Genomic DNA, 114,498 nt, shown 5'->3' with positions numbered 1-114,498 from the left:
TTGGCCTGATTAATCAGGTAACCGTTTACGCTTTTTGCTGCCGACATCTATCTGCCTCGTTGGCTGGTTCAATCGCGTAATGATAACTGGAAACGTGCCCGGGCGCGTTCACTGGTCTAAAGTGAAGTCTTTGCGTTGTTCCGTACGCGTTGGCCTGGAGGCTAATCTGCGTCGTTGCGGAACTATCTGCCGGAATATTTCTCTATGATGGCATCGGTTAGCCAGTGTGGGGCATTGTAAGGTGCTCGCCGCCTGATTAGACTGCGCCGAAACTCGTACACACAGCCCTTTTAAGGACTTTTATGATCAAGAAATGCTTGTTCCCAGCAGCCGGTTACGGTACTCGCTTCCTGCCAGCGACTAAAGCCATGCCTAAAGAAATGCTGCCGGTGGTGAACAAGCCACTGATCCAGTACGGCGTTGAAGAAGCGCTGGACGCTGGTTTGACAGAAATCTCCATCGTGACCGGTCGTGGCAAACGCGCACTGGAAGACCACTTCGACATCAGCTACGAGCTGGAAAACCAGATCAAAGGTACTGACAAAGAGAAATACCTGGTCGGCATCCGTAAACTGCTCGACGAGTGCTCGTTCTCCTACACCCGTCAAACCGAAATGAAAGGCCTGGGTCACGCGATTCTGACCGGTCGTCCATTGATCGGTGACGAACCGTTTGCGGTAGTGCTGGCGGACGACTTGTGCGTCAACCTGGAAGGCGACGGCGTACTGACCCAGATGGTCAAACTGTACAAGCAGTACCGTTGCACCATCGTCGCGATCCAGGAAGTCGACCCGCAGGAAACCCACAAATACGGCGTGATCGCTGGCGACTTGATTGGTGACGACCTGTACCGCGTCCGCAACATGGTCGAGAAGCCAAAGCCAGAAGATGCTCCATCCAACCTGGCGATCATCGGTCGTTACATCCTGACCCCGGACATCTTCAAGCTGATCGAAGAAACCGAGCCAGGCAAAGGCGGCGAGATCCAGATCACCGACGCCCTGATGAAACAGGCGCAAGACGGTTGCGTGATTGCCTACAAGTTCAAAGGCACACGTTTCGACTGCGGTGGTGCTGAAGGCTACATCGAAGCGACCAACTTCTGCTTCGAACACTTCTACAAGACCGGCAAGGCTTACTAAAAGCGCTTCGCTGTTTTGTTCTGAAAAGCCACCTTCGGGTGGCTTTTTTGTTTTCTGGCCCCATGTCATTCGCAGCGCTGACCGAGAAAGCTGCAGCGGGTATGCTTGTGGCCTGCCGAGGAGATTGAAAATGGCCTACGATTTTGACCTTTATGTGATTGGCGCCGGTTCCGGCGGTGTACGAGCAGCACGCTTCGCAGCGGGTTTCGGCGCGAAAGTGGCAGTGGCCGAGAGCCGCTATCTGGGCGGGACTTGTGTCAACGTTGGCTGCGTGCCGAAGAAGTTGTTGGTTTACGGGGCGCATTTTGCCGAAGACTTCGAGCAGTCGCAGGGCTTTGGCTGGTCGTTGGGCGAGGCGAATTTCGATTGGGCAACGCTGATCGCCAACAAGGATCGCGAGATCAATCGGCTGAACGGTATCTACCGCAATCTGCTGGTCGGCAGCGGCGTAACCTTGCATGAAGGCCACGCCAAAATCGTTGGCCCGCATGAAATCGAGATCAACGGCGAGCGCCATACCGCCAAGCACATTCTGGTTGCCACGGGCGGCTGGCCGCAGATCCCCGAGATTCCGGGGCACGAGCACGCCATCAGCTCCAACCAGGCGTTTTTCCTCAAAGAGCTGCCCAAGCGCGTTCTGGTGGTCGGTGGTGGCTATATCGCCGTAGAGTTCGCCGGGATCTTCCACGGGCTGGGTGCTGAAACCAGCCTGTTGTATCGCGGTGAGTTGTTCCTGCGTGGCTTCGACGGCTCGGTGCGCAAGCATTTGCAGGAAGAGCTGACCAAACGCGGGATGAACCTGCAATTCAATGCCGACATCGAGCGCATCGAAAAGCAGGCCGATGGCAGTTTGAACGTGACCCTCAAGGATGGTCGCGAGTTGCAGGCGGACTGCGTGTTCTACGCCACGGGTCGTCGTCCAATGGTCGACAACCTGGGGTTGGAGAACACCAAAGTCACGCTCGACAAGAAAGGCTTTGTCGAAGTCGACGAGCTGTATCAAACCGCTGAGCCATCGATTCTGGCGATTGGCGATGTGATCGGTCGCGTGCAATTGACGCCGGTAGCCCTGGCTGAAGGCATGGCGGTGGCGCGTCGGCTGTTCAAGCCTGAGCAGTATCGTCTGGTCGACTACAAGATGATTCCCACGGCCGTATTCAGCTTGCCGAACATCGGCACCGTTGGCCTGAGTGAAGAGCAGGCGAGGGACGAGGGTTATGAGGTGCAGATTTTCGAAAGCCGTTTCCGGCCGATGAAGCTGACCATGACCGAGTGCCAGGAGCGCACATTGATGAAATTGGTGGTGGACGCCAAGACCGACAAGGTTTTGGGTTGCCACATGGTCGGCCCGGAAGCGGGCGAGATCGTTCAGGGCCTGGCGATTGCCTTGAAGGCTGGCGCCACCAAGCGCGATTTCGACGAAACCATCGGCGTGCATCCTACCGCTGCCGAAGAGTTCGTCACCATGCGCACGCCCGTAGCGGGCTAATCTCCTCACTCTCTCTGAAGCGGTACCTGGCTTCGCGTTAATCGCGCAGGCCAGGCCGTTTCCCGGGATGGCCCGGATCGTTGAAAAGGTCGTTGGTGGATGGATATGGTTTTCTTCTATCAATAGCGTTGGCTAATAGCGAAAACCAATTAGCAGCATCAGGTTTGCCAATGAGCCATCAGGCGATTGGGTGGGTAGGATTAACCTCATCAACTTTTCAACCCTGACGGAGAGTCAACGATGCCTATCATCAACAGCCAAGTAAAACCGTTCAACGCTACCGCATTCAAAAACGGCGCATTCGTCGAAGTGTCGGACGCCGATCTGAAAGGCAAATGGTCTGTCGTGTTCTTCTACCCGGCCGACTTCACCTTCGTTTGCCCAACCGAGCTGGAAGACCTGGCTGACAACTACGATGCGTTCCAGAAGCTCGGCGTAGAAATCTACAGCGTGTCGACCGACACCCACTTTGCCCACGCCGCATGGCACAACACTTCGCCTGCGATCGAAAAGATCAAGTACACCATGATTGGTGACCCGACCCACGTGATCTCCCGCAACTTCGACGTGCTGATCGAAGAAGTCGGCCTGGCAGACCGTGGCACCTTCGTGATCAACCCTGCAGGTCAGATCAAAATCGTTGAGCTGAACGATGGCGGTGTAGGCCGTGACGCGTCCGAGCTGCTGCGCAAAATCAAGGCTGCCCAGTACGTTGCCGCTCACCCGGGCGAAGTCTGCCCAGCCAAGTGGAAAGAAGGCGAGGCCACCCTGGCTCCGTCTCTGGACCTGGTCGGCAAGATCTGAGTCTGTGAGTCGATTGAGGGCGATGAGCTCTTAAGCACGTAAACCGCATCGCCCCAAAAAACGCCTGGGCGAATCTGCCCGGGCGTTGTTTTTTCTACCGCATAAAACATGGAAATCGCCCGTATGTTGGACGCCAATCTTAAAGCTCAGTTGAAGTCATACCTGGAACGGGTCACCCAGCCGATCGAGATCGTCGCCTCCCTCGACGACGGTGCGAAATCCCAGGAAATGCTCGCGTTACTCAAAGACGTTGCCAGTCTTTCCCAGCAAATTACCTTGCTCGACAACGGTATCGATGCGCGCAAGCCATCGTTCTCGTTGAACCGCCCGGGAAGCGATATCAGCCTGCGTTTCGCCGGTATCCCCATGGGCCACGAATTCACTTCGCTGGTGCTGGCCTTGCTGCAAGTCGGCGGTCACCCTTCGAAGGCCAGTATCGAGGTGATCGAACAAATCCGCTCGCTCAAAGGCGAGTTCAACTTCGAGACCTACTTCTCGCTGTCGTGCCAGAATTGCCCGGACGTGGTCCAGGCGCTGAACCTGATGGCGGTGCTGAACCCGAACATCCGTCACGTCGCCATCGACGGTGCGTTGTTCCAGGACGAAGTCACTGAACGTCAGATCATGGCTGTGCCAAGCATTTATCTGAACGGCGTGAACTTCGGTCAGGGCCGTATGGGGCTGGAAGAAATCATCGCCAAGATCGACACCAGCGCCGTCGAGCGTCAAGCCGAGAAGATCAGCGCCAAAGATGCCTTTGACGTACTGGTCGTCGGCGGTGGACCGGCCGGTGCTTCGGCAGCAATCTACGCCGCCCGTAAAGGCATTCGTACCGGCGTTGCAGCCGAGCGTTTTGGTGGTCAGGTGCTGGACACCATGGCAATCGAAAACTTCATCTCGGTACAGGAGACGGAAGGGCCGAAGCTCGCCGTTGCGCTGGAAGAGCACGTCAAGCAATACGACGTCGACATCATGAACCTGCAGCGCGCCGACAAGCTGCTGCCGGGCAAAAACGGCGAGCTGCACCAGATCAGGTTCGCCAGCGGCGCTTCACTGAAAGCCAGGACCGTGATCCTCGCGACCGGTGCTCGCTGGCGTGAAATGAACGTCCCGGGCGAACAGCAATATCGCAACAAAGGCGTGGCGTACTGCCCGCACTGCGACGGCCCGCTGTTCAAAGGCAAGCGCGTTGCGGTGATTGGTGGTGGTAACTCGGGGGTCGAAGCGGCCATCGACCTGGCGGGTATCGTCGCCCATGTCACGTTGCTGGAGTTCGACGTGCAGTTGCGTGCAGACGCAGTGTTGCAGCGCAAGTTGCACAGCCTGCCGAACGTGACCGTGATCACCAGTGCGCAAACCACTGAAGTGACCGGCGATGGCCAGAAGGTCAGCGGCTTGCGTTACAAGGATCGTCAGTCAGGCGAAGTGCTGAGCATCGAGCTGGAAGGGATCTTCGTGCAGATCGGTTTGTTGCCTAACACTGATTGGCTCAAGGGCACCGTCGAGCTGTCGCCGCGCGGCGAGATCATCGTCGATCACCGTGGCGAGACCTCGATACCGGGTGTGTTCGCTGCCGGCGATGTAACGACCGTGCCGTACAAGCAGATCGTGATCGCGGTAGGCGAGGGTGCCAAGGCATCGCTGAGCGCCTTCGACCACCTGATTCGCACGTCCGCCCCTGCGTAAACGTCAACGCTGAAAACACAAAACCCCATGAGCGATCATGGGGTTTTTTGTGTCTTGCGCATGATCGTTCCCACGCTCTGCGTGGGAATGCAGCCCGGGACGCTCCGCGTCCCAAAAAGCGTGACGCAGAGCGTCACAGGAAGCATTACCACGCAGAGCGTGGGAACGATCAGTGTCGGTGATTTTTTACAGCGGTGCCGGCTGAATGATCTCAACCCAGTACGCATCCGGGTCCTTGATGAAGGCCAGGCTCTTCATGCGGCCGTCGTTCAGGCGTTTCTGGAAATCGCAGCCCAGGGCTTCGAAACGCTCGCAAGCAGCACGAATGTCTGGCACCGAGATGCAGATGTGGCCGAAACCGCGAGGGTCGGTGTTGCCATTGTGGTAGGCGAAATCCGCATCGTTCTCGGTGCCGTGGTTGTGAGTCAGCTCAAGAATACCGGGAATCGATTTCATCCACTGGGTGCGTGCAGCGGCGTCGGCCGGGATCTGGTTCTTATCGACCAGCGCCAGGAAGTACAGGCTGAACTCGGCTTCCGGGAAATCGCGCTTTTCCACCAGCGTAAAGCCGAGGATGCGCGTGTAGAAGTCCAGGGATTTGGTGATGTCCTTGACTCGCAACATGGTGTGGTTGAAGACGAATTGCTGTGTGGCGGTGTCAGGTTGGGCGGTAACGCCGGGGAAGGTGTTCAGTTCGTGCAGGCTCATGGGCCCTCCGGTAAATAAGTGGGGCAAACGGCGCTCAAGACAAGAGCTGTCCCTTGGCTTGCAGTTGATGAGGCTTGCTTGCAGTACGCCAATAATACGGGGGCATTGCGCCAAAGCAAAACCTTCGGCTATTGCCTGGTGGCGTGGCTGGGCTCAGACTTTACGTTTGCCCCGTCAGTGTTGAGTGCAATGATTCGACCGTATCGCTACCTGCTTGTTATGACCTGCCTGTTTTCGGCTGTTACCTGCGCCGAGACTGTGCTTCCCGAGATTACTTGGCCCAGCGGCTGGGCAGTGCAAGTGTTGCCGCAAGAGGATGCCACAGCTCAAACACCGCCAAGGGTTTCAAGGCAGCGGGCGGTGAAAAACGATGCAAACGGTGATCCGGTCCTGGTCATGGAGTTGACCATGAGCCAGGTTGAGCCTGGGCATGAAGTCAATTTGCAAGGCGTGCTGCTGGAAATGCGCAAGTCCGTGCAAAAGGATTTTTTTCAGGGCGGCTATCAAAGTGTGTGCAACAAAATTCATCCCGCTACATTGAGCAGGCTGCAAGCGCTGGAAACCACCTGTACGGTCACCCAGAATGGACGACATGTGTTGTCGCAAACATTAGTCGCAGCGCTAGATGCCGATAAGGCCTATGTTTTTTCCTACGCAGGCCAAGCCGAAGCTTATGCCGCAAGTCAGGATGAAATACGCGATGCGCGAAACAGTTTGAGACTTAAGTAATGCGCGACATCTGCACGCTTCCAGTGCCGAGAGTTACTGTTTAATACCCAAAGGGATTAAGCATAAAGTTGTGTCGGGTGTCCGCGGTATTTAGCAGGCGTTTCCAACGGGATCGACGATCATCGTTGCATTAAGTATAGGTGAGCATAAAAAAGCCCTGCACAGGCAGGGCTTTTGGAGGGGCGCAGGAAAGCTTAAGCGCGCAGCCAGGAGTCAACGGTGCTCGCACCATATTGTTCCTTCCAGGCTTTCAGGCCGCGGTGATTACCGCCCTTGGTTTCAATCAGTTCACCGGTGTGCGGGTTTTGATAAACCTTGACCACGCGGGCGCGGCGAGTTTTGGGTGCAGCGGCCTGCTGCAGGCTGGATTTTGGATTCGGGTCGAGGATGGCGATGATGTCGCGCAGGCTCTTGCCGTAGGTTTTCATCAGCCCCTGGAGCTTTTCTTCGAATTCGATTTCTTTCTTGAGCCCGGCGTCGTTCTTCAGCGATTCCAGCTGCGCGAGCTGTTCTTGAAGGGCCTTTTCAGCGGCACGAAATTCAGCGAGTCTGGACAATATCTTTACTCCAATAGTGTGTTTGGCTGATACCAACCGCCAACAAAGCTATAAGCCAAGAGCCTTGTAGCGACTCGGTGTTAATGGCTCACCTGTCAATCTTGCGCAGGCAAGAAAAATTGTAGTAGTTAATTCGCTCAGAGTAAATCACGTCTTTTTCATGATGTAACGCACGTTGCTGTTTGATGCAATTTGCTGCTGGGATCCTTTTGTTAAGGATGTCCAGGGAGCGCCGAAAGTGGCTAACTAATGGCTGTTCAACGCAATAATGAAATCGGCGCCCGGCATTGGTCGCCCAAATAGGTAGCCTTGCAGGAAGTTCACCCCGTGACGGGCAAGATAATCACTCTGTTCGAGGGTTTCGACACCTTCGGCAACGATACCAAGGTCCAGCTTGGCCGAGAGTTCGATGATGCTGTCGAGTATGTGGCGGGACAAGGCATCGACGCCGATCATCGCCACAAAGCTTTGATCTATTTTCAGAAAGTCCACATTGAACTGGCGCAAATAGCCGAGGCTTGAATGCCCGGTGCCAAAATCATCGATCGCAATCATCACCCCCAACGCATGTAACTGTTCGAACAATTGAAGGGTGATGGCGTTGGGTTCGATCAGCTCGCGTTCGGTCAGCTCCAGAACCAGCGCAACCTTGCCAGGCGGGAAGGCGGCGAGAAACTCGCGGCAATCGTCTACCAGCGCAAGGTCACGGCAGTGGTTGGCGGTGATGTTGATGCCGATGTGAAAGCGCTCATGGAGCACATGCGCATGCGGGGCGAGCAACGCTGCAGTCTGGCGCATCAACGAGCGGGTCATCGGCACGATCAATCCAGAATGCTCGGCGAATGGAATGAACAGGTCCGGACGCACCAGGCCTTCTCTTGGGTGTTGCCAGCGCATCAGGACCTCGATGCCTGCCCACTCTTTGCTGTCACCGTGAACCACAGGCTGGAAGTAAGGAATGAACTCATTGGCTTCCAGTGCCCGTTGCAGTTCATGAGTCTGTGATGACGAGCGCTTCTGTAGCCAATGACCAATGGCCCCGGCGATGACCCCAAAGAAAATCAACAGACTGAACAGCGGTGGGTATTCGTTCTTCATATAGCGCCAGACTTCACCCACGGGAAAGCCGGCCTCGACCTCAAAGGCATACCGCGAAGATTCAAGATTGCTTCGGGCTACCGGTAATACAGGCAGGGCGCCCTCATGGACCTTGCCATCGGCTGACAGCCAGTGGGGCCCGACTTGCAGCAACAGCAGGGTCTTGCGGCCAATCAACCGCAGGACATTGCTCAGGTGATAGCCGTCAAGGGAGGTCAGGGCGCCTTGTCTGCCATTGCTGAGGCGATACACCAGCAATGCGGTATCGGGCGTGACAGGGTTGCCGTTCATCAACCACAACGTGCCCTTGGTGTACTCGCCAGGATCAACTTCTGCCTGATAGTCGCCAAACAGCGAGCTGCAATACAGGTTGTTGTCCCACACCAGATTGGTTGAGCGCACAAACGGCCGACGCGTGACTTGCTCACGCAGGGCCAGTTTTACGTCGACGCAAGGTTGGCCGGCCAGAGGTAGCAGTTCTTCTGCTGCCTGCGCAGTGTTGTCGAGCATCAAATCGACCTGGCGCACTGCATCTTCGGCCGTTTGGTAGGTGCTTTGTTCCAGCACCCGTTCGGCTTGCATGTGCAGAATGACGAAGCCAAGCACCACCGGCACCAAGCCGATCACCAGCGTGATGAGGTTGCGAGTCAGTGGCGTTCGGCGGGCGTTGATGGTCAAGGGCATCTATGGAACCTGCGGCGACGAAGTAGGGTTCTCAGATGGAGTAGGGCTCTCAAATGCAGGCAGGGCACAGACTTGCCTCTCAAAAAGAGTACAGACAAGGGCCATGATAGATGGCGTACAGGCTTTGTGCTTTTCAACGGTAGCCCAGGCTTACGGCTAACTTGATAAACGCCAGGGTCGCCGGTGATGACTGGCGCTGGTCGAGCACCGCTAAGCCAACCTGACGTTTGACCGGCGGTGAAAGCGGCTTTTTCACGTAGCGCGGGTGTTCCGCGTTTGGCAGCGAAAGTTCGGCCACCAGCGTCAAGGCGTCGCCACGGCCGACGGTTTCCAGCGTGCTGAGCAATTGCGAGCTGCGATAGCGAATGTCCGGGGTCAGCCGGGCAGCGCTGAACAGGTGCGAGACCAGCTCCGAAGAGCCTGCTTCAGTGAGAATGAACGGGTCGTGACACAGATCACTCAAGGTCAGGCTGTCGCGTCGGGCGAGTTCATGAGTGGTCGGTATCAGCGCGACCATCTGATCTTCCACGAGCGCAAACGTCTCAAAGCGTTCCTCTGGCAGCACCACAAAACCGATATCGATACGCCGCTCTTCAAGCCATTGCAGCACTTGCCGATCAGGACCTTCGTCAACGTGGATCTCGATTCCGGGATACGCCGCACGGTAGTGCTGCAAAATCTTCGGCAGCAGTTTGATCGACGAGGTCGGTCCGAATGAGCCGATACGCAGCGTGCCACGCTTCATTCCGCGAGCATCCGCTGCTTCCTGGCGCAGGGTGCTGGCCAGTCCGAGCATGGCGCGGGCGCGCAACAGCAGTTGTTGACCGATATCGCTGAGCTCGATGTGGGCCTGATGCCGTCTGAGCAACTCGACACCGAGTTCCTGCTCCAGCGACTTGATGGCATGGGACACCGCCGACTGGGTGATGCCCAGGCGGTTGGCCGCACTGGTGAAACCGTGCAACTCGGCCACCAGCGAAAAGATCTCGAGTTGGGTCAGGGTCATGAGTATTTACTCATTTTACGATGATCAGACATTACGCAAAGAATACGTCATCCGACGTCCTTCTTACCGTGGAGATTTATGAAAAGCCTTGTCCAGAGCGGCTTCCGTGATTCGGATGTTCCGGTCTACCTGAAACTCGCCACTGTCACCATGATCTGGGGTGGGACTTTCGTTGCCGGTCGGTTTCTCGCTGACTCACTCAGCCCGTTATTTGCGGCGAGCCTGCGTTTTCTGTTGGCGAGCCTGGCCTTGCTGTTGTTTATGGTTCTGGCGCGCATCCCTTTGATGCGTCCGACCTTCAAGCAGTGGTTGCAATTGGGGATGCTGGGTTTTTTCGGGATCTTCTTTTACAACCTGTGTTTCTTTTACGGCTTGCACTACATCAACGCCTCTCGTGCATCGTTGATCGTGGCGTTGAATCCGGCTGTCATCGGGTTGGCGTCGTGGCTGCTGTTCAAGGAGCGCTTGAGTCGGGCCAAAATTGCAGGCATCGCGATTTGCATCGCTGGGGCAGGGGTGGTCATTTTCAGTCGCAACCAGCCTGTGTTTGATGGCGGTGCCGCGAACAGCTGGATCGGTGATCTGCTGATTTTCGGTTGCGTGTTGGGTTGGGGCATCTACTCAGTGTTTTCCAAAAGCCTGAACCAGACGTTGGGCCCGCTGCATACCGTGACCTACTCGATTGTGCTGGGCACATTGATGTTGTGGACGACCAGCGCCGTGCGCGGTGAAGTGAGTCTTGAGGTCCTGGGCGATTTGCAGGTGACGCAGCTGTCGAGTCTGTTGTATCTGGGTGTACTCGGATCGGCGCTGGCCTACATCTGGTACTACGAGGGTATTCGTAAAATCGGCGCCACCCGCTCGGGGGTGTTCATCGCCCTGAATCCGCTGACGGCAGTGATACTTGGCGCGCTGTTGCTGGGCGAGCAACTGAGTGGGGCGATGTACCTGGGAGGCGCGGCGATTCTGCTGGGCATTTACCTGTGCAATAAACCCCTTGCACCGGCGTCAAAAAGGGGGATTTTATAGAGAAGGCGGACAAACAAGGTTACGCTGTGTAGAATCCGGTTACGCATATAAGAATAACGTCTTCTGGCAGCAGAAGCCTCGCCCGCAAGAGCCTTGGGTCGACAATGAAGATATTTGGGTTCCAATTGATCTACGGTGATTTTCTCGCCCGCAGTGTGCGGGGTATCTCCTGCGCGCCACCCGCCGCTCTCAGCAGTGCTTGTAACTAACGTTCCGTTAATTCCCAAAGCATCATGATGAGGCGCCAACCATGGCAGATTTATACGAAAACCCAATGGGTCTGATGGGCTTTGAGTTCATCGAACTCGCATCGCCGACCCCGAACACCCTTGAGCCGATCTTCGAGATCATGGGTTTCACCAAGGTCGCGACCCACCGCTCCAAAGACGTGCACCTGTATCGTCAGGGCCAGATCAACTTGATCCTCAACAACGAACCCCATAGCGTGGCCTCGTACTTCGCGGCTGAACACGGTCCGTCGGTATGCGGCATGGCGTTCCGGGTCAAGGATTCGCAAAAAGCCTACAAGCGAGCCCTGGAACTCGGCGCCCAGCCGATCCACATCGAAACCGGTCCGATGGAACTGAACCTGCCGGCGATCAAAGGCATCGGCGGCGCGCCGCTGTACCTGATCGACCGTTTTGGCGAAGGCAGTTCGATCTACGACATCGACTTCGTGTTCATCGAAGGCGTTGACCGCCACCCGGTCGGCGCAGGCCTGAAGATCATCGACCACCTGACCCATAACGTGTATCGCGGTCGTATGGCGTATTGGGCGAACTTCTACGAGAAGCTGTTCAACTTCCGCGAGATCCGTTACTTCGACATCAAGGGTGAATACACCGGCCTGACCTCCAAGGCCATGACCGCCCCGGATGGCATGATCCGCATCCCGCTGAACGAAGAATCGTCCAAAGGCGCCGGGCAGATCGAAGAGTTCCTGATGCAGTTCAATGGCGAGGGTATCCAGCACGTTGCCTTCCTTTCCGATGACCTGATCAAGACCTGGGATCACCTGAAAAAGATCGGCATGCGCTTCATGACCGCGCCGCCAGACACCTACTACGAAATGCTCGAGGGCCGTTTGCCGAACCACGGCGAGCCGGTCAACGAACTGCAAGCGCGGGGGATTCTGCTGGACGGTTCGTCCGAAGCGGGCGACAAGCGTCTGCTGCTGCAAATCTTCTCGGAAACCCTGATGGGGCCGGTGTTCTTCGAATTCATCCAGCGTAAAGGCGACGATGGCTTCGGCGAAGGCAACTTCAAGGCGCTGTTCGAATCCATCGAGCGCGACCAGGTTCGCCGTGGTGTGCTCTCGACTGAGTAATTCGCTGCAGTTGTAAAACTGTGGGAGCGAGCCTGCTCGCGATAGCGATCTGTAAGCCAACATCAATGTTGCGTCTGAAGATCCCATCGCGAGCAGGCTCGCTCCCACATTGTTTTGCGCAACGTTAAGATCGGCGATGCCGCATCAAATGCTTGAACCCCTCAAACACCAACACCAGGACCGCCAGCCAGATTGGAATGTAGGTCAGCCACTCTCCCGCCTTGATGCTTTCTCCCAGCAGCAACGCAACCCCCAGCAACAGCACCGGTTCGACATAGCTCAGCAACCCGAACAGGCTGAACGGCAGCAAGCGGCTGGCAATGATGTACACCACCAGCGCCAAAGCACTGATCACCCCGAGCAGCGGGATCAGCAGCGACAACCATGGGTGTTGATCGAATACGGCAAAGCCTTGTTCACCGCTGTGTACGAACCCGTACGCGACCGGCAGCATCAGCGTCATGTCCAGCCACAAACCGCCGAGGTTGTCCGACGCCAAGCGTCGGCGCAGCACGAAGTAGGTCGGGTAACCGATGGCCACCAACAGGGTCGCCCAGGAAAAACTGCCCACCTGATACAACTCATTGAGCACGCCGAGGGTGGCGAAAAACGCGGCGACCTTTTGCAGGTACGAAAGCTGTTCGCCATAGGCGATGCGTCCGGTCAACACCATGGTCAGTGGCAGCAGGAAGTAGCCCAGCGAAACGTCAAGGCTATGACCATTCAGCGGTGCCCACATGAACAACCAGAGTTGCACGCCGAGCAATGCCGAGGAAACCAGCAGACCACCGAACACTGCCGGTTTGCTGCCTACCCGACGGAGGATCTCGACCACGCGCCGCCATTCGCCGGAAACCACCATGAACACGGTCATGCACGGCACGGTCAGCAGCATTCGCCAGCCGAAGATTTCCACGCCGCTCAGGGGCGACAGCAACGAGGTGTAGAAATACATGACGGCGAACAGCACCGAGGCTGACACCGATAGAGCAATACCTTTAGACAAACTGTCCTCGCGAGACATTGAGTGAGCGTGAAGCGGGTGCAGAGGATACGTGGTTTCAGAGCCGAATATTGTCCGGATGATCAACATAAACCAACTGTGGGAGCGAGCCTGCTCGCGATGACGGTCTACCAGCCAACATCAATGTTGAATGTGAAACCGCCATCGCGAGCAAGCTCGCTCCCACATTGGGATATGTGTTCGGTTAGTTGGAACGTGGTCTACGCCCCGACACGAAATGGCCCATATCATTGAACCCAGGCGTCGAGGAGTGCCCCGGCGTCACCAGTGAGTCAATGAAGGCTTCGTCTTCAGCCGTGATCTTCACCGCCTGGGCCTTGGTGTAGGCATCCCATTGGGCTTCGGTGCGCGGGCCGACGATGGCCGAGCTGACGGCAGAGTTGTTCAGGACCCAGGCGATCGCGAACTCGACGATGCCGACGCCGCGCGCCTGGGTGTACGCCTGAATCTGCTGGGCAATGCGCAGCGACTCGACCCGCCATTCGGTTTCCAGGATGCGCTTGTCCTGGCGACCGGCGCGGCTGTTGGCGTCCGGGGTGACGTCTGGCGTGTACTTGCCGCTCAACACGCCACGGGCCAATGGGCTGTAAGGCACCACGCCGAGGCCGTAGGCATTGGCGGCGGTGATTTGTTCGGTTTCGGCCTGGCGATTGACGATGTTGTACAGCGGCTGGCTGATCACCGGTTTGTCGACACCGAGTTTCTCGGCTACACGGATCACCTCGCTGATACGCCAGCCACGGTAGTTGGACAAACCCCAGTAACGAATCTTGCCTTGGCGAATCAAATCGCCGATGGCCGACACAGTGACCTCCAGCGGCGTGTTGTGGTCTTCGCGGTGCAGGTAATAGATGTCCAGATAATCGGTGCCCAAACGGGTCAGGCTGGCATCGATGCCATTGAACAGGTGCTTGCGGCTCAGCCCGCTGCGATTCGGCACACCGTCCACCGGGCCAAAGCCGACCTTGGACGCCACTACCCATTCGTGACGGTGACCGGCAATCGCTTCGCCGACGATTTCCTCGGAGCGGCCACCGGTGTATACGTCCGCCGTGTCGATGAAGTTGACACCCTGATCCCAGGCCTTCTCGATGATCCGCAGCGAATCTTCGGTGCTGGTCTGCTCGCCAAACATCATGGTACCGAGGGTCAACGTGGACACTTGCAGTCCAGAGTGGCCCAGTGTGCGGTAGGTCATGTGCGAAATCCTTTTACCGGTGGGAAAGGCTCAATCAAATACCAGAACAACCGCACGGGGCAAACGGAATTATCTGGCCAATGCTGAAATCAGTGTGGGAGCGAGCCTGCTCGCGATGGCAGCATGACAGTCAACATTGATGTTGAATGTAAAGCAGCTATCGCGAGCAGGCTCGCTCCCACATTGGAAGATTGTCAGGTATCAAACGCGCAAGGTGCGGGTCATGCGCAGCGCCAACAAACTACCCCCGACAATCACCCCAGCCAGCAGGTACAGCGCCGCATCGGTCGAGCCGGTGCTGTCCTTGACCCAGCCGACCAGGTACGGGCTGAGGAAACCGGCCATCTGCCCCATGGAGTTGATCAACGCCAGGCCACCGGCAGCGGCACCGGCGCTGAGCATGGCGGTCGGTACCGGCCAGAACATTGGCAGGCCGGTGAGGGCGCCCATGGTGGCGACGGTCAGGCCAAGAATCGCAATGGCCGGGTTGGCCGCAAAGTTCACGGCGATCAACAGACCTGCCGCCCCCATCAGCATCGGCACCACCAAATGCCAGCGGCGCTCTTTATGCAGGTCAGCCGAGCGACCCACCATCAGCATGAACACGGCCGCCAGCAGGTACGGAATTGCACTGAGCCAGCCGATCACCAGGTTATCGGCGAAACCGAGGCTCTTGATGATCGAGGGCAGCCAGAAGTTGATCGCGTAGACACCGCTTTGAATGCAGAAGTAGATCAGGCCGAACGCCCAGATCGCCGGGTTCTTGAACACGGCCAACAGCGAGTCGGTGGCGGTTTTTGGTTTGCTGGCCCAATCGATGGCTTGATCCGCCTCAAGCACGGCACGCTCTTGCGGCTTGAGCCATTTGGCGCTGGCGAAGTTGTCGCTGAGCAGGAAGAACGCTAGCGCACCCAGCGTGATGGTCGGAATGCCTTGCAGCAGGAACATCCACTGCCAGCCAGCGAGGCCACCTTGGCCGGCGGCGAAGTGGTTGAGAATCCAGCCAGAGAACGGGCTGCCGAGCAGGCCGGACACCGGAATCGCCGACATGAACAGCGCCATGATACGGCCACGGCGGAACGTCGGGAACCACTGCGAGAGGTACAGCACCACGCCTGGGAAGAATCCGGCTTCGGCGGCACCGGTGAACAGGCGCAGGGTGTAGAACCCGGTCGGCGTGGTGACGAACAACAGGCAGGTCGACAGCATGCCCCAGGTGACCATCATCACCGCGATCCAGCGCCGTGGGCCGAATTTGCTTAGCGCCAGGTTGCTTGGAACGCCACACAACACGTAGCCGATGAAGAAAATCCCGGCCCCGAGGCCGTACACGGTTTCGCTGAATTTCAGCGCATCGAGCATCTGCAGTTTGGCAAATCCAACGTTGACCCGGTCGAGGTAGTTGAACAGGTAGCAGACAAAGATGAAGGGGATCAAGCGCAGGGTAACGCGCTTGTAGACGGCGTTTTTATCGTCATCGGTGGCCAGGGTGGCAGCGGCGCTCTGTGACATGGCAGGACTCTCTTTATTATGATTTTTTGCGAGGCAAGGGTAACGTTGGTCGCCTGGAGAGTCTCGGTCACCCCTGAGCGGATGTCTTTGTGCCTGAGCACAGGGTTTACGCCAACAGCCTGTGCGGGTGAACAATCAATCGCCGCACGTTTTCAAGGATTACGCCGCATGTTCGAACTCGATCACGACCTGGCGCAGGATATCGTCGACCGGGCGATGGCCATTCTGCCGTACAACGTCAATGTCATGGACAGCCAGGGGCTGATCCTCGGCAGTGGCGAGCCGGAGCGGATCAATACCCGGCACGAAGGTGCGCAGCTGGTGCTGGCGAATGGGCGGGTGGTGGAAATCGACGCGCAAACCGCCGTGCACCTCAAAGGCGTGCAGCCGGGGATCAATTTGCCGTTGCTGCTCGATCAGCGTTTGATTGGCGTGTTAGGTATTACCGGTGAGCCCGAGCAACTGCGTACCTATGCGGAGCTGGTGCGCATGACTGCCGAGATGCTGGTCGGCCAGCGCAACCAGCAGGCCGAGCAGCAATGGCGTCGCCAGCGTTGCGATGACCTGTTGGCGTTGCTGCTCAGCGAGGCCGGGGATTCGCCACGGCTGATCGACGAAGCTCAGCAAATGGGCCTCAAGCCGCAGCTGTCGCGCACGCCTTATCTGTTCGAGTTGGGCCTGGAACATGGAGCGGGGCAAACCGCCGAGGCGTTGAGTGCCTGGCTGATCTCACGCTATCCCGACAGTTGGTGCGTGAGCTCCGCCAAGTCGTCATTGCTGTGGTGCCGGCCGACCACGCAAACGGTGGAGAACGAGCGCTTGTTGGAGAAGCTCGAAGGCCTGGGCTGGAATATTCTGCGCATTGCCGTTGGGGGCCAGGCCGATGGTTTGCAAGGCTTGCGCCGCTGCTATCGAAGGGTCGGCGACTTGCTGGCCTACGGGCGCGATGTGCTGCCGAAAACCCGTTTGCTGATGCTGAACCGCTATCGATTGCCGGTCATGCTCTGGCGTCATCGCAACGACGATGCGCTGGACGAATTACTCACGCCACTGCGCAAAGTCATCGCCAAGGACAGTAACGGCCAACTGTTGGCGACATTGCGCAGTTGGTGCGAGCACGACGGCCAAAGCCAGGCCTGTGCCGATGCGTTGGGCATTCACCGCAACAGCCTGCGCTACCGCATGGAGCGCATTGCCGAACTCAGCGGCGTTGACCCATTGCGCCTCGATGGCATGCTTGCGCTGTACCTGGGTGTGCAACTGCTGCCCGAGACAGACGCCAAACCGTGAGCGACATAAATCCCTGTGGGAGCGGGCTTGCTCGCGAAGAGGCCATCACATCCAATATCCATGGTGACTGATAGACCGTCTTCGCGAGCAAGCTCGCTCCCACAGGGTTTTGTGAGAATGAACAATAAACCCATGCTGCACTTGTGCAGTGGACCGGCGTTATTGTTCATATCAACTGGCAGCATGGGCTCCATTGGAACTGGAGAATTCACATGAAAATCGTCATTGCCCCCGATTCGTTCAAGGACAGTCTGAGTGCCGAAGCCGTGGCCAATGCCATTGCGCTGGGCCTGGCCGAGGTCTGGCCGGACGCGACGCTGGTCAAGTGTCCGATGGCTGACGGCGGCGAAGGTACGGTCGAGTCGATTCTCGCTGCCTGCGAAGGTGAGCTGCGCAGCGCCACCGTGCAGGGTCCGCTTGGCACACAGGTCGACGCGCACTGGGGCTGGCTGCCCCACAATCACACGGCGATTATCGAAATGGCCGAAGCCAGCGGTTTGCAGTTGGTGCCGGTGGGCCTGCGCGATGCGTGCATCAGCAGCACTTTTGGTACGGGTGAACTGATCCGCGCCGCACTCGATGCGGGGGCACAGCGGATTATCCTGGCCATTGGCGGCAGTGCGACCAATGACGCAGGTGCTGGTGCGTTGCAAGCACTAGGCGTACGACTGCTCGATGCCCAGGGGCAAACATTGAAACCGGGTGGGCTGGCATTGGCGCAACTGGCACAGATCGACCTGAGTGAAATGGACCCGCGTCTGGCCAGCGTGCGCTTCGAGATCGCCGCCGACGTCAACAATCCACTGTGCGGTCCCCACGGAGCCTCAGCGATATTCGGCCCGCAGAAAGGCGCATCGGTCGAGCAGGTTCAACAGCTGGATCAGGCCCTTGGGCATTTCGCCGGGCTCTGCGTCCAAGCGTTGGGAAAAGATCTGCGTGACGAACCGGGCAGTGGCGCCGCGGGCGGTCTGGGTTTTGCGGCCAAGGCGTTTCTGGGTGCGCAATTTCGTGCTGGCGTGGAAGTGGTTGCCGATCTGGTCGGCCTGGAAGAGGCGGTACGTGATGCGGATCTGGTGATCACCGGCGAGGGTCGCTTCGACGCCCAGACCTTGCGCGGCAAAACCCCTTTTGGGGTGGCGCGTATTGCCCGGCAACAGGGCGTGCCGGTGATCGTGATCGCCGGCACCCTCGGTGAGGGCTACGAGCAGATGTACGAACATGGCGTGGACGCGGCATTCGCCCTGTCGTCCGGGCCGATGACCCTGGAGCAAGCCTGCGCCGACGCTCCGCGCCTGCTGCATGATCGCGCCCGGGACATCGCCCGCGTCTGGCGCCTGGTAGATTACAAGAGATAGCCACTGCCCACTGTGGCGAGGGAGCTTGCTCCCGCTCGGTGGCGAAGCCGCCGTAATTGCCATTCATCGCCCTATAGGGGCCGCTTCGCGCCCCAGCGGGAGCAAGCTCCCTCGCCACGGGTAGAAGCAGTGTTTCACCCTTGAAACACTTGTCAGGTCCAGAAATATATTTCGCTCAACCCTCCATAAAACCTAAAGCCCTGCCGATACAGGGTATAGGCGCACACACCCCTCAAATCAAAGTCGCCTACCTGCATGCGGGGAGCGATCCCCAGCCTGCCAGCGTTCACTGCATGGATGCTCGAAGACTTCACCACCCGAGAGTCATCCTATGTCCATACGTAATATGAATATCGCGCCTCGAGCGTTCCTGGGTTTTGCTTTCATTGCGTTGCTGGTGATCGTGCTCGGCGTCTTTGCCGTGAACCGCATGTCGATCATCCGCCAAGCCTCCATCGACATGGAAACCAATCAGTTACCTAGCGTAGCCTTCCTTGGGAATATCACCGAGAGCGTCTTGCGCTTGCGTATCCTCTCGTTCCGCGTGCTGGTAAACCGCGACGCCGCCGGACTGCAAGACGCTGAAACTCGCATCAACGTACTCACTGACAAGGCCAGACAAGCTCAAAAGAGCTATGCAGCCTTGCCCGCCGATGGTGAGGAAGCGGCGCTGTCTAAAACCTTTGCCGCCACCCTGGACAGTTACCTGCAAGCCCAAAACCAGATGATGGAGCTGTCGCGGCAGAACAAACTCGATGACCTGCGCAACCTGATCAATACGCGTATCAAGGACGGTACCGATCTGATGGGTGAGCAGTTGAACAAGCTGATCGCCATCAACAAGGCAGGTGCAACCCAGGCCGACGCTGTCGCAGGCGACCAATATTCTTTCGCCACCAACGGCATCATTGCGGTTTCGGTGTTTGCCGCATTGGTGACGGTACTGCTGGCCTGGCTGCTGACCCGCAGCATCGTCACACCACTGAACCGTGCGGTCGCCGCTGCCGAGTCCATTGCTGGCGGTAACCTCACCAAACCTATCGTAATCGACGGCAACGACGAACCGGCGCGTTTGCTCGGCGCCTTGTCGACCATGCAGGCCAACTTGCGCAAAACCATCGAGCAGATCGCCGGTTCCGCGAATCAGTTGGGCGCTGCGGCTGAAGAACTCAGCGCCGTGACCGAGGAAGCGTCGCGCGGCTTGCAACAGCAAAACAACGAAATCGAACAGGCCGCGACCGCCGTCAATGAAATGACCGCCGCCGTGGAAGAGGTTGCACGCAACGCGGTGTCGACGTCCGAAGCGTCGAATCAATCGACCCAGGCCGCCCGTGAAGGTCGCGACCGCGTGGTGGAAACCGTCAACGCCATTCAGACCATGACCCATGACGTACAAAGCACCTCGCTGATGATCGAAGGCCTGGCCACTCAGGGCCGCGATATCGGCAAGGTGCTGGACGTGATTCGGGCGATTGCCGAACAGACCAACCTGCTGGCACTCAACGCGGCCATCGAAGCGGCCCGTGCCGGTGAAGCCGGACGCGGTTTTGCGGTGGTGGCAGACGAGGTTCGCGCCTTGGCGCATCGCACCGCGCAATCGACCCAGGAAATCGAAAAAATGGTCGCCGGTATTCAAAACGGCACCGGCGAAGCGGTCGACTCCATGCAGCAAAGTAACCAGCGCACGCACACTACGTTGGAGCTGGCCCGTGCTGCCGGCGTGGCGCTGGAGCAAATCACCCAGTCGATCCACCAGATCAACGAGCGCAATCTGGTAATCGCCAGTGCCTCGGAAGAACAGGCGCAGGTGTCGCGTGAAGTGGACCGCAACCTGGTGAACATCCGCGACCTGGCCACGCAATCGGCCGCCGGTGCCAACCAGACCAGTGCCGCCAGCCACGAGCTGTCGCGTCTGGCGGTTGATTTGAATGCCATGGTGGCGCGTTTCGTGATTTGAGCCTGCGTCAAACCGACCCCTAGGGCTCTGTCATTGGACAGAGTCCGGGGTCACTCACTCAGTTGTCAAAAACTCGGTATTGCCTAGGCCGGATCCAGTGTCAATCTAATAAAGTTGCCTTTGGAGTTGGGCCCTTCATTGCCTGCTCGGTCTTTGAAAGTGTAAAAAATCAGGTGAATGCCGTTAGCAAAATGGCGTAGTTTTTCACCGGGTAGCATTAGCGTCGTATTGCTGTTTGTGTGCTCAACCTGTTTAAGCACGATGGGAGAGGCATCTGCCCCACCCATACAAAAGCCAATTTCATCCCCCACCTTCAGATCTGGATAGTGCTCGATGGTGACGGCGACGCAATCATCATGGGTCTCCAGATAGTGAGTCGTCACACCATTGGCCACTTCTTCCGGAAGTTCTGGTCTGACCGGCGTTTCACCGTAATTGGGCGGTGTCCAGTCAGTGGTGAACTCGGTAACTGGAGACTGGCGGACGGGGACATCAGCCTTGCTGATTCGATAGAACACTTCAAATGGTCCTTGATGAACCATGAATTGCTTGGGAATGATTACAACAAGGGGAAATAGGCCTGGGTCAATGGGGCTGGACAGGCAAAAGCTCGCCACAACGGTATGAACAGGCGCATTTTTGGGACCAAGCAGCAGTTCAAAACGGTCCGTGTCGCCAGTTTTCGCAGAGCTCTCCCAAGGTTTCGAGATCTGCACGTTAAGATCCTTGCCTTTCAAACGTGCTGGCAACAGGTTGATTTCTCCGTCGGGGATGTCGGGTAATGCGTCGGGGATCTGCAGTGGAACCAATTCTAAATCGGATGTTGCTGAATAGAGGGTCATTCCATGTTCCTTGCGCACTGTCAAAGTAACTCTTCGGTTCGTGATGACTCGAGAGCTTCACGCGGATTGAAGGACTTATTTTTGCAAACAACAACTGTCAGATCTGACAGGTAGATATCCCTTTGATCATCAGCTTATGCTGATCGGTTAACTGAGGCGTGCCAAGGCTATCCCGGTTAACCCCCTATCGAGTGGCGCGTTTCGTGATTTGAGATAGGGTTGAATGTGGAGTTCGCGCGACAGGAGATGTACATGCGCTATTCAGCCTTGACCCAACGAATCGCCGGCGACGGAGCCGATGCCTGGCAGATTCACTACCGAGCGCTGGAGTTGCGCGAGCAGGGCGTCGATGTGCTGCTGCTGTCGGTCGGCGACCCGGATTTCGATACGCCGAAACCGATCGTCCAGGCGGCCATCGACAGCTTGCTGGCCGGTGATACGCATTATTCGGAGGTGCGCGGCACGCGGTCGCTGCGCACCAGCATCGCCCGTCGTCACACCCGGCGCAGTGGTCAGGTGGTCGATGCCGATCATGTGCTGGTGCTGCCGGGCGCGCAGTGTGCGGTGTACTCGGTGGTGCAATGCCTGCTCGACCCGGGTGACGAAGTGCTGGTCGCCGAACCGATGTACGTGACCTATGAGGGCGTGTTCGGCGCCTGCGGGGCGAAGGTGGTACCGATCGCGGTGCGGCCGGAAAACGGATTTCGCGTTGACCCGGCGGACATCGCCGCACGAATCACTCCCAGGACTCGCGCCATTCTGCTCAACAGTCCGAACAATCCTTCCGGGGCAAGCCTGTCGCTGCCGATCTGGCAGGCCCTGGCGCGTTTGTGCGTCAAGCATGACTTGTGGCTGATCAGCGATGAGGTCTACAGCGAACTGTTATATGAGGGTGAGCACATCAGTCCGGCCAGCCTGCCGGGGATGGCCGAACGTACGGCGACCGTGAACAGTCTGTCGAAATCCCACGCCATGACTGGCTGGCGAGTCGGTTGGGTGATCGGTCCAAAACCCTTGACTGAACACCTGGAGAACCTTTCGCTGTGCATGCTCTTTGGCATTCCCGACTTCGTGCAGAACGCAGCGCGTGTGGCACTGGAGGCTGACTTGCCGGAGCTTGCACTGATGCGCAACGAATACCGTGCGCGGCGTGATCTGGTGTGCGCACGATTGAGCGATTGCCCGGGCATTAATCCGGTCATTCCGGATGGCGGGATGTTCGTAATGGTCGATGTGCGCCAGACCGGAGTGGGCGCGCAGGCGTTCGCCGAAAAACTGCTGGAAGGCTATGCCGTGTCGGTGCTCGCCGGTGAAGCGTTCGGGCCCAGTGCGGCGGGGCATATCCGCATTGGCCTGGTGCTCGACCAACAGCGGCTGGCCGAAGCCTGCCGCCGAATCGTGCGCTGTGCAATGGAACTGTTGAAAGCCCGGCGGGCGTGAACCGCCTGGAGCGTTGTGCTGGATTTGATGGCCTATTCGCGAGCAAGCCCGCTCCCACAGGGGATCTGTTTCGGGCATGAATTCTGTGCTCGACGCAAATAAAGTGTGGGAGCGGGCTTGCTCGCGAAAGCTATCGAACAAACGCCAACACCATCAAGCTTTCCACGCAATACCATTCACCAGATTAACCGGGCGTTCACCGGCCAGTGCCGCCAGCAGGTTGTCGACGGCACAGCGGGCCATGGCTTCGCGGGTTTCGTGGGTCGCAGAGCCGATGTGCGGGGTCGCCACCACATTGTTCAACTGCAACAACGGCGAATCATGAGCCAGCGGTTCACGCTCGAACACATCCAGCCCCGCGGCACGAATCTGCCCTTGGCGTAACGCTTCGATCAACGCCGTTTCATCGACCACTTTGCCTCGGGAGATATTAATAAAAATACTCTCCGGGCGCATCAGCGCAAACTGCTCGGCGCCGATCAATCCTTCGGTTTCAGCGGTCAGCGGTAATGTCAGGCAGACAAAATCGGCCTGCTGCAGCAGCGCTGGAAGGCTACGGTACTGCGCGTCGAAACGCTGTTCCACCGCAGGTTTCGCGCTGTGGCTGTGATAGAGAATCGGCATCCCAAAACCGAAATGCCCACGCTGGGCCAATGCCTCGCCGATGCGGCCCATGCCGATAATGCCCAAGGTCTTGCCATGCACATCGGTGCCGAAATGCGCCGGGCCGATGTTGCGGTTCCATTGCCCGGCACGCACCAGATTGGCCAGCTCGACCACGCGTCGGGCGGTCGCCAGAATCAGCGCAAAACCGGTGTCGGCGGTGGTTTCGGTCAACACGTCCGGGGTATTGCAGAGCAGGATCTGTCGGCGGTTCAGGTAGTCGATGTCGTAGTTGTCGACGCCGACCGAGACACTGGCAATGGCCTTCAAGCGTGGCGCCAGATCGAGCAGTTTGGCGTCCAGCTTCAGGCTGGCGCCCAGCAGGCCGTGAGCCGAGGGCAGCGCATCGCGCAACCGCTGCAGTCCTTCGGCGTCAAGGCGGTCGATCAGCGTCACCTCAGCCTGTTCATGCAAGCGGGCCATGAGTGGCGCAGAGAGTTTTTTGTACAGCACGACCTGCTTTTTCATCCGATCAGTCTCTTGTTCAATTCAGGAATGTGCCGCTACGGGCCGGGCCGTTGCACGCGAGGGTTGGGCCCGGTCGCTGGCGCCGGGCTTGAGGAAAATCGTCAGCACCACCGAGAGCATCAAGGCCGCGCTCATCAACAGATAGGAGGCGCCGGGCGAGCCGGTGGAGCTGTTCAAATAGCCGACCAGATACGAGCCGCCAAACGAACCGAGGGCGCCCATGCTGTTGATCAGCGCCATGGCTCCGCCGGCGACGTTGGCTGGCAGGATCTCCGGGACGATGGCAAAGAATGGCCCGTAAGGGGCGTACATGCAGGCGCCAGCAATCACCAGCAGCGTGTAGGACCACCAGAAGTGTTCGGCACCGAGTGCATAGGAGGCGTAAAACGCGATGGAGGCGATCAACAAGGGCGGCCAAACAAACCGTTTGCGCCGTTGAATCCGGTCCGAACCCCAGGACACCCCGAGCATCGCAATCACCGCCGCCAGATACGGCAGCGCCGACAGCCAGCCGGCTTCGATCATGTTCATCTGCGCGCCGTGTTTGAGGATCGATGGCAGCCACAGCACAAACCCGTAAACGCCGATGCTCCAGCAGAAAAACTGCAGGGCCAGGATGATCACTTTGGGGGAGCGGAACGCTTCGGCGTAGTTTTTCACCGCTTTGATTCCGACCTGTTCGGCGGCGAGGGCGCTGTGCAGGTCTTGCTTCTCCTGGTTGCTCAGCCACTTGGCGTCGGCAGGACGATCATCGGCCAGGCGCCACCAGATAAACGCCCAGAGCACCGCCGGTAACCCTTCGACGATAAACATCCAGCGCCAGCTGAAATGCTGCACCAGATAACCCGACACCACCGACATCCAGAGCATGGTCACCGGGTTACCGAGGATCAAAAAAGTATTGGCTCGCGAGCGTTCGGCGCGGGTGAACCAGTGGCACAGGTAAACCAGCATCGCCGGCATCACCGCAGCTTCGACCACGCCCAGCAGGAAGCGGATGGCGATCAGCATGTAGGCGTTAGAGACAATCCCGGTCAACGTGGCCAGGCCACCCCAGAGGATCAGGCTGACGAAGATCAGCTTCTTCACGCTGTGCTTTTGCGCGTAAATCGCCCCCGGTACCTGGAAGAAAAAGTACCCGAGAAAGAACAGCGCACCGAGCAGCGAGGACAACCCCGGCGTGATCATCAGGTCGGCGGCCATCCCTGAGGCGGCGGCAAAACCGTAGTTGGCACGGTCCAGATACGCCAGGCTGTAGGTGATAAACACCATCGGCATGATGTACCACCAGCGGCGGGTGGCGAGGTTCAGCGTTTGCATGGTAGTGCTCCTGAGCTTGTTGTTTTTGTCGCAACAGGTAACGGTTCAAAAAATCAGTGACTGTGCGGGCCTCATCGCGAGCAGGCTCGCTCCCACATTTGATTGGCGTCGGTCACAGCATTTGTGTCTGAAACAGATCCCCTGTGGGAGCGAGCCCGCTCGCGATTGGCGGCCTCAGGCCCAGCCGATAACTCGGCCCGGGTCGGCAAACCCTCCATATCACCTCGACTCTGCACCGCGCGGCTGCCAATCCAGTTGGCGCGCTGTACGGCGTCCGGGACACTGGAGTTCTCCAGCAAGGCACTGATCATCCCGACTGCAAAACCATCGCCGGCCCCCACCGTGTCCACGACGTTGGTCACCGGCACACCCGGTACAAAACCCTGATCCTGTTGGGTGCGGTAATAGGCGCCGTCAGGGCCGAGTTTGATCACCACCGCCTCGGCGCCCTGATCCAGATAAAACGCCGCAATGTCGGCCGGGTCCTCGAAACCGCTGAGCAATCGTCCCTCGCTCAAGCCCGGCAGCACCCAATGGGCCAAGGCGGCGAGGCGATTGATTTCGCCGATCATCTGCTGTTCGCTGTCCCACAGCGTCGGGCGCAGGTTGGGGTCGAAGGAGACGCTGCGCCCGGCCTCGCGCATGCGCGTCATCAATTCGAAAGACATCTGGCGCGCCGACCCGGACAGCGCCGGCACAATGCCGGTGGCGTGCAGATGTCGGGCTTCAAGCAGTTCAGAAGCAATCGACTGCACGGACAGAAGACTGGCCGCCGAACCGCGGCGGAAGTATTCGACGTGAGGATCACTGCCATCGTCGGCACGCGACTTGAGCTGGAAACCGGTCGGGTGTGCGTGGTCGGTCTCGACGAAACGACAATCCAGACCTTCCTGTTCCAGGGTGTCGACCACAAACCGGCCCAGCGAATCCGCACCGACCCGGCTCAGCCAGGACACCTTGAACCCCAGTCGCGACAGACCGATCGCTACATTGCTGTCGGCGCCGGCAATGCGTTTGTGGAACTGCGCAACGTCGGCCAGATCACCGCTCTGTTCGGCGACAAACATCGCCATGGTTTCGCCAAACGACAGAATATCGATCTCAGACATGAACGCTCTCCAGCTGTGCTTGACCAAGGCAGGCGAGGGTGGCGACATGCTCGGCGGTCAACTGCACCAGGTCGGCACCTTGCAACGGATATTCCACCGCCCGCATCACCCCTTTGGGCATGTGCTGCAGGTGCTGTGCCCATTCGTGCAAATCATCAAGCGAGGGCGGTATGGCGACCAGCTTGCCGTCGGCACGGCGACGGACCGCTTTGCAATGCACATAGCCGACATGCCGGCCCAGCAGGCGTGCGGCGCTGGCGGCGGATTGGTCCTGCCATTGCCAGTTGCCGATATCGAAGGTCATCTGCACTGGCAGCGCATGCGCTTCAACTGCGCTGAAAAACCGTTGGAACGGCTCGATGCGTCCGCCCTGCAAGGTCTGGTCGTTTTCCACCAGTAACTGCACCGGGCTTTGGGACAAACAGCGGGCCAGCGCCGGCAGAGAGTGAGTGTCGGTGAAGTCACCCAGCGAGACCTTCAGCCACTTGGCGCCAAACGCCCGGGCTCGCCTTAAGGTGTCCGGCAATTCTGGATGGGGCTGCTCCTGCCCGGTCAGCCACAGTTCCAGTGGCGAGGAAAACACGCAACCCAGGCCGCGGTATTCGATGGCCGATGCCACGTCAGCCGGCACTTCATCGGTGAGCAGTTCTTCGCGCAGTTCTATGCGATCAGCGCCGGCAGCGGCCAGCAATTCGACAAAACTCAACTGTCCACGCTGGCGAACCAGCTCGGCGCCGTAGCTGGAGAGACTGATGGAAACGGGTGATTTATTCATTGTTTTGCACCTCTGAAACCGGTTTCATTTTTGTTCAAAAAAAGAGTCAGTTGTTGATTTATGCAGTGACCTTAAGGGCCTCATCGCGAGCAAGCTCGCTCCCACACTGGATTGCATCTACACAGATCCCCTGTGGGAGCGAGCTTGCTCGCGATGGGGCCATAAGCATCACGCCAGGTTCAGCCGAGTCGACCCACGCTCAATCAACCGCGCCGCAAAATCCAGCGTTCGTGCCGGCCCGTCATCGCCGCGCAAGCGCTTGAGCAAACACTCGAACGCGCTCGCGCCAATCTCTGCCGTCGGCTGTGCGAGGGCGGTAATGCCGCTGCCCACCAGCGGGTACCAGTCGAGGTCGTCGAGGGCGATCAAGCCAATGTCTTCAAACAGTCTGCAACCCAGCTCACGCAAGGCGCGGGTGCCGGCCAACGCGGCAATACCGTTGGCGCAAAACAGTGCTTTCGGGCCAGGGCCGGGTGTGGCCAGGAAGGATTTCAGCCGTGCGTTCAGCTCGCTGCCGGTCTCAACCACCGCACCGCTCAGCAGCGTGCGCTGCTCGATCTGCGCCTTGAAGCTGTTCACCCGCTCAACCCGCGAGCTGGTGCCGTCAAAGGGTTCGCTGAGCAACACAATATCGCGATAGCCGCGAGCTTCAAGATGATCCAGGGCCATTTCGACCGCCGCCGGGTTGTCCAGTCCGACCAGGTCGCTGTCCAGCAGATCGACCTTGCGATCCACCAGCACCATCGGCAGTTCACGGTGCAACTCGCGCAGCTCATCGAGGTGATGGCCGAGGGTGTTCACGATCAAGCCTTCGATGTTGTACGAGCGCAACGCCGCCAGATGCTGGCGTTCCTGCTCATCGTCACGGTCGGTGTTGCACACCACCAGGCTGTAGCCGTGCTGTCGGCAAGCGGTTTCCACGCCATGCATCACGGCAATCGAATAGGGGTTACGGATATCGGCCACCAGCATGCCGATCAGGCGGGTACGCCCGCGTTTCAAACCGCGAGCCATCTGGTTCGGGCGATAGCCCAGTTCGCTGATCGCTTGCTCGATGCGTTTGGCGGTGGCCTCGGACAGCAAGGCGCGGTCTTCGCCAATAAAACGCGACACGCTGGCCTTCGAGACCCTGGCGTGCTCGGCAACATCGAGCATGGTGACGCGGCCGCGCTGGGCGGCGGAAAAAGTAGTCACGGTGTGAAGCCTTGTTGTTTGAGTTGTTGTGGCTGGTACTGAAACCGGTTTCAGAAAACACTAGACGCACGTGAACGTCAAGCTCATCGACGAAGGAAATTGTAGGAAAAGTCGGATTAAACCGACAGGCGGTAGTTAGACCTGTCAGAACTGACAGTAGCCGGTGTTGGGGATCGGGCGTTTAATTTCTTGCAGGGATAACAGGTCATTTCCTGTTATTGAAGAACGATCCCCAACATCGCCTGTTCGGACGCGCATTAATTCAACTGTGATGGAGAACGTGAAATGACTGTTAACGAAAAACTGACATCGAAACTGACCCAGCAGCGACTTGCTGAACAAGTTCGTAACAACCACCGCTCTTTCAATTCAGCCATTCAGCCTGAACTTCACCCGGCTCCAAAGATTGGGGGGCTGGTCGGTGATGGGCTGCTGACCAAAGCCCTTCTGGATCAGACAAACGTAACGGTCGTTGTGGAATCATTGAACGAATACAATGACGGTGATAGCGGCAAATTGCAGCTGCTTGATCCAAGTAAGATGGTCCAGAACCCGGATGAGCCGGACGGGCCGCTGATACCATTAGTTGTTTATGAGGGGGTTCCACAGGATTTGCCAACAACTAAAGAAGGATATCCTCAGTTCTTTCCTCTACCGAGTGATGAACTGGTTGATTATGACAAAGTTCACCCTGCCACTCGCTATCAGGTGAGATTGGTCGTCAACCAGGGAAATACGGGTAACGATGTTTCCTCAAAAGCACTTGATATTGGTGTCGATCGTCATGCACCTTACCAAAGCAAGCAGGATGGTAGTTACCTTCGGCCTGTTAAGTCTGGTGTTTTAAATGTGCCAGACGACATTGACGATCAGTGGCTGGAAAATAACACACATCTGGAGTTGAAAGTTGATGCGGGCTATCAATTTTATTCGTCCAGTGATCGAATTCATATCTCCATCTCTACTGCTGAGCCAGGGGCGGATGATCCACTTCCAAATGTGGTTTTCTCCGGAAATTTAGCTGGCGATGGGTTGGTTAGCATTCCGGTTAAAGACTTTGAGGATGAGGTAAAAAATGATGGAAGTATTTTTGTAAGCTACAAGATTGCGGATGAAGTAGGTAACGACAGTAAAATTTCATTTAATGCCCTCATTCAGGTACTGCTGCGTCCTCAGCCCGAGTTTAAGAAACCCAGAATCCCGATCGTGGGTGAAGGGGGTACACTTGATTTTAAAACACTTGAATCAAAGGTCTATGTCTACGTAGATCGTGGTAATCACTGGAACCCCACAGACAAAATTCTGCTCAAGCTGAGACGCACCAGTGATGGTGCTACTTTTGACGTGGCGGAACTCCCAGTGGGTACTGGTAACCTACTTCGGTTCGAACTCACCTATCTGCACCTTAAATTACTGCCAATCGATGATGAAACACTGACTTCCACAGAAGTGTTTTATGAGCTAAAACGAGGGATCGAGACGCCACGCCCTTCACCTGCAATAGGCTTTATTACCGATCTCACAAAGGCCGGCCCGGTTAACCCCGATCTACCGAGCTTGACCAATCCGAACATGGTGAAAGTCGGGGTTACAGGGGCATCCGGAACACTGAATCATATTACGGGCCCGGACCGTGGGAAACCGGTCACAATCCAGACTCCAATGAAAAAGGCCGGTGACCCTTGGGTGATTCTAGGCAGCGAGATCGCTCAACTCTGGTACAACGGAGTGATGGTCCACGAATTGGCATTGACCGGTATTGAGACAGAACTGACACACGATATGTCAGCGTCCACTATTGATGATCAAGGCACTGGCAAGAAGTATGCCTGGTGGACTATTCAGGGAGACATGAGTGCCAATAAATGGCTCTCGGAAAAAACCGAAGTGACCGTTGATGCCGAGATCGTCGAGTTTGACGCTCCAACGGCGCCGACCTTTCCAATCACTGACGATGGTGTGAGAAAAAATGTTGTTAACTGCAAAAGCCTCATTGTTGTTGGTTCAGATCGTCAACTGGTGGTAACGGTTCCTATCAACGCCACCTATATGCCGGCAGGCTCGACTGTTGAAGTGCGCTCAGTCGGTACGACTGATCGCCTTGGCTTTGAGCCCATCGAGAGTACCCGGTTCTCTGAGCCTCACACAATCACCGACAGTGACGTGACGGCGGGCGAGTTCAAGGTGAACATTAAACCCTATGTAACTAAAATCAAACCCATTCAACCGACCCTGGATTCTGGACTACTCAATGGCGCTGTAAAAATTTGGTACGTCGTAGAGGTTAATGGCGTGCCAGTTCCGTCGGATGAGTTCTTGCGTGAAGTAAGGCTGTTGGCGAGCGGTCTATACTGCGAAGGGACGCCAACACTTTAAATACTACTGCTCGAGTCAGCAGAGAGAGGCCAATACCTCTCTCTGCTTTTCATGCTCCGACCCATCAGGGGGAAAAGTCTGATTAGGCTGATGAAAAGTCCTACATACGCGAATCGTTTACGCACGTAGTCTCCCGCGCATTCCGGGAGGAGAGCTCCCGTGTCGGATTACTGGATCTTTCCTTCAAGGACGGATAATTACCTGGATACCTCACTATGTCGTTAACGCAACTCTTTAATCTGAACCCGGTTGTCATCGGGCTCAACATCTCATCACTGGCCCTTCTATCGTTGATCGTGCCCAATGCCAGCGCCCAGCGTCTGAACGGCACCAGCCTTACGATCAGCGCACCGGGGGTGACCCAGGACTGGCAACTTTACAACAATGCAGTTTTAACGGTCGACGGTGTTTCAACGTTTGATATTCGCGCTATACAGTCGACGCTCAATGTCAATTCCGGCACGACGCAACAGATTTCAGCCAGCCAGGGCTCGACGGTCAATCTGCTGAATACCACCGTCAACGCGGCTGACGGTAATAACGGTGTCGAACTGGTCAACAGTATCGCGACGATGACTGACAGCACGATCAACAGTAACCGCTTGGGTATGCTCATCGCTCGCAACGCGAGCACTAAGACCGGATCTACCGCGACGGTGACCGGCAGTACGATCACTGGCGTGACGGGCGGGGCGTGGGTCACCGGCCTTAGTGCTCTGAATCTTTCGAACTCCACGCTACAAGGCACCGGTGCCAGCAGTTACGGGCTTCGGTTGACCAATGGCAGCGTTACTGCCAGCAATGGCAGCCATATCATCGGCGGCCAGAATGGCTTGATCCTCGGGCTGGATCCCAATGTTGTTTCTCAACCTAATACAGTGGTTCTGAACAAATCGAGTGTGGTCGGTGGCTCGGGTTCGGCGATCCTTGTCGATTACGCCGGCAAGGACAGTGCCCCAACGCAGATCGATATTCTCAACGGTTCCACTCTCAAGGGCGGTAACGGCATCATTCTGGAGGTGACGGGACAGGCTCTGGTCAACATGAACGTCGGCAGTAGCGCATTGAACGGTAATGTTCAGGTGGCCGGCAACAGCACCGCGAACCTGAACTTCAATCAAGGCTTGCTGACCGGAGATGTGATCGCCGAGGCGGGTAGCACCGCTAATGTTCAGTTACAGCAAGGTTCTCTGTTGACCGGGCGCCTGGAGAACGTGGCTACGGTCGGCATCGATCATCAATCCGAATGGACCATGACCGGCAATAGCCGGGTCGGAGACCTGCACACAGAGGGCACTGTCAGGTTTGGTGCCGATAATGGCAATGACTACAAACAACTGGATGTAACCAACCTGTCGGGCGAAGGCCTGTTTATCATGCGCACCCACTTCACCACGGGTGAGACTGATCTGCTGAACGTCACCGGCACGGCTACCGGTAACCATCAACTGTTGATCACCAGCAGTGGCGTCGATCCGGCCAGTGGCGAGCCGATCACTGTGGTGCACACACAAGGCGGCGATGCCCGGTTCTCGCTGGCCAATGCCGATGGCGCGGTCGACTTGGGTACGTATTCCTATGGGCTGAGTCAGGATGCGGCCGGTAAAAACTGGTTCCTCGATCCGAGCAAGCGCAGCGTCAGCCCTTCCACTCAAGTCGTCAGTGCCTTGTTTGGCGCGCTGCTTCCCGTATTGTTAGCCGAAGACGCCTCAATGCGTACACGCATGGGCGAGGTGCGCTTCAACACCGGCAAGTCAGGGGCCTGGAGCCGCGCTTTCGGCAGCAAGTACAACGTTAATGGGGACTACGGCAATAGCTATCGGCAAACGCAGCAGGGTTTTGCGTTGGGTGTCGATACACCGTTGGGCGACAGTCGGTGGTTGCTGGGGGTGATGGCGGGTTATAGCCAATCGGACCTCGCTCTGAACCATGGCAGTTCGGCTACCGTCGACAGCTACTACCTGGGCAGCTACCTGACCTGGTTGGGCGAACATGGGTATTACGTCGATAGCACGTTCAAGCTCAACCGCTTCGAGAACAAAGCCGATGTTGCGATGAGTGATGGGGCAAAGTCCAAGGGGGATTACGGTAATACCGCCATGAGTGCGTCTGTAGAAGTGGGTCGGAAAATCGAACTCCGCAATGGATATTTCATCGAGCCCTCCACTCAATGGTCGACCGCCTACATTCAGGGCAAGAATTATGGTCTGGATAACGGCATGGAGGTCGAGGGCGACGGGACCTATTCATTGCTGGGCAAGGTTGGGGTGACGGCGGGTCGTGACCTGCAGCTGCAGAACGGCAGCAAACTGCAGCCTTATGTCCGAGCAGCGCTGGCCCATGAGTTTTCCAGTAACAGCGGGTTCAAGGTCAACGACAATGTGTTCAGCCATAAACTCTCCGGGTCGCGTGTTGAAGTAGGGGCGGGGGTTGCCATGAAACTGACGGACCGCTGGAGCGCACACGCCGAGGTCGGGTACATGACCGGCAAGAACATCGAAATGCCGATTGGCGGGACCCTGGGTGCGGAGTTCAAGTTTTAAGGGGCGATCAATTGCAGACCGCCCAATCCGTGGTCAGCTGAACAACCCGGCGGCGATATTGATCGAAAAGCCAAGGATGGCCGTATTGAACAGAAAACCGATCAGTGACTGGGCCAGCACGATCTTGCGCAAACTGCGTGTGGCCACCCCGACATCAGCGGTTTGCACTGCCACGCCGATGGTGAACGAGAAATACAGGAAGTCCCAATAGTTGGGGTTTTTCAAGCCTTCGGCAAAACGCAGTGCCGGCTCCTTGCCTTCCCAGGTGTAGAACAACCGGGCGTAATGCACGCTGAAGATCACCCCGACCAACAACCACGAACCGATCACTGTCATACCGGTGAAGCCGTAGTGCAATAGCCGTCGGCTGGTTTCCATATCCTTGCTGCCGGCCAGTTCCAGGGTGATGGTGGCGAGGCTGGCAATCGCCGCTATGCAGACAATGAACAACACCATCCCGGCGTTTTCGTCCTCGACTTCGGCGATGCGCTTTACGTCATCGGCCCGTGAGCGCACGGTTAGCCAGAGCATTAACACCAGATAGGTCCAGACGCAGGAATTCCAGCCGATCAGGATCTTGCTGATGAGTGAGTCGGCCGGAGCCAGGATACTGACCGCCACCCCCAGCAGGGTGGCGGCGGTCAGGCGAGGGTGGGTGCGCAGGAGGTGCGGCATGTAGGCTCGATACGTCAGGGCTTTGCAACACCTTAGCCCAGCATGGTCCGTTGTGACCACAACGGTGAGATCGATGAGAACCAGTGTGGGAGCGAGCTTGCTCGCGATGAGGCCGTAACATCCAACATCCATGTTGGCTTTTATGCCGCTATCGCGAGCAAGCTCGCTCCCACATCAGGTTAGAGTTGTTGCTTGGATGTTCTTGTGGCGTTTCCTGACCAGTTTCATCACCACTACAAAAAACACCGGCACAAACACCACCGCCAACGTCGCGGTGATCATTCCGCCGATCACGCCAGTGCCGATCGCTTGCTGGCTTGCCGAGCTGGCGCCGGTGGCAATCGCCAGCGGTACCACGCCAAGGATGAACGCCAGCGAGGTCATGATGATCGGCCGCAGGCGCAAGCGCGCGGCTTGCACCGTGGCGTCGATCAGGTCGTGGCCTTCGTCGTACAGGCTCTTGGCGAACTCGATGATCAGGATCGCGTTTTTCGCCGACAGCCCGATGATGGTGATCAGCCCGACCTTGAAGAACACGTCGTTGGGCATTCCGCGCAAGGTCACCGCCAGCACCGCGCCGAGCACACCCAGCGGCACCACCAGCAGCACCGAGGTCGGGATCGACCAGCTCTCGTACAACGCCGCCAGACACAGGAACACGATCAGCAACGACAAGCCGAGCAGCATCGGTGCCTGGCTGCCGGACAAGCGCTCCTGCAATGACAAACCGGTCCACTCCTGACCCAGCCCCGCCGGTCCTTGGGCGACAAGGCGCTCGATTTCCGCCATGGCTTCGCCGGTGCTGTGACCGGGCGCCGGCTCACCGGAAATACTGATGGCCGGGTAACCGTTGTAGCGCGTCAGCTGCGCCGGGCCCTGAGTCCATGTGGCTTGGACGAACGATGACAGAGGGACCATTTTTTCGGCATTGTTGCGCACGTGGATCTTCAGCAAGTCGTCAACCTGACTGCGTTGATCGCCTTCAGCCTGAACCACCACCCGCTGCATCCGCCCCTGGTTGGGGAAGTCGTTGATGTACGCCGATCCGACGGCGGTGGACAGCACGTTGCCGATATCGGCAAACGAAACACCCAAGGCATTGGCCTGTTTGCGGTCCACGATCAGTTGCACTTGCGGTGCTTCCGCCAGGGCGCTTTCGCGCACGTTCATCAGGATCGGGCTTTTCTCGGCAGCCGCCAGCAAGGCACTGCGCGCTTGCATCAGCGCCGCATGACCCAGGCCACCGCGGTCTTGCAGGCGGAACTCGAAACCGCTCGACGTACCGAGTCCGTCAACCGGAGGCGGCAGCACCGAGAAGGCCACGGCGTCCTTGATCTGACTCAAGGCACTGTTGGCGCGATTGGCAATCGAGGCCGCCGAGTCATCGCTGCCGCGCTCCGACCAATCCTTGAGAGTGGTAAACGCCAGGGCTGCGTTCTGGCCGCTACCGGAGAAGCTGAAGCCGAGAATCACCGTGCTGTCGCCGACACCGGGTTCAGTGGCGTTGTGCGCTTCGATCTGCTCGACCACCTGCACCGTACGGTTCTTGCTGGCTCCCGGTGGCAGTTGAATGTCGGTGATGGTGTAACCCTGGTCTTCGACCGGCAGGAAGGACGAGGGCAGGCGACTGAAGCAAAGTACCAGGCCGATCAACAGCACGCCGTAGACCAACAGATAACGACCACTGCGTTTCAGGGCGTAGACCACCCAGCGCTGATAGCCCTCGGTCATCCGTTCAAAGCGCTGGTTGAACCAGCCGAAGAAACCGCCCTTGGCCTGATGTTCACCTTTGGCGATCGGTTTCAGCAGCGTGGCGCAGAGTGCCGGGGTGAGTGTCAGGGCGAGGAACGCCGAAAACAGAATCGACGTCGCCATCGACAGCGAGAACTGCTGGTAGATCACTCCGACCGAGCCCGGCATGAACGCCATCGGGATAAACACCGCCACCAGCACCAAGGTGATGCCGATGATCGCCCCGGTGATCTGGCTCATCGCCTTGCGTGTTGCTTCTTTGGGCGACAGGCCTTCGTTGACCATGATCCGCTCGACGTTCTCGACCACGACGATAGCGTCGTCGACCAGAATGCCAATCGCCAGGACCATGCCGAACATGGTCAGTACGTTGATCGAGAAGCCCAGCGCCAACATGACGGCAAAGGTGCCCATCAACGCCACGGGCACCACCAACGTCGGGATCAGCGTGTAGCGGATGTTCTGCAGGAACAGGAACATCACCGCGAACACCAGCAGCATCGCCTCGCCGAGGGTGTAAACCACTTTGGTGATCGAGACTTTGACGAACGGCGAGGTGTCGTACGGGATCTTGTATTCGACGCCGGCGGGGAAGTAGCGCGCCAGCTCGTCCATCTTCTCGCGCACCAGCGTTGCGGTGCTCAAGGCGTTGGCACCGGGCGACAGCTGCACGCTGACCGCCGTCGACGGCTTGCCGTTGAGGCGGGTGGAGAACTGGTATTCCTGGCTGCCGATTTCGACCCGCGCCACGTCACCCACGCGCACCGTGGAACCGTCAGGGTTGGCTCGCAGCACAATGTCGGCGAACTCTTCAGGGGTCGACAGTTGACCTTTCACCAGCACGGTCGCGGTGATTTCCTGGGTGGTGCGGGTCGGCAAGTCGCCGATGCTGCCAGCCGAGACCTGGGCGTTCTGCGCAACAATCGCGGCATTGACGTCGGCCGGGGTCAGGTTGAAACCGATCAGCTTCTGCGGGTCGATCCAGATCCGCATGGCCCGTTCGGCACCATACAGCTGAGCCTTGCCGACGCCGTCCAGACGCTTGATTTCGTTCATCACGTTACGCGCCAGATAATCGCTGAGCGCCACGTCGTTGAGTTTGCCGTCGCTAGAGGTAAGGGTGATCAGCAGCAGGAAGCCGGCCGAGACTTTCTCGACCTGCAAACCTTGTTGGGTCACTACTTGCGGCAGGCGCGACTCGATCACCTTGAGCCGGTTTTGCACATCGACCTGGGCCATTTCCGGATCGGTGCCGGGCTGGAAGGTGGCGGTGATGGTCGCGGTGCCAAGACTGCTCTGGGATTCGAAATACAACAGGTGGTCGGCGCCGTTGAGTTCGCCCTCGATCAGGCTGACCACGCTTTCGTCGATGGTTTGCGCCGAGGCGCCCGGGTACACCGCATAGATCTCGACCTTCGGCGGTGCAACGTTGGGGTACTGCGCGACAGGCAGCTGCGGGATGGCCAGCGCACCGGCCAACAGGATAAACAGCGCGACCACCCAGGCGAACACCGGACGGTCAATAAAAAATTGCGGCATAAAGTCTGCGTCCTGCCTACTGCCCGGTTACCTGGGCAAGTGGAAGAGAGGTGTCGTCGATCTGCACTTTTTCGCCGGGACGGGCGTGCTGCAGGCCTTCGATGACAATACGATCGCCGGGCTTGAGGCCGCCGGTGACGATCCAGCGATCCTTCTGCACCTGGCCGAGCTGCACCGGTTGCTGACTGACACGGGCGTCGGCGTCGAGCAACAGCACCTGAGCAATACCGGCGCTGTCACGCAGGATCGCCCGTTGCGGCACGCTGATACCGTGCTGATTCACCGCTTGCTCCAGGCGCACGCGGATGAAACTGCCCGGCAGCAGGTCGAGGTCCGGGTTGGGGAATTCGCTGCGCAGAATGATCTGGCCGGTACTCGGGTCGACACTGATGTCGGTGAACAGCAGCTTGCCCGGCAACGGATAGAGGCTGCCGTCGTCCTGAATCAGCGTAGCTTTGGCCTGGTCCTGGCCGACCTGCTGCATCTGCCCGGCACGAAACGCCCGGCGCAATTCGTTGAGTTCGCGGGTCGACTGGGTCAGGTCGGCGTGGATCGGGTCCAGTTGCTGGATCAGTGCCAATGGCGTGCTTTCGTTCTGCCCGACCAGCGCGCCTTCGGTGACCAGTGCACGGCCAACCCGCCCGGAAATCGGTGCGGTGACGGTGGCGTAACCGAGGTTCAGTTTCGCCCGTTGCACAGCGGCCTGATTGGCCGCGACATCGGCAGCGGTCTGCCGGACGGCCGCGCGGGCGTTGTCGTAATCCTGGCCGCTGATGGCGTTGCCTTCGATCAACTGGGCGTAACGCTGCTCTTGCAAGCGCGCTTGAAAGGCATTGGCCTCGGCTTTGCGCAACGCCGCCTGGGCGCTGTCCAGATCAGCCTTGAACGGTGCCGGATCGATGCGAAACAGCACATCGCCCTGTTTGACGTCGCTGCCTTCGCGGAAGGTCCGTTGCAGGACCACGCCGGCCACCCGGGCGCGGACTTCGGCGATACGCGGCGCGGCGATCCGCCCACTCAGCTCGCTGCTGATCGACAGTGGCCGGGCTGAGAGGGTTTCGATCCGGACCGTGGCCAGCGGCGCTGTTTCTTCGGCAGTGGAGGACTTGTCGCACGCACTCAGCGTCATTGCCAAGGCAATCAGGCCGAGCTTCGCAAACAGGTTCTTTGACATGTAAATACCCCAATAATGACCCCGGCATCCTACGGGGAGGGGACGAGCGTAGCGGTGAAGCTTTGTAGGTGCTGTGTGAAATTGTGTAAGGGTTTTACTCAGGTATGCGTGAGGGCGTATATCCTTGGACGCTTGATTTCTATTGCGACGGGTAGATTGCCATCGCGAGCAGGCTCGCTCCCACAGTAGGTCGGTGGTGTTCACAGTATCTGCGTCCACATCAGATCCCTTGTGGGAGCGAGCCTGCTCGCGATGGCGGTTTATCGGACGCCACCGCACTTTCTGGAAACATCCATGCCCAACATCCTCCTGGTCGAAGACGATTCCGCGCTCTCTGAATTGATTGCCAGCTACCTTGAACGCAATGGCTATCAGGTCAGTGTGATCAGTCGTGGCGACCATGTGCGCGAACGGGCGCGGGTCGATCCGCCGGATCTGGTGATCCTCGACCTGATGCTGCCGGGCCTCGATGGCTTGCAGGTCTGTCGTTTGCTGCGCGCCGATTCGGCGACCCTGCCGATTCTGATGCTGACGGCCCGCGACGACAGTCACGACCAGGTGCTGGGCCTGGAGATGGGCGCCGACGATTACGTCACCAAGCCGTGCGAGCCGCGCGTGCTGCTGGCCCGGGTGCGGACCTTGCTGCGGCGCAGCAGCCTGAACGAGCCGCAGACCGCCAGCGACCGGATCCTCATGGGCAATCTCTGCATCGATCTGTCAGAGCGCACCGTGACCTGGCGCGAGCAGCTGGTCGAACTGTCCAGCGGCGAATACAACCTGTTGGTGGTACTGGCTCGCCACGCCGGTGAAGTGCTCAGCCGCGACCAGATCCTGCAACGCCTGCGCGGCATCGAATTCAACGGCACCGACCGCTCGGTGGACGTGGCGATTTCCAAGCTGCGGCGCAAATTCGACGACCATGCCGGCGAAGCGCGCAAGATCAAAACCGTGTGGGGCAAGGGCTATCTGTTCAGCCGCTCCGAGTGGGAATGCTGAACATGCTGCGCATACTGATCCGCCTCTACCTGATCACCATCGTCACCTTCAGCGCGGCGATTTATTTCATCCCGGATCTGGTGATCAAGGTTTTTCACGAGCGATTCGTGAACTACAACCTTGATCAGTCGCGAGGCTTGCAGAAGCTGATCACCAAACAGTTTCACGGAGTGCCGACCGAGCAATGGACACATCTGGCGGCGCAGCTGGACCAGGACTTCAGCCCGTTGCACGTGGCACTGGTGCGTAATGACGATGCGGATTTCACCCCCTACGAACGTGAGCGTCTGGAGCGCGGTGAAAACGTCATCCGCATGGGCGACTGGGGCTGGCGCACGCTGGCGGTCTCGCCGCTGGATCAGCAACTGTCGGTGAAACTGGTGGTGCCGCCGGACCCGCTGGACGTCAATTTGTTGTACTGGAGCATTAACGTACTGATTGGCGGCGCGCTGCTGGCGTGTCTGTTGATCTGGCTGCGGCCGCACTGGCGCGATCTGGAACGGCTGAAAAATACCGCTGAGCGCTTCGGCAAGGGCCACTTGAGCGAACGCACACAGATCCCGCCGAGTTCGAACATCGGCAGCCTGGCCAACGTTTTCGACACCATGGCCGGCGATATCGAAAACCTCCTGAACCAGCAACGTGATTTGCTCAACGCGGTGTCCCACGAATTGCGCACGCCGTTGACCCGACTGGACTTTGGCCTGGCACTGGCATTGTCCGACGACTTGCCGGCCGCCAGTCGCGAGCGTTTGCAGGGCCTGGTTGCACACATTCGCGAACTGGACGAACTGGTGCTGGAGTTGCTCTCCTACAGCCGCTTGCAGAATCCGGCACAGGTGCCGGAGCAGGTGGACGTGTCGCTGGATGAGTTTATCGACAGCATACTGGGCAGCGTCGATGAAGAACTGGAGTCGCCGGACATCGTCATCGACGTCTTGCTGCACGGCCAGTTCGAACGCTTCAGCCTCGACCCGCGCCTGACCGCCCGAGCGATCCAGAACCTGCTGCGCAACGCCATGCGCTATTGCGAAAAACGAATTCAGATCGGTGTGCAGGTCTGCCCCAAAGGGTGTGAAATCTGGGTCGACGATGACGGCATCGGCATTCCGGAAGACGAACGCGAGCGGATCTTCGAGCCTTTCTATCGCCTGGACCGCAGCCGCGACCGCGCCACGGGCGGGTTTGGCCTGGGGCTGGCGATCAGCCGTCGGGCCCTGGAAGCCCAGGCCGGCACGCTGACGGCCGAAACCTCGCCGCTGGGCGGGGCGCGGTTCCGGTTGTGGTTACCGACCCCGGCCTGATCTTGCGCCACCGATGATCGTTCCCACGCTCCCGCGTGGGAATGCCGCCCCGGACGCTCTGCGTCCGCTGTGACGCAGAGCGTCACTGGATGCATTCCCACGCAGAGCATGGGAACGATCAAATCAAACAGAAACTTCAGCAGCGGTGATCAACCCCACCCCAGCCTGGTCCATCCGTTCCATGGCCGAGGCCAGCGAGCCGTTCAGGTCGATCGCCCGGCACGCATCCAGCACTACCGTGGCATTGAACCCGGCTGCGCGGGCGTCCAGCGCCGAGAACATCACGCAGAAATCCAGCGCGAGTCCAACCATGAACACCGTATCGATCCCGCGCTCCCTCAAGTACCCGGCCAAACCGGTGGGGGTGCTGCGGTCTGCTTCCAGAAACGCCGAATAGCTGTCGATGTCCGGGTTACACCCTTTGCGGATGATCAACTGGGCGTGGGGCAGGTTCAGTTCGGCGTGCAGTTCGGCGCCAGTGGTGGCTTGCACACAATGTTCAGGCCACAGGGTCTGGGCGCCGTAAGGCAATTCAATCACATCATAGGGTTGGCGTCCGGGATGGCTGGACGCGAACGAGGCGTGCCCGGCCGGATGCCAGTCCTGGGCAATGATCACCTGGGTGAACTGACCGGCAAGGCGATTGATCAAGGGAATGATCCGGTCGCCCTCGGGTACCGCCAGTCGACCGCCGGGAGTGAAGTCGTTTTGTACATCAATGACCAATAGGGCGCAGTGTGATTGAGCGGATGTGGACGTCATGGCCGGGTTACCTCCCTGGAAGTGGAAACGCAAGCATAGCGTCAGGTTCAGACTCTTCAAACGCTGAACCGACTCCTGAACAATGTCCCCACCCCCCTACGGGGGGAGAGCTATTAGTCGGCGGGCAGTAACCGCTGGCGACAATCGAGTGTCAGGCGGGCGCCGCCGAGTTCGCTGCTGCCGACGTCCAGGGCGAACCCGTGCAGGTTCACGATGGCCGCGACAATCGATAAGCCGAGGCCGAAGCCACCGTTTTTAGCGTTGTCGTCGACGCGATAGAAACGTTGAAACACCGCCGTGCGTTTGTCCGCCGGGATGCCGGGGCCGGAGTCGAGTACTTCAATGCGTGTGCTGCCGGCATTGTCGATTGCCCGCACAATCACCTGACCGCCCGCGGGGGTGAACTTGATCGAGTTGCTCAGTAAGTTCGACAGGGCTTCAAACAACAACGCCCGGTCGCCGGTCAGCGCCGGCAAGGTCTGCGGTGTTTGCAGGCTTAAATTCAGTTGGCCTTCTTCGGCCAGCGGCAGGTAAAAATCGTACAGTTCCTGCAGCAACGGCAATGGATCGAACACCACAAAGCCCGAACGCCGTTGTTGATCCTCCAGTTCGGAAATCCGCAGCAGCCCGCGAAAGCGCGCCATCAGGGTGTCGGTCTCGGCAATCACCTGATCCAGCTGCAGCGCCTCGGCAGAACCTTCGACGGCCTGCTGTTGAATGCGGTAAAGCTGCGCGCGCAGCCGGGTGAGCGGGGTGCGCAGGTCGTGGGCGATGTTGTCGCAAACCCCCTTGACCTCGTTCACCAAGCGCTCGATGCGTTCGAGCATGGCGTTGACGATGGCTGCAAGCATGTCCAGCTCATCGCGGCGGCTGGACAGCGGCAAACGGTGGTTCAGGTTGCCGGCGACGATGGCTTCGGCGCTCGCCTGCAAGGCGCGAATCCGTTGTAACGGCCGACGGCGCAACAAGTGCCAACCGGCGATACCGGGGATGATGGTCAGCGAGACTCCCCAGAACAGGGCATGCAGGATGATCCGTGTGACCGCAAACAACGAACCGTTGTCACGCACCAGGACCAGCCAGCGGCCATCCAGTGTGTGGGTCACCACCGCGTCGCAACTGTCGGATGGCAGGCGGGCGTCATCCGGATCGGCGCAGTCGCCCAGTGAATGAATCTTGCCGTCCAGCGGCAGGCCGGCGGGGATCTTGCGAATCAGCCCGTGCAGAGGCCGATGCTGTTCGTCGAACAGCCCGTAGGCGTCGATACCGCGCTGGTCGAAGGTGATGCTGGCAATCAGCGCCTCATCCAGCTGATCGCCGTGGAAGCGCGAAAACAGGTGCTGGCGTTGCATCAGCGAATGTTTGGCAAGGTTCTCCAGGTAGCTGGAAACCTCGTAATACATCACCCCCATGAGCAGACAGCTCCAGACCACGAACAGTGCACTGTAGAGCGCCAGCAAACGGCTGCTGGAGGAGCGCCAGCCTTTAGACGGGTTCAGCAATGACATAACCCGAGCCTCGCACAGTCCGTATCAGCGGTAGTTGGCCCGGTAGGTCGATCTTTTTGCGCAGACGTCCGATGTGCACATCGATCAGGTTGGTGCCGGGGTCGAAGTGATAGCCCCAGACCTCTTCGAAAATCATCATCCGCGTGAGGATTTGCCCGGTATTGCGCAACAGAAACTCCAACAATTTGTATTCGGTCGGCAGCAGGCTCAGCAACTGTCCGCCGCGACTGGCTTCGCGGCTGATCAGGTTGAGCTCCAGGTCGGCCACGCGCAGCGTCGTGGTGTAGTCCTTGACGGTGTTCTGGCGTCGCAGCAGGACTTCGACGCGGGCGGCCATTTCGTCGGTGGCAAAGGGTTTGGTCAGGTAATCGTCGCCGCCGGCGCGTAAGCCGCGAACACGCTCATCGACGTCGGACAGGGCGCTGATCATCAGAATCGGCGTCGACACGCCCATGGTTCGCAAGGTGGTGACAATCGCCAGGCCGTCGAGCTCCGGCAGCATGCGGTCAAGGGTGATCAGGTCGTAGTCACCGCTGACTGCCCGCGCCAGGCCTTCTCGACCATTGGCGACCCAGTCCACCTGCAGGCCATGGCTGCTCAGCTCGGCAACGATCTCCCGTGCAGTGACAGCGTCGTCTTCAATGGTCAGGATTCGGGTCATGGGGCTTGCCTGAGAATAAGTGAAATACACGGGTGGCAGTGTGCCAAGAAATGCCGGCAAGGGTTCTAAAAAAACTTTCATACAAGGTAAATCGCCTCCAGACAGACACGACTTTTCATCGCGTGTGACAGAAGGAGGCGCGGCACGGTTCACTGGCCTGGATCAATATTTTGCTTTGGCATATCACGTAACGTAAAGGAATCAGGGCCTTGTAGCACCGTCAGTTACATTGTCTTGGCGCAGCGATGTTGCCTCATTGCACGACCGCAACAGGATGCTGACACCCCTTAATGACTTTTCACGGATGAAACATGCCATGCAACGCCTAGACCGTACCTTTGATATCCAGCCGCTTGTGCGGGCAGATATGACCATCGAACTCAATGGCCAGCCGGTCAGCGCCGCGATAGGCGAAACAGTGCTGACGGTCATTCAAGCCCTCGGCGTGCGTCAGGTCGCACGTAACGATCACGATCAGATCGGCGGGGCCTATTGCGGCATGGGCGTGTGCCAATGCTGTCTGGTGAAAATCAACGGCCGACACAAACGCCGCGCCTGCCAGACGCTGGTGCAGCCGGGAATGCGGGTCGAAACGGCAGTCAACCGCATTGCCGAGCAGGAGGCAATATGAGCCTGCATCCGGTCATCGTCGGCGGTGGCCCGGCGGGTATGGCGGCGGCCATTGAACTGGCCAGACACGGCGTGCACTGCACCTTGCTTGAAGAAGCTTCGCGGCTCGGTGGCGTGGTGTATCGCGGGCCGTTGCGCGACGGCGTGCAACTGGACTATCTGGGACCGCGTTACGCCGAGTCCCTGGCCAAACTGCATGGCGACTTTCTGGACCGTTGTGCGCTGATCGATGTGTGTTTGAACACGCGGGTTGTCGGTGCAGAAGGGACTCGGGCGCTGGTCATGCTGGACGCTGACGAACGCGTGCAGGAAATCACCTACCCGCAATTGTTGCTCGCCGCCGGATGCCATGAGCGTAGCGTACCGTTCCCCGGCTGGACATTGCCGGGGGTGATACTGCTGGGCGGCCTGCAACTGCAAATCAAGAGTGGCGTGGTCAAGCCGCAAATTCCGGTGGTGATCGCCGGTACCGGTCCGTTGTTGCCGTTGGTTGCCTGTCAATTGCATGCCAGCGGGGTGAAGGTCGCCGGAGTGTTCGAGGCCTGCGCGTTCGGCAAGATCGCCAAGGAAAGCCTGGCACTGCTGAACAAACCCCAATTGTTCCTCGACGGGCTGAGCATGCTCGCCTATCTGAAACTGCACCGAATCTCGATGCGCTACGGTTGGGGCGTGGTCGAGGCGCAAGGCGAGGGCGAGTTACGCAGCGTGACGGTCGCACCGTATTCCAGCAACTGGCAGCCAGACCTGAGTCGCGCCGAACAGGTGCCGGCGCACACCCTGGCGGTGGGCTATGGCTTTATTCCGCGTACTCAGCTGAGTCAGCAAATGGGCCTGGAACATGGCTTCAGCGATGACGGTTATCTGCGCGCCACAGCCAATATCTGGCAGCAAAGCAGCGAACCGCACGTTCACCTGGCCGGAGATATGGGCGGGATTCGCGGTGGTGAGGCAGCGATGCTCAGCGGCCGAATCGCTGCGCTGTCGATCCTTGTGCAGCGCGATGTGCTGAGCAGTGAGCAAGCACTGCACTTGCGCGAGCGCTATCTGGCGAAGCTCAAATCCATCGTGCGCTTTCGTGCAGCAGTGGATCGCTACACCGAACGCGGTGCCGGGCAAACGGCGTTGCCGGCTGCCGATACGCTGATCTGCCGCTGTGAAAACGCCACCCGGGCGGACATCGATCGCGCGCTGTCCCAAGGCGTTCAAGACATGGCCAGCCTGAAAATGCGTACGCGGGTGAGCATGGGCGATTGTCAGGGGCGGATGTGTGTCGGCTATTGCAGCGACCGCTTGCGTGAGGCCACCGGGCGCCAGGATGTGGGCTGGTTGCGCCCGCGTTTTCCCATCGAGCCGATTCCTTTTTCGGCTTTCCAGAACCTCGGCACGGATGCGTTGAATCATGAGTAAGTTCTACGATGTGGTGATTGCCGGTGGCGGTGTGATCGGGGCTTCTTGCGCCTATCAACTGTCGAAACGCAAGCATCTGAAAGTCGCGCTGATCGACGCCAAGCGTCCCGGCAACGCGACCCGCGCGTCGGCCGGCGGGCTGTGGGCGATTGGCGAGTCGGTGGGGTTGGGCTGCGGGGTGATCTTCTTTCGCATGATGTCGGCCAACCGCAAGCGCGAAACCCAGGGCACGGCGGTGGCGGTTGATTCCAGTACGCCGCACATCCTGCCGGATTCGTTCTTTGACTTTGCCCTGCAATCGAATGCGATGTACCCGGACCTGCACCGCGAGTTGCAGGAAAACCACGGCATGGATTTCAAGTTCGAAAAAACCGGGCTGAAGTTCGTGATCTACGACGATGAGGACCGCTTGTACGCCGAGCACATCGTCGCCTGCATTCCCCACCTGGCTGATCAGGTGCGCTGGCTTGACCAGGCCGCGTTGCGCGAGGCCGAGCCGAGCGTCAGCCATGAAGCGCGCGGGGCGCTGGAGTTTCTCTGCGACCATCAGGTCAGTCCGTTCCGCCTGGCGGACGCCTACACCGAAGGTGCCCGGCAGAATGGCGTCGACCTGTATTTCAACACCAACGTCACTGAGGTGTTGCGCCAGGGTTCGCGGGTGGTTGGTGTGCAGACGGCCGATGCCGGCGAGTTCCGTTGCGACACCTTGATCAACGCTGCCGGTGCCTGGGCCGCGGAGCTCAGCCTGAAAGCCACGGGCATCAGCATTCCGGTGAATCCGGTCAAGGGCCAGATCTTGCTGACCGAGCGCATGCCGAAGATCTTGCGCGGTTGCCTGACCACCAGTGATTGCTACCTCGCGCAGAAGGACAACGGCGAGATCCTGATCGGTAGCACCACCGAAGACAAAGGTTTCGACGTGACCACCACCTACCCGGAAGTCTTTGGGTTAGTGCAAGGCGCGATCCGCTGCATTCCGGAGCTTGAACACATCAATCTCAAGCGTTGCTGGGCCGGGTTGCGGCCGGGCTCACCGGACGAGTTACCGATTCTCGGGCCGATGAAAGGGGTTCAGGGCTATCTCAATGCCTGCGGACATTTCCGCACCGGCATCCTGACTTCGGCGATCACCGGCGTGTTGCTCGACAAACTGGTGAACAACGAAGCGTTGCCGCTGGACATCACACCGTTCCTGGCGGATCGGTTTGAGGTGAAGAAAGCGGTTGTGGTCAAGCAGGCAGAAATGGCCTGAATTGGCTCAGGCGTTCTGCGAGCAGCGGTAATAGCTGTTCGCAGGACGCTTCGATTTTCATGTCCAGCAAATCATCGGCGCGGGTCTTGCCCAGGTTGATGGCGATCAGCGGTTTGCCACGGCCGGCGATTACCCGACACAGGCGAAACGCCGAAAACGCCATCAGTGATGACCCCACCACCAGCAAACCCGCTGCTTGCTCGGCAGCGGCCATGGCCTTGGCGGCGGTGGCGTGCGCGACGTTTTCACCGAAAAACACCACGTCCGGTTTCATTCGCTCACCTGCGCAGTTTGGGCAACGGGGGACTTGAAAGTGCGACTCGAAGGCCGGGTCGAGCAGGGTGTCACCATCGGGTGCCTGAACCGCATCGACACCCGCCAGATAGGGGTTTTGCGCTTCCATGAGGCGCTGGATCGAGTCCCGGTCACTGCGTTGGCCGCAATCCAGGCACAACACCCGGTGCAAGCTGCCATGTAATTCGATCACGTCCGGGCTGCCAGCCTGATCGTGCAAGGTGTCGACATTCTGAGTGATCAGCCCGGCAATCTGCCGCTGCGCTTGCAACGTGGCCAAGGCTTCGTGGGCGGTATTCGGCCGCGCTTGCCGAACCCGTGGCCAACCGAGCATCGCCCGTGCCCAGTAGCGCTGGCGCGACTCGGGCGCTTTCAGGAACTCCTGATACATCATCGGCTGCCGGCCGCGCCGCACCCCATCGGTGTCGCGGTAATCGGGAATGCCCGACGCCGTGCTGATACCGGCGCCTGTGAGCACCAGCAACGGCTGCTCGACCATCAGGTTCTGAAGGTGGTCGAGCTGTTCGCGGATGGGGCTTTCGAACATGGTCAGCGCTCCGGTTGCCGGGTTTCACAACACGATGCAGGATAGTTGTTATTCGGTCTACTGCGAGGGGGTTGGCAGTTGAGCGAAAAACTGTGCTCTGACGTGCGTTTGTGGCGTCTAGCGTCTGTGTCCCCGCGGTGGTACGGGGCGTGAATTCGGAAGCCGGCATGCAAGCGTTGTTGAACGAGATTCTTGACACGGTTCGCCCCCTGATCGGACAGGGCAAGGTGGCTAATTACATTCCTGCGCTGGGCAGTGTGCCGGCCGATCAGTTGGGCATTGCGGTGTATGGCAATGACGGCGAGCTGTATTGCGCCGGCGATGCCCACACGCTGTTTTCGGTGCAGAGTATTTCCAAGGTGTTCAGCCTGGTGCAGGCCATCGAACATTCCGGCGAAGCGATCTGGGAGCGACTCGGTCACGAGCCTTCCGGCCAGCCGTTCAACTCGCTGGTGCAGCTGGAGTTCGAACGCGGTCGACCGCGCAATCCATTCATCAATGCCGGGGCGTTGGTGATCTGCGACATCAATCAGTCACGCTTTGCCGCGCCAGCGCTGTCGATGCGTGATTTTGTGCGGCGGTTGTCCGGCAATCCGCAGGTGATGGTCGACAGTAAAGTCGCCGAGTCGGAGTACCAGCACCGTGCGCGCAACGCGGCGATGGCGTACCTGATGCAATCGTTCGGCAACTTTCATAACGATGTGGAAGCAGTGCTGCGCAGCTACTTCAGCCATTGTGCGCTGCGCATGAGCTGTGTCGATTTGGCCCGGGCCTTCTGTTTCCTGGCCAATGACGGGTTCTGCAAGCACAGCGGCCAACAGATCCTCACGGCGCGCCAGACCAAACAGGTCAACTCGATCATGGCCACCAGCGGTCTGTATGACGAAGCCGGCAACTTTGCCTATCGCGTCGGTCTACCGGGCAAGAGCGGTGTAGGCGGTGGCATCGTGGCCGTGGTGCCGGGGCGCTTTACCGTGTGCGTCTGGTCACCGGAGCTGAACCCGGCAGGTAACTCGCTGGCCGGCATGGCGGCGTTGGAGTTGCTGAGTCAGCGCATTGGCTGGTCGGTGTTCTAACCTCCCCAAAAACCTGAACTTGATCGTTCCCATGCTCCGCGTGGGAATGCCTCTAGGGACGCTCTGCGTCCAGTGACGCGGAGCGTCACGGGCTGCATTCCCACGCAGAGCGTGGGAACGAGCAGCGTGTTGGCCGCTACTTTGGTGAATCAGGTGGATCGAGATGGTCCAGTGCGCGATTCACCGCCAACTCGGCCAGCGAAATCATCTGCTGAATCGCCAGCGCGGTATTGCGTTTGGGGCCTTCGAGGTCGAACGCCAGATCGCTGGCCATGACATTGGCCGAGGCGAGGGTTTCGCAGGCGTGGGCCAGCAGGGTTTCAGAGTCGATGTCGGGGGCGATGACGAAAATGCAGCCGGGGCGTCGGTCGGTTAACAATGCCTTGGTCTCGGGCAGCACCAGGTAATGATCGAGCGCACGGTGTGCGGCGGCGTGGAGTTCTTTTGAGTCGAGGGAGGCGTAGGGGGAAACCGGGTCGGTTTCGGGGGGATTTGGAGTGGCTTTGAACATGGTGAACCTCGCTTTGTCATTGTGAGTTACCACCGTCTGCCGCCAAGCAGATTGGGTGGCGGGTTACACAAGTTTGGCGGACCGGCTCAAAGCGCAAAAATGCCGGTATCCCCGAAGGGATCCTTGGGCAACCCGCCATGACACAGGAGAGCAGGCACTAAAAAGTGCCGTCAATCATGGTTGGGACGCTGTTGCGCGCATTGAATACCGAGCCGCCAAGCCCGTTCGCTGAATGGTCAGCGACACGGAAACGATAGAGGCGAGGGCCAAAGCGCACAAGCCGGCGGATTCTGGCGCAGGTGTAGGCCGTGACGCAAGGCGTTGTAGCCTCTGATGGGCGCTGTGTAGGCAAGCTTAAACACCCGTCGTAGCAGCTACCGAGCCCGCGAGGCTGCGTTCGGTCTGGGCCGCATCCGGACGAAGCGGTCGTAAAATCAGGCAACACGTTCGTTCAGGAAAACCGCGTACGCCGGATTGGCGAGGACTGCGTCCGAACGCGGCCCGCCTCTAACGCAGCCTCGCGGGCTCGGCAGCTGCTACGGGCACTGTTACTCCGGTGGGATCCAGTGCCCGATTCACCGCCAACTCTGCTAGTGAAATTGATCGTTCCCATGCTCCGCGTGGGAATGCCTCTAGGGACGCTCCGCGTCCAGTGACGCGGAGCGTCACGGGCTGCATTCCCACGCAGAGCGTGGGAACGAGCAGCGTGTTGGCGTACTACTGCGGTGAATCCGGTGGATCGAGGTGGTCCAGTGCGCGATTCACCGCCAACTCGGCCAGGGAAATCATCTGTTGAATTGCCAGCGCGGTATTGCGTTTGGGGCCTTCGAGGTCGAATGCCAGATCGCTGGCCATGACATTGGCTGAGGCCAGGGTTTCGCAGGCATGGGCCAATAGGGTTTCAGAGCCGACGTCGGGGGCGATGACGAAAATGCAGCCGGGGCGTCGGTCGGTTAACAATGCCTTGGTTTCAGGCAACACCAGGTAATGATCGAGCGCACGGTGCGCGGCGGCGTGGAGTTCTTTCGAGTCTAGGGAAGCGTAGGGGGAAACAGGGTCGGTTTCGGGAGGGTTCGGCGTAGGTTTGAACATTGGGGGTCATCCGTAAGTAGGGCTGCAACCATTGCGCTACTAAACGAAAGGGTGGCAGCTGTGCGCAAGTTAGTAGACCGGGTAACCCACCAAAACCGGCGCGCCCGAGGGCGCCATGCGCACAGCTACCATCAAGTGCAGGGAAACCCTGACTGGATGACGCTCATGCAGCCGTTGGAAAGTTAACGCGGGCTACTAAACCCGATCACTGATGAGCAGTGACACGGAGACAATAGAGGCGAGGACCAAAGCGCACAAGCCGGCGGATTCTGGCGCAGGTGTAGGCCGTGACGCAAGGCGTTGTAGCCTCTGATGGGCACTGCGTAGGCAAGCTTAAACACCCGTAGCCTGTAATTGGCTGTTCGTTTTTTGCGTTTCAATAGAAGTGTGCGGGCAGCCGATAGCGACCGCCCGCCGTCGTAGGAGCATGGCTTGCCAGCGATGGGGCCCGTGAGATCGCCATCGCCGGCAAGCCGTGCTCCTACAAGGCCGGTTTTGCTTTACGTTTGGTGGCAGGCGCGGTTTTGCGCTGAGTGGTCTTACGTTTGTTCTTCCAGGGCGCCGCCGCTTTGCCGGCCGGGCTTGCCGGGCCGCTGATGGTCAGGCGCAGGCCGGTGCAGCGGCCGACCTGTTTGCTCATCCAGGCGGCTTGTTTGGCGACGAACTCTTCAAGGCTCATTTCGCCGCTTTGCACCATGTCCAGGGCTTGTTCCCAGATGGCTGTGGTGCCGGGGTCGGCGATGGCTCGGGGCACGGCGTCGATCAGGCTGAAGGCCGGCGGTGTGGCGGCCAGGGCCTTGCCGTTCTTGATCAGGTAGCCTCGATCCAGCAACCCCTGAATGATTCCCGCGCGAGTCGCCTCGGTGCCGATGCCGGTGGTGTCCTTGAGCTTTTGCTTGAGCAGCGGATCTTCCACCAGTTTGGCGACGTTCTTCATTGCCTTGATCAGGTCACCTTCGGTAAATGGCTTGGGTGGCTGGGTCCAGAGGTCCTTCAGCGTCACGTTGGCGACGGCGTAGTCGCACCCTTGAGCCAGTGCCGGCAGCATCTGCGGTGCCGGGGCTTCCCGTCCTTTCGCCGGCGCCAACGCTTCGGGCAGTGCGCGCTTCCAGCCTGGCTCGACGATCAGTTTGCCCACCGCACGCAACGCTTGCCCGGCGCAGTCGAAGTCAGCCTGGGTGCGGTCGTATTCGTGATTGGGCAGGAACTGCGCCAGATACCGCGCCCGGATCAAGGTGTAGACCGCACGGTGCTTGCCGGTCAGGCGTTCGAAGTTTTTTGCCGCCGCCGTGGGGATGATCCCGTGGTGGGCGCTGACCTTGGCGTCGTTCCAGGCCCGCGACCGGCGTTGTGGCTCAAGGTGCTTGAGCAACTCGCCGAGGCTGGGGTCGGCACGCCCAAGGGCGGCGAGAATGCCCGGTGCTTCGCTGTGCTGACTCAGCGGCAAGTAGCCGCAGTCACTGCGCGGGTAAGTGATGACCTTGTGGGTTTCGTACAGCGCCTGTGCAACGTCCAGGGTTTCCTGGGCGCCGAGGCCGAGTTTTTTCGAGCAGATTTCTTGCAGCGTGCCAAGGTCGAACGGCAGCGGGGCGGCTTCGCGGACCCGCTCGGTGCGCAGTTTGATCAGTCGCGCACTGGCGGCGTTGCGCATCGCCGCCGCAGCTTCCTGGGCCAGCGCCTGATTCAGGCAGCGGTCCTGCTCGTCGCAGACATCCGGTGCCGCACGCCATTGAGCGGCGAACGGGATGTTGTCATGCAGCAGTTGTACGTCGATGGCCCAATACGGCACGGGCACGAAGTCGGCAATGCTGCGGTCTCGATCCACCACCAGTCGCAAAGTCGGGGTTTGCACCCGGCCCACCGGCAGCACGCCTTGATAGCCAGACTGACGCCCGAGCAGGGTGAACAGGCGGCTCATGTTCATGCCGATCAGCCAGTCTGCGCGCGAGCGCCCGAGCGCTGAGTGATAGAGGCAGAAGGTCTCGCCGCCGGGTTTGAGCGCCGCCAGGGCCTTGCGAATCGAGGCATCGTCCAGCGCCGACAGCCACAGGCGCTTGATCGGCCCGCGATAGCGGCAATGCTCCACCAGCTCGCGGGCAATCATCTCACCCTCACGGTCAGCGTCGGTGGCGATTACCAGTTCATCCGCTTCGCCGAGCAGCCGTTTGACCGCTTTGAACTGGCTGGCAGTCTTGGGTTTGACCAGCATCTTCCACTTCTCGGGAATGATCGGCAGGTCTTCCAGGACCCAGCGTTTATAGCGGGTGTCGTAGGCATCCGGCGGTGCGGTTTCCAGCAGGTGACCGATGCACCAGGTCACTGTGACGTCCGTTCCCAGCCAGCAGCCGTCGCCGCGCCGGCTGGCACCGAGCACCGCCGCAATGTCTTTGGCCTGGGAAGGTTTTTCACAGAGAAACAGCTGCATAACCACCATCAGTCATCAGGGTTTGAAGGTGCACAGCATGCGGGGTACAGCGGCGTGGATCAACCTTTATCTGTATGGATGTACAGTTAAGGCGGGTTAAACCCTTTCGTTCATCTGCAACGTTTGAATGCCGGCCGCCCTGGCTTGCGCGACCAGCTCTTCGGTGTCCTCCCCACCGGGTAGTGCAATGACAATGTCGGGTCGACTGTCTTGCAGCATGAAGCTGTTGCGCAGGCGCTCCGCCAGCTTGCCGTGCAGTTGCCAGTTGGCGGGATAGCGCACGATGTTAGCCCCCAGTTCCCGGGCCCAGTCTTCGATTTCGCCGCCCAAAAACTGATTGCCGCCGTGGATGAGTACGCGCACTTCGTGCAGGCACTGGAAGGCTTCCAGCACTCGGCGGCAGGTACGGGTGTCGGCGTAATAGCGCCCGGCACAGATCAGGACGCGCATGGCAGTTCATCCTTGTCGTCAGACGGTTGCGGATGAATATCTGCCAGGTAACTGCTCTCGATATCGCGTTCCCCGGCGCGTTCGAGTACCGGGTAGGCCAGCGCCGCGATGTGGTGATGCACGCGTCGGTAGTCGCGCAGCAGCCGTTGAAAAATGTCACCGGACTCGGCCCAGGCGTTTTTGTCTTCGCGCAGGGCACGAAAGTGTGCTCGGCTGGCCGCAGCTTCGAGCCTTCTTACCGACTCTTTGCGGTTGACCAGATAGTGGGCGGTTGCAAGGTCTTCGCGAAGAAACACGGTAATCGCCAGGCTCAGGCTTTCCAGCAACTCGTTGTGCAGCGGATAGAGCGTGCCCAGTTCGAAGGCCGAGAAGTTTTCACCGCGCCGCAGTCGACGCGCGGCCAACTGCGCAAGGCTGGTGGAAAGGATGTCAGCGGCGTGCTCCAGGTTGATCACGAACATCAGGATTTCCTGCGAGCGATCGGCGTCGCTGTCACTGATGCCTTCCTGGCCGATGTCCGCCAGATAGGCACGGATCGCCGCGCTCAGCAGGTCCAGGGACTGGTCGATCTGCCGCACCTCGTCGGCGTTGCGCTGGTCCGAAGTCTGGAACAGTTGCAACACGCGGTTGAGCATGGTCGACAGCATGTCGGCCAGCCGCAGGGCTTCGCGCGCCGCGTTGGACAGGCCGATGTTCGCCACCGCAAGGCCGGCTTCATCCAGATAGAGCGGCATACCGGGATCGACATCCCGCGCAGGTGACGGCAGCAGGCGCGTCAAGAGTTTCGCCAGCGGTTCTGTCAGGCCGATGAACACCAGTGCCAGCAGCAGATTGAAGCTGGTGTGCAGGCAAACCACCCGCAGCGCAGGTGTCAGCTCCGCAATCGGGCTGCTCTGAGCCAGCATCGGCACGAACTGCAAGCACACCAGCGCCCCGATGACCCGCACCAGCAGATTGCCGACCGGCAAGCGCCGAGCTACGGCGGAACTGGCGTTGAGTACCGAGGGCAGGGCGCCACCGATGTTTACGCCGAGCACCAGCGCCATGCTGGTCACCGGCGAGAGCAGACCGGTGCCGGCGAGCGAGGCGATCAGCAACACCACCGCGACGCTGGAATGGCAGATCCAGGTCAGCAGCATCGCCACCAACAAGGCAATGATCATGTCGCCATCCAGGCTGTGCATGAGCGCATGGAAGATCGGCGTGCCTTCGACTTCTCCCAGCGTCGACCCGAGCATGCGCAGCGCCAGCAGCATCAATCCCAGGCCAATCAGCGCGCAACCGACGCTCTCGTAGCGTGAGTCATCGCGCAGGCGGAAGACGATGAACCCAGCCAGCAGGACGATAGGAGTGACGATTGATATGTCGAAACTGAGCAACTGCACCACCAGCGTCGAGCCGATATTGGCCCCGAGCATCACCGCCAACGCTGGCGCAAGGCCCAGGGCTCCGGCAGCCGTGAAGGAGCTCGCCATCAGGCTGACGGCGGTGCTGCTTTGTAAAATGCCGGTGATCCCGACGCCCGACAGCAAGGCCATCCAGCGGTTGTTCAGGTTTTTTCCCAGCCATTGGCGCAGTGGCGTGCCGAAGCCGCGCAACAGCGCCGAAGAAATCATATGGGTGCCCCAGAGCAGGAGTGCGATGGAGCCAGCGAGGTTGATCAATAGAGTAGTTCCCGACATGAGGACTCTCCCTTTGCTATTTCATTTATTGACGGCCCGAAAGCCGGATCGCGGCGTAAAGGTGAGGCGAACACAAAAAACTGTGGGAACGAGCTTGCTCGCGATGGCGGTTGCACATTCAACATCTGTGCTGCCTGCCAGTCCGCTATCGCGAGCAAGCTCGCTCCCACAGGGATTGCGGTGTTTAGTGCATCAGAACCATTGCTTGAAGCGGCGGATGTAGAAGGTCTTCATCAACTGAGCGAACACGCAGTAGCTGAGCAGAGTGCCCACCAGCCATGGGAAGTACTGCCATGGCAACGGTTGCAGACCGACCAGGGTGCCGAGTGGCGAGAACGGGATGTAGATGCCCAGCACCATCACCAGCCCGGTCATCAGGATCACCGGCAATGCCGCGGTGCTCTGGAAGAACGGAATCTTCTGGGTGCGCAGCATGTGCACCACCAGCGTCTGCGACAGCAAGCCTTCGATGAACCAGCCGGACTGGAACAGCGTCTGCATTTCCACACTATTGGCCGAGAATACGTACCACATCAGGGCAAAGGTGGTGATGTCGAAGATCGACGAGGTCGGCCCGATCCACAGCATGAAGCGCCCGATGTTTTTCGCGTCCCACTTGCGCGGCTTGCGCAGGTATTCCTTGTCCATCTTGTCCCACGGCAGCGCCAGCTGGGAGATGTCGTACATCAGGTTTTGCAGCAGCAGATGGATCGCCAGCATCGGCAGGAACGGGATGAAGGCACTGGCCACCAACACCGAAAAGACGTTGCCGAAGTTCGAACTGGCGGTCATGTTCAGGTACTTCATGATGTTGCCGAAGGTCTCGCGGCCTTTGAGCACACCTTCTTCGAGCACCATCAGGCTCTTTTCCAACAGGATGATATCGGCCGATTCCTTGGCAATATCGGTGCCGCTGTCGACCGAAATACCGACATCGGCGTCACGCAGGGCAGGGGCGTCGTTGATGCCGTCGCCGAGGAAGCCGACGGTGTGACCGTTCGACTGCAAGGCCTTGAGCACCCGGGATTTCTGTAGCGGCGTGAGCTTGGCAAACACCGTGCGTTCTTCAACCCGCAACTTGAGGGTCGACTCGTCCATCTTCTCGATGTCTTGGCCGAGCAGCGGCGTGCCGGGTTCCAGGCCGACTTCGCGGCAGATCTTGCTGGTCACCACGGCGTTGTCGCCGGTCAGCACCTTGACGGTCACGCCCATGTCCCGCAGCGCGGCAATCGCCGGGCCAGCGGTTTCCTTCGGCGGATCGAGGAAGGTCAGGAAGCCACGGATCACCAACTCGCGTTCATCACTGGTCTTGTACTGATTTTTGCTTTGGGCTTTCGGGATCTCGCGAGTCGCCACCACCAGCACCCGGAAACCGTCTTCGTTGTACTCAAAGGCCCGCGCCAGCAGCTCTTTGCGACGCTGCTCATCCAGTGCAACCACCACACCGTTCTCGTGGATGTGGCTGGAAATGTTCAGCATCTCCTCGACCGCGCCCTTGCAGACCAGCAGATGATCGTCGCGGCTGTCCTTGACGATGATCGACAGGCGCCGACGAATGAAGTCGAACGGCAGCTCATCGATTTTGCTGTAGGCGAACGGTTCCTTGAACTTCGGGTTGCGCCTGGCGAATTGCACCACCGCCTGGTCCATCAGGTTGCGCAGACCGCTTTGGTGATGGCTGTTGAGCCACGCCAGTTCAAGGATCGACTCGTCGCGCCGGCCGTTGATGTCGACGTGGTGCTCGAGGATGATTTTGTCCTGGGTCAGGGTGCCGGTCTTGTCGGTGCAGAGCACGTCCATCGAGCCGAAGTTCTGAATCGCATTGAGGCGCTTGACCACGACTTTTCGTTTAGCCATCGCCATCGCGCCTTTGGCGAGGTTGGCGCTCACGATCATCGGCAGCATTTCCGGGGTCAGGCCGACCGCGACTGCCAGGGCAAACATCAGCGCATCAGCCCAATCGCCTTTGGAAAAGCCGTTGAGCAGGAAGACGATCGGGACCATGACCAACATGAAGCGAATCAGCAGCCAGCTGACGCTGTTTACTCCCCGGTCGAAAGCGGTTTGCACCCGCGAGCCGACGATGGCTTTGGCCAGCGATCCAAAGTAGGTGCGCGGGCCAGTAGCGACCACCACTGCTCGGGCGGTGCCGCTGACCACATTGGTGCCCATGAAGCAGATGTTCGGCAGGTCCAGCAGGTTTGACTGGTCGGCGGCTGTCGCGGAGGCGGACTTCTGTGCAACGTTGCCCAGGGTGTCGTATTTCTCCACCGGCAACGCTTCGCCGGTCAGCACCGCCTGGCTGATGAACAGGTCACGGGATTCGATCAGGCGGATGTCGGCGGGGATCATGTCGCCGGCTGACAGCTGAATGATGTCGCCGGCCACCAGTTCACGCATCGGCACTTCGCGCAGATGCGGTTGCATGCCCATTTGCTCGCGACGCAGCACGGTGGCGGTGGTGCGGACCATGGCCTTGAGGGCTTCCGCCGATTTGGCCGAGCGGTGTTCCTGCCAGAACCGCAGCAGGCTGCTGAGCGACACCATGGTCATGATAATGATGACTTTGGTGAGGTCGACTTCTTCGCCTGCCTGGAGCGGGAGCCAGTAGTCGGTGACGAAGCTGATGCCGGCCAGCGCCAACAGCACATAGATGAACGGATTGTTGAGGGCCTGGAGGAACTGGACGATGGCGTGCGGCGGCTTGTCATGGGCCACTTCGTTGAAGCCTTCGCGTTGCAGGCGGCCTTCGGCATCGAGTTCGGTCAGGCCGTCGGCGGAAGTTTTCACGTTGGCGAGGGTGACAGCGAGGCCGTTTTGCGCCTCGCGGGCTGCGCGCATCGACAGCTTGGTGTCGTCGCTCGTGGCGCCCCGGACGTGTTTTTTCGGATCTTTTACAAGGGTCATTGCGTGTGCTCCTGCCGCAGTCTTGCGGCACGACACACTGCAAACTCAACTAATTAAAGGCGAGCGAATGTATGCCGAGTCGCAAGTAAGCGATCGATTAAAATTGTTGTGTTTTTTAGTGTTTAACGTTCGCTGCACATCCAATAAAAAACGGTATGCAGCGAACCTACTACTGGCCTCGTCCATAGCGAACCCCACGAAGTTTGTGTTTTAAATAGGCAATAGAAAGTTTCCGAATTCCTTATTAAGGAAAACGCTGGTTAAACCCTTGGAAGTGCTTTCAGATCAACTGAAAGTGCGTGCCCCGAGGTGCAGGCCGAGCCATACGCTGGCCTGCTGCAATAGGTGCGCGAAGCACCGACTCGGTGGTTCCTGGCTTTCGTCGACGCTCCAGCGTTGCTGGAGTTGACCGGTCGACGGGCAGACGCGCCAAGTGGCACGCAGGTGAGCCTGAGTGCGCAAAGAAGGGGAGGAGAACGGCGAGTGAGTCGCCACAGGGCGCTCACGGCAAGGCTTTACGCGCATCGTCGAGGCGAAGGCGCGTACACCTGGCATTACAATAGATTTGAAGTTCATAACATGCCTCGCAACCGGACTGACGCCGGAGAGGCAAGTTACGATGGAGCGTCAAGCCCTAGCGCAGCTCACCCGACCGAGGAGTCGAGTCCCGTCATTTTCTGGGTTAAGTGCCCAGCTCTGCGAATTCGCATCAGCCAGACAGCGTCTAGATACTGTGTCCATTGGATTCTTTTGTGAGTTGAAAAAAAGGCCTGAGTTACCGGCCCGGGCAATGTACTCAGGCAGGCCGCTGACGTCAACCTTAAATCCATGTTGTTAAGGGATTAGACAGAGAAGGACAGTGCAGAAGGGACGGTCAGAATAATGGCAGTCGATAGTTATCGATGTTAAAGCGCGAAGTGCTCATGACATTCAGTCGTAGTGTCATGAGCACAAGGGATTGCTGTGTAAAACTCAATGACTCATGTGCCGGGAAATATCCCGGTAAGTATCGCTGTCAGTGGCTGCCAACAGCTTGCGGCCATCCTTGAGCGTAGCGATGAACGTAATCTCGGTCTCCTTGCCCGCCATCAGGTAGCCGGCGATCGCCCCGACGGGGCCGAGCAGCATGGCGCCGGCGATGCTGTAGCCAATCGCATCCTTGTTGGTCACGCTGTCCTCGGTTGCTACTTCCAGGGTTTTGAATGCCGAGGGGCGCACTTTGATTTCCTGGTTAGGGTTTAAAGAGGTTTTCAGCTGCAACGCTCCTTCACGGTATTCGCTATCGCCTTGTAGAAAATCTCCTGCCAAAACGGTGACATTGACCATGTTGAACTCCCCTTGTTCGAACATTGCTGAACCTGATATCTCGCGCTTGCAGGGGGGAGACGTCAATCAGCTGGCGATGAAGGGGCGTACCGTCAGTCAGGTGAGGCAAATGCTCACCACAGCCTCTTTGGAAGCAGCGTTTTGCCGTGATTTTCCGCCAGTAAAACGGTTTGGGCGGGGTAGTTTCCGGCACGATGATTTCGTCGCGAGCGAGGTGGCCATGACCCTACCGACAGCGATGTTCGAGGCGGGTTTGCTCGCGCTTGCCAGCAAATTCAACGTTGGAAAGCTTATCTGGCTCAGCGTGGATCGGATCAAGTGGTGAGGTGAAGGGGGATTTCAGCACCTCTGAGGACTTGTTTGGAGTTTTCTCCGCTGGTAACGTTAACACTTCATTTTTCACAAGGACTGGTGAGTATGATGAGTGAAATCGAAAAATATAATTTTTGGGAGCCTTCACACGGGGCTAGTTCCCTGCTCGATACTTTCCATGAGCACGGTATAGTTCTTTTCAAGAGAGTAAAAAGCTCAAATGATTTTTTATCTCGATTTTCGACATTAGGAGAAATTTATCGTCACAATGATTATTTACCCAGCGGGCTAACACATATCACTTACGGTTATGAGAATAAAGACAAAGAACCTGTCAATGCAGCAAATACTAATAAATTAGGATTCACTCAGGGAGCTCTTATCCCTCATACCGATCGCAGCGGGCTACCTGTGCCGCCACGCTTACTTGCTTTCTGGGTTGAGCAGCAATCCGGTGTTGGTGGGTCCAGTCTTTTTTCAGATGGCCACCGAATTTTTGAGAAGTTGTCTGCATACTCTCCTAATGTCATTGAAATATTGACTCGACCCAAGTCTGTTGTGTTCAAGTCAGAAACCGGATTTTTTGAAGGAAGCATCTTATATGTCGAAGAAGGAAAGCTATCGATACGCTTTCGTTTCGATAGGATGGTATACCTATCACCGGACGTGGCCAGCGTTATCCAATTATTCTTGGATACGATAAAAAGCGAAATGATTACTGTGCGCCTGGCAGAAAATGAGGGTTATCTTATCGATAATCATCGATGGCTTCATGGGCGTACTCATTACTCAGGAGCACGCTCTGCTTATAGGCTTTTACTTAATGAGGTGCTGAAGAATGAACAATAATAATGCAACTAATATAGTTTTTTCTTTTGCTACAGATGGCCCGTCAGCTATAAATGAAGATGAAGTTAACCATCGCGGTACACGAGGCTGGATTCTAGATGGCGCCACAAGCCTGTCGGGTCGAAAAAAAAATTTCGATGGCCATTTAAAAAGTGATGCTTCTTGGTTTGTACAAGAATTCTCCTCAGCACTTTGTAAACTTTCAGGCTCTGAAAGCTTTTTAGATGAAACGTATAAAATCCTTCAGGACATCAGGAGGCAGGCTAACAGAGTATGGGGCGAATGGAATGATCAGGATGTTCCGTCTTCTAGCTTCAGCTATGCCTGCATAGAAGGACAAATAGCCCATTTAAATAATCTTGGGGATTGCAGGATTCAATACAGCGTTGATGGCGGGAAAGTCGAAGCCTTTGGCTCCTGTGGTGTAGACAGGCTTGATAGGAGCTTACTTGATTCTTATATCTCACTCAGGAGGTGTTCACCAGAAATCCCTCACAAGGATATATGGATGACTCTGGTTCCTGAAATCAGGAAAAACAGATCATTAATGAATACTCCTGATGGGTATTGGATACTCAGTCCGGACGGCTCAGGAATAAGTCATATTGAAAGTATTTCAATTCCATATGAAAAAAACATAAAAATCCTGCTAACCTCAGATGGTCTTTATCGATTGGTTGATACGTATTGTGTATACAGCGAAAGCGATTTTTTTAAAGAGGCTTTTAGCCAGGATGGGCTCAATAATCTTATAAAGGAATTGCGAGAGATTGAAAGCAGTGATGGGGGTGGTGTTTTGTTCCCAAGAGTAAAGCTGCAAGACGATGCCAGCGGCTTATGCATCAATGTTAACAGTAACAATTCGGTAGATTAAAAGTCATAATTGGCAACTCAATTAAATTATTGGCTGGAGGTGTAAGTTATGGATGGCATCACAAGTGACAGCATGGCAGAAAAATTTCCCGTTTCAGTAAAAGCTGTCTTGATTAATGATGGTGCAGTTCTGCTTCTAAAAAACGAGCGAGATGAGTGGGAGCTTCCCGGTGGGAAGCTTGAGATTAACGAAAGTGTCGAATCTTGCTTGGTCCGCGAAATAATGGAGGAAACTGGTTTGGTTGCCACAATTAATCGACCGCTGGCACCCTATATTTATAAGGTTCTGGATATTACGCCTGTGTTGATTGTGCCATTCGAATGTTTTGTTGAGGACTTCTCTGGCATTAGGTTAAGCGGCGAGCATAAAGAAATTGGGGTGCATAAACTCAATAGTCTTGATGAGATTAATCTTCCCGAAGGTTACCGCAGAACAATATTGTCTGTCTGACAACATTATCAGATTCGGGTGTTGTCAGATTTGGAGTTTAGTAGTGGTGCTCGGGAATAGGGCGCCACTGCGCGTTGGGATATAGACTGATGACTCACTTCCAAATGAGCTCATGCCACATGTTTATCCGGCTGGTCATGGGTCATCTGAACCACGGTAGCGGTATACGGCACGCCATGTTGGGGTTTGAGGAGCAATGGAACAGAACGTGCACTTAAAGGCTATCTAAAAATTCAATAGCCCGATCGCATCCAATTGTGTCAGTTTCGATACGCCTTAGAAGGGCGAGTGATAGGACGATCTCGCGAAGGGGTCGCCGTGGTCTATCGGAACTGACTATTTGAAACAAGGATGTAGTGATGCCACACGCCAAAGCAAAAGCCGTTTTTTCTTCAGGGCAGGTCAGTTCGGCCTACAGTCAGGTCGATACCTTTAGCCATTTGTATGATCGCGGTGGCGCTGAGTTGATTAACGGCAAACCGTCGTTTACCGCGGATCAGGCGGCTGATCAGATACTGCGTAAAAACCTGTCCTGGCACGACACGGACGGCAATGGCAAAGTCGAACTGAGCTTCAGCTTCATGACGTCGGCGCCGGCGAACTACAACACCAAGCTGGGGCATTTCAGCGAGTTCAGCGATCTGCAGAAAACCCAGGCGAAACTCTCTCTGCAATCGTGGTCGGACGTGGCCAATGTCACCTTCAAGGAAGGGGCCGCAGGCGGTGACGGGCACCTGAGTTTCGGTAACTACGATGTCAGCACCGGTGGCGCGGCGTTCGCCTACTTGCCTTCGGGCGGCAGCTACGACGGTCAGTCCTGGTACCTGATCAACGATCAGTACCGGGTCAACGAAACGCCGGGTACCAACAACTATGGGCGTCAGACCCTGACCCACGAAATCGGCCACAGCCTGGGCCTGTCGCATCCGGGCGTCTATAACGCGGGTAACGGCAACCCGACCTATAACGACGTGACCTACGCTCAGGACACGCGCGGCTACAGCCTGATGAGCTACTGGAGCGAGAGCAACACCGGTCAGGACTTCAGCAAGGATGGCAGCGGCGCGTACGCCTCGGCACCGTTGCTGGATGACATTGTTGCGGTACAAAAACTCTACGGTGCCAACCTCGAGACCCGTGCCCAGGACACCGTCTACGGCTTCAACTCCAACGCCGAGCGCGACTTCTACAGCGCCACCTCGTCGGCTTCCAAAGTGGTGTTCTCGGTGTGGGACGGTGGCGGCAACGACACTCTGGACTTCTCGGGCTTCAGCCAGAACCAGAAGATCAACCTCAACCAAGGCTCGTTCTCTGACGTTGGCGGCCTGGTCGGCAACGTCTCCATCGCCCATGGCGTAACCCTGGAAAACGCTATCGGTGGTTCGGGCAATGACCTGCTGATCGGCAACGCGGTGGCCAACCTGCTCGAAGGCGGTGCCGGTAACGACATCCTCTACGGCGGCGGTGGCGGCGATACCTTGTGGGGCGGGGCAGGGGCGGACACCTTCGTATTCAGTGCGGCATCCGATTCGACCATGACCGCGCCAGACTGGATCATGGATTTCACCAGCGGTCAGGACAAGATCGACCTGTCGGGCATCGCGCAGTTCTCCTCCGGCGCCGCCACGCTGAACTTCGTCAGTGGCTTCACCGGCCATGCTGGCGACGCGATCCTGACGTACTTTGCACAGACCAACCAGACCAGTTTGTATATCGATCTCACCGGCCACGGTGCGGTGGATTTTGCCGTGGGAACAGTCGGTCAGGCGGCAACCACGGATATTGTCGCCTAAACTCTGCTGACAGGAACCGCCGACGCGGTTCTGTGCAGTGAAAGTCCGCCCAGGGCCAACATGGGCGGACTTTTTTATGCCGTCAGTTTTTCTCCAGGTCCACGTCCTTGGTTTCGCGCAAGCAAAGCATGCCCACCACCAGGCTCACCCCGGTGATCGGTATCGGGTACCACAGCCCGTAGAAAATATCCCCGGTGTAAACCACCAGCGCAAACGATACGGTCGGCAGGAAACCACCAAACCAGCCGTTGCCGATGTGGTACGGCAGGGACATCGAGGTGTAGCGGATGCGTGTCGGGAACAGTTCGACCATCAGCGCCGCCAGCGGCCCGTAGCACATCGCCGAAATAATGATCAGCGCCACGATCAGCACGACAATCATCGGTTTGTTGATCTGCTGGGTGTCTGCCTGTTGCGGGTAGCCGGCCAGGGTCACGGCACCGCGCAGGGCGGCTTCGTCGTAACCGTCGAGGGTGACATCGCCAACGCTGACCTGCACGGTGCTGCCAGCGGGGGCGGCTTTGCTGCTGTAAGGCAGGCCTTGTTTGACCAGGAAGGTTTTGACCTTGTCGCAGGGACTGTCAAAACGCGCCTTGCCGACCGGGTCGAACTGGAAGGTGCAGGTGGCCGGATCGGCCAGCACGCTGATCGGCGCCTGTTGACTGGCGCGGTCGATGGCCGGGTTGGCGTAATGGGCCAGGGTTTTGAAGATCGGGAAGTACAGCACGGTGGCCAGCAACAGGCCAATCATCAGGATCGGTTTGCGTCCGACCCGGTCGGACAACCAGCCGAAGAAAATGAAGAACGGCCGCCGATCACCACACTGACAATCAGCAAGGTGTTGGCCAGGGCCGGGTCCATTTTCAGGAACTGGGTGAGGAAGAACAGCACATAGAATTGTGCCGCATAGAAGGTCACCGCTTGCCCGGCGTTGATGCTGAACAGTGCAATCAGCACGACTTTGAGGTTTTCCCAGTTACCGAAGGATTCGCGGATCGGCGCTTTACAGGACTTGCCTTCTTCTTTCATTTTCAAGAAGGCCGGCGACTCGTGCAGGCTCAGGCGAATCCAGGTCGAAATGCCCAGCAGCACGATCGACAGCAGGAACGGAATGCGCCAGCCCCAGACTTCGAACTGATCCCCGGTGAAGTAGCGGCAGCCGAGCACCACCAGCAGCGAGAGCAGCAAACCGAGGGTCGCGGTGGACTGAATCCAGCTGGTGTGGAAACCGCGTTTGCCGACTGGCGCGTGTTCTGCCACGTAGGTCGCGGCGCCGCCGTACTCGCCGCCGAGTGCCAGGCCCTGAAGCATGCGCAGCATCACCAGAATGATCGGTGCGGCGATGCCGATGCTGGCGTAGGTCGGCAGCAAGCCAACGCAGAAGGTTGCCAGGCCCATCAGGATGATCGTGGCGAGGAAGGTGTATTTGCGCCCGATCATGTCCCCCAGTCGACCGAATACCAGAGCGCCGAACGGCCGCACGATGAAACCGGCAGCAAAGGCCATCAGCGCGAAGATGAAGGCGGTGGTGTCATTGACCCCGGCGAAAAACTGTTTGCTGATCACCGCCGCGAGGGCGCCGTAGAGGAAGAAGTCATACCATTCGAACACCGTCCCGAGGGACGAGGCGAAGATGACTTTCTGGGTTTCCTTGCTGGTGCCGGCGCTGAGCGTTGCGGCGATTGCTTGAGCCTGTTCTGACATGTCGGTATCCCTCACAGTGTTTATTTATTGTTGTTCCACTGTCAGCGCCCGCCGTATGGGCTGGCGCCGCTCCTGCTGGTATTGCGCAGCCTTTGTGGGAGCGAGCCTGCTCGCGAAGGCGTTGTGTCAGTCACCATCAGAGGTGGCTGACGGGCCTCTTCGCGAGCAGGCTCGCTCCCACAGAGGGGGTGTTTATAGTAGTGGCGAGAATCAGCTGCGCCGCTTTTTCGGCGATCATCAGTGTCGGTGAGCAGGTATTGCCTGAGGTGATATGCGGCATGATCGACGCATCGGCGATGCGCAGGCCGGGAATGCCGTGGACCCGCAGTTGGGCATCGACCACTGCATCGGCATCGTTGCCCATGCGGCAGGTGCCGACCGGGTGGAAAATCGTCGTGCCGATGCGTGCGGCGGCTTCGTGCAGTTGTTCTTCGCTTTGCAAGGCCGCGCCCGGCAGGTATTCGACCGGGTTGAACACTTGCAAGGCCGGTGCGGCAACGATGCGCCGGGTCAGGCGAATCGCATCGGCGGCCACGCGCAGGTCTTCGGGATGGCTCAGGTAATTGGGTTGAATCAACGGTGGCTGTTGCGGGTCGGTCGAACGAATCTCGACGCGGCCACGGCTTTGCGGGCGCAGGTCGCAGACCGACGCGGTGAACGCCGGGAACGCATGCAAGGGTTCGCCAAAGCGTTCGAGCGACAGCGGTTGGACGTGGTATTCGAGGTTCGCCGAGGTTTGTTCCGGTCCGGAGCGAGCGAAGGCGCCGAGTTGACTGGGGGCCATCGACAGCGGGCCACTGCGGTCATACAGGTAACGCAAGCCCATGCCGATTTTGCCCCACAGGCTGCCGGCGATCTGGTTCAGGGTCCGGGCGTTTTCCAGCTTATAGATCAGCCGCAGCTGCAAGTGATCCTGCAGGTTGCCACCCACGCCATTGAGCTCGTGGGCGATGCCGATGCCCAGGCGTTTGAGCAGGCCGCCCGGGCCGATGCCGGAACGTTGCAGGATGCTCGGGGAACCGACTGAACCGGCGCTGAGGATGATCTCCCTGCGGGCAGCAAAGGTTTTTTCCTGGCCTTGCCAGCGGGCGCTGACCTTGGATGCCCGGCCGTTTTCCAGCAGCACGCGATCGACGTCGACACCGGTCAAGACCGTGAGGTTAGGCCGATGGCGAACCGGTTTGAGAAAGGCCTTGGCGGCATTCCAGCGCACCCCGGCTTTCTGATTCACCTGGAAGTAGCCGCACCCTTCGTTGTCGCCCTGGTTGAAGTCATCGAGGTTGGCGATGCCGCTTTGTTCGGCGGCGCTGCGGAAGGCGTCGAGAATCGGCCACGACAGCCGCTGGCGCTCGACGCGCCATTCACCGGCGGCGCCGTGAAATGCCGAGTCACCGGCAAAATGGTTTTCGCTCTGCTTGAACAGCGGCAGTACGTCATTCCAGTTCCAGCCGGGGTTGCCTTCGGCGGCCCAGCGGTCGTAATCACTGGCCTGGCCGCGCATGTAGATCATGCCGTTGATCGATGAACTACCACCCAATACCTTGCCGCGCGGGTAACTCAGGCTGCGGCCTTGCAGGCCGGTTTGCGCTTCGGTCTTGAAGCACCAGTCGGTGCGCGGGTTGCCGATGCAAAACAGGTAACCGACCGGAATGTGAATCCACGGGTAGTTATCGCGCCCGCCGGCTTCAAGCAGCAACACCCGGTGTTGCGGGTTGGCGGAGAGCCGATTGGCCAGCAGGCAGCCGGCCGGTCCGGCGCCGACCACGATGTAATCGTATGCATCAACGGCAGGTAGCATCCATGACCTCGCAGCATGTTGTTCTTATTGGGATCCATCCTAGTTGTTAGTTTTCGGTAAAAGAATGTTAGTTTTTACTCAGCTGTTGTGTGTTTTTAAACAGCGATCTGCTCCCAAGCATTCAAGGAAGGCTGATGTTCGACTGGAATGACCTGCGGTTTTTTCTCGAATTGCAACGCAGCGGCCGCTTGCTGACCGCCGCCCGGCGCTTGAAAACCACCCACGCTACGGTGGCGCGGCACATCGAGGCGATTGAAACGAGCCTCGGCACCGCGCTGTTCGTCCAGCAAGCCCAGGGTTACCAGCTGACTCCGGCCGGTGAAGCACTGCTCAAACATGCTGAAGCCATGGAGAACGTGGCTTTGCTGGCGCAGGAGGAAATCACGCAGTCCAGCGCGCCGCTGGGCAAGATTCGCGTCGGGGTGACCGAAGGCTTGGGGATCATGTTTCTCGCCAGTCGCATGCAGGGTTTGTTTGATCGCTATCCGGGGCTGGAAGTGGAGTTGGTGGCGGTGCCGCGCTTCGTCAGCATCCTTAATCGCGAAGCTGAGATCAGTATTCATCTGGAGCGCCCGGCTGCTGACATGCTGGTCACTCGCAAGCTCACTGATTACCGTTTGGCGCTTTACGCCAGTCAGGCTTACCTCGACCGTTCGCCGCCGTTGCGCAGCCGGGAAGACCTGGCGCGGCATGCCTGGATCGGCTATGTCGATGATCTGTTGTTCAGTCAGGAATTGATGTTTCTCAACAGTTTTTGCCGCAGCCCTCAGGTGGTGTTTCACAGCACCAGTGTGATTGCCCAGCAGCAGGCGGCGCGTTCGGGATTGGGGATTGCGGTATTGCCGTGTTACATGGCTAGCAATGATCCGGAGCTGGTGCCGCTGTTGCCGGCCGAAAGCATTCAGCGTAGTTACTGGATCAGTACTCGCCGTGAGCTGCACAAGTCGGTGCGCTTGCGGGTGTTGTGGGATTATGTGGTGGGGTTGTGTGATCGCGAGCAGGCGCTGCTGCTTGGGCCGCATCCCGACGCGTAGGAGCTGCCGCAGGCTGCGATCTTTTGATCCTGGCGGCCTGACAGCCGACCCATCTCTTGCGGATGTACACCAATCAAAATTGTGGGAGCGAGCCTGCTCGCGATGGCGACCTTACAGTCGACCAATCTCTTGCAGATGTATGTCATTCAAAGCTGCGGGAGCATGGCTTGCCGGCGATAGTAATTTCACTGACGCCATCGTGGGCATTCCTTGCTCTGGGGTTACGGAGTGATTTCGAACGCGGTGCTTCCCAGTCGCTCACCATTAATCATGATGTGTACCGCATGCGTGCCTGCGTAATGTTTTCGGGTGGTCAGTTCGCGGATTTGCTGGGCGCGGCTGAGGGTTTGCCGGGCGTGGGCGGGCAGGGTGAGGCCCTTGAGTTTGAAGACTTTCGCCGAGGTTGCACCCGAGGCTTTGACGTAGTCGATGGCGTAATCGACCACCAGTTGCTGGTTGTCACTGGCGGTTGAATGAAGGTCGAACGAGAGCTTTATGGTCTGGCCAAGACTGATCACTGCCGGTTCAACCTTGAGGTTACGGACCTGGACCTCGGGTTTACCGCCAGCGCCGATGATTGCCAGTGCCCGTTGGTTGCCCTGTTTGATCAGGCTGCGTAGCGCGTGTTTGGCGATCCACGCGGTGCGCGGGTTTTCCAGCGACCAGCCTTCGATCAGGTTCAGCACCCACTCGGGGTGGTCCTTGGTGATGTCGTTGAGGTGATTGGCCACCGATTTGCTTACATAAAGGCTGCTGTCGGCCTTGAGGTTGTCGAGGATCTCTGCTGCCAGCGTCGGGTCGGCTTGTACCTGTTCGAGGCGAAACGACCACGGCAAGCGCGGGCGACTGCCTTCGCTGGCCAGGCGACGGATGTGTTCGTTGTCGTCCAGCGACCACTCGTGCATCAGCGCCAGTGAGCGCTCCAGGTCGCTGCGCAGGAAATGCCGGATCGCGAACTCCGAAGATCCGAACGTGGTGAAATACTTGAGCGCATCCATCGACAATTCGAACGCGTGAGCGCCATAAGTGGCGACGTACTGAGGCAGGAACATGCTGACAAAACCACTGTTGAGGCGCGGTGCAAGTGGACGCAGGATCTCCAGTGTCTGCTCATAGCTCAGCGGCAACACTGCATGCAGGCACTCACCGACCCTTGCCATGCGCTGCATCACCGACAACTCGGCCAAGTCGTCATTGGCCAGTTTCAGGAACGCCTTGGTGTTGAACGCCGGGTACACCGCGTGCATTTCGCTGGCGATGTGTTGCAAACGTTCGGCGTTGAAGATTTCCTTCAGCGTGGGGAAGGACTGGTCGGCGTTGCTCATCGTGGGGACCTTATGATCGTTCCCGCGCTCTGCGTGGGAATGCCGCCATGGACGCTCTGCGTCCGCTGTTTGATGTAGCGCGGAGTGTCACGGGATGCATTCCCACGCGCAAGCGTGGGAACGATCAACACTGACATCCTCAATTTTTTTCCGTCTCTTCCTCAATCCGATCCGCCTCGAACAACCGCGCCAGTTCGGCTCGGGCTTCCTGGGCGCTTTGCATGACTTTCGCGGCATCATCATAGATCGCGTGCTGGGCTTCGAGCACTTGTTCGTCGTGATGCTTGAAGCGCTTGATGCGGGCGTCGGCCTGGGTCTGGCTCAGGCCCAGACCGAGCAGGGTCCGGCGGCTCATTTCCAGGCTTGAATAGTAGGTTTCACGGATCGCCTCGGCACCGAGATCGACCAAGCGGTGCACATGCTGACGGTTACGTGCACGGGCGATGATTTTCATGTGCGGGTAGAGTTTGCGCACCAGTTCGGCGGTCTTGATGTTGGTGTCCGGGTCATCGGTGGCAATCACAAAGAATTCCGCCTGCTCGACCTTGGCGGCCTTGAGTATTTCCGGGCGCATCGGATCGCCATAGAACACCGGCACACCGCCAAAACTGCGCGACAGCTCGATGGTTTCCACCGAGGTGTCGAGGGCGACGAACTGGATTTTTTGTGCCCGCAGAATCCGCGCCACAATCTGTCCCATACGGCCCAGGCCGGCGATGACTACGCGAGGGGCGTCAGTGTCGATTTCGCGCAAGTGCGGCGGCACGGCGACGGGCTCGATCTTTGATTTCACCAGTCGGCCGCACATCAGCAGCAACAGCGGGGTCACGGCCATCGACAGGGTGATGGTCAGCACCTGAAGGTCGTACATTCGTGGGTCGAACAGGCCTTGATCGCGGCCGATCTTGAACACCACGAACGCAAATTCACCGCCCGCGGCCAACACGATACCCAGGCGTAACGCACTCAGCCGATTCAGGCCTCCGGCCAGCCGCCCGACGACAAACAGCATCGGCAGCTTGAGTATGATCAGCAGCAGGGTCAGGCCTAGCACCGTCGCCGGCGCGCTGAACAACAGGCTGATATTGGCGCCCATGCCGACACTGATGAAAAACAGTCCCAGCAGCAGGCCCTTGAACGGTTCGATCTGTGCTTCCAGTTCATGACGGTATTCCGAGTCCGCCAGCAGCAAGCCAGCGAGGAATGCGCCGAGGGCCATCGACACGCCGACCAGGTCCATCAGCCACGCGGTGCCGATTACCACCAGCAGCGCAGTGGCGGTCGAGACTTCCGGCAGGCCGGTTTTGGCGACCACGCGAAACACCGGCCGCAACAGGTAACGCCCACCGATCACCACTACTGCGATGCTGCCCAGCACCCGCAGGACATGGTTCAACTCTTCAGCGGCGGTCGAGGTGTGATCGCCGCCGGCGAGCAGCGGCACCATGGCGATCAGCGGGATCGCGGCGATGTCCTGAAACAGCAGAATGGCAAACGCCAGCCGTCCGTGCGGGCTGGTCAGTTCCTTGCGTTCGGCGAGGCTTTGCAGGCCGAATGCGGTGGACGACAACGCCAGCCCCAGACCGAGCACGATCGCACTGTTGAGTGCCTGGCCGAACACGTAGAACGCCAGCACGCCGATCACCGAACCGGTCAGCAGCACCTGCGCCAGACCAACGCCAAACACTGCTTTGCGCATCACCCATAGCCGTCGTGGCGACAACTCAAGGCCGATGATGAACAGCAGCAACACCACGCCAAGCTCGGAAATATGGCTGACGCTTTGCGGGTTGCCGATCAACCCCAGCACCGACGGCCCGATGATGACCCCGGCCAGCAGATAGCCCAACACCGCGCCCAGTTGCAGGCGTTTGGCCAAAGGCACGGTGAGCACCGCCGCGAACAGAAAGACTACAGCGGCTTGCAACAGGTTGCCTTCATGGGGCATGGCTTACTCCTGGGAAAACGTCGAACGACAAAAAATGCGGACAATCATGGGTTGGAAAGGCGCCAAGGATAAAGGCTGAGCCGGCATCAGTCAGTCATGAGTGCCGGCAATCGCGGATTTTCGCGTTACATTTTGCATCAATTTGTTACATTCATAGGATAAGCTGATCAATTCGTTTGCCGCTGAGTGCGCGTCATGGCCATCAACTTCGACCTGAATGACTTGCAGGCTTTTCGCGCCGTGGTCGAGCAGGGCAGCTTTCGCAAGGCCGCCGACGCGGTGCGCATCTCCCAGCCGGCGCTGAGTCGACGGATTGAAAAGCTCGAAGACGCGCTGGGGGTCAAACTGTTCGAGCGCACCACTCGCCGCGTTAGCCTGACCCAGGCGGGGCGTGCGTTTGCGCCCAGTGTTGACCGCTTGCTGGATGACCTGGATGTGGCGCTGCTGGGGATCAGCGACGTGGCGTCGACCCGTTTGGGCTACGTTACCGTGGCCTGCGTACCGTCGGCGGCGTACTACTTCATGCCGCAGGTGGTCGCCCAATACCATCAGCGTTTTCCGCGAATCAAGGTCAAGGTGCTCGACTCCAGCGCCCATGACGTGCTGAGTGCAGTGGTCAATGGCGAGGCGGATTTCGGCTTGAGTTTCATGGGCACGCTGGAGGCCGAAGTCGAGTTCGAACCGCTGGTGCAGGAGCGCTATGTGGTCGCTTGCCGGCGCGATCACGCCTTGGCCAACCGCGCCAGTGTGAGCTGGAGCGAGCTGTACCAGCAGGATTACATCTCCCTCGACAAGACTTCGGGCAATCGCTTCCTGCTGGATCAGGCGTTGAGCGGGATTGTGCCGGCGCGCCAGAGCATCTGCGAAACCCGACACGTCACCACCATGATTGGTCTGGTTGAAGCCGGGCTGGGGATTGCTGCGGTGCCATTAATGGCAATGCCCGGCAGTGACCACCCGATTCTGACCCATATACCGCTGACTGATCCGCAAGTGATGCGCAGCGTCGGCCTGCTCAAGCGCAGGGGGCGGACGCTGACGCCTGCGGCGTTGGAGCTGGAACGGCTGATTATTGAAATGAAGGTCAAACCGGCCTCAGCGTAGATCGGCTGAGGCCGGCGCCAGGCTTAATGGCTGACCGAGTCCAGTCCGGTCGCCATGACCTCTGGCTGGGCGGCCGGGGAGGCGAGGTAGTCGAGTAATGCCTTGGCTTGCAGCGGATGTTGCGCGCCAACCGGAATGCCAGCGGCGAAGCGCGTCACCGACTGTACGGATTCCGGAATCTTGCCGACGAAGGTCACGCCGGGCACCGGGAGCAATTCACTGACCTGCTGGAAACCCAACTGATAGTCGCCAGTGGCAACCACAGAGCCCACCGGGACTTTCGGCACCATGGTCGATTTGGCTTTGAGCTGCGGCTCGATACCCAGGTGCTTGAACAACTGTTCCTCGATGTACACGCCACTGGCGCTGTCGGAATAGGCCACGGATTTGGCGTTGAGCAACGTCGCCTTCAGCCCCTCGACCGAGCTGATATCCGGCTTCACCGCCCCCTCGCGCACCACCAGGCCAATCCTCGAATCGGCCAGTTCAACCCGTGATCCGGGCAAGACCTTGCCTTGCTTGATCAACTCATCCAGAGCGTAACCGACCATGATCACCACATCGGCGTGCTCGCCACGGGCCAACCGGTTGGGGATCGCTTCAGGCGCCTTGCCCATCGACGGGCCGAGCGCCGTATCGAGCGTGTTGCCGGTGGCGGCGGCGAATTTCGGACCGAGCACTTTGTAGGCGGCCGTGAAGCCACCGGAGGTCATCACGTGCAGCTCTTCAGCCTGGGCAACGCTGCTCAGGCCCAGGGCACCGATCAGGGTCAGCGCCGCAAGGTTCAGTAATTTCTTCATCGATACTTCTCTGTCTGGGGTTGGCTTATTGCACGGCAACTTGTAAACGACCGGTCGAGCGCCGGTACAGGTACAGCGTTGCGCACAACGCACACAGCGCGGCGAAACTCATCCAGTAACCGGGGGCGGCCTTGTCGCCGGAGTACTGAATCAGGAAGGTCGAAATCGCCGGGGTGAAGCCGCCGAATACTGCGGTCGCCAGGCTGTAGGCCAGGGAGAAACCGGCCACGCGGACTTCCACCGGCATGATTTCAGTCAGCGCTGCAACCATTGCGCCGTTGTACAAACCGTAGATGAACGACAACCATAGCAGCACCAGCAGCATGTTGATGAAGCTCGGCGCCTGGACCAGGTACGACAACGCCGGATAGGCCGTGGCCAGGGTCAACAGGGTCATCGCCACCAGCACCGGACGCCGACCGATGCGGTCCGACAGTGCGCCACCCAGTGGCAGCCAGCAGAAGTTCGACACGCCGACCAGCAAGGTCACCAGCAACGCATCGGAGGTGCTCAGGTGCAGCACGGTTTTGCCGAAGGTCGGCGCGTACACGGTGATCAGGTAAAACGCGGTGGTGGTCAGCGCCACCATCAGCATCCCGGCGATTACGATCTGCCAGTTTTGCAGCAAAGTACCAAACACCTGACGCATGGTGGGGCGGTGACGGCGCGCGGTGAACTCTGCGGTTTCTTCAAGATTGCGCCGCAGCAGGAAAATGAACGGCACGATCATGCAACCGACGAAAAACGGAATGCGCCAGCCCCAGTCGGCAATCACCGTCGCCGGCATCCATTGGTTCAGTGCATAGCCCAGCGCCGCAGCAATGACGATCGCCACTTGCTGGCTGGCCGACTGCCAACTGGTGAAAAAGCCCTTGCGGCCCGGTGTGGCGATTTCCGCCAGGTACACCGACACGCCGCCCAGTTCCGCGCCTGCGGAAAAGCCCTGAAGCAGACGGCCGATCAACACCAGCGCCGGGGCAAACAGGCCGATGGTCTCGTAGCCGGGCACCAGCACAATCAGAATCGTGCCGCTGGCCATAATCGACAGGGTGACGATCAAGCCTTTGCGGCGGCCGACATCATCGATGTACGCACCGAGAATCACCGCGCCCAACGGGCGCATCAGAAAACCTGCGCCAAACACTGCGAAGGTCATCATCAGCGAGGCGAATTCGCTGCTGGCAGGGAAGAACGCCGCCGCAATATAGGTGGCGTAGAAACCGAAGAGGAAGAAGTCGAACTGTTCCAGGAAGTTGCCCGAGGTGACCCGGAAAATCGCACTGGCCTTGCTGCGAGCGGATGTCGCTGGCGGATGGGTTGTAGCCTGCATGTTGTGTCTCCCGCGCTTTTATGACATGCGCAACGTGGCGCATGGATCTTATTAAGGCCGGATACTGGGGCAGGTCGATCGATATGATAAGTGCATATTTAACATCCATTGATGCGTATGGATTATCACTGCGGTGAGATCAATCGCAGAATCATCGCTACAGTGAGGTGTGAGCGTTTCGAATGACCGGACGCAATTGCGGCCCTAGAGCGGGTGTCACGAATTCACAGGAGCAATACCGATGTTGCATCAAAGGAAACTGACTGCCATGGCGGTGTTTGCGAGTCTTGTCGTTGTCTGCCCGACGGTCCTGGCCGCCGACACCCTGCAAACCATCGTCCAGTCGGCGCCTGTCAACGCCCGCAACCTGCACGTCGGCGACCAGGCGCCGGATGTCTACACACGCAGCGAAAAAGCCCTGGTCGACTGGAAAAGACGCGGTTTGAGCACCCCGCAAAGCCAGAGTCAGTGGGTGCAAGTCAACGACAAGTACATGCTGGTGCATACCGGCAACGGGCAGATTCTGGCGGTCATGCCGATTGAGCGTTGAGCGGGTGCCTGCATCAGCGTCTTCAACAGGATTGCCCTGCAAGGCGAAATCTGAGAAAACGCGGACCGTGTTTAGGGTCATCGCGAACGAGAGAGAGTAATGAACGAAGAATTGCAGGTCATCGACCTTGAACTGGGCGACGGCAAAGCTGCCGTTAAAGGCGCCTTGATTACCACCCAGTACCGCGGTTTTCTGGAGGACGGTACGCCGTTCGATTCTTCCTGGGAGCGCGGTAAACCCTTCCAATGCGTGATCGGCACCGGTCGAGTTATCAAGGGCTGGGATCAGGGCTTGATGGGCATGAAGGTCGGCGGCAAGCGCAAATTGCTGGTGCCAGCGCACCTGGCGTATGGCGAGCGTTCGATGGGCGCTATCCCGCCGGATTCCAACCTGATTTTCGAGATTGAATTGCTCGAAGTGCTGACGCGCGACGACTGATGGCTGTTACGACTCGAACCCGGGCAAACGGCTGATTCGCTCGCTGAGAAACTCGGTGAGCAACCGCGCACGCAACGGTCGGTAGCGGCGTTCCGGGTAGAGCAGGAACGCTTCGTTGTCCGGGCCGTTCCACTGCGGCAGCACGCGTACCAGTTGGCTGTTTTCCAGCAAGTCGCTGACCAGCCAGGCCGGCGTGATGCATAGCCCCGCACCGAGCTGCAGGCCGCAGTGGATTCGCAGCAGCGGGGCGTTCGATGCGGTGATCGACTTCGATCGGATCATGCTCGTCCCACAGCATCCGACGCGTTTTCTGCCGGCGTACGACTCGGGCGATCACCTGCACCCGGGGGATCTCCATGACCATTGGGTGAATACAGGGTTGCCAATGTTGACGTGATCGACGACTATCCTTTCCGCAGATAGGTATAGGGGGTATGGGTATGTCGCACATTCACGAACACAAAGACGATCTGCTCAAGCGGGTTCGTCGAATTGCCGGCCAGGTTCAAGCCGTCGAGCGGGCATTGGAGTCGGAAGCCGACTGCGCCAAAACCCTGCATTTGGTCGCGGCGATTCGTGGCGCGGTCAACGGTCTCCTGGATCAGTTCATCGAAGCTCATGCGCGCGAACACGTGGCCAGCCCGGAGCTCAGCGATCAAGAACGCGCCGAAGGCCTTGAAGACTTGCTGCAAGCCATTCGTCGTTACTCAAATTGAAGGTCATGCAACCCATGAGCAGTTCACCTCAGGTTTCACGTTATTCCCACGATCACATGTTTCTGGGCGCCACCCACGATGACAATGCCAGACGCACGTTGTGGGTCGTGGCGCTGACGTTCGTCATGATGGTGGGCGAGATTTTTGCCGGTTACATCACCGGTTCCATGGCGCTGCTGGCGGACGGTTTCCATATGGCAACCCACGTCGGTGCGCTGGGCATTACCGCAATCGCCTACGGGTTTGCCAGACGCAACGCCGGTAATGCGCGCTACAGTTTTGGTACAGGCAAAGTAGGGGATCTGGCGGGCTTCGCCTCGGCCATGGTGCTGGGGCTGGTCTCGATCTTCATTGCTGTAGAGTCCGTCATGCGGTTGTTTCAACCGACTACCGTGGCCTTCGCCGAAGCGACGCTGATCGCCGTAGTGGGCCTGGCCGTGAACATTGTCAGCGCGCTTTTACTGGCCGGTAACTCTGGGCATCATGACCACGGTCACGGTCACGGTCACGGTCACGGTCACGGTCACGGACATGAGCATCATCACGACAACAATCTGCGTTCGGCTTATGTCCATGTGCTGGCGGATGCGATGACTTCCGTGCTGGCAATCGCTGCGTTGTTGGCCGGTCGCTATCTGGGCTGGGTCTGGCTGGACCCGGTGATGGGTATCGTCGGCGCAATCGTGATCGCCAATTGGGCCTATGGCTTGATGCGAGACAGCGCCGCAGTGCTGCTGGACACGACCGATGAACACGTCTCCGCCGAAGTTCGTGAGCTGCTTGAGTCGACAGGCGATGTCAGCATCACCGACCTGCATGTCTGGCGAGTAGGCCCGCAAGCCCGGGCAGCGATTGTCAGCGTCGTGACCTCGGCAGCCGTCACGGCCGATGCCATCCGCGAACGGTTGGCCCCGGTCCATGAGCTGTCACACCTGACGGTCGAATATCGCAACGCTTGAGGACACTGCTACAGGCATTTACCTGGCAGTACGTCAGGTAAACAGCTCGATATCTTCAAGGGTGTCCGAGATGACAGGTTCAAGAGAGGGGAATCGCGCCTTCACACGCTCAAAGGCCGCGAGTACCTTCTCTATCTCCAGTTGACCGTGTCGGCGTGCCACATGACCAAGGGCCGTGATGGCCGCTGATGCAACATTTTCATTCTCACTGTTCAGATAGTGCAGGCAAGTGTTCTGAGCCCACGCTCCATCCGGCTCGTTAAGACCGATGGAGATCAGGGCGGCGATGACATCCGTTTCCTTTCCTTCAGCAAGAAGAGTGCTCGCTTTGTCATGGTTCATCGATGGATCTTGATAGAGCAGGCTCACTTTTTAACTCCCTGAATGTTGCCTTTGTTGTCGACTGTTCCGGCTTTGATCAGAGCATTTTTCATATCCTGGTGGAGTTTATCCCACGACCTTACGTGACCGTGATAGACGTCTCCTCCTGTTCGGTCGAAGACCACAAACTCCTTGGTGCCTGGATCAACGCCAATTCGGCGTGGTGATGTCGGTTTTACCTGTACAGAATTGTCTAGCGCTTCCTGTCCGTTGACCGGCCCTTTGCTCTTTACCGGGTTGTCCGTTTTCCCGTGGTAATCAGCCGCGTCGAACTCCATATTCATGACGATATAAAGCGACTGAATACCGGAATCTGCCGGGAAGGCAAGAATGAAGTCTTTGTATTCAGGCGGATAGACAGGGTTCACGATGATGTTGTCAGCCGCCTGCGTAGGCGGGTAAATCCAGATTTGTGGAGCTTGCGGTGCCCCCTCCAGTGCAGGGATTGTCAAGGTATTGTCCGGAGTGACTGCCGGAGTCCAGGTCAAGGTAATACCATCACCCAAATCGGCCACCTGCCGGGAGCCTTGCGCCTTAAACGTGACAACAGGGATGAACTCCCATTCACGGCGATTCTGGGTGTTGTAGCCGTACCTTTTAGGGTTCCGTCGGCGTTTTCTTCGACACGCAATCGAACACGTGTACGGGCTTGTTTGAGTGTTCTGAGTTGCTCTTCCGTGTATAGGGCGCTGTCACCCAGGTTTGATGAAGCCAGCATCGCAACCAGACCGAGAAGTGCCCCTGTAACAACGCCAGCGCTCGCCACGCTGCCCACGCTAATTGCCGAAGTTGCTGGGCCGGTTGCGCCTGCTGAGGCGATGGCTGCTGCGCCTAACGTCAAAGAGCCAATGTTGGCGGGCACAGTTCCACTGATTTTCTTGAGTGGTACTTGGCCATGTTCGTCCACGTCCCGGCCGCCCAGCAGAACGTAATGACCATAATCTTTCAGGCTGGTAACAGGCACGAATCCGGTCGGGCTGTCGTGATTTATGATTCCATCCGGCAAGTTGCAGGATTTTGCGAACACACAGCCAACGAGTGGTTGTACCTGCTTCTTGTTTTGTTCCCTAAAACTCCTTTCGATGTTTTGTTGTCTGGCGAGCATGTCTTCATATGCCTGCTGTCGAGACTCACGCTCTGCAAGCTCGGTTGGCGTCATGTATCTAGAGGTGCGGTGATGACCGTCACCCGATGGAGGGTTCCAGACTTTGGGTATGTCCTTGTTACGAGCCATGCTCCTCCTTGTTTCGTCTGTTAAATGCGACGAGACGCTATCTCAAGCAGAGTGCCATGGCTGTAGGACGGGTCTGAAAACGCTGACGATGTTCCGCATAAGGAAACGCTTCGAAAATCACCACGCTCATCGCTGAACCTCCTACCGCTCGCGAAACACCGGAATGCGCCCGTTCAGTGACGGGCGGTAATCCCAGGCAAGCTGATCCAGCGTGCCGTTGTGCGTCAGGATTTCGCTGAGTGTGGCGCTGGCGATGCTCAAGGCCAGTGTCTGGCCGGGGCACTGGTGGCGGCCGATGCCGAAGGTAAAGCTGCGGCGGGCCGGGCGGTCGAGGATCAAGGCGTCCGGGTTGTCGTTGAGCTGTGGGTCGCGGTTGGCCGAGGCCAGCAGCACCAGAATGACATCGCCGGGCTTGAGACTCACACCGTGGATTTCACAGGGCGCGTTGACGAAACGACGGGTGTTCTGCACCGAAGGATCATGGCGCTGGACTTCCGCCAACAAGTCTTCGACACGCGCCGGGTCGCGCTGTATTTCAGCCTTGAGCTGCGGATTGCGGATCAATGCCAGCATGGCGTTGCCGATCAACCCGGCAGTGGCCTCATAGGTCTGGGAAAGCAGCCCAATCAGGTTGGCGAGCAGAGTGTCGGGGTTTGCCAGGCGTTGACGAATCCCTTCAAGTAGAGGGCTTTGCTGATCCTGTGCGCTGAGGCGTTCTACGAAAAAACCGTTCAACTGTTCCGCCGCTGCATGGGCCGTGTCCAGCTGGGCCGGGCTGCTCAGGGGCGACAGGCACGCGACGAAATCAGCCGTCAGATTGCTGAGGGTTCGACCTTCGGCTGGCGTAAAGCCGAGCAGCGCAGCGACCACGCAAATCGGCCCCATGAACATTGCCTTGTGCAGTCCGTCAGCAGATTGGCTGATCAACCGGGCGCGGACCAGTGCGCTGACCTCGTCGGTGTTGATCACTTCCAGTCCGGGCTGTATGGCCGACCTCGGGCAGCGCTGGCGTTCGCCATCGTTCATTCGCATCAATTGACCAAACACTTTGCCAGCCGCGCCGTGTGCAATGGCATTGGGCACCGGTTCGTGGGCCGGCCGGACCTTGCAGTCGGGATGAGCCAGCACGGCGGCAACGGCCTGGGCGCTGCTGGCCACCCACAGACCCAGTCCTTGATGAAATGAAAGGCCGTCGTCTGCCCGCAGGCTGGCGTAATAAGGGTAGGGATCGGTGTGTGTCGCGGCGATGATCGGGTCCATGAAGCGCTGCCTTATTCGTCGGTGGAAAGTGTTGCTACTATCTCCAGTCCTGCAGGGTGACGATTCGTCCGGGAGCGAAATATGAACGTTGAACAACACGACATTGGCGTCTCGCAAGTGGCGGCGGCGATTGCCGAGCCGGCCCGGACGAAGATTCTCTGCTCGCTGATGGACGGCCACGCGCGCACCAGTACCGAACTGGCAGTGATCGCCGACGTCAGTGCTTCCACCGCCAGCGCCCATCTGGCGAAACTCAAGGAACTTGCCTTGGTGCGGCTGCATGTTCAGGGGCGGCATCGTTATTACAGCCTGGCGGATCAGCGGGTCGCCCAAGCCCTGGAAGCGCTGATGGTGATCGGTCAAAACGCAGCGCCAACCTTTACTCCCCGAACCCCGGATCGCCTGCAATTTGCTCGCACTTGCTACGACCATATGGCCGGCACCTTGGCCGTGTTGCTGCATGACCGGATGCTGGAAACGGGTTGGTTGGAGATGCCGGAGCAGAGTGATCAGGAGTACGCGTTGAGTGAAACCGGTGAGCGGTTTTTCGAAGGGTTGGGTATCGACGTGAAGTCCTTGAGCAGTCTGCGTCGACGTTTTGCCTGCCCTTGTCTCGACTGGAGCATGCGTCGCCCACATCTCGGCGGCTCATTGGGCGCGGCGTTGCTGCAAACGGCGATCAAGCGCAAATGGCTGACACAGGATCTGGACAGCCGGGCGCTGGCGTTGACGGCGACCGGGTGTAAAGAGATCACCGCCAGATTCGCGATTGAACTGCCAGCGCTGGCAAAGGTGAACCTGCGGGGTGCCACAGAGTCAGGCAGTCGCCCGGTTGTCAGTCCTTCGCCATAACGGCGGTATTCGCTATCGGCTGGCCGAGGCCATCAGCACGCCGAAGCCGGCGAAGGTGACGCCTGACACCTTCGCCGCCAGCCAGGAACCTTTTTGGCTCGACAGCCAGCCTTTGGCTGCATTGGCGAGCAGGGCATAGCTGCCGTGGATCAGGATCACCAGCACGCTGTAGGAACTGACCAGGGTAAAAAACTGGCTGTAGTAATGCGTCGAGGTGTCGATGAACTGCGGGAACACCGCGAGAAAGAAGAACACGGCTTTTGGGTTCAACAGCTGGAGCGATGCCGCCTCGACGAAGCGATACCCAGGGCCGGACGAGTTCACGTCACGCTCAGGGATGAAACGATCAGTGCGCCAGCTTTTGTAACCCAGATACAAGAGGTACGCGGCACCGGCATATTTCAACACGGTGAACGCGCTCGCGGAGGTTGCGAGTATCAGGCCCACGCTGGTCGCGCTGATCCCGGCGACGACAAACGCCCCCAGGGCGATGCCCAGGATACCCGGCAGCGCGCCGGTCCAGCCATGGCGCAGGGAATTGGTCAGCGTGAGCACCACGCCGGGCCCGGGACTCAGAATGGTCAGGGCGGCGAACAGTAAAAACAATCCGTAGCTATTCATCTCTCACTCCATCAGGTGGCATCGGCTGCATGCCCGCAGATTGGCGTGACGAGAAGGGCGTGACAAACGCTTTAATTGCACGGCATATGTGACTAAATTAGACGCATGATTAATCAACTCCCTCCCTTGAATGCAGTTCGCGCTTTCGCGGCCGCCGCTCGTCATCAGAGCTTCAGCCTCGCGGCCGAGGAACTGCACGTCAGTCACAGTGCCGTCAGCCGTCACATCAAACGGCTTGAGGAGCATCTGGGCGTGCTGCTGTTCGAACGGCGCATCCGGCAATCGGTGCTGACCCCGGCGGGACAGAGCTTCTATGAACAGGTCAGCGCGGGTCTGTCACAGATTGCCAACGCCGCCGCGGCGCTCAAGCAACACGCCTCGTTGCGTACCGTAAAGATCAACGTCCGCCCGACCTTCGCCCAGCGCTGGCTGACGCCCAGGCTGGCGGATTTCGTGGCGTTGCACCCGGAGATCAAACCCGAGGTGGTCACGTCCACGCTGGCGCCCGATCACGCACGAGACGGGTTCGACGTCGTTATTCGACGGGGTCGCGACGGCTGGGCGCCGGACATTCACGCTCAGGTACTGTTTGAAGACGAATTGCTGCTGGTCGCGGCACCTTCGCTGATCAAGCGTCTGCCGCTCGACGACTTGAACGCCCTGAGCCGACACACCTTACTGACCGCCAAGACCCGCCGCGAGGACTGGCACAACTGGGCCCTGTTGTTCGGCGAAACGCAGTCAGCGACTCAGATGACGCTGCAGTTCGATCACATGCAGCCGGTGCTTCAGGCTGCCGTGGAGGGACAGGGCATAGCTTTGTGTCCGGCCTCGTTGCTGGGCGATGACTTGTCGAGCGGCCGTCTGATTTGCCCGCTACCTGAACTGCGCATGCCGTTACCGCGTTATTACTACGGTGTTGCGCCGGACGTGACAGCACAGACCCAGGTGTTTCTGGAGTGGTTGTTTGCCCGGCTCGACGTAGATGCCGGCCAATAAAAAGCCCACCCACCGCGTAAGCGATGGGTGGGCTTTTTAGTGCCGCAAGCGCTGGATCAGACCTTGACGATCCAGCCCTCTGGCGCTTCGATGTCGCCGGTCTGCACACCGGTCAGCTCTTTGTAGAGCTTCTGGGTGACCGGGCCGACTTCGGTTTCGCTGTGGAACACGTGCAGTTTGCCGTTGTACTCGATGCCGCCGATTGGCGTGATCACCGCAGCAGTACCGCAGGCGCCGGCTTCCTTGAAGTCACCGATCTTGTCGATGAACACGTCGCCTTCAACGACTTCCATACCCAGACGCGATTTTGCCAGCTCGATCAACGACAGACGGGTGATACCCGGCAGCACCGAAGGAGATTTCGGTGTGACGAATTTGTCGTCCTGGGTGATACCAAAGAAGTTCGCAGAGCCGACTTCTTCGATCTTCGTGTGGGTCATCGGGTCCAGGTAGATGCAGTCGGCGAAGTGCGCCTTCTTGGCCTGGGAGCCAGGCATCAGGCTGGCGGCGTAGTTGCCACCGACCTTGGCAGCGCCGGTGCCTTGTGGCGCGGCGCGGTCGTAGCTGGAGATCAGGAAGTTGTGCGGGGTCAGGCCGCCTTTGAAATAGGCGCCGACCGGGATGCAGAAGATCGAGAAGATGAACTCGGGAGCGGTACGCACGCCGATGTTGTCACCTACGCCGATCACGAACGGACGCAGGTACAGCGCGCCGCCGGTGCCATACGGCGGAATGAAACGTTCGTTGGCACGCACCACGGCCTTGCAGGCCTCGACGAATTGTTCGGTGTCCACCTGCGGCATCAGCAGGCGAGCGCAGCTGCGCTGCATACGCAGGGCGTTCTGGTCCGGGCGGAACAGGTTGATCGAACCATCCTTGCAGCGGTAGGCCTTCAGGCCTTCGAAGCATTGCTGGCCATAGTGAAGGGCAGTGGAGCCTTCGCTGATGTGCAGCACGTTATCTTCGGTCAGGGTGCCTTTGTCCCAGGCGCCATCGCGCCAGTGCGACAAATAGCGCTTGTCTGTCTTGATGTAGTCAAAACCCAGCTTGTCCCAATTGATGCTTTCGTTACCCATGACACCCTCTATCACTTAACAATCGCCTGAATGGTTCAAGGCTTCTGACGTTTTTCTGGATGGGGACAACAATACTTCATTCCAACGCTAAATCGCAGCCCAGAATGCGATCCTTCTGTGATCGTTCCCAGGCTCTGCGTGGGAATGCCTCAACGGACGCTCCGCGTCCGCTTTAGGGACGCGGAGCGTCCCGGGCTGCATTCCCACGCAGAGCGTGGGAACGATCAGGGTCAGACTGTTACAGGTGCAACGCGTGCCCCAATGCTCGCAACGCCGCTTCCTGTACCGCTTCACCCAGCGTCGGATGCGCGTGGATGGTGCCGGCGATGTCTTCCAGGCGTGCGCCCATTTCCAGGGACTGGCCAAATGCCGTCGACAATTCGGAGACTCCGACACCGACTGCTTGCCAGCCGACAATCAGATGATTGTCACGCCGCGCGACCACCCGCACGAAGCCGCTTTTTGATTCCAGGGTCATCGCCCGGCCGTTGGCGGCGAACGGGAAGCTCGACATGATGCAATCCAGGCCTGCGGCCTTGGCTTCGTCCGGGGTCTTGCCGACCACCACCAGTTCCGGGTCGGTAAAGCACACGGCAGCGATGGCGGTGGGGTTGAACTCGCGGTGTTTGCCCGAGATCAGCTCGGCGACCATTTCACCCTGCGCCATGGCGCGGTGAGCGAGCATCGGCTCGCCGCTCAGGTCGCCAATGGCCCAGACGTTACGCATGCTGGTCGCGCAGCGGTTGTCGATCTTGATCGCCGAGCCGTTCATGTCCAGCTTCAACGCTTCAAGGTTCCAGCCCTGGGTGTTGGGTTTACGCCCAACCGCCACCAGCACCTGATCGGTGGCCAGGTTCAGGGTTTCACCATTCGGGTCGCGCACTTGCAAGGTATTGGCTTGTGAATCAAAGCCTTCGACGCTGTGCTTCAAGTAAAGCTTCACGCCAAGTTGCTTGAGCGCTTCGTTGACCGGTTGGGTCAGTTCGGCGTCATAGGCCGGAAGAATCCGATCCTGCGCCTCGACCACGCTGACCTCGGCGCCGAGCTTGCGGTAGGCAATGCCCAGCTCAAGGCCGATGTAGCCGCCACCCACCACGATCAGCCGTTTCGGTACGCTTTTCGGTGCCAGGGCTTCGGTGGAAGAGATGATCGGCCCGCCAATCGGCAGCATCGGCAGGTTGACGCTTTTCGAACCGGTGGCCAGCAGCAGGTGCTCGCAGTGGATACGGGTGTCGCCGACTTCGACGGTTTTGCCGTCGATGACCTTGGCCCAGCCTTGAATGACCTGGACCTTGTGCTTTTTCAGCAGCGCCGCGACGCCGGTGGTCAGGCGATCAACGATACCGTCCTTCCACTCGACGCTTTTGCCGATGTCCAGGGTCGGCGCCGAGACATTGATCCCGAGGGCCGAGTGCTGACTGTGGTGCTGAGTCTGATGGAACTGCTCGGCCACATGGATCAGCGCTTTCGACGGAATGCAGCCGATGTTCAGGCAGGTGCCGCCGAGCGCCTGGCCTTCGACCAGAATGGTGCTGATGCCCAACTGGCCCGCGCGGATCGCCGCCACATAACCGCCGGGGCCGCCGCCGATGATCAGCAGTGTGGTGTTCAGAGTCTGTTGCATGCCTTGCTCCACAAATGCTTATTCCACAAACAGCGTGGCGGGTTGTTCGAGCAAGCCGCGAATGGCCTGGATGAATTGCGCCGCGTCCATGCCATCGACCACCCGGTGATCGAAGGAACTGGAGAGGTTCATCATCTTGCGAATCACGATCTGGCCTTTGATCACCATTGGCCGTTCGACGATCTTGTTGACGCCGACGATGGCCACTTCGGGCAGGTTCAGCACCGGAGTGCTGACGATGCCGCCCAAGGCGCCGAGGCTGGTCAGGGTAATGGTCGAGCCGGACAGTTCATCGCGGCTGGCTTTGCCATTGCGCGCAGCAGTGGCCAGGCGGGAGATTTCTGCGGCGCTGTCCCACAGGCTGCGAGCCTCGGCGTGACGCACCACCGGCACCATCAAACCGATACCGCTTTGGGTCGCGACGCCGACATGCACCGCCCCGAGACGGGTGATGACCTGGGCTTCGTCGTCGTAACGGGCGTTGATCTGCGGGAAGTCGCGCAGGGCGACGACCATGGCGCGGACCAGGAACGGCAGCAACGTCAGCTTGCCGCGAGTCGCGCCGTGCTTTTCATTCAGGTGTGCACGCAGTTCTTCCACCGCAGTCACGTCGATCTCTTCGACATAACTGAAGTGCGCCGCACGCTGGGTGGCGTCCTGCATGCGCTGGGCGATCTTGCGACGCATGCCGATCACCGGGATCTGCTGTTCGTCGTTGCGTTCGGCGTACGCGGCAACGGTGCTCGATGCGTTTGACTGACCTTGCGCCAGATAGGCCTCGAGGTCTTCATGCAGAATCCGCCCGGCAGGGCCGGTGCCACGGACCAGGCGCAATTGAATGCCGGCATCCAGCGCATGTTTGCGCACGGCCGGGGAGGCGAGTGGGCGTTCATCGGCCTCGCGAGCGACCAACGGGCCTTGCGGCGCAACTGGGCGAGCCGGGACGGTGGGTTTGCTTTCAATCACTGTTTCGACTTTCGCTGCGGCAACTGGCGCAGGCTTCGGTGCTGGTGCAACCGGCGCTGGCTGAGACGACGCTTTGACGTTGCCTTCACCTTCCACTTCGATGCTGATCAATATGCTGCCGACGGCCATGACTTCACCTGGCTCACCGCCCAGGGAGATCACCTTGCCATGCACCGGGGACGGAATGTCGACCATCGCCTTGTCGGTCATCACATCGGCCAGTACCTGATCTTCGACGACCATGTCGCCGACCTTGACGTGCCATACCGACAGTTCAACTTCTGCAATGCCTTCGCCAATGTCCGGCATTTTAATAACGTGCGTGCCCATTCAGACCTCCATGACCCGTTTCAACGCCGCGCCCACACGGGACGGGCCTGGGAAATACGCCCACTCTTGCGCATGCGGGTAGGGGGTGTCCCAACCGGTCACACGCTCGATTGGCGCTTCCAGGTGGTGGAAGCAATGTTCCTGAACCAGCGCGACCAGTTCGGCGCCAAAGCCGCAGGTGCGGGTGGCTTCGTGGACGACCACGCAGCGGCCGGTTTTCTTCACCGATTTGACGATGGTCTCCAGGTCCAGCGGCCATAGGCTGCGCAGGTCGATGACTTCGGCGTCGATACCGGTTTCTTCAGCGGCCACTTGCGAGACATACACGGTGGTGCCGTAGGTCAGGATGGTCACGTCCTTGCCCGGGCGGGTGATGGCGGCGACGTCCAGCGGAACGGTGTAGTAGCCGTCCGGCACTTGCGCCGCCGGATGTTTCGACCACGGGGTTACCGGGCGGTCGTGATGGCCGTCGAACGGGCCGTTGTACAGGCGTTTTGGCTCAAGGAAGATCACCGGATCATCGTTCTCGATGGAGGCGATCAGCAGGCCTTTGGCGTCGTAAGGGTTGGACGGCATCACCGTGCGCAATCCGCAGACCTGGGTGAACATCGCCTCGATGCTCTGGCTGTGGGTCTGGCCGCCGTAGATGCCGCCGCCGCAAGGCATGCGCAGGGTCATCGGGGCGGTGAACTCGCCGGCAGAGCGATAGCGCAGGCGTGCGGCTTCGGAAATGATCTGGTCCGAGGCCGGGTAGACGTAATCGGCGAACTGGATCTCGGCCACTGGCCGCAAACCGTAAGCACCCATGCCAACGGCGACGCCAACGATGCCGCTTTCGGAGATCGGCGCATCGAATACCCGCGAGGTGCCGTATTTGCTCTGCAGGCCTTCGGTGCAACGGAACACGCCGCCGAAGTAACCCACGTCCTGGCCGAACACCACGACGTTGTCGTCACGTTCGAGCATCACGTCCATGGCCGAGCGCAGGGCCTGGATCATGGTCATGGTGGTTGTGGTCATGGCGGTTTCCAGCTCGATATTATTGTTGTGATCGTTCATGTCAGATCCCCAACTCTTGACGCTGGCGCTTCAAGTGCTCCGGCATCTCTTTATAGACGTCTTCGAACATGGTCGCAGCGCTCGGAATCTGGCCACCGGCCAGGGTGCCGTACTGTTCGGCTTCTTTTTGCGCGGCGATGATTTCGGCTTCCAGTTCAGCGCTGACACTGACGTGCTCCTCTTCGGACCACTGGCCGATACGGATCAGATGCTGCTTGAGGCGCGCAATCGGGTCGCCCAACGGGAAGTGACTCCAGTCGTCGGCAGGGCGGTATTTGGAAGGATCATCGGAAGTCGAGTGCGGGCCGGCGCGGTAGGTGACCCATTCGATCATGGTCGGGCCGAGGTTGCGGCGGGCGCGTTCGGCGGCCCAGGCAGAGGCGGCGTACACCGCGACAAAATCGTTGCCATCGACCCGCAGGGAGGCAATCCCGCAGCCGACGCCACGACCGGCGAACGTAGTGGCTTCACCGCCGGCAATCGCCTGGAACGTCGAGATCGCCCACTGGTTGTTGACCACGTTGAGGATCACTGGCGCACGGTAAACGTGAGCGAAGGTGAGGGCGGTGTGGAAGTCGGACTCTGCGGTGGCGCCGTCGCCGATCCAGGCCGAGGCAATTTTGGTGTCGCCCTTGATCGCCGAGGCCATGCCCCAGCCCACGCCTTGCACGAACTGGGTGGCGAGGTTGCCGGAGATGGTGAAGAAGCCGGCGTCTTTAACGGAGTACATGATTGGCAACTGGCGGCCTTTGAGCGGATCGCGCTCGTTGGACAGCAGTTGGCAGATCAGGTCCACCAGCGGCACTTCGCGAGCCATCAGGATGCTTTGCTGACGGTAAGTGGGGAAGCACATGTCGTCGATGTTCAGGGCCAGAGCCTGGGCGCTGCCGATGGCTTCTTCGCCAAGGCTCTGCATGTAGAACGACATCTTTTTCTGACGTTGGGCGACCACCATGCGGTTGTCGAAAATCCGCGTCTTGAGCATGGCGCGCATGCCTTTACGCAGGATCTCCACGGGCACGCCTTCTGCCCACGGACCGAGGGCATTGCCCTGATCGTCGAGCACGCGAATCAGGCCCTTGGCCAGATCAGCGGTGTCGGCAGGTTCTACGTCGATTGGAGGTTTGCGCACCGTGCCGGCATCGGTCAGACGCAGGTAGGAGAAGTCGGTTTTGCAGCCGGGGCGGCCCGAGGGTTCGGGAACGTGCAGGCGCAGGGGTTCGTACGCTTGGTTCATGGCTTTCTACGCTCGATCTTGTGAATTTCTTGTAGTGAGCTGACCGTCATCCTTCGGGTGGAAGAAATCTTGTCCTACAACAATCATAGGCCGGGGCAAGAAGAATATTTATCTCTGTTTCGTTGCGCTTAAGGTCATTTGAGGATAAAAAATCTGCATAAACATAAAAAACAGGTTGTTTTGTCTCATGCGCAAACTGGACCGTACCGACATCGGCATTCTCAACAGCCTTCAGGAGAACGCCCGCATCACCAACGCCGACCTCGCACGCTCGGTGAATCTGTCACCGACACCGTGCTTCAATCGGGTCAAGGCCATGGAAGAATTGGGGCTGATTCGCGAGCAGGTCACGCTGCTGGATGCCGACCTGCTGGGGCTGCACGTCAATGTGTTCATTCACGTCAGCCTGGAGAAACAGGTGGAGGAGGCGCTGGCGCAATTCGAGGCCGCCATCGCCAACCGTCCGGAGGTAATGGAGTGTTACCTGATGGCCGGCGACCCGGACTATCTGATCCGCGTACTGGTGCCGACTATTCAGGCGCTGGAGCGCTTCATGATGGATTTTCTGACCAAGGTCCCGGGTGTCGCCAACATCCGCTCAAGTTTTGCGCTGAAGCAGGTGCGCTACAAAACCGCGCTGCCATTGCCGGCCAATGGCTTGACCTTGGCCAATTAAGATGACCATCAAAAGATCTTGGTAAATCAGAACTGATTCAGCGGGATCTTCAGGTAGACCACGCCATTGTCTTCCGCCGGCGGCAAATTCCCGGCCCGCACATTCACCTGAATCGCCGGCAGCATCAACGTCGGCATGCACAAGCCCGCATCGCGCCGGGTGCGCATGTCGACGAACGCCGTTTCGTCGATGCCGTCATGCACATGAATATTGTTTTTGCGTTGCTCGCCAACGGTGGTCATGCACTGGGAAGTACGGCCGGCTGGCGGGTAGTCGTGGCAGACATAGAGACGGGTGTCGGCGGGGAAGGCCAGCAACCTGTGTATCGAGGCGAACAGCTGATTGGCGTTGCCGCCAGGGAAGTCGCAGCGTGCGGTGCCGACGTCGGGCATGAACAGCGTGTCGCCCACCAGAATCAGTTCATCGTCGATCAGGTAGGCCATGTCTGCCGGTGTGTGACCGGGAACATGCAGCGCCTTGGCCTTGAGGTTGCCGATGGCAAATTCCTCGTCCGGCGCAAACAAGTGGTCGAACTGTGAACCGTCGCTGCGAAACGCCGGCTCCAGGTTGAACAGATTCTTGAACACGTCCTGCACCTGGCTGATGGCCTGGCCGATGGCGATCTTGCCGCCCAGCTCGCGGCGCAGGTAAGGCGCGGCGGACAGGTGATCGGCGTGGGCGTGGGTTTCCAGCAGCCATTGGGTTTGCAACTGGTGCTCGCGGACGAAAGCAATCACCCGGTCAGCCTGAGTGGTGGCAGTACGACCGGACGCCGGGTGGTAATCGAGCACTGAATCGACAATGGCGCACGGGCCGCCGTCGTATTCATAGATCACATAGGTATAGGTCGACGAGGCGTCGTCAAGAAAGGCTTGGATCAACGCTGGCATGGCGGCGGGTCCTGGCTGGATGACAGAAAGACACAAAGGGTTGCAACACTTTATGTTTAAACATAATGTCCGCAGCTTAAGTGACGACTAAGGTTATCTGCAAATGCAATCCAGTCTAAGCGAAGGTGAAGTGGCGCAATTGCGTGCCTCGGCCTCCAAGGCCTGCGCGCTGCTCAAGGCATTGGCCAATGAGGACCGTCTGCTGATCCTCTGCCAGTTAACCCAGGGCGAGCGTAACGTCGGCGAATTGGAAACCATGACCGGCGTGCGTCAGCCGACGTTGTCCCAGCAGTTGGGCATTTTGCGCGATGAAGGCTTGGTGAGTACCCGGCGTGAAGGCAAGTACATTTTCTATGGTTTGGCCAGTCACGAAGTGATTCAGGTGATGAAAACACTCTCGGGCCTGTATTGCGGCGCGGTGATAAAAAGCTGGGCGTGAGCCTTTTCGGGCAACGCCCCTTGTAGAGGCAATAACTTATGAAGGATCAACACTGGGGCCAGACCATCAGTGCCGACATCGTGGTGATAGGCGGCGGTACCGCCGGTATCGGCTTCGCCGCCAGCCTGCTCAAGCGCGATCCGAGTTTGAACATCACCGTCATCGAACCCTGCGCCCAGCACTATTACCAGCCGGCCTGGACGTTGGTTGGCGGCGGCGCTCATGAGCTCAAGAACACCGTGCGGCCAATGTCTGCGGTGATGCCGCGTCAGGCCCAATGGGTGCAGGCTGCGGTCAGCAATGTCGACTCCGAGAGCCGTTTGCTGACGCTTGATGACGGGCGCAATGTCTCCTATCAAAACCTTATTGTGTGTCCCGGCCTACGATTGGCCTGGGAGAAAATCGAAGGCCTGCAGGAAGCCCTCGGGCAGCACGGTGTCACGTCCAACTACAGCTACCGGCATGCGGCTTATACCTGGCAACTGGTCAAGGGATTGCGCGGTGGCAAGGCGATCTTTACCCAGCCGGCGATCCCGATCAAATGCGCCGGGGCGCCGCAAAAGGCGTTGTACCTGTCGTGTGATCACTGGCTCCGACACGGTGTGCTGAAGCATGTCGACGTCGAGTTCAACCTGGCCGGCGCCGCGTTGTTCGGCGTGGCGACCTTCGTTGCGCCGCTGATGAAGTACATCGAGAAATACCGTGCGCGGCTGGCATTCAACTCCAACCTGGTGAAGGTTGACGGGCCGGCGCAAACCGCCTGGTTCGAGGTCAGGGACGCCGCCGGAGCGGTCACACTGCAAGCGAAAAAATTCGATCTGCTGCACGTGGTGCCACCGCAGGTGTCGCCGGACTTCATCCGTCAGAGTTTGCTTGCCGATGCCGCAGGCTGGTGCGAAGTGGACGTCCACAGTTTGCAGCATGTGCGTTATCCGGACGTGTTCGCCCTCGGCGATGTCTGCTCCACCAGCAACGCCAAGACCGCCGCTGCAGTGCGCAAGCAAATCGTCGTGGTCGCGGAGAACTTGCTGGCCTTGCGCAAACAGCAACCCTTGCCACTGAAATACGACGGTTACGGCTCCTGCCCGCTGACGGTGGAGAAGGGCAAGGTGATACTCGCCGAGTTCGGTTATGCCGGTAAGCTGCTGCCGACATTTCCCCTCGAACCGACCGTGGCGCGGCGTTCGGCATGGTTTCTCAAAGCGACGCTGCTGCCGTGGTTTTACTGGAACGGCATGCTCAAGGGGCGCGAGTGGCTGACTCGTGTGTCCAAGGTCGATTGAGAAAACCCTATGCTGCTGGCGACATTGTTTGGTGTGGTGATGGGCCTGATCCTGGGGTTGACCGGGGCCGGCGGGGGCATTCTTGCAGTCCCGGCCCTGGTGCTCGGGCTGGGCTGGAGCATGACCCAGGCGGCGCCGGTGGCGTTGTTTGCGGTGGGCAGTGCAGCGGCGGTCGGTGCCATTGACGGCTTGCGCCATGGGTTGGTGCGCTACCGTGCGGCGTTGTTGATAGCATTGCTGGGAGCGGTGTTTTCGCCGGTGGGCATCTACTTCGCCCATCAGTTGCCGGAAAAAGTCCTGATGATCCTGTTCAGTCTGCTGATGATCATGGTCGCCTGGCGGATGCTGCGGCGAGAAAAACCGCAACCGGGGCCGAGCGATCACGGCCACGCCAACTGGGGCCAGAAGAACTGCATGCTCGATCAACAGACCGGGCGCTTTTCCTGGACCGCCAAATGCACCGCAACCCTGGCTGCGTTGGGGGCGGTGACTGGCGTGGTTTCAGGATTGCTCGGGGTCGGTGGCGGTTTCCTGATCGTGCCGGCATTCAAGCAACTGACTGACGTACAGATGCGGGGCATCATCGCCACCTCTTTGATGGTGATCAGTTTGATCTCGGCAACCGGCGTGATCGGCGCCTTTCATGCCGGGGTGACCATCGATGCCCAGGGCGCGGCTTTTATCGCTGCCAGCATCGCCGGGATGGTCGTGGGGCGGCGACTGTGCGCCCGGGTTCCGGCCCGGATACTTCAAGTGGGGTTTGCCAGTGTGTGCCTGATGGTGGCCGGCTACATGCTGCTCAAGGCCTGAAAACGGTGGTTACTGTGCAGCGAACTGGCAAGAAATCTCTGGCTCAGGTTTACTGCCTTCAATACCGATGACAAGGCCACGCCATGGATCACTACGCCCCGCGCAACTGGCAGCCCCACGAACGGCCAAGCTTGCCCGGTTCCCCCTCGACGCCTTTGCACCCCACGCCAAAGCGGCTGGCTTATGCGTTGGTCGGGTTGCTGGTGGCATTGACCGGTGGTTTGGGCAATGCGTTGGTGGTCGCCAACCTTCCTTACCTGCAAGGGGCGCTGGGGGCGACAACAGCCGAGATGGCTTGGCTGCCAGCGGCTTATGTGATGACCAACGTCTCGATGAACCTGCTGCTGGTGAAGTTTCGGCAGCAGTACGGCCTGCGGGCGTTCACCGAAGTGTTCCTGGTGCTGTATGCACTGGTGACCTTCGGCCATTTGTTCGTCAACGACCTGAGTTCGGCGATTGCGGTGCGCGCCGCCCACGGCATGGTCGGCGCGGCGCTGAGCTCGTTGGGTTTGTATTACATGGTTCAGGCTTTCCCGGCGAAGTGGCGCATGAAGGCGCTGGTGCTGGGCCTGGGTACCTCGCAACTGGCGTTGCCACTGGCCCGGCTGTTTTCCGAGGACCTGTTGCAGATCGCTGAATGGCGCGGGCTCTATCTGTTTGAACTGGGCATGGCGCTGACCTCATTGGGCTGGGTGTTCATGCTCAAGTTGCCACCGGGCGACCGCTTCAAAACTTTCGAAAAACTCGATTTCCTGACCTTCGCCCTGTTGGCGGGTGGGGTGGCGCTACTCTGTGCGGTGTTGTCGTTGGGCCGTATCGATTGGTGGCTCGAAGCACCGTGGATCGGCGTCGCCTCGGCTGGCTCGATCGTGTTGATCATGGCGGGTCTGGCCATCGAACATAACCGCAGTAACCCGATGCTGATGACTCGCTGGTTGGGCAGCGGGGTGATGATTCGCCTGGCATTGGCGGTGATCCTTATCCGTTTGGTGCTCACCGAGCAATCCACCGGGGCCGTGGGTTTGCTGCAAACCCTGAACCTGGGCAGCCAGCAGATGCACAGCCTTTACGTGGTGATGCTAGTGGGCAGCGTCGCCGGCCTTGCCACCAGCGCGCTGACGATCAATCCCTCGCACCTGTTGATGCCGTTGATCATTTCTCTGGCGCTGATGGCCACCGGTTCGGTGATGGACAGTTTCTCGACCAACCTGACACGTCCGGAGAACATGTACCTCAGCCAGTTTCTGCTGGCCTTTGGCGGGACGTTTTTCCTCGGGCCGACGATGGTTCTCGGCACGCGCAACGTGTTGACCAATCCGCGCAATCTGGTGAGTTTTTCAGTGCTGTTCGGGATCTGCCAGAACCTCGGTGGCTTGATTGGCGCGGCGCTGTTGGGGACGTTCCAGATCGCCCGGGAAAAATTCCATTCCAGCCATATCGTCGAGCGCCTGACCTTGATAGACCCACAAGTGCTCAATCGTGTGCAAGGCAGCAGTGCGAGTTATGTGTCGAGCATCGCCGACCCGTCGGCCCGCACCACCCAGGGCATTCGTAGCCTGGCAGCGGCTGCGACCCAGGAGGCGAATGTCATGGCCTACAACGACGTGTTCATGCTGATCGCGGTGATCGCGATGCTGACCATGCTCTGGATCTTCATTCGCAGCCTGTGGCTGCTGAGCACGACCAAGGCTGTCGCTCCCGCGCCGGCCAGTCCGACTTCCGTTCCCTCCAGCGGTGCCTCTTCTTCATGACCGACCCGATCACCACAACCACCAACGCCATCGCCTCGACTCCCGAGGGCGTGGCACCGCCGAAAACTTCTGGTACCGAGCCGCGTTCGTTGCCGGTGCGGATCATTTCGTCCCTGGGTTTTGCTGCGATTGCCATCGTCGGGGTGCTGATCGTGCTGTATGCCTGGCAATTGCCACCGTTCGGTAGCGCCATTGAAAGCACTGAAAATGCGCTGGTTCGTGGCCAGGTGACGATCATCGGTCCGCAACTCAGCGGTTACGTGTTTGAAGTGCCAGTGCAGGACTTCCAGTTCGTCAAGACCGGCGACCTGCTGGTGCGGCTGGATGACCGGATCTACAAGCAACGTCTGGATCAATCGCTGGCGCAACTGGCGGTGCAGAAAGCCGCGCTGGCCAATGCGGTGCAGCAACGCAACAGCGCCGAGGCGACCATCAAATTACGCCAGGCGGCGCTGACCGACAGCCAGGCCCAGGCGCAAAAAAGCGCGGCGGACTTGCGGCGTAACGAAGCGTTGATCAGCGACGGCTCGGTATCAAAGCGCGAGCTGGACGTGACCCGTGCGGCCAACGCACAAACTATCGCTGCGGTGGCTCAGGCCCAGGCGAGTCTGGAAATCGCCCGGCAGGACCTGCAAACGGTGATCGTCAACCGCGGTTCGCTGGAGGCCGCGGTGGCCAGCGCCGAAGCGGCGGTTGAGCTGGCACGGATCGATCTGTCCAACACCCGCGTGGTCGCCCCGCAGGACGGCCAGCTCGGGCAGATTGGCGTGCGCCTTGGCGCCTACGTCAACTCCGGCGCGCAGTTGATGGCACTGGTGCCGAGTCAGTTGTGGGTGATCGCCAACATGAAAGAAACCCAGATGAACAACATCCACATCGGCCAGCCGGTTACCTTCACCGTCGACGCACTGAACCACCAGAAATTTCACGGTCGGGTGCAGCGCATTTCACCGGCTACCGGTTCCGAGTTCAGCCTGTTGCAAGCTGACAACGCCACCGGCAACTTTGTCAAAATCGCCCAGCGCGTGCCGGTGCGCATCACCGTCGACGCGAACCAGGCGCAGAGCGAACGCCTGCGGCCCGGCATGTCGGTGGTGGTGAGTATCGATACGTCCGGGCAAGGCGATGCTGTCGCCGACAATCTGTAGGTGCCACTGATCGTTCCCATGCGGGAACGATCAGTTACCGGCCACCATCGGTGGCAATGTTCCGAGCAGGGAAACCGCCGCGACGGCCGCTACCCCCAACAACCACTCCAGCATCACGCTGGTGCGCAGTGCCGAGAGGCGTTGCTCGCAGTGTTTGATTTTCAAGCGATTGAACAGCGCCAGGCCAAGCATTGCGCTGACCAACAGCACCTTGATCAACAGAATCAGCGCGAACCCGGACAGCAGCGGTGTTGGCCAGAAGGCCCCGGTCAACACCCGGACGTTGATCAGGCCGGTCACCAGCAAACCCGCCACCAGCCCATAACCGACCCCGCTGAAGCGTTGCAGTATCGGCCCGACAGCGTGGGTCGTCGGTCGCCGCAGAATCATCATCAGCAGCATTAGCCCACCCAGCCAGGCACCGACGCAGATCAGGTGAATCACTTGATTGAGGATCAGCAACTGGCCACTCAGGCCATCGAGCATAGCGCCATGGCCGACCGGGGCGAGGGTCATCAGCAGCAGACTGCTCAGGAGCATACGCAGCGCAAACGAGTTGTTCAGCGGGCTCAGCAGGCAGACCACCAGCATCCCGTTGAACAGCAGATGCCAGCGCCAGACTTGTCCGAAGAAGGTGTTGCTCATCACCAGTTGCACGGTTGGCCAATCAAACGCCGCCGACAGCGAGCCGGCCATGCTGGCGGTGATCAACAGCAGCCAGCAAATTCCGGTGAGCAAGGCGAACCCGGCGAGCAGCCGACTCAGCCCGGCGAGGCGTTGATCGAGTGTTGCAAGTGCTTGGGTCAGCGGTTCATGGCGCAACAGCAGGGGCCTGAACAGACAGGCCCCAAACAGCATCAGCACGACGATGAAATGCAGGAAGCGGCACAGGACCAGCGCGCTCGACATCGATTACTGACTCACCTTGAAGCTGTAGTTGCCAGCGCTTTTATGGGTGTCGACTGACACTGCATGCCATTCGACCTTGTAGTTACCGGCGCTCAGAGGTGCGGCGGGTGTGACGACCAGGGTCTTTTTATCGGCGCTTTCGGTGGCGATGCTTTTCACCGCAACGGCCATGCCATCCTTGCTGATATCGACTTTGGTGAAACTGGCTTCAACGCCTTCGGAGAACACCAGACGCAATTCGGCAGGTGCGGTAACGCTGCTGTCGGCGGCCGGCGTCGAGCTTTTCAGGTGAGCGTGAGCAAACACCGAGGAGGCGGCGAACAGCGAGCCGAGGAGGGCAGTCACAGTCAGGGCTTTTTTCAGCAACATGGGTCAGCACCTATCAGGCAGATTGGAAGATGCGACAGTTTACCTATGCCTCGCACCCTGTACGACGTTTCGTTTCGCAGGTGGCGAATGCTAGTCTTGACCCATGCAGCTTGTCAGGGAGCCCTTATGGGCAATCACAAAATCGAGATCCGCCGCAGTAACGTCGAGAAAATCCTGCTGGCCGCCGAGAAGGTCTTCGCCGAGAAAGGTTTTGGCAGTACCGCGATGGCCGACATCGCTAAAGAAGTGCAACTGCCGCGCTCCAATCTGCATTACTACTTCAGCACCAAGGCTGAGCTGTACAGCGCGGTGCTGTTCGATTTGCTGGAAGTCTGGAAGCAGGACGCGTTGTGCTTCGAAATGTTCGATGACCCTCGGGTGGTGCTCAGCAGTTACATCCGCGCCAAGATGAACCATTCCCGCAGCCGGCCTTATGGTTCGAAAGTCTGGGCCAATGAAATCATCCACGGTGCGCCGACATTGGGTGAGGCGCTGGACGTCAGCCTGTACGACTGGGCCAAGATGAAGGAAGCGAAAATTCGCCAATGGGTGGAGGACAAACGCATCCTGCCGGTGGAGCCTTCAAGCCTGCTGTACATGATCTGGGCCTCGACCCAGCATTACGCCGACTTCGATCACCAGATTAACATCCTCAACGACCACCAAGCGCTGTCGGACATGCAGTTCGAGCGTGCGGTGCAGACCGTGACCAGCGTGATTCTGCGGGGGATCGGGTTGGAACCGTGAGATTTGTTGCACGGCTGATGGCCTAATCGCGAGCAAGCTCGCTCCCACAGGGATCTGGTTTACGCTGGAGATCCAATGTGGGAGCGAGCTTGCTCGCGATGGCGTCCGATCAGGCGACGCGGATCTCAACCGGCGACATGGTAGGGGTTGCGGGGATCATGGTCCCAGTCCAGAAACGGTTTCCCGTTATCGGCCGGCACCATTTCGATGCAATCCTGCACCGGGCAGGTGATCTGGCACAGGTTGCAGCCCACGCATTCGTCGTCGATCACTTCGTACTTATGGGTGCCATCCGGCTGTTTCAGGCTGGCGATGGCCTGGTGCGAAGTGTCTTCGCAGGCGATGTGGCAGCGGCCGCAACCAATGCAGGCCTGCTGGTCGATCTTGGCGATCACCTGATAGTTGATGTCCAGGTATTTCCAGTCCGTGGTATTGCCCACTGCACGCCCGGAAAAATCCTGCACGCTTGAGTAGCCTTGGCTGTCCATCCAGCGGGATAATCCGTCCTTCATTTCCTCGACGATCCGAAAGCCATGCAGCATCGCCGCCGTGCACACCTGCACCGCGCCACTGCCCAGGGCCATGAATTCAGCTGCGTCACGCCAACTGCCAATGCCGCCGATGCCACAAATTGGCAGGCCCTGGGTCTGCGGGTCGCGAGCGATTTCGGCGACCATGTTCAACGCAATCGGTTTGACCGCTGAACCGCAGTAACCGCCGTGGGTGCTTTTGCTGCCAACCATCGGATGCGCAACCATGCGATCCAGGTCGATGCTGGTGATCGAGTTGATGGTGTTGATCAGCGATACCGCATCGGCGCCGCCACGGTAAGCCGCTCGTGCGGCGACACGGATGTCGGTGATGTTCGGCGTGAGTTTGACGATCACCGGCAGCGAGCAATAGGTCTTGCACCAGCGAGTGACTTGCTCGACGTATTCCGGCACTTGGCCCACCGCTGCGCCCATGCCACGTTCTGGCATGCCGTGAGGGCAGCCGAAGTTCAGTTCGATGCCATCGGCGCCCGTGGCTTCTACCAACGGCAGGATGTTTTTCCAGGATTCTTCGACGCAAGGCACCATCAGCGAAACGATCAAGGCGCGATCCGGCCAGTCTTTTTTGACCTGGGTGATTTCTCGCAGATTGATTTCCAGCGAGCGATCGGTAATCAGTTCGATGTTGTTGATGCCCATGACTTCACGGTTGGCACCAAAATGCGCGGAGTAACGCGACGAGACGTTGACCGCCGCCGGGTCTTCACCCAGGGTTTTCCAGACCACGCCGCCCCAGCCGGCCTCGAATGCACGGACCACGTTGTAAGCCTTGTCGGTGGGCGGCGCGGAGGCCAGCCAGAACGGGTTAGGAGCTTTGATGCCGGCGAAGACAATCGAGAGATCGGCCATTTACGCAGCCTCCACGTTGAGCATGAGTTGGGCATGGATTGCTTGCGCCGCGAGTTTGCCGTGCTGCACGGCCTGCACGGTGAGGTCCTGATCGAGGCTGGTGCAATCCCCACCGGCATAGACGCCGGGGATGCTGGTGCGCATCTGCTCATCTACCTGAATCCGCTCGCCCTGGCGTTTCAGCTCGCGGGCCAGCGGATCGCTCAGCGCGCTGTCGTCGAATCGTTGGCCGATGGCTTTGAAGATCGCATCGGCGACCAGCTCGAAGGTTTCCCCGGTGCTGATCAGCCGGCCATTTTCCATACGTGTACGGGCGAAACGCATGCCGCGCACCTGGCCTTTATCGTCGAGCAAGACCTCCTGCGGTTGTGCCCAGGTCATCAGCCGTACCTGATTGGCCTTGGCGATGTCTTGCTCATGACCGGTTGCGCCCATGTCCTCAAGGCCACGGCGGTACACCAGATTCACGTCGTGCGCACCGAGGCGGGCCATTTGCACGGCCATGTCGATTGCCGTGTTACCGGCGCCGAGGACAATGCAATGATCGGCCAGCGGCAATTGGCTCAGGTCATCGGCCTGGCGCAGTTCGCGAATGTAATCGGTAGCGGCCAGCAGCCCTGGGGCGTCTTCGTCGGCCAGCCCCAGCTGTTTGCTGGCGGCCAGGCCAAGACCGAGGAATACCGCGTCGAACTGCTGATGCAGTTCGCTGAGGCTCAGGTTCTCGCCGAGTTTTTGCCCGTGGCGGATTTCGATGCCACCGATTTCCAGCAGGAAATCCAGCTCATGCTGGGCAAAGTCATCCACCAGTTTGTATTTGGCGATCCCGTATTCGTTGAGGCCGCCGGCCTTTTCCCGTGCCTCGAAAATCACCACCTCGTGGCCATGCATGGCGCTGCGGTGTGCGCAGGACAAACCGGCAGGCCCGGCACCGACCACGGCAATCCGTTTGCCGGTGGCCGCCGCGCGTTTGAACGGGTGCTCGCTGAAGTGCGCGTTGTCGATGGCGTAGCGCTGCAACAAGCCGATCAGTACTGGCGCGCATTCCTCGGTGTTGTTGCGCACGCAGGCGTGCTGGCAAAGGATTTCTGTCGGACAGACCCGGGCGCAACTGCCCCCCAGGATGTTCGCCGAGAGGATTGTTTGCGCCGCGCCCTGGACGTTCACTTGATGGATGTTGCGAATGAACGATGGGATATCGATCTCGCTCGGGCACGCGTTGACGCAGGGTGCGTCATAGCAATACAGGCAGCGCGAGGCTTCCAGATGCGCTTGACGCTCGTTGAGCGGCGGCGCCAGATCGGTGAAATGGCCGGCGAGGGTGGCCGCATCCTCGGCGGGATGGGGCAAGTGGTTCAGAGTCTTGATCACGGTGTTGGCCTCACGGTTATTTGAGGTACTGCCTCTGATGGGCATTGTTTTTTGTATTGCCTGTCGGTGATCGTTCCCACGCTCCGCGTGGTAACGCCTCTGGGGACGCTCCGCGTCCCGCGCTTGTGACGCAGAGCGTCACGGGCTGCATTCCCACGCAGAGCGTGGGAACGATCAGAAGGCCGCTTTCAGCGTTTCACGGCAATTGGCTTGTGCAACTCAGCGCGCTTGCTCAACAGGTCAAACACTGCAGGGTATGCCGGGCGTTCGATGTAGCGCCCGGCACCGCGTTCGGCGCGCAGGTCGCCGTCGACCCAGACCAGTCGACCCTGGCTGATGGTGTGGCTGGGCACGCCGCGCACGGTCTTGCCTTCAAAGATGTTGAAGTCGACGTTTTGGTGATGGGTCTTGGCTGAAATGGTCCGCGTACCTTGCGGGTCCCACAGCACCAGGTCGGCATCGGCGCCGACTCGGATCGAGCCTTTGCGCGGGTAGAGGTTGAAGATTTTTGCCGTGTTGGTAGAGGTCAGTGCAACGAAATCCTGCATCGATAGGCGCCCGGTGTTGACCCCTTCATCCCACAGCACCGCCATGCGATCTTCGATGCCGGCCGTGCCGTTGGGGATTTTGCTGAAGTCGTCACGGCCAGCGGCTTTCTGTTCGGCACAGAAGCAGCAGTGATCGGTGGCGGTGGTGTGCAGGTTGCCCGATTGCAGGCCATGCCAAAGCGCTTCCTGGTGGCCACGAGGACGGAAGGGCGGGCTCATCACGTAACCGGCGGCGGTTTGCCAGTCCGGGTGCTGGTAGACGCTGTCATCCAGCAGTAAATGCCCGGCCAGTACTTCGCCATAGACCGGTTGGCCCTTGCTGCGGGCGTAGGTGATTTCATCCAGCGCCTCCTTGGTCGAGACGTGGACCAGATACAGCGGCGTGCCGAGGGTTTCAGCGATACGGATCGCCCGGCTCGCGGCTTCACCTTCAACCTGGGACGGTCGCGACAGCGGATGCGCTTCAGGCCCGGTGATGCCTTGGGCCATCAACTTGCGTTGCAGGTGATAGACCAACTCGCCGTTTTCCGCATGCACGGTCGGCACGGCACCGAGCTCCAGACAGCGCTCGAAACTGGCGACCAGCGTGTCGTCGGCCGCCATGATCGCGTTCTTGTAGGCCATGAAATGCTTGAAGCTGTTGACCCCATGGTGGCTGACCAGTTCGGCCATTTCTTCGCGAACCTGTTCGCTCCACCAGGTGATGGCGACGTGAAAGCCATAGTCGGAGGCTGATTTTTCAGCCCAGCCGCGCCACTGATGGAAAGCTTCCAGCAGCGATTGCTGCGGGTTGGGAATCACGAAGTCGATGATCGAGGTGGTGCCACCGGCAAGACCTGCCGCCGTGCCGCTGAAAAAGTCTTCGCTGGCCACGGTGCCCATGAAGGGCAGTTGCATGTGCGTGTGCGGGTCGATGCCGCCGGGCATCAGGTATTGGCCGCTGCCGTCGAGCACTTCGCAGCCTGCGGGAGTATCGAGGTTGTTGCCGATGGCTTTGATCACGCCGTCGGCGCACAAGACATCGGCGCGATAACTTTCATCATGGGTAATAACGGTGGCGCCACGGATCAACAGAGACATTCCGAGTTCCTCGCAGGCTTGACTGGCTTATGCCGGTTCTAAGTGTTTTATATGTAGCAGGCTAAGGGAGTTGTATTCCTGTCAGCGCTGTCAGGAATAAACGCTAGCTGGAGATATCGGATTGGGCAAGAATATTTTTTATAAGCTTATATAGATATTAACTTATTGAAATTAAACGATTAAAAGTACAAATCACCAAAATGGTGAGGTCTCTCACCATTTTGACGCACTTGACAGGATCGAAATATGGTCAAGATTTCCTATGTGAAATCAGCTATTTGAGGTGCGCCTGTGGCTGACAGAAAAAATACAAAATAAATGTAGCGCACCAGATTGAGTCCTGACGGTTCGGACAACTTGCCTGGCATTTTGCCTGAGTGCCCAGGTAAGTCTTCGCAGGCTTGATTGTTTTTTGAATAAAGTTGATGAATATCAGTTGTTTACATGGAATTTACCGATGCGCTCAGGTCGTCAGCAAAGCCTCCGGCATGCTTATTGATTGCCGCCGTTGACACCTTGGCCGGTCGGTAAAAGTCGTCAGTTCTCCGGCCATCGTCCGGCTCGTGGTTTATCCGCAGGCCAGCCCGATGAGCAAAATAATCAAAAAAACAGTGGAGCGGCCATGCAACAGAACAGATCGCAAGTCACCGAGCGCGAAGGGTTGTACGAACTGGACGCCGGCAGCGACGTCCTCGACAGTCCCCGGTACAACCACGACATTGCGCCGACCAAGGTGCACGAACGAACCTGGAACAAATGGCACATCACCGCGTTGTGGATCGGCATGTCGGTGTGCGTACCGACCTACACCCTCGGCGGGGTGCTGACCGCGTACTTCGGCCTGAGCGTTGGCGAGGCGTTGCTGGCGATTCTGCTGGCCAACGTCATTGTGCTAATTCCACTGACACTCAACGCCTTTGCGGGCACCAAATACGGGATTCCGTTTCCGGTGTTGCTGCGTTCTTCGTTCGGGGTGATCGGTTCCAACGTGCCGTGCCTGATCCGCGCGTTGGTGGCCTGCGGCTGGTTCGGTATCCAGACGATGTTTGGCGGGCTGGCGATTCACTTGTTTCTCGGCTCGGTTTTCGAGGGCTGGAAATCTCTCGGTGGCACCGGCGAAGTGATCGGCTTCATGATGTTCTGGACGCTGAACCTGTGGGTGGTGCTGCGCGGTGCCGAGTCGATCAAATGGCTGGAAACGCTCTCTGCGCCGTTGTTGGTGGCAGTGGGGCTGGGCTTGCTGGTCTGGGCCATGCCGAATGTGTCGCTGACCGAGTTGCTGGCCCAGCCACCGAAACGTCCTGAAGGCGCCAGCGTGACCGGTTACTTCCTGGCCGGGCTGACCGCGATGGTCGGGTTTTGGGCAACCTTGTCGCTGAACATCCCGGACTTCAGCCGCTACGCCAAAAGCCAGAAAGACCAGATCCTCGGACAGATTTTCGGTTTGCCGCTGACCATGTTCCTGTTCGCTTCGCTCGGGGTGGTGATGACTGCCGCGTCGGCGAAACTGGTGGGTGTGACCGTCTCTGATCCGGTCAGCCTGATCGGGCATATCCAGAGCCCGGTGTGGGTGGCGTTCGCCATGGCGCTGATCATTATTGCGACGCTGTCGACCAACACGGCCGCCAACATCGTTTCACCGACCAACGACTTCCAGAACCTTGCGCCCAAACTCATCAACCGCACCAAAGCGGTGATGTTGACCGGTCTGGTAGGGCTGGCGCTGATGGGCCACGAACTACTGAAGAAGCTTGGGCTGATCGTCTCCAATGTCAGCCTGGAAACGGTCTATTCCAACTGGTTGCTCGGTTATTCGAGCCTGCTCGGGCCGATTGCCGGGATCATGGTGGTGGACTATTTCCTGATCAAGAAACAACAACTGGACCTGGCTGGCCTGTACCGCGATGACGTGTACCCGGCGTGGAACTGGAACGGCTTCATCGCCTTCGGCGTGCCGGTGGTGTTGACCTTGCTGTCGCTGGGCAGCGATGCCTTCAGCTGGTTCTACAGCTACGGCTGGTTCACCGGCTCGGCCCTTGGCGGGCTGATGTATTACGGGTTGTGCATGATGCGCAGCAGCGACACGGCTGTGGCCGATACCTCGATATAAGAAAAGGGTGATCGTTCCCATGCTCTGCGTGGGAATGCAGCCGGGGACGCTCTGCGTCCCAAGAGCGGACGCAGAGCGTCCAGAGATGAATTCCCACGCAGAGCATGGGAACTATAAAAATCAGCCTGAAGGAGATCACCATGAACGCTGCCGTGGACGTTCTGCAGTCCAGCCATCAGCACATCAATCGCGACCGCCTCTGGCAGTCACTCATGGAGCTGGCCAAACTCGGCGCCACGGTCAAGGGCGGCGTCTGTCGCCTGGCCCTGACCGACCTTGACCGCCAGGCCCGCGACATTTTCGTCAAATGGTGCGAGGAAGCGGGCTGCACGGTGAGCATCGACGCCGTCGGCAACATCTTCGCCCGCCGCGCCGGGCGCAATCCGCAACTGCCACCGGTGATGACCGGCAGCCACATCGACACCCAACCTACCGGCGGCAAGTTCGACGGCTGTTTCGGCGTGTTGGCCGGGGTCGAAGTGCTGCGCACCCTCAACGATCTGGGCGTGGAAACCGAGGCGCCGCTGGAAGTGGTGGTCTGGACCAACGAAGAAGGCTCGCGCTTCGCCCCATGCATGATGGGCTCCGGGGTGTTTGCCGAAAAATTCACCCTCGAGGAAACCCTGGCCAAGACCGACGCCAGCGGCGTAACCGTGGGTGAGGCGCTGAATGCCATCGGCTATGCTGGTCCGCGCAAGGTCAGTGGGCACGCAGTCGGTGCCTACTTTGAAGCGCACATCGAGCAAGGCCCGATTCTGGAAGACGAGCGTAAGACCATTGGCGTGGTGATGGGCGCGTTGGGACAGAAGTGGTTCGACCTGAAACTGCGCGGCGTCGAGGCTCACGCCGGACCAACGCCGATGCATTTGCGCAAGGATGCATTGGTCGGCGCCGCCGCAATCGTCGCCGCTGTGAACCGTACTGCCCTCGGTCACCAGCCGCATGCCTGTGGCACCGTCGGTTGTCTGCAAGCCTATCCAGGCTCGCGTAACGTCATCCCCGGCGAAGTGCGCATGACCCTGGATTTCCGTCATCTTGAACCGGCGCGGCTGGACTCGATGATCGCCGAGGTCCGGCAGGTGATCGACAGCACCTGCGATGAGCACGGCCTGACTTATGAACTGACTCCAACTGCCGATTTCCCGCCATTGTATTTCGACAAGGGCTGCGTCGAGGCAGTGCGCGGCGCGGCGCAAGGTCTTGGGCTGTCACACATGGACATCGTCAGCGGAGCAGGGCATGACGCGATCTTCCTTGCGGAACTGGGGCCGGCCGGGATGATCTTCGTGCCCTGCGAGGGTGGCATCAGCCACAACGAAATCGAAAACGCCACACCGGATGACCTGGCGGCCGGTTGTGCAGTGTTGCTGCGGGCGATGCTGGCGGCTTCGGCGGCGATTGCGGGCGCTGAACTGGCGACCTGAAAGACCGACGTGCACTGTTGGACTACAGCAGTGCACGTCACACCCTCAGGTCCGGAAGCCCTGACCTAGGCGTTTGATGTGTTCAACGACGGGTCTGCAGGACATTGAAAATGAGCATGCCCGCCAGCATGGCAATCACAAACACCCAGGCTTGCCAGTGCCCCGTGGGCAGCAGCACCAGTGCCGGGCCCGGGCACATGCCGGCAATGCCCCAGCCGACGCCGAACAGCAGGCTGCCACCGATCAGGCGTCGATCCACTTCACGGTTTGCCGGCAGTTGCATGGGTAAGCCCAGCAGGGATTTTTTCTGTTTCATGGCCCAGTGAAACGGTATCCATGCCACTGCAATAGCGCCGATCATGACCAAAGCCAGGGACGGGTACCAAAGCCCGGCAATGTCCAGGAAGCCCAGCACTTTGGCTGGGTTGGCCATACCGGCCAGTAACAGGCCGATGCCGAATAGCAAGCCGGCAATAAACGCAGTCAGTTTGCGCATGTTCAATTTCCCAGCAGATGACGCAAGACGAACACCGTCGTAAAGCCGGTGAACATGAAGCACAGCGTGGCGATGATCGAACGCGGAGAAAGCCGTGAAATGCCACACACGCCATGACCACTGGTGCAACCTGCGCCATAGCGGGTGCCGATACCTACCAGCAGCCCGGCCACAATCAGGCCCAGGGTGCCGGTCTTGAACTCGATGCCTGGCTGTCCCGCGAACAGCATCCACAGCACAGGTGCCGCCAGCAACCCCAGGAGGAACAGGGCTTTTTCTCCCGAGGCCGAGTCTCTGGGCGCCAGCAGGCTGCCCAACAACCCGCTGATGCCTGCGACACGACCGCTGGTGACCACCCACAAACCGGCGGCAAGACCGATCAGTGCGCCGCCAGCCAGCGCAGACCATGGGGTGAAGTGAAGCGAATCGAACGTCATGACAACTCTCCGGGTGGATAACGGGCGGCACTAAACCACTCTTTTTACCTTGAGCATAGGTCCGCTTGTGAGGACCAAGGGAGGTAACCAACCGGATGTAGACGCATGCAAGGTTGGTGGACGTTCAGTCCCGCTTTTGGCCGATGCACTGCCTACAGCCACACGCGATGGCTTGTTATAGTTCAGGCCTTATTTACTGCGCCAGCAAGGATCACTGCCATGTCCGAATACCAAGCCTTTCGCGTCGAACTGAGCGACAACATCGCCCATGTGCAGATTAATCGCCCGGAAAAGATCAACGCGATGAATGCGGTGTTCTGGACTGAAATCATCCAAATTTTCCAGTGGATTGACGACACCGATGAAGTCCGTGCCGTGGTGATCAGCGGTGCCGGCAAGCATTTCTCTTCGGGCATCGACCTGATGATGCTGGCTTCGGTGGCCAATGAAATGGGTAAGGATGCGGGTCGCAATGCGCGCCTGTTGCGGCGTAAGATCCTCGCGTTGCAAGCTTCCTTCAACGCTGTCGATAACTGCCGTAAACCGGTATTGGCGGCGATTCAGGGCTATTGCCTGGGCGGTGCCATCGATCTGATTTCTGCCTGTGACATGCGCTATGCGGCCGAAGACGCGCAATTCTCGATCAAGGAAATCGACATGGGCATGGCCGCCGATGTTGGCACTTTGCAACGCTTGCCGCGGATCATCGGTGACGGCATGCTGCGCGAACTGGCATACACTGGTCGCACCTTTGGCGCGGAAGAAGCGCGCAGCATCGGCTTGGTCAACCGGGTCTACCCGGACACGGCCAGCTTGCTGGACGGGGTGATGGGCATTGCCCGTGAAATTGCTGCCAAATCGCCGATTGCGATCGCCGGGACCAAAGAGATGATCAGCTACATGCGCGATCACAGCATCAACGATGGCCTGGAATACATCGCCACCTGGAACGCCGCGATGCTGCAATCCACAGACCTGCGGGTCGCCATGGCGGCGTCGATGAGCAAGCAGAAACCCGAATTTCTGGACTGAGCACACATGACTTCACGCTGGACCACTGCAGTACTCGATACCGATTTACCCGGCGGCTGGGCCGTGGCCCGCAGCCCTGAAGGTTTTTTGTTCGACGATAATGGCGCGCTGTTTCCGCGGGAGTGGCTGAAACGTCAGGACCTGTCGATTCTCGCCGAGCACGGCATCGGTTATCTCGACGGTGAGCCGGTGTATTTGCTGGAGCTCAAGGCTCACAGCGAGGTGCCGGGCTGTAACTGGAAAGGCCTGCGGGCGTTCATGCTGGATGGCGATCACACCGTTTACAAAGTGTTGGGTTATGCCGCGCAAGTCGGCACCTGGGCGCGGGAGCACCGGTTTTGCGGCAACTGTGGTCAGCGCATGACGCAGGTGTCGCGTGAGCGGGCGATGTATTGCGAACCCTGTGATTTGCGTTTTTATCCGCGGATTTCACCGAGCATGATCGTGTTGATCACCCGTGGCGACGAAATCCTGCTGGCGCGCTCGCCACGCTTTGTTCCGGGGGTCTACAGCACCCTGGCGGGCTTTGCCGAGCCCGGCGAGTCGGCCGAGGATTGCCTGATTCGTGAAGTGCGTGAAGAGGTGCAGATCGAGGTCAGGAACATCCAGTACCTGGGCAGCCAGTGCTGGCCGTTCCCGCATTCGATGATGCTTGGGTTTCATGCCGAATACGCCAGTGGCGAGATCGTGCCGCAAGCTGACGAGATCGAAGACGCCCAGTGGTTCAACATTCATGCGCTGCCGCCATTGCCGGCGGGGCGCTCGATTGCCCGCTACCTGATCGACATTTATGTGGCGCGACGCTTAGGCCATGCTGAACCAGTGCTGCCAGGCTAGACGCACGGTCAAGCCCAGTACCACGGTGATGAATACCGGGCGAATGAACTTCGCCCCACCGCTGATGGCGGTGCGGGCGCCAAAGAACGCGCCGACCATCACCGACAGGCCCATGCTCAGGCCGATGATCCAGTCCACTTGCCCGGAAAAGATGAACACCGACAGCGCCGCGATATTGCTGACGAAGTTCATGCTGCGCGCCACGCCGCTGGCCTTGACCAGATCAATGGGGTAGAGCAGCAGACTGCTGACGGTCCAGAACGCGCCAGTGCCGGGACCGGCCACGCCATCGTAGAACCCGAGACTGAAACCCTGGCTCGACTGCCACTTCTTCTTGATTGGGGCGTCGCTGTCCAGCGGTGCTTTCGGCGTGCCGCCAAACAGCAGATACACACCGCAGGCGAAGACGATCACCGGGAGCATCTTGTTCAACCATTCAGCCGGCAGGTAGTGCGCAATGATTGCGCCGGTCAGTGCGCCGACCAGGGTTCCGATAATCGCGTGTACCCATTGCCGCGGGTGGAATAGCTTGCGTCGGTAGAAGGTGAAACTGGCGGTGGCCGAGCCGAAGGTCGAGCTGAGTTTGTTGGTGCCCAGCACCAGGTGCGGCGGCAAACCGGCAGTGAGCAGCGCCGGGGTGGTCAGCAGACCGCCGCCGCCGGCAATCGCATCGATGAAACCGGCAATGAACGCGACGATGGCCAAAATGGCCAGAGTGGTGAGGTCTACGCTGAGTTCGAAAGGCATGAGGTCGACTTATTCGGCGGGGCAGAGGGCAAGGCGGGGCGCCATCTTACCTATAACCGCCGCCCCCTGCGACCGCCCTAATACCCGACATGATGGTTCCTGCGCAGAGGATGAGAGCGATCAATCGCTGGGTTACAAGCCCAGGTCAGACAGGCCCGGATGCTCATCCGGGCGCCGGCCCAGCGGCCAGTGGAACTTGCGCTCGCTTTCCTTGATCGGCAGGTCATTGATGCAGGCGTGACGGTTGGACATCAACCCATGCTCATCGAACTCCCAGTTTTCATTGCCATACGAGCGATACCAGTTGCCCGAATCGTCATGCCATTCATAGGCGTAACGCACGGCGATACGCTTACCGGTGAAGGCCCAGAGTTCCTTGATCAGCCGATAATCCAGTTCCTTGGCCCATTTGCGGGTCAGAAAAGCCTTGGCTTCCTCGCGGTTGTTGGCGAACTCGGCGCGGTTACGCCATTTGGTGTCCAGGGTGTAGGCCAGGGATACCCGTTGTGGATCGCGGGAGTTCCAGCCGTCTTCGGCCAGGCGAATCTTTTCAATGGCCGACTCACGCGTGAACGGCGGAAGTGGCGGACGAACTTCGGCATTAGATGACATTTAAAGTCTCCAGGGAAAGTGAGTGTCAAAACAGCCCATTGATATTGCTTGAACAGTTACAGATCCAATAACTTTCGCGCCATGCATTGCGCATTATCAGCGGCACTGTGATCGCCCATGACAAGTGCAACGGTAATTGCGCCATCGATCAGGATCAGCAGCTGTTTGGCCAGCGCTTCCGGGTCGTGTACGCCCTGTTCGGTACAGAGCTCGCGCACGTAGTCGAGCAGTTTCTGTTTGTGTTCCTTCGCGACCCGTCGCACCGGGTCTTGCGGATCGCCGGTTTCGCCGCTGGTGTTGATAAAGGCACAGCCGCGAAAGCCTTCGCTGGCAAACCAGTCCTTGAGCACGGTGAACAGGTTGAGCGGCCGCCCGGCCGGGGTCGGGGCCTTGTTCACTTCGGTTTTGAACCAGCTCATCCAGCGTACGTCGCGCCGCTGCAAGGCCGCGACAGTCAGTTCCTCCTTGTTGGCAAAGTAGCGGTAAATACTTTTTCTGGAGACACCGGCGGTTTTCACCAGAAGATCCATGCCCGTGGCCGCAATGCCACTTTTGTAGATCAACTTTTCGGTGACATCCAGAATGATGTCGCGTGTGTCGTTGCTAGTGATTTTGCTCATGCTGTGAAGAGTAGAACGATCGTTCTTCATGGTCAAATATTTTTCGTGGTTAAAATTTCACACGCCTTTGGCAGTGTCTACCGGGAATAAATGCCGAAGGCTGTGAAGACCCGAGCGAACGCATGGTGTAAGCTCGTGAACTCTTCGGATTCGACCCTTTGCGAGCCCTATGCCGTCGCTTTTCAAACGCTCTCTACTGCCCAAGCTGCGCAGTTTTCCGTTGACCGCCGATGCGGTCTCCATCCTTTCTGGTGCTGCCGAGTTCCGTCGTTGCCTGCTGGAGAAAATTGCTCAGGCGACCCAGCGCATCTACATCGTCGCGCTTTACCTGCAACACGACGAAGCGGGACAGGAAATCCTCGATGCCTTGCACGCTGCCAAAGCTGCGCGCCCTGAGCTGGACGTGGTGGTGGTGGTTGACTGGCTACGGGCGCAGCGCGGTTTGATCGGTGCCGGCAAGCAGCCGGGCAACTCGGCGTGGTATCAGCAGCAGACTCGCGAACACGCCAGCGAAGTGCCGGTGTACGGCGTGCCGGTGCAAACCCGCGAACTGTTCGGTGTGTTGCACCTTAAAGGCTTCGTGATCGATGACTGCGTGATTTACAGCGGCGCCAGTCTGAATAACGTCTATCTGCACAAATTCGACAAATACCGTTACGACCGTTATCACGTGCTGCACAACCGGGCGCTGGCCGATTCCATGCAACACCTGGTGCAGCACGGGTTGATTGCCTCCAAAGCCGTGCACCGTCTCGACACGCCAAACCTGCCGACTACCCGCAGTCTGCGCAGCGACATCGGCGACCTGCGCAGCCGCCTCAAGCACGCGGTGTACGACACCACGGCGGGTACGCTGGACAAGGGTAGTCTGTCAGTCAGCCCGCTGCTCGGGGTCGGTAAAAACAACCCGTTGAGCCGGGTGATCTGTGAGTTGATTGCCTGCGCCCAGCATCAGCTGACCATCTGCACACCGTATTTCAACCTGCCGTTGCCGGTGACCCGTGAAATCAACCGGGCGCTGGCACGCGGGGTGAAGATCGACATCATTGTCGGCGACAAGACTGCCAACGACTTCTACATTCCGCCGAGCGAGCCGTTCAAGGTCATTGCTGCGTTACCGTATCTCTATGAAATCAGCCTGCGACGCTTCGCCAAGCGCCATCAGCGGGCGATCGACAGCGGTCAGTTGAACCTGCATCTGTGGCGCGACGGTGACAATACCTATCACCTCAAAGGCATGTGGGTCGACGAACGCTACACCTTGTTGACCGGCAACAACCTCAACCCGCGAGCATTCCGCCTGGACCTGGAAAACGCTTTGCTGATCGACGACCCGGAAGGTGAGTTGCAGGAACCCCGTCGCAGTGAGCTGGCGGAGATTTTCCGCAACACTCGCCGCATTGAGCGCTATCAGCAGCTGGAAACCTTGCTCGAATACCCGCCGGCAGTGAGCAAGTTTCTGCGTCGGGTCAGCCGGGTACGGATCGAACGCTTGCTCTATCGCATCCTGTAGCCAAAAACACAAAAGCCCCGTCACATGGACGGGGCTTTCTTTGACGCTAGCAGCTTGAAGCTTAAGGCTGCTTAGAACACTACGCCCTGGCTACGCAGGTAGTCATCGTAGGTGCCGCTGAAGTCGATCACGCCGCTTGGGCTCAGCTCGATGATTCGAGTGGCCAGCGACGATACGAACTCGCGGTCGTGGCTGACGAAGATCAGCGTGCCCGGGTAGTTTTCCAGCGCCAGGTTCAGCGCTTCGATGGATTCCATGTCCAAGTGGTTGGTCGGTTCGTCCATCACCAGCACGTTTGGCTTTTGCAGGATCAGCTTGCCGAACAGCATGCGACCTTGCTCACCACCGGAGATGACCTTGACCGACTTGAGGATCTCGTCGTTGGAGAACAGCATCCGGCCCAAGGTGCCACGGACCAGTTGCTCGCCACCTTGAGTCCAGCGACCCATCCAGTCGAACAGGTTGGATTCATCTTCGAAATCCGAAGCGTGGTCCTGTGCGTAGTAGCCGATTTCTGCGGCGTCGGTCCATTTCACGCTACCGGCATCCGGGCTCAATTCATTGACCAGGGTACGCAGCAGGGTGGTTTTACCGATACCGTTCGGGCCGATAATCGCCACGCGTTCGCCCGCTTCAACGTTGAAGCTGAAGTCCTTGAACAGGGTCTTGCCGTCGAAGCCCTTGGCCATGCGCTCGACGATGACCGCCTGACGATGGAGCTTCTTGTTCTGTTCGAAACGGATGAACGGGCTGACGCGGCTCGAAGGCTTGACCTCGGCCAGCTGGATCTTGTCGATCTGCTTGGCGCGGGAAGTAGCCTGCTTGGCTTTCGAGGCGTTGGCCGAGAAGCGGCTGACGAACGATTGCAGTTCCGAGATTTGCGCTTTCTTCTTGGCGTTGTCCGAGAGCAGCTGCTCGCGGGACTGGGTCGCCACGGTCATGTACTCGTCATAGTTGCCCGGGAACAGGCGCAGCTCGCCGTAGTCCAGGTCAGCCATGTGGGTGCAGACACTGTTCAGGAAGTGTCTATCGTGGGAGATGATGATCATCAGGCTGCTGCGCTGGGTCAGAATGTTTTCCAGCCAGCGGATGGTGTTGATGTCCAGGTGGTTGGTTGGTTCGTCGAGCAGCAGCACTTCCGGATCGGAGAACAGTGCCTGAGCCAGCAGAACGCGGAGTTTCCAGCCGGGCGAAACTTCGCTCATCGGGCCGAAATGTTGCTCGATGCCGATACCCAGGCCCAGCAGTAGTTCACCGGCGCGCGATTCGGCGGTGTAACCGTCCATTTCGGCGAATTCGGTTTCCAGCTCGGCGACGGCCATGCCGTCTTCTTCGGTCATTTCCGGCAGCGAGTAGATGCGGTCGCGCTCGGCCTTGACCTTCCACAGCTCTTCGTGACCCATGATCACGGTGTCGATAACGGTGAATTCTTCGTAGGCGAACTGGTCCTGGCGCAACTTACCCAGACGTACGTTCGGCTCGAGCATGACCTGGCCGCCGGACGGATCGAGGTCGCCACCGAGGATTTTCATGAAGGTCGACTTGCCGCAACCGTTGGCGCCGATCAGGCCATAGCGGTTACCCGCACCAAATTTGACCGAAACGTTCTCGAACAACGGCTTGGCGCCGAACTGCATCGTGATATTTGCTGTGGAGATCAAAGAGCTTACCTATCAATAACTTAGCTGAGGCTGGGTTCTGCTGATAACGATTTGATACCAATTTTCAGTTTTTCCAGCTCGCTCCAATCGGAGCTTGAGTTTATCCAGCGGGCATAGGTCGACAGCAACATCTGCACGTTATGGCCGAGCTGCTGTGATATGAATGCGGGGTTCATGCCAGACATTATGCATATTGTCGCATACGTATGACGACAGTTATATGGCGGGCGGGCGCGGATACCCAGCTTTTCCAGGGTAGGGCGCCGCTGATGGTGCAGGTATGAGGTCCGCTCGATGTGCTCGCGCATCGTGGACGGCGCAAAGACATAAGTCAGCTCTTTCAGTGCTCCAGCATCTTTTAGCCGGCGATCCGCCTATTTTTTGCGCGAAGTCGAGGGTGTGTAGCGCTCGCTCATTGAGCAGAACGAAACGATATCGTCGATGATCCGGCGCAGGCTCATGGTCGTAATCAAATGGCGTGCGGTGAGCGTGGTTCCGGTTTGAAAATCGGACATGACGAATCATCGCGCTCCGATCATCGGTAGGTTAGCAGGTGAGTGATGGGTATCTGATGAAGGGAGTGAGGACAGTGGGGTGGGTGAGCTAGTGTCTGTTTGTCCGTGAACGAGCCCCATGAAAGACAGGACACCGTTTCCCCCTTACGATAAGGGAT

The 114,498-nt window shown here is 58.9% G+C and carries 99 protein-coding genes and 5 pseudogenes (1 of these 104 only partly in view); 46 read left to right on the top strand and 58 right to left on the bottom strand.

Features of this window, described 5'->3' with window-relative positions:
* A protein-coding gene (locus BK658_RS18205) for a hypothetical protein (RefSeq protein WP_123583480.1) crosses the window boundary here: on the bottom strand, window positions 1–47 show its 5' portion. The gene continues 142 nt to the left of window position 1, outside the view; only the first 47 of its 189 coding nucleotides appear in the window; the start codon lies at window positions 45–47; the stop codon falls past the left edge of the window.
* Between the two features lie 255 nt (window positions 48–302).
* Here BK658_RS18205 and galU point away from each other — a divergent pair, with 255 nt between their 5' ends.
* The 4 genes from galU (at window position 303) to ahpF (ending at window position 5,121) form a co-directional block, all read left to right on the top strand.
* A complete protein-coding gene (galU, locus tag BK658_RS18200) occupies window positions 303–1,142 on the top strand; it encodes a UTP--glucose-1-phosphate uridylyltransferase GalU (RefSeq protein ID WP_095108460.1) in 840 nt (279 codons plus the stop codon).
* A 130-nt stretch (window positions 1,143–1,272) separates the two neighbouring features.
* Window positions 1,273–2,631 (top strand): glutathione-disulfide reductase, encoded by a 1,359-nt coding sequence (gorA, locus tag BK658_RS18195; protein ID WP_123583479.1) that lies wholly within the window; start codon window positions 1,273–1,275, stop codon window positions 2,629–2,631.
* A gap of 240 nt (window positions 2,632–2,871) precedes the next feature.
* Window positions 2,872–3,435, top strand: coding sequence for an alkyl hydroperoxide reductase subunit C (ahpC, locus tag BK658_RS18190; RefSeq protein ID WP_123583478.1), 564 nt, complete (start codon window positions 2,872–2,874; stop codon window positions 3,433–3,435).
* Window positions 3,436–3,558: 123 nt separating this feature from the next.
* Entirely contained in the window at window positions 3,559–5,121 is a 1,563-nt protein-coding gene (ahpF, locus tag BK658_RS18185; protein ID WP_123583477.1) for an alkyl hydroperoxide reductase subunit F, read from the top strand.
* 186 nt (window positions 5,122–5,307) lie between these two features.
* Here ahpF and gloA read toward each other — a convergent pair whose 3' ends face one another.
* Window positions 5,308–5,829, bottom strand: coding sequence for a lactoylglutathione lyase (gloA, locus tag BK658_RS18175; RefSeq protein WP_103316383.1), 522 nt, complete (start codon window positions 5,827–5,829; stop codon window positions 5,308–5,310).
* Between the two features lie 189 nt (window positions 5,830–6,018).
* On the opposite strand from gloA, the gene BK658_RS18170 reads away from it, so the two are divergent.
* On the top strand, window positions 6,019–6,558 hold the full coding sequence (locus BK658_RS18170; protein ID WP_123583780.1) for a DUF4946 domain-containing protein: 540 nt from the start codon (window positions 6,019–6,021) through the stop codon (window positions 6,556–6,558).
* Between the two features lie 194 nt (window positions 6,559–6,752).
* Here BK658_RS18170 and BK658_RS18165 read toward each other — a convergent pair whose 3' ends face one another.
* The 3 genes from BK658_RS18165 to BK658_RS18155 form a co-directional block, all read right to left on the bottom strand.
* Entirely contained in the window at window positions 6,753–7,115 is a 363-nt protein-coding gene (locus tag BK658_RS18165; protein WP_071550476.1) for a histone-like nucleoid-structuring protein, MvaT/MvaU family, read from the bottom strand.
* Window positions 7,116–7,361: 246 nt separating this feature from the next.
* Window positions 7,362–8,897, bottom strand: a complete 1,536-nt coding sequence (locus BK658_RS18160; protein WP_123583476.1) for an EAL domain-containing protein — start codon at window positions 8,895–8,897, stop codon at window positions 7,362–7,364.
* Window positions 8,898–9,030: 133 nt separating this feature from the next.
* Complete coding sequence (locus BK658_RS18155; protein ID WP_123583475.1) at window positions 9,031–9,903, bottom strand: LysR family transcriptional regulator; 873 nt, start codon at window positions 9,901–9,903, stop codon at window positions 9,031–9,033.
* 78 nt (window positions 9,904–9,981) lie between these two features.
* On the opposite strand from BK658_RS18155, the gene BK658_RS18150 reads away from it, so the two are divergent.
* Window positions 9,982–10,932 (top strand): DMT family transporter, encoded by a 951-nt coding sequence (locus tag BK658_RS18150; RefSeq protein ID WP_123583474.1) that lies wholly within the window; start codon window positions 9,982–9,984, stop codon window positions 10,930–10,932.
* 250 nt (window positions 10,933–11,182) lie between these two features.
* Window positions 11,183–12,259 (top strand): 4-hydroxyphenylpyruvate dioxygenase, encoded by a 1,077-nt coding sequence (gene hppD / locus BK658_RS18145; protein ID WP_054597714.1) that lies wholly within the window; start codon window positions 11,183–11,185, stop codon window positions 12,257–12,259.
* Window positions 12,260–12,383: 124 nt separating this feature from the next.
* Here hppD and rarD read toward each other — a convergent pair whose 3' ends face one another.
* The 3 genes from rarD to BK658_RS18130 all read right to left on the bottom strand — a co-directional run bounded on the left by rarD (window position 12,384) and on the right by BK658_RS18130 (window position 15,993).
* Window positions 12,384–13,265, bottom strand: coding sequence for an EamA family transporter RarD (gene rarD / locus BK658_RS18140; protein WP_123583779.1), 882 nt, complete (start codon window positions 13,263–13,265; stop codon window positions 12,384–12,386).
* 202 nt (window positions 13,266–13,467) lie between these two features.
* Window positions 13,468–14,481, bottom strand: coding sequence for an aldo/keto reductase (locus tag BK658_RS18135; RefSeq protein WP_123583473.1), 1,014 nt, complete (start codon window positions 14,479–14,481; stop codon window positions 13,468–13,470).
* Window positions 14,482–14,682: 201 nt separating this feature from the next.
* Window positions 14,683–15,993 carry an MFS transporter gene (locus tag BK658_RS18130; RefSeq protein ID WP_123583472.1) on the bottom strand — a complete coding sequence of 437 codons (1,311 nt, stop codon included), beginning with the start codon at window positions 15,991–15,993 and terminating at the stop codon, window positions 14,683–14,685.
* Between the two features lie 168 nt (window positions 15,994–16,161).
* Between BK658_RS18130 and BK658_RS18125 the strand changes: the two genes are divergently transcribed.
* The 4 genes and pseudogenes from BK658_RS18125 to BK658_RS30800 all read left to right on the top strand — a co-directional run bounded on the left by BK658_RS18125 (window position 16,162) and on the right by BK658_RS30800 (window position 20,595).
* The gene (locus tag BK658_RS18125; RefSeq protein WP_123583471.1) at window positions 16,162–17,283 is read left to right on the top strand and encodes a sugar diacid recognition domain-containing protein; all 1,122 of its coding nucleotides are present in this window, start codon (window positions 16,162–16,164) and stop codon (window positions 17,281–17,283) included.
* A gap of 212 nt (window positions 17,284–17,495) precedes the next feature.
* Window positions 17,496–18,638, top strand: a complete 1,143-nt coding sequence (locus tag BK658_RS18115; protein WP_123583470.1) for a glycerate kinase — start codon at window positions 17,496–17,498, stop codon at window positions 18,636–18,638.
* Between the two features lie 331 nt (window positions 18,639–18,969).
* Window positions 18,970–19,737, top strand: a pseudogene (locus tag BK658_RS30805) (MCP four helix bundle domain-containing protein); the annotation flags it as partial.
* Window positions 19,732–20,595, top strand: coding sequence for a methyl-accepting chemotaxis protein (locus BK658_RS30800; RefSeq protein ID WP_371917664.1), 864 nt, complete (start codon window positions 19,732–19,734; stop codon window positions 20,593–20,595). The pseudogene BK658_RS30805 and the gene BK658_RS30800, both read left to right, overlap by 6 nt.
* An 83-nt stretch (window positions 20,596–20,678) precedes the next feature.
* Here the strand turns inward: BK658_RS30800 and BK658_RS18105 are convergent, their stop codons facing one another.
* Window positions 20,679–21,437, bottom strand: a complete 759-nt coding sequence (locus tag BK658_RS18105) for a hypothetical protein (RefSeq protein ID WP_123583468.1) — start codon at window positions 21,435–21,437, stop codon at window positions 20,679–20,681.
* 252 nt (window positions 21,438–21,689) lie between these two features.
* Here BK658_RS18105 and BK658_RS18100 point away from each other — a divergent pair, with 252 nt between their 5' ends.
* A complete protein-coding gene (locus BK658_RS18100) occupies window positions 21,690–22,877 on the top strand; it encodes a pyridoxal phosphate-dependent aminotransferase (RefSeq protein ID WP_123583467.1) in 1,188 nt (395 codons plus the stop codon).
* A gap of 153 nt (window positions 22,878–23,030) precedes the next feature.
* On the opposite strand, the gene BK658_RS18095 is transcribed toward BK658_RS18100, so the two are convergent.
* From BK658_RS18095 to BK658_RS18075, 5 genes are all read right to left on the bottom strand, one after another.
* On the bottom strand, window positions 23,031–24,008 hold the full coding sequence (locus BK658_RS18095) for an NAD(P)-dependent oxidoreductase (RefSeq protein WP_123583466.1): 978 nt from the start codon (window positions 24,006–24,008) through the stop codon (window positions 23,031–23,033).
* Window positions 24,009–24,029: 21 nt separating this feature from the next.
* A complete protein-coding gene (locus tag BK658_RS18090) occupies window positions 24,030–25,328 on the bottom strand; it encodes an MFS transporter (RefSeq protein WP_123583465.1) in 1,299 nt (432 codons plus the stop codon).
* Between the two features lie 71 nt (window positions 25,329–25,399).
* Window positions 25,400–26,437 (bottom strand): sugar kinase, encoded by a 1,038-nt coding sequence (locus BK658_RS18085; RefSeq protein WP_123583464.1) that lies wholly within the window; start codon window positions 26,435–26,437, stop codon window positions 25,400–25,402.
* Window positions 26,430–27,212: a sugar phosphate isomerase/epimerase family protein gene (locus BK658_RS18080; protein ID WP_123583463.1), complete on the bottom strand. Its 783-nt coding sequence runs from the start codon at window positions 27,210–27,212 to the stop codon at window positions 26,430–26,432. Before BK658_RS18080 ends, BK658_RS18085 begins: the two co-directional genes overlap by 8 nt.
* A gap of 168 nt (window positions 27,213–27,380) precedes the next feature.
* Window positions 27,381–28,406, bottom strand: coding sequence for a LacI family DNA-binding transcriptional regulator (locus BK658_RS18075; RefSeq protein WP_123583462.1), 1,026 nt, complete (start codon window positions 28,404–28,406; stop codon window positions 27,381–27,383).
* Between the two features lie 285 nt (window positions 28,407–28,691).
* Here BK658_RS18075 and BK658_RS18070 point away from each other — a divergent pair, with 285 nt between their 5' ends.
* Both BK658_RS18070 and BK658_RS18065 read left to right on the top strand, forming a co-directional pair.
* Window positions 28,692–30,782, top strand: a complete 2,091-nt coding sequence (locus BK658_RS18070) for a hypothetical protein (protein WP_123583461.1) — start codon at window positions 28,692–28,694, stop codon at window positions 30,780–30,782.
* A 215-nt stretch (window positions 30,783–30,997) separates the two neighbouring features.
* Window positions 30,998–33,325, top strand: coding sequence for an autotransporter outer membrane beta-barrel domain-containing protein (locus BK658_RS18065; protein ID WP_123583460.1), 2,328 nt, complete (start codon window positions 30,998–31,000; stop codon window positions 33,323–33,325).
* Window positions 33,326–33,358: 33 nt separating this feature from the next.
* Here BK658_RS18065 and BK658_RS18060 read toward each other — a convergent pair whose 3' ends face one another.
* The 3 genes from BK658_RS18060 to BK658_RS18050 form a co-directional block, all read right to left on the bottom strand.
* The gene (locus tag BK658_RS18060; protein WP_123583459.1) at window positions 33,359–34,000 is read right to left on the bottom strand and encodes a DUF1345 domain-containing protein; all 642 of its coding nucleotides are present in this window, start codon (window positions 33,998–34,000) and stop codon (window positions 33,359–33,361) included.
* A 174-nt stretch (window positions 34,001–34,174) separates the two neighbouring features.
* Complete coding sequence (locus BK658_RS18055; RefSeq protein WP_123583458.1) at window positions 34,175–37,291, bottom strand: efflux RND transporter permease subunit; 3,117 nt, start codon at window positions 37,289–37,291, stop codon at window positions 34,175–34,177.
* A 16-nt stretch (window positions 37,292–37,307) separates the two neighbouring features.
* A complete protein-coding gene (locus tag BK658_RS18050; RefSeq protein ID WP_123583457.1) occupies window positions 37,308–38,465 on the bottom strand; it encodes an efflux RND transporter periplasmic adaptor subunit in 1,158 nt (385 codons plus the stop codon).
* A 294-nt stretch (window positions 38,466–38,759) separates the two neighbouring features.
* Here BK658_RS18050 and BK658_RS18045 point away from each other — a divergent pair, with 294 nt between their 5' ends.
* On the top strand, window positions 38,760–39,461 hold the full coding sequence (locus BK658_RS18045) for a response regulator (RefSeq protein WP_071550451.1): 702 nt from the start codon (window positions 38,760–38,762) through the stop codon (window positions 39,459–39,461).
* Window positions 39,462–39,463: 2 nt separating this feature from the next.
* Entirely contained in the window at window positions 39,464–40,765 is a 1,302-nt protein-coding gene (locus BK658_RS18040; RefSeq protein ID WP_123583456.1) for an ATP-binding protein, read from the top strand.
* Window positions 40,766–40,888: 123 nt separating this feature from the next.
* On the opposite strand, the gene pncA is transcribed toward BK658_RS18040, so the two are convergent.
* The 3 genes from pncA to BK658_RS18025 all read right to left on the bottom strand — a co-directional run bounded on the left by pncA (window position 40,889) and on the right by BK658_RS18025 (window position 43,696).
* Window positions 40,889–41,527 (bottom strand): bifunctional nicotinamidase/pyrazinamidase, encoded by a 639-nt coding sequence (gene pncA, locus BK658_RS18035; RefSeq protein ID WP_123583455.1) that lies wholly within the window; start codon window positions 41,525–41,527, stop codon window positions 40,889–40,891.
* A 113-nt stretch (window positions 41,528–41,640) separates the two neighbouring features.
* Window positions 41,641–43,035, bottom strand: a complete 1,395-nt coding sequence (locus BK658_RS18030; RefSeq protein WP_123583454.1) for a sensor histidine kinase — start codon at window positions 43,033–43,035, stop codon at window positions 41,641–41,643.
* Window positions 43,013–43,696, bottom strand: coding sequence for a response regulator transcription factor (locus tag BK658_RS18025; protein ID WP_103316361.1), 684 nt, complete (start codon window positions 43,694–43,696; stop codon window positions 43,013–43,015). The genes BK658_RS18030 and BK658_RS18025 overlap by 23 nt, the downstream gene beginning before the upstream one ends.
* A gap of 316 nt (window positions 43,697–44,012) precedes the next feature.
* Here BK658_RS18025 and hcnA point away from each other — a divergent pair, with 316 nt between their 5' ends.
* The 3 genes from hcnA to hcnC are packed head-to-tail and all read left to right on the top strand — an operon-like array spanning window position 44,013 to window position 46,985.
* Window positions 44,013–44,327 (top strand): cyanide-forming glycine dehydrogenase subunit HcnA, encoded by a 315-nt coding sequence (gene hcnA, locus BK658_RS18020; protein ID WP_123583778.1) that lies wholly within the window; start codon window positions 44,013–44,015, stop codon window positions 44,325–44,327.
* A complete protein-coding gene (hcnB, locus tag BK658_RS18015; protein ID WP_123583453.1) occupies window positions 44,324–45,733 on the top strand; it encodes a cyanide-forming glycine dehydrogenase subunit HcnB in 1,410 nt (469 codons plus the stop codon). Before hcnA ends, hcnB begins: the two co-directional genes overlap by 4 nt.
* Complete coding sequence (hcnC, locus tag BK658_RS18010) at window positions 45,726–46,985, top strand: cyanide-forming glycine dehydrogenase subunit HcnC (protein WP_123583452.1); 1,260 nt, start codon at window positions 45,726–45,728, stop codon at window positions 46,983–46,985. The genes hcnB and hcnC overlap by 8 nt, the downstream gene beginning before the upstream one ends.
* Here the strand turns inward: hcnC and BK658_RS18005 are convergent.
* A complete protein-coding gene (locus BK658_RS18005) occupies window positions 46,963–47,826 on the bottom strand; it encodes an NAD-dependent protein deacetylase (RefSeq protein WP_123583451.1) in 864 nt (287 codons plus the stop codon). The genes hcnC and BK658_RS18005 overlap by 23 nt on opposite strands.
* A gap of 167 nt (window positions 47,827–47,993) precedes the next feature.
* Here BK658_RS18005 and glsB point away from each other — a divergent pair, with 167 nt between their 5' ends.
* Window positions 47,994–48,902, top strand: a complete 909-nt coding sequence (glsB, locus tag BK658_RS18000; RefSeq protein ID WP_123583450.1) for a glutaminase B — start codon at window positions 47,994–47,996, stop codon at window positions 48,900–48,902.
* Between the two features lie 136 nt (window positions 48,903–49,038).
* Here the strand turns inward: glsB and BK658_RS17995 are convergent, their stop codons facing one another.
* The 8 genes from BK658_RS17995 to BK658_RS17960 all read right to left on the bottom strand — a co-directional run bounded on the left by BK658_RS17995 (window position 49,039) and on the right by BK658_RS17960 (window position 59,295).
* The gene (locus BK658_RS17995; RefSeq protein ID WP_123583449.1) at window positions 49,039–49,413 is read right to left on the bottom strand and encodes a DUF6124 family protein; all 375 of its coding nucleotides are present in this window, start codon (window positions 49,411–49,413) and stop codon (window positions 49,039–49,041) included.
* Window positions 49,414–50,130: 717 nt separating this feature from the next.
* A complete protein-coding gene (locus tag BK658_RS17990) occupies window positions 50,131–50,505 on the bottom strand; it encodes a DUF6124 family protein (RefSeq protein ID WP_123583448.1) in 375 nt (124 codons plus the stop codon).
* A gap of 481 nt (window positions 50,506–50,986) precedes the next feature.
* Window positions 50,987–52,930, bottom strand: a complete 1,944-nt coding sequence (locus tag BK658_RS17985; RefSeq protein WP_123583447.1) for a DNA topoisomerase III — start codon at window positions 52,928–52,930, stop codon at window positions 50,987–50,989.
* A 96-nt stretch (window positions 52,931–53,026) separates the two neighbouring features.
* A complete protein-coding gene (locus BK658_RS17980) occupies window positions 53,027–53,380 on the bottom strand; it encodes a DUF2493 domain-containing protein (protein WP_123583446.1) in 354 nt (117 codons plus the stop codon).
* Complete coding sequence (locus BK658_RS17975; protein ID WP_123583445.1) at window positions 53,368–55,062, bottom strand: Na/Pi cotransporter family protein; 1,695 nt, start codon at window positions 55,060–55,062, stop codon at window positions 53,368–53,370. Before BK658_RS17975 ends, BK658_RS17980 begins: the two co-directional genes overlap by 13 nt.
* Before the next feature lie 192 nt (window positions 55,063–55,254).
* Window positions 55,255–57,969 (bottom strand): magnesium-translocating P-type ATPase, encoded by a 2,715-nt coding sequence (gene mgtA, locus BK658_RS17970; RefSeq protein WP_123583444.1) that lies wholly within the window; start codon window positions 57,967–57,969, stop codon window positions 55,255–55,257.
* 285 nt (window positions 57,970–58,254) lie between these two features.
* On the bottom strand, window positions 58,255–58,545 hold the full coding sequence (locus tag BK658_RS17965; RefSeq protein ID WP_123583443.1) for a hypothetical protein: 291 nt from the start codon (window positions 58,543–58,545) through the stop codon (window positions 58,255–58,257).
* Window positions 58,546–58,941: 396 nt separating this feature from the next.
* Window positions 58,942–59,295 carry a hypothetical protein gene (locus tag BK658_RS17960; RefSeq protein ID WP_123583777.1) on the bottom strand — a complete coding sequence of 118 codons (354 nt, stop codon included), beginning with the start codon at window positions 59,293–59,295 and terminating at the stop codon, window positions 58,942–58,944.
* Here BK658_RS17960 and BK658_RS17955 point away from each other — a divergent pair.
* The 5 genes from BK658_RS17955 to BK658_RS17935 all read left to right on the top strand — a co-directional run bounded on the left by BK658_RS17955 (window position 59,294) and on the right by BK658_RS17935 (window position 63,573).
* On the top strand, window positions 59,294–59,620 hold the full coding sequence (locus BK658_RS17955) for a hypothetical protein (RefSeq protein WP_148049729.1): 327 nt from the start codon (window positions 59,294–59,296) through the stop codon (window positions 59,618–59,620). The genes BK658_RS17960 and BK658_RS17955 overlap by 2 nt on opposite strands.
* 95 nt (window positions 59,621–59,715) lie before the next feature.
* Window positions 59,716–60,456 carry a TauD/TfdA family dioxygenase gene (locus BK658_RS17950; protein ID WP_185019851.1) on the top strand — a complete coding sequence of 247 codons (741 nt, stop codon included), beginning with the start codon at window positions 59,716–59,718 and terminating at the stop codon, window positions 60,454–60,456.
* Complete coding sequence (locus tag BK658_RS29830; protein WP_148049728.1) at window positions 60,446–61,330, top strand: SH2 domain-containing protein; 885 nt, start codon at window positions 60,446–60,448, stop codon at window positions 61,328–61,330. Before BK658_RS17950 ends, BK658_RS29830 begins: the two co-directional genes overlap by 11 nt.
* Before the next feature lie 48 nt (window positions 61,331–61,378).
* The gene (locus BK658_RS17940) at window positions 61,379–61,780 is read left to right on the top strand and encodes an NUDIX domain-containing protein (RefSeq protein ID WP_221178611.1); all 402 of its coding nucleotides are present in this window, start codon (window positions 61,379–61,381) and stop codon (window positions 61,778–61,780) included.
* A 359-nt stretch (window positions 61,781–62,139) separates the two neighbouring features.
* Entirely contained in the window at window positions 62,140–63,573 is a 1,434-nt protein-coding gene (locus BK658_RS17935) for a serralysin family metalloprotease (protein ID WP_123583439.1), read from the top strand.
* An 82-nt stretch (window positions 63,574–63,655) separates the two neighbouring features.
* Here BK658_RS17935 and BK658_RS17930 read toward each other — a convergent pair.
* Window positions 63,656–65,277: pseudogene (locus BK658_RS17930) on the bottom strand (MFS transporter).
* 136 nt (window positions 65,278–65,413) lie between these two features.
* Window positions 65,414–67,075 (bottom strand): GMC family oxidoreductase, encoded by a 1,662-nt coding sequence (locus BK658_RS17925; RefSeq protein ID WP_123583438.1) that lies wholly within the window; start codon window positions 67,073–67,075, stop codon window positions 65,414–65,416.
* Window positions 67,076–67,209: 134 nt separating this feature from the next.
* Between BK658_RS17925 and BK658_RS17920 the strand changes: the two genes are divergently transcribed.
* Window positions 67,210–68,109: a LysR family transcriptional regulator gene (locus BK658_RS17920; protein WP_123583437.1), complete on the top strand. Its 900-nt coding sequence runs from the start codon at window positions 67,210–67,212 to the stop codon at window positions 68,107–68,109.
* Window positions 68,110–68,330: 221 nt separating this feature from the next.
* Here BK658_RS17920 and BK658_RS17915 read toward each other — a convergent pair whose 3' ends face one another.
* Window positions 68,331–69,434 (bottom strand): DNA alkylation repair protein, encoded by a 1,104-nt coding sequence (locus BK658_RS17915; protein WP_123583436.1) that lies wholly within the window; start codon window positions 69,432–69,434, stop codon window positions 68,331–68,333.
* 139 nt (window positions 69,435–69,573) lie between these two features.
* Window positions 69,574–71,382, bottom strand: coding sequence for a monovalent cation:proton antiporter-2 (CPA2) family protein (locus tag BK658_RS17910; RefSeq protein ID WP_123583435.1), 1,809 nt, complete (start codon window positions 71,380–71,382; stop codon window positions 69,574–69,576).
* A gap of 195 nt (window positions 71,383–71,577) precedes the next feature.
* Between BK658_RS17910 and BK658_RS17905 the strand changes: the two genes are divergently transcribed.
* Window positions 71,578–72,486: a LysR family transcriptional regulator gene (locus tag BK658_RS17905; protein WP_123583434.1), complete on the top strand. Its 909-nt coding sequence runs from the start codon at window positions 71,578–71,580 to the stop codon at window positions 72,484–72,486.
* A gap of 23 nt (window positions 72,487–72,509) precedes the next feature.
* Here BK658_RS17905 and BK658_RS17900 read toward each other — a convergent pair whose 3' ends face one another.
* Window positions 72,510–73,286, bottom strand: a complete 777-nt coding sequence (locus BK658_RS17900; RefSeq protein ID WP_123583433.1) for a substrate-binding domain-containing protein — start codon at window positions 73,284–73,286, stop codon at window positions 72,510–72,512.
* 25 nt (window positions 73,287–73,311) lie between these two features.
* A complete protein-coding gene (tcuC, locus tag BK658_RS17895; protein WP_123583432.1) occupies window positions 73,312–74,616 on the bottom strand; it encodes an MFS transporter in 1,305 nt (434 codons plus the stop codon).
* Between the two features lie 241 nt (window positions 74,617–74,857).
* On the opposite strand from tcuC, the gene BK658_RS17890 reads away from it, so the two are divergent.
* Complete coding sequence (locus BK658_RS17890) at window positions 74,858–75,166, top strand: RcnB family protein (protein ID WP_123583431.1); 309 nt, start codon at window positions 74,858–74,860, stop codon at window positions 75,164–75,166.
* Window positions 75,167–75,265: 99 nt separating this feature from the next.
* Window positions 75,266–75,604 (top strand): FKBP-type peptidyl-prolyl cis-trans isomerase, encoded by a 339-nt coding sequence (locus BK658_RS17885; protein WP_123583430.1) that lies wholly within the window; start codon window positions 75,266–75,268, stop codon window positions 75,602–75,604.
* Window positions 75,605–75,610: 6 nt separating this feature from the next.
* Here the strand turns inward: BK658_RS17885 and BK658_RS17880 are convergent, their stop codons facing one another.
* Window positions 75,611–75,886, bottom strand: a complete 276-nt coding sequence (locus tag BK658_RS17880; RefSeq protein ID WP_259740103.1) for a LysR substrate-binding domain-containing protein — start codon at window positions 75,884–75,886, stop codon at window positions 75,611–75,613.
* Here BK658_RS17880 and BK658_RS30345 point away from each other — a divergent pair.
* The 3 genes and pseudogenes from BK658_RS30345 to dmeF all read left to right on the top strand — a co-directional run.
* Window positions 75,831–76,001, top strand: a pseudogene (locus BK658_RS30345) (SGNH/GDSL hydrolase family protein); the annotation flags it as partial. The gene BK658_RS17880 and the pseudogene BK658_RS30345 overlap by 56 nt on opposite strands.
* Before the next feature lie 43 nt (window positions 76,002–76,044).
* Window positions 76,045–76,320: a metal/formaldehyde-sensitive transcriptional repressor gene (locus BK658_RS17870; protein WP_024265044.1), complete on the top strand. Its 276-nt coding sequence runs from the start codon at window positions 76,045–76,047 to the stop codon at window positions 76,318–76,320.
* Between the two features lie 14 nt (window positions 76,321–76,334).
* Window positions 76,335–77,279, top strand: coding sequence for a CDF family Co(II)/Ni(II) efflux transporter DmeF (gene dmeF / locus BK658_RS17865; RefSeq protein ID WP_123583775.1), 945 nt, complete (start codon window positions 76,335–76,337; stop codon window positions 77,277–77,279).
* A gap of 33 nt (window positions 77,280–77,312) precedes the next feature.
* Here dmeF and BK658_RS17860 read toward each other — a convergent pair whose 3' ends face one another.
* The 3 genes and pseudogenes from BK658_RS17860 to BK658_RS17850 all read right to left on the bottom strand — a co-directional run bounded on the left by BK658_RS17860 (window position 77,313) and on the right by BK658_RS17850 (window position 80,154).
* Window positions 77,313–77,648: a hypothetical protein gene (locus tag BK658_RS17860; RefSeq protein ID WP_259740102.1), complete on the bottom strand. Its 336-nt coding sequence runs from the start codon at window positions 77,646–77,648 to the stop codon at window positions 77,313–77,315.
* Window positions 77,645–78,894, bottom strand: a pseudogene (locus BK658_RS17855) (S-type pyocin domain-containing protein). The gene BK658_RS17860 and the pseudogene BK658_RS17855 overlap by 4 nt, the downstream one beginning before the upstream one ends.
* A 141-nt stretch (window positions 78,895–79,035) precedes the next feature.
* Window positions 79,036–80,154 carry a cytochrome P450 gene (locus BK658_RS17850; protein WP_123583429.1) on the bottom strand — a complete coding sequence of 373 codons (1,119 nt, stop codon included), beginning with the start codon at window positions 80,152–80,154 and terminating at the stop codon, window positions 79,036–79,038.
* Between the two features lie 81 nt (window positions 80,155–80,235).
* On the opposite strand from BK658_RS17850, the gene BK658_RS17845 reads away from it, so the two are divergent.
* Window positions 80,236–81,006, top strand: coding sequence for an ArsR/SmtB family transcription factor (locus BK658_RS17845; protein WP_123583428.1), 771 nt, complete (start codon window positions 80,236–80,238; stop codon window positions 81,004–81,006).
* 12 nt (window positions 81,007–81,018) lie between these two features.
* Here BK658_RS17845 and BK658_RS17840 read toward each other — a convergent pair whose 3' ends face one another.
* Entirely contained in the window at window positions 81,019–81,627 is a 609-nt protein-coding gene (locus BK658_RS17840; RefSeq protein ID WP_123583427.1) for a LysE family translocator, read from the bottom strand.
* Window positions 81,628–81,732: 105 nt separating this feature from the next.
* Between BK658_RS17840 and BK658_RS17835 the strand changes: the two genes are divergently transcribed.
* Window positions 81,733–82,626, top strand: a complete 894-nt coding sequence (locus tag BK658_RS17835) for a LysR substrate-binding domain-containing protein (RefSeq protein ID WP_123583426.1) — start codon at window positions 81,733–81,735, stop codon at window positions 82,624–82,626.
* Between the two features lie 56 nt (window positions 82,627–82,682).
* On the opposite strand, the gene BK658_RS17830 is transcribed toward BK658_RS17835, so the two are convergent.
* The 5 genes from BK658_RS17830 to BK658_RS17810 all read right to left on the bottom strand — a co-directional run bounded on the left by BK658_RS17830 (window position 82,683) and on the right by BK658_RS17810 (window position 88,918).
* Window positions 82,683–83,702 (bottom strand): branched-chain amino acid aminotransferase, encoded by a 1,020-nt coding sequence (locus tag BK658_RS17830; protein ID WP_123583425.1) that lies wholly within the window; start codon window positions 83,700–83,702, stop codon window positions 82,683–82,685.
* 238 nt (window positions 83,703–83,940) lie between these two features.
* Complete coding sequence (lpdA, locus tag BK658_RS17825) at window positions 83,941–85,326, bottom strand: dihydrolipoyl dehydrogenase (protein ID WP_123583424.1); 1,386 nt, start codon at window positions 85,324–85,326, stop codon at window positions 83,941–83,943.
* 18 nt (window positions 85,327–85,344) lie between these two features.
* Window positions 85,345–86,622 carry a dihydrolipoamide acetyltransferase family protein gene (locus BK658_RS17820; RefSeq protein ID WP_123583423.1) on the bottom strand — a complete coding sequence of 426 codons (1,278 nt, stop codon included), beginning with the start codon at window positions 86,620–86,622 and terminating at the stop codon, window positions 85,345–85,347.
* Entirely contained in the window at window positions 86,623–87,681 is a 1,059-nt protein-coding gene (locus tag BK658_RS17815) for an alpha-ketoacid dehydrogenase subunit beta (protein WP_123583422.1), read from the bottom strand.
* Between the two features lies 1 nt (window position 87,682).
* Window positions 87,683–88,918, bottom strand: a complete 1,236-nt coding sequence (locus BK658_RS17810) for a 3-methyl-2-oxobutanoate dehydrogenase (2-methylpropanoyl-transferring) subunit alpha (RefSeq protein WP_019690098.1) — start codon at window positions 88,916–88,918, stop codon at window positions 87,683–87,685.
* A 187-nt stretch (window positions 88,919–89,105) separates the two neighbouring features.
* Here BK658_RS17810 and bkdR point away from each other — a divergent pair, with 187 nt between their 5' ends.
* Window positions 89,106–89,594 carry a Bkd operon transcriptional regulator BkdR gene (gene bkdR / locus BK658_RS17805; protein ID WP_123583421.1) on the top strand — a complete coding sequence of 163 codons (489 nt, stop codon included), beginning with the start codon at window positions 89,106–89,108 and terminating at the stop codon, window positions 89,592–89,594.
* 26 nt (window positions 89,595–89,620) lie between these two features.
* On the opposite strand, the gene BK658_RS17800 is transcribed toward bkdR, so the two are convergent.
* On the bottom strand, window positions 89,621–90,484 hold the full coding sequence (locus BK658_RS17800) for an MBL fold metallo-hydrolase (RefSeq protein ID WP_123583420.1): 864 nt from the start codon (window positions 90,482–90,484) through the stop codon (window positions 89,621–89,623).
* A 103-nt stretch (window positions 90,485–90,587) separates the two neighbouring features.
* On the opposite strand from BK658_RS17800, the gene BK658_RS17795 reads away from it, so the two are divergent.
* The 5 genes from BK658_RS17795 (at window position 90,588) to BK658_RS17775 (ending at window position 95,915) form a co-directional block, all read left to right on the top strand.
* Window positions 90,588–90,923, top strand: a complete 336-nt coding sequence (locus BK658_RS17795; protein WP_123424882.1) for an ArsR/SmtB family transcription factor — start codon at window positions 90,588–90,590, stop codon at window positions 90,921–90,923.
* Between the two features lie 38 nt (window positions 90,924–90,961).
* Complete coding sequence (locus BK658_RS17790) at window positions 90,962–92,206, top strand: NAD(P)/FAD-dependent oxidoreductase (RefSeq protein WP_123583419.1); 1,245 nt, start codon at window positions 90,962–90,964, stop codon at window positions 92,204–92,206.
* Window positions 92,207–92,215: 9 nt separating this feature from the next.
* Window positions 92,216–93,016, top strand: coding sequence for a sulfite exporter TauE/SafE family protein (locus BK658_RS17785; RefSeq protein WP_123583418.1), 801 nt, complete (start codon window positions 92,216–92,218; stop codon window positions 93,014–93,016).
* 83 nt (window positions 93,017–93,099) lie between these two features.
* Window positions 93,100–94,767, top strand: a complete 1,668-nt coding sequence (locus BK658_RS17780; protein ID WP_123583417.1) for an MFS transporter — start codon at window positions 93,100–93,102, stop codon at window positions 94,765–94,767.
* Entirely contained in the window at window positions 94,764–95,915 is a 1,152-nt protein-coding gene (locus tag BK658_RS17775) for an HlyD family secretion protein (protein ID WP_123583416.1), read from the top strand. The genes BK658_RS17780 and BK658_RS17775 overlap by 4 nt, the downstream gene beginning before the upstream one ends.
* A gap of 30 nt (window positions 95,916–95,945) precedes the next feature.
* Here BK658_RS17775 and copD read toward each other — a convergent pair whose 3' ends face one another.
* Complete coding sequence (gene copD / locus BK658_RS17770; protein WP_123583415.1) at window positions 95,946–96,824, bottom strand: copper homeostasis membrane protein CopD; 879 nt, start codon at window positions 96,822–96,824, stop codon at window positions 95,946–95,948.
* A gap of 3 nt (window positions 96,825–96,827) precedes the next feature.
* The gene (copC, locus tag BK658_RS17765; RefSeq protein WP_123583414.1) at window positions 96,828–97,193 is read right to left on the bottom strand and encodes a copper homeostasis periplasmic binding protein CopC; all 366 of its coding nucleotides are present in this window, start codon (window positions 97,191–97,193) and stop codon (window positions 96,828–96,830) included.
* Between the two features lie 126 nt (window positions 97,194–97,319).
* Here copC and BK658_RS17760 point away from each other — a divergent pair, with 126 nt between their 5' ends.
* On the top strand, window positions 97,320–97,940 hold the full coding sequence (locus tag BK658_RS17760; RefSeq protein WP_019690107.1) for a TetR/AcrR family transcriptional regulator: 621 nt from the start codon (window positions 97,320–97,322) through the stop codon (window positions 97,938–97,940).
* A 125-nt stretch (window positions 97,941–98,065) separates the two neighbouring features.
* Here the strand turns inward: BK658_RS17760 and preA are convergent, their stop codons facing one another.
* From preA to hydA, 3 genes are all read right to left on the bottom strand, one after another.
* Window positions 98,066–99,340 (bottom strand): NAD-dependent dihydropyrimidine dehydrogenase subunit PreA, encoded by a 1,275-nt coding sequence (preA, locus tag BK658_RS17755; protein WP_123583413.1) that lies wholly within the window; start codon window positions 99,338–99,340, stop codon window positions 98,066–98,068.
* Window positions 99,341–100,708 (bottom strand): NAD(P)-dependent oxidoreductase, encoded by a 1,368-nt coding sequence (locus tag BK658_RS17750; protein ID WP_123583773.1) that lies wholly within the window; start codon window positions 100,706–100,708, stop codon window positions 99,341–99,343.
* A gap of 188 nt (window positions 100,709–100,896) precedes the next feature.
* On the bottom strand, window positions 100,897–102,336 hold the full coding sequence (gene hydA, locus BK658_RS17745; protein ID WP_123583412.1) for a dihydropyrimidinase: 1,440 nt from the start codon (window positions 102,334–102,336) through the stop codon (window positions 100,897–100,899).
* A 622-nt stretch (window positions 102,337–102,958) separates the two neighbouring features.
* On the opposite strand from hydA, the gene BK658_RS17740 reads away from it, so the two are divergent.
* Window positions 102,959–104,446 carry an NCS1 family nucleobase:cation symporter-1 gene (locus tag BK658_RS17740; protein WP_123583411.1) on the top strand — a complete coding sequence of 496 codons (1,488 nt, stop codon included), beginning with the start codon at window positions 102,959–102,961 and terminating at the stop codon, window positions 104,444–104,446.
* Window positions 104,447–104,586: 140 nt separating this feature from the next.
* A complete protein-coding gene (locus BK658_RS17730; protein WP_123583409.1) occupies window positions 104,587–105,870 on the top strand; it encodes a Zn-dependent hydrolase in 1,284 nt (427 codons plus the stop codon).
* 82 nt (window positions 105,871–105,952) lie between these two features.
* Here the strand turns inward: BK658_RS17730 and BK658_RS17725 are convergent, their stop codons facing one another.
* Window positions 105,953–106,366, bottom strand: a complete 414-nt coding sequence (locus BK658_RS17725; RefSeq protein ID WP_123583408.1) for a DUF6691 family protein — start codon at window positions 106,364–106,366, stop codon at window positions 105,953–105,955.
* A 2-nt stretch (window positions 106,367–106,368) separates the two neighbouring features.
* Window positions 106,369–106,803 carry a YeeE/YedE family protein gene (locus BK658_RS17720; protein WP_123583407.1) on the bottom strand — a complete coding sequence of 145 codons (435 nt, stop codon included), beginning with the start codon at window positions 106,801–106,803 and terminating at the stop codon, window positions 106,369–106,371.
* 219 nt (window positions 106,804–107,022) lie between these two features.
* Between BK658_RS17720 and BK658_RS17715 the strand changes: the two genes are divergently transcribed.
* Together BK658_RS17715 and nudC are read left to right on the top strand one after the other, a co-directional pair.
* Window positions 107,023–107,835: a crotonase/enoyl-CoA hydratase family protein gene (locus tag BK658_RS17715; RefSeq protein ID WP_123583406.1), complete on the top strand. Its 813-nt coding sequence runs from the start codon at window positions 107,023–107,025 to the stop codon at window positions 107,833–107,835.
* Window positions 107,836–107,841: 6 nt separating this feature from the next.
* Window positions 107,842–108,672, top strand: coding sequence for an NAD(+) diphosphatase (gene nudC / locus BK658_RS17710; protein ID WP_123583405.1), 831 nt, complete (start codon window positions 107,842–107,844; stop codon window positions 108,670–108,672).
* Here nudC and BK658_RS17705 read toward each other — a convergent pair.
* From BK658_RS17705 to BK658_RS17695, 3 genes are all read right to left on the bottom strand, one after another.
* Entirely contained in the window at window positions 108,640–109,419 is a 780-nt protein-coding gene (locus BK658_RS17705; RefSeq protein WP_123583404.1) for a TSUP family transporter, read from the bottom strand. The two genes, nudC and BK658_RS17705, sit on opposite strands and share 33 nt — an antisense overlap.
* Window positions 109,420–109,551: 132 nt before the next feature.
* Window positions 109,552–110,031 carry a nuclear transport factor 2 family protein gene (locus tag BK658_RS17700; protein ID WP_123583403.1) on the bottom strand — a complete coding sequence of 160 codons (480 nt, stop codon included), beginning with the start codon at window positions 110,029–110,031 and terminating at the stop codon, window positions 109,552–109,554.
* Between the two features lie 56 nt (window positions 110,032–110,087).
* Window positions 110,088–110,651: a TetR/AcrR family transcriptional regulator gene (locus BK658_RS17695; protein ID WP_123583402.1), complete on the bottom strand. Its 564-nt coding sequence runs from the start codon at window positions 110,649–110,651 to the stop codon at window positions 110,088–110,090.
* 169 nt (window positions 110,652–110,820) lie between these two features.
* Here BK658_RS17695 and pssA point away from each other — a divergent pair, with 169 nt between their 5' ends.
* Window positions 110,821–112,164: a CDP-diacylglycerol--serine O-phosphatidyltransferase gene (pssA, locus tag BK658_RS17690; RefSeq protein WP_123583401.1), complete on the top strand. Its 1,344-nt coding sequence runs from the start codon at window positions 110,821–110,823 to the stop codon at window positions 112,162–112,164.
* 71 nt (window positions 112,165–112,235) lie between these two features.
* Here the strand turns inward: pssA and BK658_RS17685 are convergent, their stop codons facing one another.
* Window positions 112,236–113,825 carry an ABC-F family ATPase gene (locus BK658_RS17685; protein WP_024265040.1) on the bottom strand — a complete coding sequence of 530 codons (1,590 nt, stop codon included), beginning with the start codon at window positions 113,823–113,825 and terminating at the stop codon, window positions 112,236–112,238.
* Window positions 113,826–113,845: 20 nt separating this feature from the next.
* Window positions 113,846–114,257: pseudogene (locus tag BK658_RS30340) on the bottom strand (site-specific integrase); the annotation flags it as partial.
* Window positions 114,258–114,498: the final 241 nt, after the last annotated feature.

The sequence above is a fragment of the Pseudomonas brassicacearum genome, assembly GCF_003732175.1.
GTDB lineage: Bacteria > Pseudomonadota > Gammaproteobacteria > Pseudomonadales > Pseudomonadaceae > Aquipseudomonas > Aquipseudomonas brassicacearum_G.
Note: the sequence above shows the minus strand (reverse complement) of the source record. Positions and strands in the feature narration are given on the sequence as shown.

Bases quoted from the DNA above. Each gene is read 5' to 3' on its own strand.
- galU (WP_095108460.1), top strand. From the start codon at position 303: ATGATCAAGAAATGCTTGTTCCCAGCAGCCGGTTACGGTACTCGCTTC.
- gorA (WP_123583479.1), top strand. From the start codon at position 1,273: ATGGCCTACGATTTTGACCTTTATGTGATTGGCGCCGGTTCCGGCGGT.
- ahpC (WP_123583478.1), top strand. From the start codon at position 2,872: ATGCCTATCATCAACAGCCAAGTAAAACCGTTCAACGCTACCGCATTC.
- ahpF (WP_123583477.1), top strand. From the start codon at position 3,559: ATGTTGGACGCCAATCTTAAAGCTCAGTTGAAGTCATACCTGGAACGG.
- gloA (WP_103316383.1), bottom strand. From the start codon at position 5,829: ATGAGCCTGCACGAACTGAACACCTTCCCCGGCGTTACCGCCCAACCT.
- BK658_RS18170 (WP_123583780.1), top strand. From the start codon at position 6,019: ATGATTCGACCGTATCGCTACCTGCTTGTTATGACCTGCCTGTTTTCG.
- BK658_RS18160 (WP_123583476.1), bottom strand. From the start codon at position 8,897: ATGCCCTTGACCATCAACGCCCGCCGAACGCCACTGACTCGCAACCTC.
- BK658_RS18155 (WP_123583475.1), bottom strand. From the start codon at position 9,903: ATGACCCTGACCCAACTCGAGATCTTTTCGCTGGTGGCCGAGTTGCAC.
- BK658_RS18150 (WP_123583474.1), top strand. From the start codon at position 9,982: ATGAAAAGCCTTGTCCAGAGCGGCTTCCGTGATTCGGATGTTCCGGTC.
- hppD (WP_054597714.1), top strand. From the start codon at position 11,183: ATGGCAGATTTATACGAAAACCCAATGGGTCTGATGGGCTTTGAGTTC.
- BK658_RS18135 (WP_123583473.1), bottom strand. From the start codon at position 14,481: ATGACCTACCGCACACTGGGCCACTCTGGACTGCAAGTGTCCACGTTG.
- BK658_RS18130 (WP_123583472.1), bottom strand. From the start codon at position 15,993: ATGTCACAGAGCGCCGCTGCCACCCTGGCCACCGATGACGATAAAAAC.
- BK658_RS18125 (WP_123583471.1), top strand. From the start codon at position 16,162: ATGTTCGAACTCGATCACGACCTGGCGCAGGATATCGTCGACCGGGCG.
- BK658_RS18115 (WP_123583470.1), top strand. From the start codon at position 17,496: ATGAAAATCGTCATTGCCCCCGATTCGTTCAAGGACAGTCTGAGTGCC.
- BK658_RS30800 (WP_371917664.1), top strand. From the start codon at position 19,732: ATGCAGGCCAACTTGCGCAAAACCATCGAGCAGATCGCCGGTTCCGCG.
- BK658_RS18105 (WP_123583468.1), bottom strand. From the start codon at position 21,437: ATGACCCTCTATTCAGCAACATCCGATTTAGAATTGGTTCCACTGCAG.
- BK658_RS18100 (WP_123583467.1), top strand. From the start codon at position 21,690: ATGCGCTATTCAGCCTTGACCCAACGAATCGCCGGCGACGGAGCCGAT.
- BK658_RS18095 (WP_123583466.1), bottom strand. From the start codon at position 24,008: ATGAAAAAGCAGGTCGTGCTGTACAAAAAACTCTCTGCGCCACTCATG.
- BK658_RS18090 (WP_123583465.1), bottom strand. From the start codon at position 25,328: ATGCAAACGCTGAACCTCGCCACCCGCCGCTGGTGGTACATCATGCCG.
- BK658_RS18085 (WP_123583464.1), bottom strand. From the start codon at position 26,437: ATGTCTGAGATCGATATTCTGTCGTTTGGCGAAACCATGGCGATGTTT.
- BK658_RS18080 (WP_123583463.1), bottom strand. From the start codon at position 27,212: ATGAATAAATCACCCGTTTCCATCAGTCTCTCCAGCTACGGCGCCGAG.
- BK658_RS18070 (WP_123583461.1), top strand. From the start codon at position 28,692: ATGACTGTTAACGAAAAACTGACATCGAAACTGACCCAGCAGCGACTT.
- BK658_RS18065 (WP_123583460.1), top strand. From the start codon at position 30,998: ATGTCGTTAACGCAACTCTTTAATCTGAACCCGGTTGTCATCGGGCTC.
- BK658_RS18060 (WP_123583459.1), bottom strand. From the start codon at position 34,000: ATGCCGCACCTCCTGCGCACCCACCCTCGCCTGACCGCCGCCACCCTG.
- BK658_RS18055 (WP_123583458.1), bottom strand. From the start codon at position 37,291: ATGCCGCAATTTTTTATTGACCGTCCGGTGTTCGCCTGGGTGGTCGCG.
- BK658_RS18050 (WP_123583457.1), bottom strand. From the start codon at position 38,465: ATGTCAAAGAACCTGTTTGCGAAGCTCGGCCTGATTGCCTTGGCAATG.
- BK658_RS18045 (WP_071550451.1), top strand. From the start codon at position 38,760: ATGCCCAACATCCTCCTGGTCGAAGACGATTCCGCGCTCTCTGAATTG.
- BK658_RS18040 (WP_123583456.1), top strand. From the start codon at position 39,464: ATGCTGCGCATACTGATCCGCCTCTACCTGATCACCATCGTCACCTTC.
- pncA (WP_123583455.1), bottom strand. From the start codon at position 41,527: ATGACGTCCACATCCGCTCAATCACACTGCGCCCTATTGGTCATTGAT.
- BK658_RS18030 (WP_123583454.1), bottom strand. From the start codon at position 43,035: ATGTCATTGCTGAACCCGTCTAAAGGCTGGCGCTCCTCCAGCAGCCGT.
- BK658_RS18025 (WP_103316361.1), bottom strand. From the start codon at position 43,696: ATGACCCGAATCCTGACCATTGAAGACGACGCTGTCACTGCACGGGAG.
- hcnA (WP_123583778.1), top strand. From the start codon at position 44,013: ATGCAACGCCTAGACCGTACCTTTGATATCCAGCCGCTTGTGCGGGCA.
- hcnB (WP_123583453.1), top strand. From the start codon at position 44,324: ATGAGCCTGCATCCGGTCATCGTCGGCGGTGGCCCGGCGGGTATGGCG.
- hcnC (WP_123583452.1), top strand. From the start codon at position 45,726: ATGAGTAAGTTCTACGATGTGGTGATTGCCGGTGGCGGTGTGATCGGG.
- BK658_RS18005 (WP_123583451.1), bottom strand. From the start codon at position 47,826: ATGTTCGAAAGCCCCATCCGCGAACAGCTCGACCACCTTCAGAACCTG.
- glsB (WP_123583450.1), top strand. From the start codon at position 47,994: ATGCAAGCGTTGTTGAACGAGATTCTTGACACGGTTCGCCCCCTGATC.
- BK658_RS17995 (WP_123583449.1), bottom strand. From the start codon at position 49,413: ATGTTCAAAGCCACTCCAAATCCCCCCGAAACCGACCCGGTTTCCCCC.
- BK658_RS17990 (WP_123583448.1), bottom strand. From the start codon at position 50,505: ATGTTCAAACCTACGCCGAACCCTCCCGAAACCGACCCTGTTTCCCCC.
- BK658_RS17985 (WP_123583447.1), bottom strand. From the start codon at position 52,930: ATGCAGCTGTTTCTCTGTGAAAAACCTTCCCAGGCCAAAGACATTGCG.
- BK658_RS17980 (WP_123583446.1), bottom strand. From the start codon at position 53,380: ATGCGCGTCCTGATCTGTGCCGGGCGCTATTACGCCGACACCCGTACC.
- BK658_RS17975 (WP_123583445.1), bottom strand. From the start codon at position 55,062: ATGTCGGGAACTACTCTATTGATCAACCTCGCTGGCTCCATCGCACTC.
- mgtA (WP_123583444.1), bottom strand. From the start codon at position 57,969: ATGACCCTTGTAAAAGATCCGAAAAAACACGTCCGGGGCGCCACGAGC.
- BK658_RS17965 (WP_123583443.1), bottom strand. From the start codon at position 58,545: ATGAACTTCAAATCTATTGTAATGCCAGGTGTACGCGCCTTCGCCTCG.
- BK658_RS17955 (WP_148049729.1), top strand. From the start codon at position 59,294: ATGTTGAACTCCCCTTGTTCGAACATTGCTGAACCTGATATCTCGCGC.
- BK658_RS17960 (WP_123583777.1), bottom strand. From the start codon at position 59,295: ATGGTCAATGTCACCGTTTTGGCAGGAGATTTTCTACAAGGCGATAGC.
- BK658_RS17950 (WP_185019851.1), top strand. From the start codon at position 59,716: ATGAGTGAAATCGAAAAATATAATTTTTGGGAGCCTTCACACGGGGCT.
- BK658_RS29830 (WP_148049728.1), top strand. From the start codon at position 60,446: ATGAACAATAATAATGCAACTAATATAGTTTTTTCTTTTGCTACAGAT.
- BK658_RS17940 (WP_221178611.1), top strand. From the start codon at position 61,379: ATGGATGGCATCACAAGTGACAGCATGGCAGAAAAATTTCCCGTTTCA.
- BK658_RS17935 (WP_123583439.1), top strand. From the start codon at position 62,140: ATGCCACACGCCAAAGCAAAAGCCGTTTTTTCTTCAGGGCAGGTCAGT.
- BK658_RS17925 (WP_123583438.1), bottom strand. From the start codon at position 67,075: ATGCTACCTGCCGTTGATGCATACGATTACATCGTGGTCGGCGCCGGA.
- BK658_RS17920 (WP_123583437.1), top strand. From the start codon at position 67,210: ATGTTCGACTGGAATGACCTGCGGTTTTTTCTCGAATTGCAACGCAGC.
- BK658_RS17915 (WP_123583436.1), bottom strand. From the start codon at position 69,434: ATGAGCAACGCCGACCAGTCCTTCCCCACGCTGAAGGAAATCTTCAAC.
- BK658_RS17910 (WP_123583435.1), bottom strand. From the start codon at position 71,382: ATGCCCCATGAAGGCAACCTGTTGCAAGCCGCTGTAGTCTTTCTGTTC.
- BK658_RS17905 (WP_123583434.1), top strand. From the start codon at position 71,578: ATGGCCATCAACTTCGACCTGAATGACTTGCAGGCTTTTCGCGCCGTG.
- BK658_RS17900 (WP_123583433.1), bottom strand. From the start codon at position 73,286: ATGAAGAAATTACTGAACCTTGCGGCGCTGACCCTGATCGGTGCCCTG.
- tcuC (WP_123583432.1), bottom strand. From the start codon at position 74,616: ATGCAGGCTACAACCCATCCGCCAGCGACATCCGCTCGCAGCAAGGCC.
- BK658_RS17890 (WP_123583431.1), top strand. From the start codon at position 74,858: ATGTTGCATCAAAGGAAACTGACTGCCATGGCGGTGTTTGCGAGTCTT.
- BK658_RS17885 (WP_123583430.1), top strand. From the start codon at position 75,266: ATGAACGAAGAATTGCAGGTCATCGACCTTGAACTGGGCGACGGCAAA.
- BK658_RS17880 (WP_259740103.1), bottom strand. From the start codon at position 75,886: ATGATCCGATCGAAGTCGATCACCGCATCGAACGCCCCGCTGCTGCGA.
- BK658_RS17870 (WP_024265044.1), top strand. From the start codon at position 76,045: ATGTCGCACATTCACGAACACAAAGACGATCTGCTCAAGCGGGTTCGT.
- dmeF (WP_123583775.1), top strand. From the start codon at position 76,335: ATGAGCAGTTCACCTCAGGTTTCACGTTATTCCCACGATCACATGTTT.
- BK658_RS17850 (WP_123583429.1), bottom strand. From the start codon at position 80,154: ATGGACCCGATCATCGCCGCGACACACACCGATCCCTACCCTTATTAC.
- BK658_RS17845 (WP_123583428.1), top strand. From the start codon at position 80,236: ATGAACGTTGAACAACACGACATTGGCGTCTCGCAAGTGGCGGCGGCG.
- BK658_RS17840 (WP_123583427.1), bottom strand. From the start codon at position 81,627: ATGAATAGCTACGGATTGTTTTTACTGTTCGCCGCCCTGACCATTCTG.
- BK658_RS17835 (WP_123583426.1), top strand. From the start codon at position 81,733: ATGATTAATCAACTCCCTCCCTTGAATGCAGTTCGCGCTTTCGCGGCC.
- BK658_RS17830 (WP_123583425.1), bottom strand. From the start codon at position 83,702: ATGGGTAACGAAAGCATCAATTGGGACAAGCTGGGTTTTGACTACATC.
- lpdA (WP_123583424.1), bottom strand. From the start codon at position 85,326: ATGCAACAGACTCTGAACACCACACTGCTGATCATCGGCGGCGGCCCC.
- BK658_RS17820 (WP_123583423.1), bottom strand. From the start codon at position 86,622: ATGGGCACGCACGTTATTAAAATGCCGGACATTGGCGAAGGCATTGCA.
- BK658_RS17815 (WP_123583422.1), bottom strand. From the start codon at position 87,681: ATGAACGATCACAACAATAATATCGAGCTGGAAACCGCCATGACCACA.
- BK658_RS17810 (WP_019690098.1), bottom strand. From the start codon at position 88,918: ATGAACCAAGCGTACGAACCCCTGCGCCTGCACGTTCCCGAACCCTCG.
- bkdR (WP_123583421.1), top strand. From the start codon at position 89,106: ATGCGCAAACTGGACCGTACCGACATCGGCATTCTCAACAGCCTTCAG.
- BK658_RS17800 (WP_123583420.1), bottom strand. From the start codon at position 90,484: ATGCCAGCGTTGATCCAAGCCTTTCTTGACGACGCCTCGTCGACCTAT.
- BK658_RS17795 (WP_123424882.1), top strand. From the start codon at position 90,588: ATGCAATCCAGTCTAAGCGAAGGTGAAGTGGCGCAATTGCGTGCCTCG.
- BK658_RS17790 (WP_123583419.1), top strand. From the start codon at position 90,962: ATGAAGGATCAACACTGGGGCCAGACCATCAGTGCCGACATCGTGGTG.
- BK658_RS17785 (WP_123583418.1), top strand. From the start codon at position 92,216: ATGCTGCTGGCGACATTGTTTGGTGTGGTGATGGGCCTGATCCTGGGG.
- BK658_RS17780 (WP_123583417.1), top strand. From the start codon at position 93,100: ATGGATCACTACGCCCCGCGCAACTGGCAGCCCCACGAACGGCCAAGC.
- BK658_RS17775 (WP_123583416.1), top strand. From the start codon at position 94,764: ATGACCGACCCGATCACCACAACCACCAACGCCATCGCCTCGACTCCC.
- copD (WP_123583415.1), bottom strand. From the start codon at position 96,824: ATGTCGAGCGCGCTGGTCCTGTGCCGCTTCCTGCATTTCATCGTCGTG.
- copC (WP_123583414.1), bottom strand. From the start codon at position 97,193: ATGTTGCTGAAAAAAGCCCTGACTGTGACTGCCCTCCTCGGCTCGCTG.
- BK658_RS17760 (WP_019690107.1), top strand. From the start codon at position 97,320: ATGGGCAATCACAAAATCGAGATCCGCCGCAGTAACGTCGAGAAAATC.
- preA (WP_123583413.1), bottom strand. From the start codon at position 99,340: ATGGCCGATCTCTCGATTGTCTTCGCCGGCATCAAAGCTCCTAACCCG.
- hydA (WP_123583412.1), bottom strand. From the start codon at position 102,336: ATGTCTCTGTTGATCCGTGGCGCCACCGTTATTACCCATGATGAAAGT.
- BK658_RS17740 (WP_123583411.1), top strand. From the start codon at position 102,959: ATGCAACAGAACAGATCGCAAGTCACCGAGCGCGAAGGGTTGTACGAA.
- BK658_RS17730 (WP_123583409.1), top strand. From the start codon at position 104,587: ATGAACGCTGCCGTGGACGTTCTGCAGTCCAGCCATCAGCACATCAAT.
- BK658_RS17725 (WP_123583408.1), bottom strand. From the start codon at position 106,366: ATGCGCAAACTGACTGCGTTTATTGCCGGCTTGCTATTCGGCATCGGC.
- BK658_RS17720 (WP_123583407.1), bottom strand. From the start codon at position 106,803: ATGACGTTCGATTCGCTTCACTTCACCCCATGGTCTGCGCTGGCTGGC.
- BK658_RS17715 (WP_123583406.1), top strand. From the start codon at position 107,023: ATGTCCGAATACCAAGCCTTTCGCGTCGAACTGAGCGACAACATCGCC.
- nudC (WP_123583405.1), top strand. From the start codon at position 107,842: ATGACTTCACGCTGGACCACTGCAGTACTCGATACCGATTTACCCGGC.
- BK658_RS17705 (WP_123583404.1), bottom strand. From the start codon at position 109,419: ATGCCTTTCGAACTCAGCGTAGACCTCACCACTCTGGCCATTTTGGCC.
- BK658_RS17700 (WP_123583403.1), bottom strand. From the start codon at position 110,031: ATGTCATCTAATGCCGAAGTTCGTCCGCCACTTCCGCCGTTCACGCGT.
- BK658_RS17695 (WP_123583402.1), bottom strand. From the start codon at position 110,651: ATGAGCAAAATCACTAGCAACGACACACGCGACATCATTCTGGATGTC.
- pssA (WP_123583401.1), top strand. From the start codon at position 110,821: ATGCCGTCGCTTTTCAAACGCTCTCTACTGCCCAAGCTGCGCAGTTTT.